This window comes from Streptomyces sp. NPDC090445 (genome assembly GCF_044769385.1).
In the GTDB taxonomy this organism is placed as follows: domain Bacteria; phylum Actinomycetota; class Actinomycetes; order Streptomycetales; family Streptomycetaceae; genus Streptomyces.
Genome location: NZ_JBIVXV010000031.1, coordinates 1 through 84459, shown reverse-complemented (window position 1 = coordinate 84459; position 84459 = coordinate 1). Strand labels below are relative to the sequence as shown.

The window sequence follows — 84459 nt, the reverse complement described above, 5'->3', positions numbered from 1 at the left end:
AGGAAGATCTTGGTCGAACCCCTGGATAGCAGAGGCCCCTCCTGCATCTCGCCCACCCTTGACACCGCCGCCGAACTCTTAACTTCGTGGCATTGGTTGTTGGACGCGATCCGCTACCTGGTCGCGGGCGGGATCTCGTGGCGGGCGATGCCCGCGGACTTCCCCGATTGGGGCCGGGTCTACGCCTTCTTCCGCCGCTGGCGCGAGCACGGGCTGATCGCCGAGTTCCACGACCGGCTGCGCGGGACGGTCCGTGAGCGCGAGGGCCGCGAGGCCGAGCCCACGGCGGGGATCATCGACGCGCAGTCAGTGAAGGCCGCGGCCTCTCATAGCTCGCGTCCTGCAGCGAGGCTGGGACCTGCGGCTTCACAAGGCGTCTCACGCCGGTTCGGATGGGGCAGTCTCACGGGCCTGTCTGCCGGGCCAGCAGTACGGCAGCGAGATCGGCGCTCGCCTTCGCCCGCACGGTCACCGACTGCCGGGCCGCCGGGCGCGCGGCCACCAGCCCCAGAGCCCTGCGGGCCCATGGTCTCGGCCTGCTCGCCGTCGCCGGTCAGCAACGCTGTGGTGCCGGTGGACATCGCCAGCCGCTCCTCGTCGAAGGCGAACTCGCCGCCCACCCCGTCGTGGAGGTCGTCCCGGGTGCCGGTGTCGGTTTCGGCGGCCGCGGCCATCGCGCGCCCGGCTTGGTCGCTGTCGCCAAGGTGTCCGTAGGCGCGGGCCGCGATCGCGAGCAGCCTGCGCCGGCCGACGTCCTCAAGCCCGCCGAAGGCCAGCGCAACTCGCGCGTGCCGGACGCCCTCCAAGGGTCGGCCGGTGAAGTAGGCACAGATGGCCAGCGATCCGGCCGCGTACGCGCGCAACGGGTTGAAGCGGGCGGTCTCCGCGTACGGGGCCGCGCTACGGGCGAGGCGGGCGGCGTCGTCCAGGGCCCCGGGGTCGAACGCGGAAGTCGACAGCAGGGCGCAGGCCTGCCCGGCCAGTAGCAGAAGCTCCTGCTGCTGGACCGGAACGCTGGCCCTCGGCCCGGCCGCTGACTGCTGTCTAGCGGTCGCTGCCCACGGTGTCGGGCTGGGCCAGCCGTTCGGCGGTGTGCTCCAGCCCGACGCTGTGGGAGCCCTTCACCAAGACGATGTCGCCGGGCTCGATCAGGTCCTGGGCCACGGTGAGGGCGTGGTCCCGGTCGCGGGCGCTGACCACCTCCAGGCACGGGTTGTTCTCCTGGGCGGCGGCGGCCATCGCCTGCGCCTCGTCGCCGCCGACGGCGATCAGCACGTTCACGCCGGAAGCGGCGACGAGGCGACCGACCTGCCGGTGCCCGTCGCCACCGTCGGCGCCGAGCTCCTTCATCTCTCCAAGGACCGCGATGGTCCGCCGCCCGCTGCTCATGGCCTCCAGGGCAGTGAGCGCTGCCTGCATCGAATCGGGGTTCGCGTTGAACGCGTCGTTGATGACCCGTACCTCGTCGAGCCGGTCGGTAACCTCCATCCGTCCGGACGCCACCAGCACCGCGCGGGAGAGCGCGTCGGCCGTCTTCTCCACGTCGGCACCCAGCCCGATCGTGACGGCCGCTGCAGCCAGCGCGTTGGACACGTGGTGCGCACCGTGAAGGGTCAGGCTGACCCGCGCGTCCCGGCCGGCTGCGACGAGCGTGAACGAGGCCCGGCCCGCCGAGTCGAGCCTCACGTCCACCGCCCGTACGTCGGCGTCCTGCCCGGTGCCGAACGTCAGGACCTGGGCACGCGTCCGGGGTGCCATGGCGGCCACCAGCGGATCGTCGGCGTTGAGGATGGCCAACCCCTTGGCGGGGAGGGCTTCGACGAGCTCGCCCTTGGCCAGCGCGATCTGCTCCCGGCCGCCGAACTCGCCGACGTGTGCCATCCCCACGTTCAACACCAGGCCGACCGTCGGCGGGGCGATGCGCGTCAGGTGGGAGATGTGGCCGATCCCGCGGGCGCCCATCTCCAGCACGATGTACTTCACGTCCCGGTCCAGGTGGGTGACGGCCAGCGGCATCCCGATCTCGCCGTTGAACGACTTCACCGTGGCGATCGTCGGCCCGAGCTCGGGGAGCACCTGCGCGATCAGGTCCTTCGTGCTGGTCTTGCCCGCCGAGCCGGTCAGCCCGATCACCATCGCCTCCGGCACCCCGGCCAGCAGGGTGCGGGCCAGCGCGGCGAGCGCGTCCAGCACGTCGTCGACGACCACGGCCGGAACACCGACAGGGCGGGCGGCGAGGAGACCGCCACCGCCCCTGCCTTCACCGCGTCAGCTGCGAAGGCGTGCCCGTCGGCGTGCTCACCGGCCAGCGCGGCGAAGAGGCCACCCGGCTCGACCGCGCGCGAGTCGACGGCCGCCGGCGCGGTCACCAACACAGCCGGGTCCGGCACGTCACACAGACGGCCGCCGAGGGCGGCCGCGACGGCTTCAAGCGAAAGGGGGATCACGTAACCCACTCCGAATCACCAGGACTTGCCCGGCACGGCAGAGCGCCGCCCGGCTCAGTCCTTCGACCGTAACGCCTCCGCAGGCCGATACGTGCGAAACCAGCACAATCCATCCCAGAACAGGAGTACCACGTATGACGATGCAGCCCTTCGCGTCCGGCCTCATCGCCGTCGTCTCCGGCGGCAGGTCCACCGAGCGGGAGCGGTCGCTGATGTCCGGCCGCGCGGCCTTGGAGTCCCTCGACCGGCAGGGCTACACCACGCTGTTCCTCGACCCCGTCGACAAGGACTTCACCGACGGCGTTCGCCGCGCCCACGTGGCGTTCCTCGCGCATGCCGGGCAGTACGCCGGGGACGGCAAGCTCCAGGGGCTACTGGAGTGCCTGAACATCCCCTACACCGGCTCAGGTGTGGCAGCCGCCGCCATCGGCATGCACAAGGCCCTCGCCAAGACCATCGCGGCCGCCGCCAGCGTGGCGGTCCTGCCCACCGTCACCCTCCCGCCCCGGGACGGCGACGTGATCACGAAGGCGATCACCGGCACGATCACCTTCCCGCTGATCCTCAAGCCCCTGTCCGAAGGCGGCTCGATCGGCATGTCGGTCTGCCACGACACCGCCCAGCTCGCCGCCGCCCTGCTCACCCTCGACCCCGCTCTTCCCTCTTGGCGACCTCGACCACGGCCGATTACCCGCCCCCGACTACGCACCCGTGGTGACGTAGCTGTCGTGCGGGGAGCCGACGTCGCGGGCGGCCGCCGGCGAGAGGGGAGTGCTCCGACCGAACCGCCGCCCCGGCCGGCAGAGCTCGTCCAGCCGCTTGAAGATCCCGGCGGGCCTTGGCGGGACGCCAGGAAAGGGCAGCACGCCCCTTCAGAGTGGAATACCCCGACGCGACGCCCTGCACCGCGCCCTGCTCCGCGCCGCGTGGCGAGAAGCCGTTCTTGACGCCTTCTCAAGCCTGGTCAATCGTGTGATCGCTGATGCCCCGTCACTTCACCACCATAGGTCATCGGCTTGCCCAGCGACTTCCCGATCGTTGTGCGCCTCGGTGCCGGCAGAACCTCCGCCGGCACCGAGGCCTTTTCCAAGGAGACTCCTTGTCCGGCGACCAACACCTTCTCAAGGTCTACAGCGACCGCACCTACCTCCACACCACCACCGTCAGGCACCAGGGCACCACCGTGGCCCTGGCCATGGACGACCAGCGGCGGATCGTCTACAGCGTGCTGGACCTGTCCCGGCACGACGAGGCCAAGGGTGAGCTGGATGCCGCCTACTGGTCAGAGAATCCGGTCCCGCTGCGCTTACCCTCCGAGATCGCGGACGCCGGATTCGCGGTGGCCGGGACGGCCGCGTTACCGGTGGTCAAGAACGGCGGCCGGGTGGAGGCCGCGCCCGGGGAGCGGCTGGACGCGGACGAGGTCGATCCCTTCCTGTCCACGACGGCCCGGCTGACGGCTCTCGCGCCCTTCCACGCCCTGTCGGACGGCACGCACATCGTCGTGCTGCGGCAGTCGGTCGGGGCGGATCACCCCGATGCCGTGCACAAACTGGCCGGCGGTGGCTCCTCGGGCGATCCGGAGCACACCGGTTACGTCACCGACGCCGCGGGGGCCAAGGTCCCGCTGGTGCGGGACACGCTGCTGTGCGACCGGTTCCTGCTCGTCGGCGGCGAGCTCAAGCCCGTGCTGGAGGCCCGCTACCGGCGTAGCCGGCACAAGACCCGTCCGGACTCGGCCAAGGACAGCCTGGGGACGAGTGACATGGAGGGGCGTCCCTTCCACGAGCCGACGCAGGAACTGTCGTTCGTCCGCAATCTGTCCGGTGGGCGCTTCGCCGCGCTGCTCGTACCGACCGCTGTCCACGGCAGGCAGCGCTGGCAGGTCTTCGCACACAACGATGCGACGGGCCGCGTCGATTCCTTCAATGTCGAGCAGGGTCGCGACGGTCTGCTCAACCTGCAGGGCACGCAGGCCTGGACCAGTCCCGACCCGGCCCACCGCGACGCCGTCTACGAGTCCGGCCCCGGCATCTGTCCGTTCACGGGGCAGCCGCTGGTTCCCGTCGTCAGCACGGAGAGCCATGCCGAGACGGCGCTGGCGTTCGGTGAGGGCGAGGCGCATGTGCGGGTCGCCGACGGCCCGCAGCTGGCGGGGCGTGATTTCACGGTGGAGTTGTGGGCGCGGCGCACGGCGCACGGCCGGCAGGAGTTCCTCGTCGGCCACGGCGACGAGTCCGGGAGTCCCCTGAGGTCGCTGCACATCGGTTTCCGGCAGGATGACCGTTTCACCTTCGCCTTCTACGCCGACGACCTCAACACCGACGTGCCGACCACGGACACCGCCTGGCACCACTGGGCCTGTGTCTACGAGCACACCACCCGCCGGCAGACGATCTACCGTGACGGTGAGGTGGCGGGAAGCCGCACCACGGGCAGCGGCTACTCCGGCGCCGGCCCTCTGCTGCTGGGCCGTGCCCTCGCCCAGGGTGCCCGCGCCGAGCTCGACGAGGTCCGCGTGTGGGACCGTGCGCGCACCGCCGACGAGCTGGGGCGCGACAAGGGCGTCCGTCTCATGGGCAACGACCCGGGCCTCGTCGCCTACTACCGCTTCGACGAGGGCTCCGGCACCCGTCTGCACGACCAGACCGACCACGCACGCCATGGCGAACTCCTCGGCGGCCCGCAGTGGGTGACGTCCGAGGCGCCCATCGGCGACCACCCGGGCGTGCGCCGTGACAGCTTCGCCATCGCCGGTCGTCGCGTCGTCTCCGGCCTGTCCGCCGTGCTGTACCACCAGCAGGAGGACACCGCCGTCGGTTACGGCCGGGAGCCGAAGCCCGCCAAGCGTCAGGCCCGCGTGCTGCTGTCGTGCGCCACGTCCGGCCCCGACCCGAAGACCGGCGCGGCGGCCGAAGAGGCGTACGTGGCCACCGTCGACTTCGGTGTCGGGCAGGACGGGCGCCTGGCGCAGGTCCCGGACGAGTTGGCGCTGCCGGTGCTCGCCGCGCCGGAGGGCAGCTCCGACGTCGAGACGATCAGCGAGCTCGACGCCCGGATCCGCGCGTTGGTCCGGGACATCGCGGTCAAGGAGACCGAGGTCGCGGACCTCGCCCGGCGGACCGCGGACGTGCCGGAGCTGGAGCGGCTGCGTGAGGCGTATTACACCAGGTGGCAGGACGTCGCCGGCTGGACGTGCCGGCTCCGCTTCAAGAACGCCCGGGACGGCAAGCCGCAGTACCTCGCCGTGAAGGACGACGGCGCGGGCAGCGAACCGCCGCTGATCAGGACCTCCGACAAGGACGCGAAGTCGGCACTGTGGGCGGTCCTGATCCCGCCGGGCGCCAGCTGGAGCGGCCGCACTCCCTACCACCTGCACAACCCCCACACCGGCAAGGACATGAACGTCGCCGGTGATCGCCAGGACAACGAGGCGCCCCTGATCGTGTGGCCGCGGAAGACGACCGCCTGGAACACGCACTTCCACATCGACGAGCGGAGCGACGGCTACAGCACCCTCGTCAACAAGCACAGCGAGAAGGCGGTCTGCGCTCCCGACCGGCTCGGTGACCGCGTCGTCCAGTACGACACCGCCGCGGTCACCGAGTCGGGGGACGGGTTGATCGTCTTCGAGCGGGTCGCCCTCCACGAGTTCGGGCACCCCGACATCCGGTACGCGGGCACGCGTGTGGAGGCGCTGGACGCACAGCTCGCCGAGCTACGGCCCCAGCGTGAGCTGCTTGAGCGGCGTCGCCGCGAGATCGAGGCCCAGCAGGCCGAGCTGACGGCCAAGCGTGACGAGCTGGCCCGACTCACCGGCGGCCTCAAGGGTGCCGACGACATCGCGCTCCCCATGCCCCAGCTCTCCCTCGACCGCACGGGTCTGAGCTCTTCCGGCGCACTGCTGGCCTTCGCCCGCTCGGCCGACCGGCCGTATCTGCTGGACAGCGCCACCGGCAACGTCGTGCTGTACTTCCGCGGCACCAATGGCCAGTTCTTCGCGACCTACTACGACACCGCGGTGGTACGTGCCTCCCGCCGGCTGACGGCCGGGGACGGCCAGGCGGTCACGTTCACCGCCCGCGACTCCGGCACCGCTCTGGGGTCAGTGACGATCCGGGTCACGGCAGGGGACGGGCCCGGCCTGTGCAACGTGACCATCGAGCGGGGCGAGGAGCGCGAGACGTGGCAGCGGCTGCCGCGCCGGGCCGGCGACTTCGCCGCGATCGTCAACGGGGCGCCGGAGGAGCCCGTCACGATCGGCGCGGTGACGTCGTTCGACGCGACCACGCGGCTCCTGTCCGGCGGCCGGGCCGGTGACGTCGCCGGTGGTGTGCTCCGGCTCTCCGAACCCCTTTCCGTTGCGCTGCCCGCCCGTACGCCGGTCACGGTCGGCGGTCACCTGTACCTGGCGGAGGCCGATCACGCGGCAGGGGCCGCGTCGCTCCGGCTGGACAGGGGCGAGGGCGGCCCCGAGCCGCAGCCGGGCGAGGCCGTGCAGCGGCTGCGCTACGACCACCGGCTCGCCTCCTCCAACCGTCCCGGCGTGCCGCTCTCGGCGGGCTCCCGCCTGGTGCTGACCGACTCGGGCACGACGCAGGAGGTTCCGCTCGGCGAGGTCTCGGACCTGGTCGCCGGGCACGGCTGCCGCTGGCGCGCGGATCAGCCGGGCCGGGCGTACTCCTTCGACGGGGGGCAGAACGTCCTGACCCTGCCGCAGGAGCAGTTGGAGCGGGTGGCGGTGGCGCGTGACCTGACCGTGGAGGCATGGGTCAATCCCGAGCGGGTGTCGGGCGCGGCGCGGATCGTCCACGCCGGGACGGGGGACGTCCCGTACGCACTGGGGCTGCTGGCCCCGGACGCCGCCGTGGTGCCCGCCCTGGCCTTCGACGGCAGGAGCGGTGTGGCCATGACGGAGAACGGCTTCAGCCTCGCGGGCAGGTCGTTCACGGTGGAGTTCTGGGCGCGGCAGACGAGGGAGTGGGACGGCAAGGCGCAGTACGTCGTCGGCCACGGGACGTCGCACGCCACCGCCAGGGGCTCCCTGCACATCGGCTGGCGCGAGAACAGCACCTTCACCTTCGCCTTCTACGGTGACGACGCCACCACTCAGCACGGCCAGAACGACGCCGCCTGGCACCACTGGGCCTGCGTCTTCGACGCGGCGAGCCGGGATCAGGTGGTCTACAAGGACGGTGTCGAGGAGGCCAGGCGCGTTGCCACGAGCGCGTATCAGGGAGAGGGGCTGTTCAGCTTCGGCAGCCACTTCGGGGGCTGGGTGCCCGATTACGCCGCGGTGGAGATGGACGAGGTCCGGCTGTGGGGCACCGCGCGCACCGCTGCCGAGGTCCGGGAGCTGAAGAACGTACGGCTCACGGGCAAGGAGGCCGGTCTGGAAGGCTACTGGCCCTGTGGCGACCCGCTCGCCCAGGTGAGCGGCAAGCCGGGGGTCCTGGACCGTTCCGGCCGGGACCGGCACGTGTACCTGCGCGGAGGCGTCACCACCGCGACCGCGCCGGCCGCGCTGGAGCGGGCCGCGGACACGTCGTACCGGATCGTCGCCGGGGCCGGTGACCGGATGGTGGTCACCCGGGACTCCTTCCCGCCGCACGAGTGGTCGCACCTGGCCGCCGCGTACGAGCAGTCCTGGGCTGTCGGGCTCTCGGACGGCGCGTACCTGGAGGCGCCCGACAACGACGCGCTCGACATCCCCGGCGACCTCACGATCGAGGTCTTCTGCCGGGTCGACGCGCTCGGTGCGACGCAGGGGCTGCTGTCCAAGGGCCGGGTCGCCGACGGCTCCGGCGGCAGCGTTCCGTACCGGCTGCTCGTCCTGCCCGACGGACGGCTGGAGTTCGGTTTCGAGGAGCCGGACGGCAGGCTGGTGCGCTTCGCCTCCACCGAGGCCGTGCGCGCCGGGACGTTCCACCGTCTGGCCGTCGTCCGCAAGAGCGGCCGGTCGATGCAGGAGCGCAAGGGCAGTAAGGAGATCACCGCGGCGGGCGCCGACGGCAAGCCCGTCCGGCAGACGGTCGAGCTCGTGGAGTCCGTCGACGCCCAGGAGTGGCAGGACATCCGCTTCTTCGTCGACGGCCGTGAGGCGGGCTCCGCCCGCTACGGGGGCCCGGGTGCGAAGGGCAACACCGGCACGCTCGACATCGGCCGGGTCCGTGAGGGTCTGGAGACCCACTTCCTGACCGGCGTCGTCGCCGAGGTACGGCTGTGGGGGCTGGCGCGGGATGCGGCGCAGCTCGGCACGCCCGTCACGGCGCGCGACCGGGGACTGACCGCGCAGTGGCGGTTCGAGGAGAACGCGGGCAACACCGCGGCGGACGCCACCGGCTCGCACCCGGCCCGGCTGCGCGGTGCGCGCTGGACCCGCAATCCCGACCCGCGGGGCAGCACCTTCCGGATCTACCGCAACGGCGTCTCGCTGGCGTGCGAACCCTTGGACGCGGCGGATGCGGCGGGCGCGGCCGGCTTCGCCGACTACGGCGACGCCCAGCTCTCCCTCGGCGCGCGGCTCAAGGCGGGCCGGGCCACCGAGTCCTTCCACGGTGTGCTGGAGGAGGTACGGATCTGGCGCACCGGCCGTACCCAGGAGCAGGTGCTGGACAACCTCTTCACCCGGCTGCGGGGCGAGAAGGACGATCTGATCGCCTACTGGTCCTTCGACCGGGCCTCCACGGATGAGGGTGCGAACGTCGTGCGCGACGAGGGACTGCGGGGCAATGACCTCACGTTGCGCGGGGCACCGCAGCGTCCTTCCGCCGTGTTGTCCACCGCGCCCGTCTCGAGTGACACGGCCCAGGTCCGCTCGGCGCTGGCGGCGATGCGCACGCCCTTCCACGAGACGGTCACGGGGGCGCCGGCCGTCGCCGAGTACGCGGACATGCAGTACACCGCGAAGGGCGAGGCGTTCGGCGTGCTCAAGCGGGCGTACGGCTACCTGCGCGACGGGCGCTGGCACCTGGTGACCGGCTACAAGGTCGGCGATCTGGTGAGCGAGTGGGTCAGCCAGGTGCAGTTCGACCCGCAGCTGGTCGGCTACGTCGAGGGCGCGCCGCCGGTGCCGTCGGAGAACCTCACGCCCCACACGATCGATCCCGACCGTGCGACGTACGACGGTGCCGCCTCGGTGGAGTTCACCGAGGCCGAGGAGGTGGTGCACTCGCTGTCGTCGGCCAAGGAGCGCAGCGTGGACGCGGCGTTCGACTTCGCGCTGGCGAACGAGGTCGACGTCGACATGTGGATGATCGCCGCCCCGCTGGGCTTCGGTGTCGCCAAGTCGATGGCGAAGGCGAAGGTGTCGGTGGGCGTGCGGGGCAGTCTGGAGTTCTCCAACAGCTGGGCCGACGAGACCTCCGTCTCGCAGACCGAGAACACGACCCGTGCGATGAAGGTCGACCTGTCGGGCAGCTGGGAGGACCCGCTGAGGCCCCTCAACCCCGCCGTCGGCCGCCGCTACGTGCCGGTCAACACCGGCTTCGCCGTGGTGCAGTCACAGACGGCCGACGTCTTCGCTCTGCGTCTGGCGCACAGCGGGGCGCTGGTGGCCTATCGCATCCAGCCCAACCCGGACGTGCCCAAGGACTGGAACGTGATCGCCTTCCCGCTGAACCCGCGCTACACCAAGCAGGGGACCCTGGACGGCACGGTGGGCTACGACGGACGCGGCCGGGTCCTCGACCCGGACTACCCGTCGGCGCGTGAGCACGGCGAGTACAGCTACTACAAGCCGCGCGAGGCCTACGCCCTCAAACGGCGCATCCAGCGGGAGCAGCAGCGGTTGCGCAGCTACTACGAGACGGTCTCCACCGAGACGCACGCCCCGGACCCGACCGCCGAGCGGGCCGGCCGCGTGCTGGGCGGGGCCATCGGCGGCGACACCTCGCCGGGCAAGGGTCGTGAGACCGCCGGCAACGCCACCGGCGACGGCTTCTCCCGGCGCGACCTGGTCAACACCTACGTCTGGACGGCGGACGGCGGGTTCTTCGCCGAGACGACGGAGACCGCGGACGCGGTGAGCGAGACGACGTCCGGCTCGTACTCGCTGTCCGGTTCGGTGGGCGCGTCCGTCGGCACCTCGTTCGACGTCATGGGGGTCGGTGTGAACGCGCAGCTGGACGCGTCGGTCGGTGGCGGCATGACCGTCACGCGGGCGCGCGGCAAGCAGGCCACGCGTTCCTTCGGCCTGAACGTCACGTGCGCTCCGTCCGGCAACGTGCAGCAGTACGACGCCAACCGCAAACCGGTCTTCGACGCCGACGGCAAGCCGGTCAACGCGCCGGGCAAGGTCGACGCGTACCGGTTCCTCAGCTTCTACCTCGGGGAGGACACCGAGCACTTCGAGACCTTCTTCCACAAGGTCGTCGACCCGGCCTGGCTGGAGAACGGCAGCGACCCCAACGCGGCCGCACTGCGGCAGGCGCGCCAGTCGGACCGGAAGCCGCCGTGCTGGCGCGTCATGCACCGGGTGACGTTCGTCAGCCGGCTGCTGCCGCCGGTGCCGTCCGCGGACGCGCCTCCGCTGGAACACACCATGCGGGCGTTGGACCTGGACAGCAACTACGAGCTGGTCCGCCGCCTCGACCCCTACGTCAAGGCCGCTGCCACCGGTCGCACCGAACTGGCCGGCGCGGTGCGCACGGCCCTGGGCGCGCACCTGCCGGAGCTGCAGCCGCACGCGGAGGAGGTGATCGCCTTCCTCGCGCAGTACTACGGCGTGGAGGGCTGACGTGCAGCGATGACTCGGAGGGCTGACGTGCACCGGTGACACGGTGCGCGGCACGCGGTGCCCGGGCGGTCTTCTGCCGCCCGGCACCGCGTTCCGAAACCATCCCGGTCACCGCGCAAGATCTCGGTCGGCGTCGTCGAGTTCCGCGAGCGTGGAGAGTCGGCGGTCAAGCTCTGCGACGGTGTCCGTGCGGCTGGAAACGGCGATCAGGGCTCGCTGGGACAGGCCGTAGTCGAGTGTGGCGGCGGCCGGGGCGCTGTCTTGCACGCTTTTCCGGCCGGTAGCGTCCCTGCTGTGGCTGTGACCTGGACAGGAACACAGCGAACATGTCCGGGACGTGAGCGGACTCGCTGGGTCTCACTCGATCTGGCGAAGATCCCCCTGCCCTGCGGCGGCTCGCACGACGGAGCCGTCCCAGGCTACTACTCGCAGACCCTCGTCACCCAGGACGGCCGGCACGCCTCGGCCGTGACCAACGCCTATCTGGTCACCAATATCCCCGCAGCGCAGATGCACAAGATGACCCTGACCGCCGCCCGGTGCGAGCCGCAGTCCTGATCCCGGTCCACGCTGGCGGACCGGCCCCCGCGGGTCGTTGATCCCTCCTCAACGGTCGTTGACCGGATCGTCGTTGATCACACAGGGCCGGGAAGCCATCGTTGATGTCGTGAGTCGCCGCCCCGAAGAGCGGCGCTCTCCTCCCCGCAGGACCGGCCCGAACCTCGTGTTCGACGACGAGGAGCGACATGACCGGCTACGCCATCCCGCTGACCGTCCGTGAACCGGCAGCCCCCGGGACGCCCGGAATCGTGCCCGGCACCGCCAGGGCGGGCGCGATCTCCAGGACGATGTCGGCGAAGGCCCGGACCCGCTCGTCGGCATCGTCGCGCGTACGCCACACCAGTCCGTGCTCGACCGGCGGCATGTCGGTCATCTCGACGAACCGGATGTCCGGCCGCTGGTACAGCACGAGCAACTGGCCGTCGCCGGGGACGATCGCCCGCCCGTCCGCGACCAGTGCCAGCGCCTCGGCGTACGTGGCGCACGGTTCGGGGTACCTGCCGATCACCCGTCCACCGGGCGTCCGCCGGGGCGTGTGGAAGTCGCTCCAGTACTCAGGGGCGGAGCCCGCCACGGAAACGAAGGTCTCGCCCGCGAGGTCCTCGAACGACGCCGAGCCGCGCCCCGCGAGGCGGTGGTCCGCGGCCAGGCACACGTACCTGGGACCGGACGTGACCACCGCGCCGACCGTCAGGTCCGGCTCGAGGACCGGCAGAGCGGTGAGCAGCAGGTCGGCGCCGTCGTCGCGCAGCTGCGTCACGTGGTGGTCCAGCCGGGTCTCCACGACGCGCACACCGCAGTGCGGGTTGCGCCGCTCGAAGACCCCGCGGGCGGCGGAGAGGATACGCCCGGCCTGGGTGCCCATGAACCCCGCCGTGAGAGTGCTCCTGATGCCGCGCCCTGCCAGTTCGGCACGGTCCAACGCGAGCTTGATGCCCTCGTACAGCGGCAGCAGATCGTCCCGCAGGTCACGCCCGATGGGCGTCAGGGCGACGTGGCGACTGGTGCGTTCGAACAGCGGCGCGCCGATGCGGCGCTCGATCTTCTTGAGCGTTTTGCTGACCAGGCCGGTGGTGACGTGCAGGCGCTCGGCGGTGCGGCCGAAGTGCAGTTCCTCGGAGAGCGCCAGGAACACCTCCATCTCCGTGCGTTCCATCGCGTACTGCCCGCCTCCGCTGGTCCCTTGATCGACGTCCACGATCTTGCCGCATGGGTGGCACCCCCTCGACGACAGGGTGCCGCGGCCCCGGCCCCACCGGAACCATCCCCGATCCCCTGACTCACACCCCATCGAACTGTCTTGAGGATGTACACATGCGAGTGATCATGCAGAGTTCCGTCGGCGGCCCGGACGTGCTGGAGGTCGTGGAAACCGACCGCCCCGCTCCCGCGCCCGGCGAGGTGCGCGTACGCGTGCACGCCACGGGAGTCAACCCGGCCGACGGCAAGGTCCGCTCCGGGTACGTGCAGTTCTTCGGCGAGCCGCCCTTCGTCCTGGGGCACGAGTTCAGCGGGGTCGTCGACGAGGCGGGCGAGGGGGTGAGCGCCTTCCGGCCCGGTGACGAGGTGTTCGGCTGGGTGACCCCGCCGCACGGCAGCCACGCCGACTACGTACTCGTACCCGAGACCCACATCGCGCCCAAGCCCGAGACCCTCGACCACGTCCACGCCGGGGCACTGGGCATCGCCGGCCTGACCGCCTACCAGACCCTGGTGAACATCGCCCGCGTACAGCCGGGTCAGCGCGTCCTGGTGCACGCGGCGGCGGGCGGCGTGGGGCACCTCGCCGTCCAGATCTCCAAGGCGCGCGGGGCGCACGTGATCGGCACGGCCCGGGCGAACAAGCACGCCTTCCTGCGCGAGCTCGGCGCGGACGAGCTGATCGACTACACGACGGCCGACTTCACGGACCTGCGCGACGTGGACGTCGTCATCGACACGATCAGCGGAGAGTACGGGCCGCGGTCGCTCCGCACCCTCAAGCCCGGCGGCATCCTCATCGACGTCGTCGGCGTCGGGGTGGACCGGACCGCAGTGCGGGAGCGGGCACAGGCCGACGGGGTGCGGTTCGTCGAGTACTTCCTCGAGCCGACCCCGGCGGACCTCGTGGGCTTCGCCGACCTGATCGACCGCGCCGGCGTGCGCCCGTTCGTCGAGGAGACGCTGCCCCTGACCGAGGCGGCCAAGGCCCACGAGCTGATCGAGAGCGGACGCGTACGCGGCAAGATCGTGCTCGTGCCCTGACCCCGGGAACAGTCCGCCCGTCACCCGGGCACACCGCTGTGGCTGCTCGCCGACCTCTTCGATTCCCTGATCGAACAGCCCGGAGCCATCGACCGGATGATGCGGAAGACCTTCGACTCCATGGCCGCCGGACACAGCTGACCTGGAGGCGATGCCCGACGGGTGGCTATCGGCGGAAGCAGCCGTGGCTACGATGCGGAACGCCCCGACCCCGGCAGTTGCGATGCCGGGGTCGGGGCGTTGTCATCGGGTGGCTACCCGAGCCAGACGATGTTCAGGACGGTCAGACGGTTCAGCAGCCTGTTCACCCAGTAGGTGAGGAACAGCTGGCCCACCGAGGCGTAGCGCACGTCCTCGCCCTCGGGGTCGTCGGCGTTGAACTGCCCGAAGCCCCAGGGGTCGGCCGCGGCGGCGTCCAGGACGTCCCACACGGTGTCTTCAGCGGGCTCGGGCAGGGCGTCGTCCTGGGCCGCACCCGGCTGGACGCCCTGCGCCTCCTCGCCGGGCCTCACACCACCACATCCCTGGCCCGCGCCCTCCACGTCAGCAACGCGACGGCCTCGTCCCACGCGGCGGCGCTCAGATCGGCAGGCATGGCGACGACGACCCGCACAGGCCGCTCGGTCACCCACCAGCGCACGGCCCTCGGCACGCTGATTGCGGGCGCCTGACCGCCATAGTTCGCCACAGGACGGAACCGGCCACGCTGCACAGGTGAAGTATCTGACCACACTCGCGGAGAAAGTCGGCAAAGAGCGTCGATGCCGAGTTCGCCAACCGTCGCCACCACCAGCGGCCCACCGGTCACATCCGGTCCGTCGACACGGGCGCACTGGTCGAAATCGAACAACGCGAGCTGGGCTCCGATGACCGGCTGTTGAGCGTGATCGACGGCGGAAGAGAGGTGATCCGACATGGCCCGCACCGCCATCGCCGACACCGCTGAGGACACCACCGCCGCTTCCGACACTCCACCGCGTCGTCACCCGGGCCTTCGTCCAGTCACCGCCAACCACCCTGTCGGCCGCACGAGCAGCATCGCCGCACAGCCGGACGAGCCACTGCCGGTAGAGGACAGGAGCTGACCTATATGACTGCGACACTACCCACATGACGACCTTCCGTGGCCTCGCCACCATCCGCTACCACGCTGACGACCTGGCCGCCGCCCGCGCCTGGTACACCGAAGTCCTGGGCGTGGAGCCGTACTTCGAACGACCCGATTACATCGAGTTCCGGCTCGGCGACCACCTGCAGGAGTTGGGCATCTCGCGTACCCCCTCCGCCCCGGCGGGCGTGGTCGCGTACTGGCACGTGGACGATGTCGACGCGGAGATGGCCCGGCTGCTCGGGCTCGGCGCGAAGGAGCACGAGCCGCTTCGCGACTACGGCGGCTTCCGGGCCGGAGCCGTACTGGACCCGTTCGGCAATGTCCTCGGCGTGATGTACAACCCGCACTACCTGGAGGTGCTGGGCGCCCGCTGCCCCAGGTGACCGCACCCCGAGGGGTGCCCGGTCGGGCATGGTGCCGGGCGCTGCGTCCGCTGACTTGCCGCGTAGCGTGGACCCCTCCGGTGCCGACGGACCCGGAGCACGCGACGGACCTTGTGGCGCCCTCCGGCCCGATCGGACCCTATGCCCCCGCGGGACCGGCCGCACTTGGCCTTGGGGTCCGATCCGGCAGGCGGCCGGCACGCGTCCAGGACCCGTAGCAGACCGGCCCGCACCCGCTGGGGCGATGTGGGGCGCCGGCGGCCGTAACGCGGCTTGGAGTCGGCGAGGTCAAACAGGTGGGCGGGCTCGGCCGGGTCGAGTCGCAGTGCGCGGGTCACCGCAACCAGCACCGAGGCTGAAGCGTTCGAGGTGCGGCCGCGCTCCAGCCGCACGTAGTGGTCGACGCTGACCCCGGCCAGCTGGGCCACCTCCTCGCGGCGCAGGCCGGGCACCCGCCGCCGGGCCCGTGTGCGGGCTGAGGCCCACCTCGTCCGGGCTGATCCGGGTCCTGCGGGAACGCAGGAAGTCCCGCAGCTCCAGGTTGGGCTCGCGCCCGATTACGAGGCCTGGAGGAAGTCCGCCGACGGCGTCCTGTACCTGCAGGTCGTGGCCGAGACCATCGCCTACGCGTACGGCCGGCCGGCCGCACAACGTCACCATCCGCGAGATCGTCCTCGCCGCCGCCGGCCGGCAAAAGCCGAAGCACAGCCCCGTGGATGAAGGCGGGAGCGACCACGTTCCGGCGGGGGCGCCGAGTGCACGGCCGCCGGGCCCGCCCCGGGTGCGACCTGGGTAGCCAAGGCGGGCACGAGGGATGCGAGGTCGGATCGAACCGTCGGGTATGGGCAGGTCCGGTGGGCCGGGGTGAAACCGCAGCAGGTTCGTGCGCCGCTGCGGGCGGGTTGCTCGGATCGGCCCCGCCGTGCCGCCCGCGAGGACACCACCGCCTACCCGGATAGTCTGCGGAAGGTCTACGGCAAGGCCGGGCGGTTCTCGCCGGTCTCGTCACACCCGCCGCACTTTCAGGAACTGCCCTCGGCGTACCCGTGGGCACCGTACAGGCGGACGAATCGGGCGGCGGTGAGCGTTCGGAGGCGCCCGAGGCCCTCGGGAAGGCGCTCGTACAGCTCCACCTGCTCCCGCCCGCCCGGGCCCACGGGCTGGACCAGCCGCCCGCCGATGCGCAGCTGTGCCACCAGGGGATCCGGCACCTGCGGAAACGCCGCGCAGACCAGGACGGCGTCGTACGGGGCCCTGTCCGGCGCGCCCAGCGTGCCGTCGCCGAGGACGACCTCCACAGTGCCGAACCCCTGGGCAGCCAGTCGGCGGCGGGCCTCCACGACCAGCTCGGGCCGGCGCTCGACGCTGACGACGTGCCCGGCCAGTCGGGCCAGCAGCGCGGTCTGCCAGCCGTAGCCCGTCCCGATCTCCAGCACCCGCTCGCCGCCGGTCAGGCCGAGCGCGGCGACCATCATGGCGACCAGCGAGGGCTGTGTGGTCACCTGGCCGCCGGGCAGGGGCACCGGGACGTCCCGGTACGCGGAGTCCGCCTCGGCGGCGGGCACGAATGCGGCCCGCGGGACGGTCCGGATGGCCTCCAGCAGCCGTACGTCGGTCACTCCGGCCATCCGGGCCGCGCGGACGAGGTGCTCGGCGGAAGGCTCGTGGAACGACAGCCTCATTTCCTCCATCACCACTCCCGGGGCACTCCCAGGTACCCCTCCTCCGATGATGCGCGCGCGGACGGGACCGGTGAAGACCGGTTGCGCGGGCCGAGCGGATGGCCGAGATCCGGTGGCGGTGGGAGGCGGTGGCTCCCGCCAGCCAGGGCTCGAGCCCCGCCATTTACGTGGGCGGCAACCAGTCGACCCCGCCGAAGCCGTACGCAGTCAAAATGTCGTCCGTCCCCCTCTACGCAACCGACATCAGCGGCGGGTGGCAACAGCGACCCACGCCCACTCCGCTGGGCACGAAGGGCGCCCGGATTCGTCAGCGGTGCGACAACCACTGGACGACGTCTCCGCGGAGCCGATCGCCGTCGGTCGGATCGCGGCGATGGCCCCGTCCAGTCAGCAACCGGCCGCATACCCGCTCGCACCTGTCCCCGACCCGTCGGTCACCGTCCGGACACGCCACGCCGGGGGCGACGGCGAGCGGAAAGTCAACGTCGCCGAGGGCCGGCGTGCGAGTTCGGCAGGCCTTGACGGTGCGGGCGCCCGTTCGGCGTGCGCCAGGCGCGCCGTGGGGTGGTGTGGGGCCCGCGGTCTCCGTTGGGGCCATGTGCATCAGCCTCCGGCGACGCGCCGCCGGTGGCCTGTGGGAAGGCACCTGCTCCCCCCGATCATGGGATACCGCATGAGGTGACCGTTGCGTAGGGAAGGTCGATGGGGGACATGACGGACGGGAACGAACCGGTGCTGCCGGAAGTGGTGGGCACTCCCGCCCGGGGCGCACAGCCGGGCAGTGCTCTGGCCCGGTGGATGTTGCACCATCAGGTTCAGCCTGTGGGGCCGGCAGCGGACGAGGGGCATGCCGAGCCGCACGCCTGGTGGAAGGTGATGTGCCTGACGGGTGTCGACTACTTCTCCAGCCTGGCCTACGTGCCGGCGATCGCGGCGCTCGCCGCGGGGGTGGTCTCGCCGTTGGCGACCTTGTTCATCGTGGCGCTGACCCTGGTCGGGATGCTGCCGATGTACCGGAGGGTAGCGAAGGAGAGTCCGCACGGCGCCGGGTCCGTGGCGATGCTGGAGGATCTGCTGCCGTTCTGGTGGGGCAAACTGTTCGTCCTGATCCTGCTCGGTTTCGTCGCCACCTCGTGGATCATCACCATCACCCTGTCGACGGCGGACGCCTCGGTGCACGTGGTGGAGAACCCGTTCTTCCCGGAGGCCCTGCACGGCCACGAGGTCGCTCTGACGATCGGCTTGCTGCTGGTCCTGGGAGGTGTGTTCCTCCTGGGATTCAGTGAGGCGGTCAAGGTCGCGATCCCCCTCGTCGCTGTCTTCCTGGTCCTCAATGCCATCGTCATCGGCGTCGGAATGGAACACGTCGTCACCACGCCGGGGGCGTTCTCGGCGTGGACCGACGCCCTCGCCGACCTCGGTGGATTCGGCGACCTGGTGGGGCCGGCGCTGCTCGCGTTCCCGCTGCTGGTCCTCGGCCTGTCCGGATTCGAGACCGGAGTCAGCATGATGCCGCTCATCGCCGCGGACGGAGCGGACCCGGGGCAGCGGCTCCGCTCGCGTATCCGCAACACCCGCAAGCTGCTGACGACGGCCGCACTGATCATGAGCGTCTACCTCCTGGCCTCCAGCTTCGTCACGACCATCCTCATCCCGCACGAGGCGTTCGAATCCGGTGGCGCGGCCAACGGCCGCGCGCTGGCCTGGCTGGCCCACGAGCAGATCGGGGAAGCCTTCGGCACCGTCTACGACATCAGCACCATCCTCATCCTGTGGTTCGCGGGCGCCTCCGCCATGGCGGGCCTGGTCAACATCGTGCCGAGGTACCTGCCCGGCTACGGCATGGCTCCCGAATGGGGACGCGCCGTACGACCGGTCGTGCTCGTCTACACCGCCCTGTGCATCATCATCACGATCGCGTTCGACGCGGACGTCGACAAGCAGGCGGGCGCCTACGCCACCGGCATCCTGGCCATGATGGTCTCCGGCGCGTTCGCCGTCACCGTCTCCGTCGTGCGCAGCCGCAAGCGCACCGCCGCCACCGGTTTCGCGCTGCTCACCGCGATCCTGCTGTACGCCCTGGTGGCCAACATCATCGACAAGCCGGACGGCATCACCATCTCCGCCATGTTCATCGCCGGCATCATCTTCGTCTCACTCGTTTCGCGGGTCTCACGCACCACCGAACTGCGCGCCGACCGCATCGTCTTCGACCCCGCTGCGCGCCGGTTCGTCACCAACACCCTCGCGCACGACAACGCAATCAACATCATCGCGAACCGGCGCCAGGCCGGGGATGCGGCCGAGTACGCCGACAAGGAACGCGAACAGCGCGGCACCAACCCCGTTCCCGGCCCCGCCGACGTGCTGTTCCTGGAGATCGACGTGGTCGACCCCTCCGACTTCAGCGACACCCTCACCGTCCGCGGAGTCGAGGTCGATGCCTACCGCATCCTGCGCGCCCAGGCCCCGGCCGCGCCCAACGCCATCGCGGCCATCCTGCTCGCCCTGCGCGACGCCACCGGCGTCCAACCGCACTGCTACTTCGCCTGGGCCGAAGGCAGCCCCCTGGTCCACATGGTCCGCTACTTCCTCCTAGGCCGTGGCGACACCGCCCCCGTCACGCGCGAGATCATCCGCAGCCACGAACCCGACCCCGACCGACGCCCCGGCATCCACGTGGGCGGCTGACCCGTCGCAATACCCTTGGCGCGGGCGTGCTCCGAACGAAGTGGCAGCCGCCCGGTCCGCCGCACGCCCGTGCGACTCCGCGCGGCCCCGGGCCTGCCGGCCCACGGCCGCTCCCCGTGTGGCATCCCAACAGGGTCCGGATGGAGCTCGACACGTTCGACATCGCCTACGGCCCTGTTGACCGGGATGTCCTCCTGTCGAGGCCGACCGTTGTCATCGACGAGTGCGGCCCGGTTCGATAGAGGAGACGGAGCGTCGTCAGTTGCCGGCTCGTGCCGCTCGGGCTCGGGGCGGGGATCGGCGCAGGCCTTGCTCCAATGGGCGTACGGCTCGTTCGAGGCGGGGGCATCGCTGCCGGCAAGTGCGTGCCGGGGGCCGTGACTGCCGGGAATCGGTGGGCGAAGCGGATCCCCCGTACGGATGATCTCGGCGCTCGGGTGTACATATGCGTCTCGTGCCTGGGCACGTAGCAGCTGATCATCCGCCCTTCCCGACAGGACCGCCCATGTCGATCGCCTCCAGCGCCGAAGCCGCTCTCGTCGCCAAGCGCCACATCTTCGCCATGCTCGATGTCGACGGCGACGGGGTGATCTCCCTGCCGGAGTACCTGTCCCGGCCCCATCGCCTGGCGGAGGCGCTCGGCCTCGGCGCTGAGGAGCCGCGGGTGCGGACCTCGGTCGCCGCACACGAGGAGGTGTACGCCGCCATGGATGCGGACGACGACGGCCGCGTGACGTTCGAGGAGTACGCCGGCTGGGCGGGTACCGATGCTTTCGACGCGTCGTGCAGGCCCGCACTCGGATCGCTGTTCGACCTCGCGGACGCGGACGGTGACGGCTGCCTCGACCGCGAGGAGTTCACCCTGCTGCGCTCCACGCTGGGCAACGCTGAGGATCGCGCCCGAGCCGCTTTCGACGTCCTCGATGCCGACGGCGACGGTCGCGTCGAACGCGAGGAATACCTGGACTCGATCCGCACCTACGTCTCCCAGGGCGCCTCCCCCATGGCCGAGACCCTACACACCGGCGCAGGAGCCTGACGAGGGCGCGAGCACCGGTCTCCGGGTGGAGGGTGACGACCTGGGGCCGGAGCTCTCTCGGTCGGCCCGACTCGGCTAGCGGTCATGCGTCGCCATCGGGGAGGTGCGCAACCATGGTCGCATGTGCGACGTGTGATCCGGTGGGGCGGCTTTCGCCTGTCCCCCACCGGAGGGTGGATCCGACCGGGGCACGACCGACCGGGACGCAACGCCAACGAGGACGCAGGGCACGAGGCGGACCGAGACGGTGAGGACCCGTGTGGTGCGCACGGTGTTCCGCCTCGTCATGGCTGTCCCGGTCCTGCTGCTCGCTGTGCGCGCCCACGAGGAGTCGGCCGCCTCACCGGCACGGTCCAACGGAGCATGCGCACGGCTGAGGCCACGATCACGGAGCTGACGTCGACACGGAGTCCGGGAGGGGCGGCGCATGCGCGGCTGCGAGTACCTCGTCGCCGTGACGGCCGAGGAGACCGAGGGCGCCTGCTGACCGTGCACACGCTGCACTGGGCCGATGAGATCCGCGCCCCCAGGGTCTCGGCGGCGGGCCGGCCGCGTTGCGTGGCTGCGAGCCGGCTGAAGGCCTGCTGATACGGAACGCCATATGCGGTGCTGGCGCTGTCGGCCAGGAGCCGGTGCAGATCCTCCCTGGCCACGCGGATCTCACCCATGGCGCACTCCGTCCATGCTGGGGGCCGGCCCATCACCGGCCCCCCTCGTCGTTGGTGGCAACTCTGCAGGGTGGAGGGGCGTCACGCCGGCGCCGTCGACACGGCTGGGAGCAACCAGGACTGAAGAGTCGGGGGCGACGCCAACGCGCCGTGCCGCGGGGCCTCTCCAGAGCAGTGCGAACGAAAGGGGAAGCTGCCCGTCGCTCTCGTGATCGAGAGTGCTCGCAAGGTCTGCGCCTATCTCGTTCTGACCGACCACCACAATGAAGGCCGGCACGATCCTGTCAGCGTGATGCCCAGCCTCGCCAAGGGCCCGGGCAACGTCGTTCAGATCGACATGTTCTTCGACCATGACGACCACCGTATTGCCGGACTCACCGGCAGGCTCCGGTGCGGTGCAGTGTGTCCGGCAGGCCCGGATGGCTTCGTCCAGACCGTCCATCCTGGGCCGGAGATTCTCCCGTGATGGCGCTCTTTGAACCTCCCCAGGTGCCGCTCTTCAGGTGGCCAAACCTGCTCAGGTGATCTCCCCACCTATTGCGTGATCTCCGCGGCGTGTCGAACTGGTGTCGGCGTGTCCTGGAGAGCTTGCGTGAGCACGGAGTTTGGCCTGTTGAAGGGCCCTGGATGCTCACCTGGGAGGAAGACGTGGATGCTCACGCACTGCGCCGCCAGGGCTGGTCGATCTCGGCGATCGCCCGGCACCTGGGGCACGACCGCAAGACGATCCGCGCCTATCTGAATGGCGAGCGGGTCTCCGGATACCGCCGCCAGTCGCCGGACGCGTTCATGCCCTACGTGGAGTACTGCCGCCAACGGCTCAGCGATGACCCCCACTTGTGGGCCTCGACGCTCTCGATGAAGTCGTGGAACTCGGCTATCTGGGCGGCTACTCCACCTTCACCCGGGCCCTGCGGCGATACAAAGCCCGTCCGCACTGCGAACCCTGCCGGGCTTCGAGCGGCCGAGACGTGGCGATCATCGCGCATCCTCCGGGTGAAGAGATCCAGTTCGACTGGGTCGAGCTCCCGGACCCGCCCGCAGAATGGGGCGTCGGCGCCAACGCACATTTGCTCGTCGGTGCCCTGGCTCACTCGGGACGATGGCGGGCCGTGCTCGCGGAGGCGGAGACCTTCCCGCACCTGGTCCAGTCCATCGATGCCGTGCTGCGGCGGCTGGGCGGAACGGCCCGAAGGTGGCGGTTCGACCGGATGGCCACCGTCTGCCACCCGCCGACCGGACGGATCCTGCCGGCCTTCGCCGCCGTCGCGAAGTACTACGGAGCCGGCGTCGACATCTGCCCACCGCGACGGGGCAACCGCAAGGGTGTCGTCGAGAAGGCCAACCACTCAGCGGCCCAACGCTGGTGGCGAACCGTCCCGGACGGCATCAGTATCCAGGCAGGTCAAAGCGGCGTCGACAAGCTGGCCGCACAGATGGACAGCCGTAAACGCAAGCTCGACGGAGCATCTACCACCGTTGCCGAGCTCGCCGAAGCCGAGCCGCTGCTTGACCTGCCGACCCGCCCGTTCCCCGCCGAACTGGAACAGACCCGCGTCGTCAGCCCGCAAGGACTCGTCGCCTTCGCCGGCAACTACTACTCCGTCCCTCCGGGGCTAACTGGCGCCCAGGTCACAGTCCGGATCCGGCTGGGCGAGGACGACCTGCACGTGGTCACCACCGGTCGCGCGATCATCGCCCACCACCGCCGGGCACCGGACGGAGCCGGGCAGACCGTCCGGGACGCCGGACACGTCATCGCTCTCGAACGAGCCGTACTCGCCTCGTTCTCCGACAAAGCTCCCTGCCGGACCAAGGTCCGTCGGCCTCCATCGGCCGCGGCCCAGGCAGAAGCAGAGAAGCTTCGCGGCCGACCTGAATCGGACGTCGCGAACCGGGTCGTCATCGACCTGGCCCACTACGCCGCCGTCGCCGACCGGCTCCGGCAGGCCCCCACCCACGAAGACCAGGAGCGCGAGAGTGAGTGACACCATGCCCATGAGCGAGGCCCGCCGCTACCAGCAGCTGCGAGGACACCTGTCCTATCTGAAACTCAACGATGCAGCCGAAGCCCTTCCCCGCGTCCTGGACCAGGCTCGAGCCGAACGCATGACCCTCACCACTGCCCTGGAGAAGCTCCTCGAGATCGAAGTCGAGGCGACCGAGGCCCGCAAACTCTCCTCCCGGCTGAGGTTCGCCTGCCTGCCAGAACCATGGACTTTGAACGACTTCGACTTCGCCGCCCAGCCTGGCGTCGACGAGAAGCTGATCCGCGATCTGGCCACCCTGAGGTTCCTCGACAACGCTTCCAACGTCCTGCTGGTCGGACCGCCCGGCGTCGGCAAGACGATGCTGGCCGTCGCGCTCGCCCGCTCCGCCGTTGACGCCGGCCACCGCGTCTACTTCACCACCGCCGCCGAGCTCGCGGCCAAGTGCCACAAGGCCGCACTCGAAGGCCGCTGGTCGAGCATCATGCGGTTCTTCGCCGGCCCCCGCCTGCTCGTGATCGATGAACTCGGCTACCTCCCGCTGCCGGGCGACGGCGCTTCAGCGCTCTTCCAGGTGATCAACCAGAGGTATCTGAAGTCGAGCACGATCCTCACAACGAATGTCGGTATTGCAGATTGGGCAGGCGCTTTCGGCGACGCGACCGTTGCCGCCGCGATGCTCGACCGGCTCCTGCACCGCGCCGCCGTGGTCGGCATCGATGGCCCGTCCTACCGTCTCCGCTCGCACCAGTCCCACTCCGACAACCTTCGCAGGGGGGTGACCGGACGTGCTGGTTGAATTCCGGGAGTGCCCCATCTGCTGGACGTCGTTCCAGGTCAACTCCAATGCGGCGGCCAGGCACACCTACTGCACACCCCGCTGCAAAGCAGAAGCAGGCCGGCGCCGGCGCCGCGAACGCGACGAAGCCGCTGATGCTGCCGAAGGCGAAGCGATGGCGCCAGCGTCGCCGGACCCGACACCTCTCGCACCCACAGCCGTCCGGAACTGCCCGCACTGCGACAAACCCGTCACCATCGTCGCCCTGCTGGCCACTCCCGAAGCTGCACGGCCCACCATCCCGATGGCGAATCCGGGCGTGATCCCCATGCGCCGCAACTGAACAGGCGCAGGTCACTGACCCTGCCGACCGCAGGACGGCAGGGTCAGCCGACGTCGCCGAACATGCTGCTGATGTTGTTCCACATGAAGGCGTCCTTCCAATCCGGACGCCCCTCAGCCCAGCCGGTCAAAGCCGCGATCACCTTGTCCTGGGAGATCGTCCGGGTCTGGTAGTGCTCCGCGGCAGTCCCATCGCGGAACTCCGGGCTGGACGCGGCTTGGTGGAACCCGCCCTGGATCGTGCTGGTCCGCTTCGGGTCTGCCGGGGCGGCGACATCCCAGAACGTGTCGGGCCGGACCCGCCTGTGGCTCAGCCCTCCACGCCGTGGCGGAGGCGCTGGGGACGGCGTCGGCGGGCCGGTGCGGCCGGTGGCCGCGTTGACCGTGGCCTGGCCGCGGGTGATCAGCTCACCTCGGGAGGACCGGCACCAGGGGTCGCCCGTCGGTGAGCAGCCGGCTGATCGCGTGCGCGGCGGCGTCGTCGAGGAAGTACAGGTTCATGATCTGGCCGTTGTCTCTTGTCCAGAAGCGGTGTCCGCCCTGCTCCAGGTCGTCCATCAGGTAGCTGACCAACAGCGTGTCTGCCCAGTCGTCGTGCACCTCGGCGGTCCAGCGCTGCCGCCGGCCGTCAACGGTGTACTCGATCCACGCCTTTCGCGACTCGAGGTCGACGTGGTCCTGCACGTCGGTGAAGGCGTCCGGACGGCCGGCGATCCGGCACAGCTGGCGTGCGATCCCGACGTAGGCGCCGGGACCGTGGACGCACTCGGTGTCGAAGCTCCACGCCCGGTCGCAGAACCACCGCCCCCAGGGTTCGCGCTCCACCTCGACGCCCAGTACCGACAGGAGGAGTTCGTACGGCCTGCGCTCGAACAGGTCCCTGGGCAGCGAGTACAGCAAGTCGTCGATGGTCCTGCCGGCCGCGAGCGGTAGGCCGAGCTCTGCCAGCCGGGTGATCTGTATGTCAAGTTCCACGGCGGCCGATCCTAGTGGTCGCCGCCGACAGCGAGTGCCGGGCCGCAGCAGTGCGTCGTCGTGGCCGCCGGCTTTCTCCACCACGCCTGGCGTGGACGGTGTCCGCACGGGCGGTAGCGACGCCCGTCTGACGCTCTGCCACTGCAGGACGGCGCGGACGTCCCGGCAATTGCGGCGTCCGCACCAGGTCCACAGGCGCACGCGGGGCGTCGCCGGTCGCGCGGCGGCGTCAGGCGCACATTCGCTCCAGGGCATGCCTGACCGTCCCGCTGGGCTCGCGGGAAGCGGCGCGCACCTCTCCGAGGGCGATTACCGGCCGGACGGTGTCGAGCAGGTCGATCAGCAGGTCGGCCGTCGACGCCCAGAAGTACGCGCTCCAGTCGCCTCCGTCGGCCCACGGGGACAACAGGAGCAGTCGCTGTTCGTCGCCGGGACCGGCAAAGCGCCGCTGCTCCTCGCGGTCCGTTCTCGTCACGGGACGCGCCTCGAGCCGTCGCCCCAGCGTCTCGAGCTCCGCCGCGGTGACCTGCGTGGCGGTTGCCTCGAGCATGCCGGAGCCGCGGAGGAGCGCGAAGTCCCATACCCGCGTGTAGACCCACTGGGCGAACGTGTCCGCGTGCGGCAGCCAGCCGCCGGGCTGCACGCCGTCCCAGGAGAGCAGCACGGGCGGGTCCTCGGAGCCGTCCAGCTGCACGGCAAGGCAGTAGACGCCCTGGTTCTCCTGCAGGAACGGCAGCAGGTCGTGTGCCAGGGGGGCGAATTCGCGTTCCTCCTGCTCGTCCAGGTCTTCCGGCCATTCCTCGTCGTCGGTCGGCCAGTAGAACGTCTCCGGCCGGCCGAGGCTCTCGACCGGGTAGACGTGATCGGCGTGGCGCGCCGGTTCCAGGATCGTGGTCGCGGCGGCGAGGGCGTACCAGTCGCACACCGACCGGGGAAGTGCCTGGCCGTGCTGCGCCGCGAGCGCGTCCAGTCGGGCTATGGCGGCATCCGAGCGTTCGGGGCGCGCATCCGCCAGAGCCAGGGCGGTCGCCAGGTAGTCCATGTCCCTCAACCGTTCGTCGTCGACGTAGCGCGTCTTTCGCACCAGCGGATCTATATCAGGCCTCGCCAACAATCAGACCCTTGGATGATCGCTGCCGCGCGGCCGCCGGCAGGGGCGTCCGCGTGTCCCGCAGGCGGCCGGGCTCCGGGTCGGCTTCCCAGGGCCGGGGCAGCGGCTGGGGTGCTGTCCGGGAGGGGCGGGGTCCGTAGGTCCCACTCCGGGGAGGCTGGAAAGGGCTCCTCTTTCCTTGTTCCTTGTCGCCTCGGTCTCGCACTCCCCGCCGGTGTCCGGTCGGTGGTGGCCATCAGCCGGGCGGCGAGGGTCCGCTCGGGCCGGACGGTCCGATCCGCGTGAGGCTTGAGAGGATCACTCCATGGTGGACAAGGACGATCAGCTGACCCGGGTCGCGTTCGGTGTGGCGGAGGCGACGGACGAGGCTCGTGACCAAGCCCTGCGGGAACTCGAAGCCGACAGCGCTCTGCACGCGAAGTGGATCTCGGGGTTGGCCACGAATCGGTCGGCTCCGGAGGACGTCCTGCGCCGCGTGTTTACGCTGGATCCCTTGCCCGACGGCGTCCTGCACTGGCTCCGTCACTGTTACCTTGCGCCCGTCGCGGTGAAAGCCGCCGTCACCCACCCAGACCCCCTGCTCCGCAAAAGCGTCACGGAGAACAGCTTCCTGCCGCCGGACGCCCTCGCCCTGCTCACCGAAGACCCGGACCCCGGAGTGCGGTGGAGGGCCGTGATGATGGCGAGCGAGCGCAACGTCACCCTTCCGACGGAGCTTGCGGTACGGCTCGCCACTGGGCCCGACGCCCGGGTGAGGTACGCCGCCATCGGGCTGCCCGGTCTGCCGGACGAGACACGGCTCTCGCTGGCAGAGGATCCAGATCCTCGCGTCCGGGCGGGCGCCCTTGATTCCTGGAGCTGGCCCAGGCTGCGGCCCGAGGTCCGGGCCGCAGCCGAGGCGGACCCCGAGCCCCGGGTACGCAAGGCCGCCGAGCGCGCCGCACGCATCGACGCTCCCCTGCCGACGACGGTAGCGGACTTCCTCGCAGAGCCGGACGCACGCCGCCGCCGCGACGCCGCCTACGAGGCACCCGTCGACGCGGCGCTGGCCGCCCATCTCGCCACTCACGAAGACAGTTCGCTGCGTCGCGGAGCCGTCAGCAATGCCCACGTGCCCGCCGCGCTCGCCCTCACTCTGACCGCCGACCCCGACCCCTCCGTGCGGTTCGCCCTGTCCCTGCGCGCGGACATCACCGAGAAACAACGGGCCTCGATCGGCTACACCGTGCCCGAGGGCCGCTACGGGGTGCCGGCCTGGGTGGAGGAACGCTTCGGCGACCCGGACGCGCTGCGGGAGATCGCGGCCTCCAGTCACGTCCTGTTGCGCCGGGGCGTCACGTGCGCACCGGAGCTTCCCGCGGATGTGATCGAGAGGTTGGCGGCCGACGAGGACTACTTCGTCAGGCTGATGCTCTGCGAGAACGACCACGCCCCACACGAACTGCTGGTGGAGATGTACGCTGACTGGAAGGGGTTGAGCTGGGGGATGCTCGCCCGGCGCCGGAACTTCGCCCGGCCCGGCCTGGCCCGCTTGTCGAGCGACCCGAACCACCGGCTGCGACTCGCGGCCCTCGCCGACCCGCAGGCCACACCGGAGCTCGTCGAACGACTCTCTTACGACCCCCACGAGATCGTCCGCGGCCAGGCGGCGGCCGATCCGCGCCTTCCCCTCGCGCGGCTCGTCGGACTCCTCGGCAGCAACCACATGCCGTACACGGCAGCCCGCAACTCCGCGCTGCCCACCCCACTCATGCACGGGCTGCTCGACATCGCAGGGGTCAAGCGCTGACGAGAGCCGACGGCAGGGCCTGGCGAGCCGTGTGCACGAAAACGCGTCGGCCGCGAGCCGGGCAGCGGACCGCGCATCGCGTGAAGAGGGCTTCGAGGTCTTCTCCCGGATAGGGCACGATTCCATGCGTGTGTGAAGACAGGAGTCCTCGCGGGCAGGGACGGGACGCGCTGACGGATTCCGAGGACGGCCGCGTCCGGGGCGTGTGTGCCCAGGTGGACGGACTCTTCAGGGAACCCGGGCGCGGGACGTACGAACTGTTCGGTTGGGTGCCGGACGGAGCCTAGGTACGGATCCCGGGGTCGGGGGCGGGTTCCGCCGGGGTCAGGAGGAACGTGTGGCCGGCGGGATCGCTGAGGAGGCGGGCTGAGCGGGCACCGCCCTCGGTGCGGCTGCCGGTGGTGCCGGTCCGGGTACGGATGCCGGTACTGCTGCTGGTGGCGAGGGGGCGGGCGCCCAGCGACACCGCCTCCCGCTCGGCCTCGTCAAGGTCGGCGGCGGCCACCTCGATCCGCAGGTGCGCCTGCTGGGAGTCCTCCGGGCGGGGCCAACTCGGCGGCGCGAAACCGGCATCACGGCGGCATGCGATCCTGACGCCGGCCGCGCCCACCACTTCCACACCGTCCGAGGAAGGGTCGGGCCGGACGTCTCCGCCCAGCAGGTCGGCGTAGAACTGCGCCAGGGCCTTGGGGTCGGCGCAGTCGAGGGCGATTACGGGGGTCTTCTGCACGGTCATGCCGCGCGTCTACCCCGCGTGTCCGCTCGCACACGGAAAGGTTTGACCGCTGCGTTGCGTAGCCGTGCGACCTGCACGCCCGGTGACCGGCGCCTCACGCCTGCGTCCATGCGCGGAGGAGCGCCACGCGCTCCGCCGGACGCGGTGTTCCGCCGCCGTGGTGCCGCCTCGAGTTCGTGAGGGTCAGGGGGGCGGCCGTGCCCTCGTGGAAGCAGGCCATCAGGAGATGACGCAGGTTCCTGGCCCACTCGACGTCGGGCGTCGCGACCGTGCTTCCGGGAACGGAGTGAGCGGTGACCAGGTTCCAGCCCGGAGAGGTGTAGCCCTGCGGCGTTCTCGACCGAAGCCGATGTGAGCCCTGCTCGCCCCGGATCTCGACGCTCTCGACGAGGGCTTCGGCACCCGCGCCGTGACGGTCGGCGCTGCCGCGTTCACCGCCCTCGGCGCCCTGTTGATCGCCCAGACCGTGCACGTCGGCCGGCGCCGCACCGAGGCCGCCGCCACCGACACCGGGACCACCACTGCCGCGCCGGTCTCCTGAGCCGTGCCCACCGAACGAGAGCAGCAGCTCATGCCCAGCAGCCCCACGCCTCCCGCCAGACCATCAAGAACAGGAGCAGGAAGACGGCCGCGCCGACCGCCGAGGGGGCGGCGGCCCAGTACAGGCGGCAGACGGCGGCGAGCGTCCAGGACGGGCGGAGCACGGCCCGGTCGACGGACCGGTCGGCGTACCTGCCGCCGAGGGTGTTGCCGGCGATGGAGCCCACGCCGTAGGCGGGTGAGCAGCGGCACCATGTACGTGATCAGGGTGAACATGCAGGCCGAGCACAGGACGGTGCCGACCACCTGCCACTCCTTGCACACCCGCAGCTCGTGCGCGGCCGAGGAGCCGGCCGTCGTCCGGGATGACCAGCAGGATCAGGGCCGCGGCGACCAGGGCGAGGACGGCGACGCTGCCGAAGGTGGCGCGCCAGTGGAGCTGTTGGGCGACGAGGGTGCCGAGGGGGACGCCGAGCACGGTGGCCAGGTTGATCCCGAGTTGCGTTGCGGCGACCGCGGAGCCCTCCTTGCCCTCGGCGGCCATGCTGCCCGCGGTGGCCCCCGCGCGTCGGCCTGGTTCGCTTCAGGCCTCTTCCCCGCTGGTGCTCGCGCTTGCATCCACGATCGCCACCGCCTGTCCGCTCACTCGCACGCGCGGGTCCGTGGTGGAGGCCTCGACCCGGAGCAGACTGGGCCGGCCGAGATCCTCACCCTGGCGGATGGTGAAGGCACCGGCGGGCGGGAGGGCGCGGAGGGTGCGCAGGTAGCCGCCCAAGGCGGCGGCCGCGGCGCCGGTGGCCGGATCCTCCACGACACCGCCGATCGGGAAGGGGTCGCGGGCGTGGAAGAGGTCCTGGGCCTCGCGCCAGACCAACTGGAGCGTGGTCCAGCCGTGACGGTGCATCACCTCGGCCAGAGCGTCGAAGTCGTAATCAAGGGCCGCGAGACGCTCGCGGGTGGCCACGGCCAGGACAAGGTGCTCGTTTCCGCCGAAGGCGACGTGCGGCGGCAGTGCCGGGTCGAGGTCCTCCGCGGACCAGTGCAGGGCCGTGAGGGAGGCGCGCACCTCCGCTTCGCTCGCCGGTCGGGAGCGGGTGGGGACGCTGGTGAGCGTCGCCGTCACGGAGCCTCCGGGTACTGCCGAGGTGTCCAGCGCGATCTCACCCACCGGCGTGTCGAAGATGAGTGAGCCGGGGCCGATCCGCTCGGCCAGGGCCACCGCGGTGGCGACGGTCGCATGACCGCAGAAGGCGACCTCCGCAAGCGGGCTGAAGTAGCGCAGCCGGAACCGGCGCGCCGCCTGGTCCGCGGCGGTGACGAACGCGGTCTCCGAGTAACCGACTTCGGCGGCGATCGCGAGCATGGCGGCATCGTCCAGTGCGGCCGCATCGAGCACGACGCCGGCCGGGTTGCCGCCGGCGGGGTCAGTGGTGAAGGCGGTGTAGCGCAGGGTCTCGGGGCGTGTCTTCAGATCCATGCCCCTACCGTGGCACCGCACAGGCATCTGGACAAACGATGGGTCCCGATCTTCCCCATCGCATTCCTCGATGGCAGCGCGCTATCGTCGGCGGCATGGACACCCGACTGCTGCGCACCTTCGCCACCGTCGCCCGGACCGGGAACCTCACCGCCGCCGCGGAGCGCCTGCACCTCGTCCAGTCCACCGTGACCGCCCAGGTGCAGGCGCTGGAGAAGGAGCTCGACCTGCGCCTGTTCGACCGGCTGCCGCGCGGGGTGGTGCTCACCGGCGCCGGACGCGAGGTGCTGGCACAGGCGGAGGCGGTGCTGGAGGCCGAGTCCCGGCTGCGGACGGTCGCTGCCTCGGCCGGTGGCGCGGGCGGTCGGGTGACCGGACGCGTGATCCTCTCGGCCGGCGAGACGCTGGTGTCCGCGCGGCTGCCGGGAGTCATCGCCGCGCTGCGGCGCAGCCACCCCGAGGTCGAGGTGGACCTGCGCACGATGGGGACCGCAGCCGCCGTCGCCGCGCTCCGCACCGGCGAGCTGGACCTGGCCCTGCTGCTGGAGGACGAGGCGGCTTTCCGCGACATCGAGTGCACGCCGCTGGCCCGCGAGCCGCTGGTGCTGGTCTGCGCTCCCGAACACCCCGCCGCCGCCCGCAGCGCCGCCGATTCGCCCACCGACTGGGCGGAGCTGGCCCGCGAGGACTACTTCCTGCACGAGCAGGGCTGCTCATACAGCGACCGCTTCGTCGAGCGGCTGCTCGCCGCCGCAAAGGGCGCGTCGCCCCGGATCACGCGCTTCGGCAGTCTGGAAGCCGCCAGGTCCTGCGTGGCCGCGGGCCTCGGCCTCAGCCTGCTGGCCCGCGCCAATGTCGCGGACGCGCTCGCGGCGGGCCGCCTGACACAGGTGTCCGGCCCGCAGTTCCCCGATGTCACCGTCCAACTGGCCCGCCACCGCCGGCGCTGGCTCTCCCCCGCGGCGGCCGCGCTCACCGCGGAGCTGCCGCACCACTTCCCGCACTGAGCGCAGTTGCGCCGACGGACGGCGGGCTCAGCCGCGCGCCCGGTCGACCGTTCACACATCCCGATCGACAAGGTCGGGACCACTGATCACTTCGGATCTGCTCGTCAGCGGCGTACACGGCAGGCCGGGTCCTGGGCGGGGCGCCGGGCTGTCCGGCTTCGCCGGGGTGTGGCGCCGGATGCAGCTCCTCGGCAAGGTGAAGGGGCGCGGGTGGTGGGCTCATCCCGGCTTCGGGCGACCGGCACTGGTGGTCGCCGTCCCGGAGCCCGGGTGTGGGAGGGCCGGAAAATCGCTGGTGGGACTTCGCCTGCCCCCGGTTATCCTGCCTCGTCCTGTACAGGCCAAGGATGTCCCCCACGCGCAGCGGTTCCCGCTTGGCCCGCACGCGGCTCTCCACACCCAGCCCGGCACTTCACCGACCTGGCGGGCCATGACCGGTCCAGGAGCCTTGCGCACGGCGGCGAGGATACGCAGACAGTCCGGCGGAAGCGTGGCCTCCTGCACATCCGGTGCACGGTGCGGGACCAGCATCACCGCCTGCCCGCCCACCTGCCCGCCCACCTGCCCGGGCACCGGCGCGACCGAGGCGCGGTTCGTCCGCGAGCTGTTCACTCACCCGCTCGCGGACCCGTTCAGCGACGGCGAGCTCGTCACCCTCGGACAGGGCCGTTTGACTGACGGACGCCAAGACCTCCTTTCCGACTCACTCCCCTTGCGGTGGTTCGGTGGCTTCGGCCTGGTGGACGTGCAGTTCGCCGTTCATGACCGTGTAGGCGGTGGCGTGGTCATTGGCGGTGTTGTTCATGGTGTCGGGTGCCTCGGGTTCGGCCGGCGCTTCGGCCGCTCGGTGCACCTCGACCCTGATGTCGTGGCCGGCGACGACGGGCCCGGAGGCGTCACGGCCGATCCGGATCACGTACTGGTCGCCCGAGCCGGGCTCTGACGCCATGGCGGGTTCCTCCCTCACGTGTGCTTCACGGGCTTTCATGGAATGCGTGTCAGGTTCATCGTGGTGTCGCAGGTCAGGCATTCCTGACCCTGGAGCTGCGGATAGGCGCGAGTCCAGAGCGCGCTCGAGCCGTCTCTGCTCACCGAGATCTCAGCCGTGACATGGCCGACCAGCCTGCACTCCTGGTCGTAGAATCGCTCGTCGTACGACCGGTACCTCCCGGACGATCCGATGAATTTCATCGTGTACTCGACGCCGCATTTCGATACCCGAATCCCCAGCGTGTACACGCCGGGGGACTTCTGCTCGAACTCGGCGGTCCCGCCCTTGTCGTTCCTCCAGCGGCCGGCCAGCCCGGTCGGCGTGGGGCTCGGTCTCGCAGGTTCTCGGGTACGCGTCGCGCTGGGCACCGGAATGACCGGAAGCCTCGTGGGACTGGCGCTCCGCGACAGCCCGGCCGCGCCCGACGGGCCGTCGGGCTCGCTCCGTTCGGTGACCGCCATCACCGCGATGACGAAGCCGACGGCGACGGCCACAACCACGAAGAACGTCGTGACCGCGGATGCCCCGGTCGCCGTCGCGGCGACCGCACCGGTCAGCGCGGCTCCGCCCTGGCCGCCCCCCGCGCCGAGGCCCACGCTGCCGAGCTGATCCGCGCCGGGCGGCGCCGACGCCGCCGCGGCAGTCGGCTGTGCGGTGGGCGTCGGCAGCGCCGCCGTGGGGTCGGGGCCCGCGCTCGCTGCGGTACCGGAGCCCGCTCCGGGGTCGCCAGACAGGGGGGACACGTCGCCCGGGTGGCCGGGTGCCGTCGGCGTCGAGGTCGAGGCGGAGGTCGATGGGGCGGCGAGCTGGCCGGGGGCGTCCGGTCCGGAGGTCGGCGTCGTAGAGGTGGCTGCCGATGCGGACGCGTCCTGCGGCACGTAGGTGGTGCTTCCGTCGGCGGGGAGGTGCGGTGCGTCCGATGCGGCGGCGGAACCCGATCCGCCGTCCCCCGCCGACAGTGTCGGGTCCGACGGCGACGGCTGCGCAGGCGCGTACTGCTGCGCTCCCTGTGCCGCCTGCACGCCTGCCGTGTCACCGAGCTGTCGCCACAGCAGTGCCGCCTCCCCGAGAAGGACCCCGGCAAGCACCCGGCGTCCTGTCAAGAGCTTCCGAATGCCCTCCTCGTGGGTGAAATAGGCCAGCGCCTGCTGGTCGCCGGACTGCCGGGCGGCGATCCGGCCGCGGTGGAGCACCCGCCCCCACGAGCCGAACCGCAGGGACCGCACCAGACCCGGCGAAGCGGCCCAGGCGACCGATACCGCCAGGTCCGGACGCCCGGCCCGCTCCGCGAGCTCGGCCGCGATCTCCAGGGCGCGGGCATGGTCCGCGATCTGCTCAGGCTGTGTCGTACGGCGCGTCGCCCACCGGGCGAAGTAGTCGCACAGGCGCTCCACCGGAAATCCTGCGGGATGCCGCTCGCGCAGCACCCGCGCGACATCCGCCGTACAGCGGTACCCACGCTCCGTGGCCTCGGCCAGTCCCAGAGCGGCCAACCGGCCACACACACCGGCCGGATCCGGCACGCCCGCCAGCGCGCCGACGTGCACCGGGGCCAGTTCGGCGTCGGACAGCGTGGCCAGCAGACGGAGGCCGCCCAGCGCGTCCGGGTCCAATTGCTCGAGGAGCAGCGGAACGAGATCCGCCAGTGCGCCGGGGGGCGGCAGGACGCCGGCACCCGGACCGTTTCGCCGCGTCAGAGCGGCGGCACGCACAAGGAGCAGAGGGTGACCAGCCGATGCCTTCCAGAGTTCTCCGGCAGGGCCATCACCCGCCGATGTGGGTATGCCCGTCTCACGGCTCAGCAGTTGCACTCCCGCACCGCGGTCCAGCCCTGCCAGCTCCAGGGCCGCGCTCTCGCCCAGCAGCGCCCGTTCCCGGCCCGCGAAGACGAACGAGGCGTCGGGGGCCGCGTCCATGAGGTCCCGGAGCTCCTCGGTGGTCAGTTCGGCGTTGTCGATGTAGACCGTCACCCGGAGGCCCGCCATCAGCCGACGCAGTTCCGGTCCCGAAGGGGCGTACCCAGCGGCTTCGTAGCAGGCTTCGAAGACCTCTTGCGCCAGGTCGCCGGCTTCGCGGTGGGTGGCGCTCAGGAACACCACTCCGTCCGGTCCGGGTTCCAGGGTGAGGGCCGCGTGCCGCAGGAGTGTGCTCTTGCCGATGCCCGGCGGCCCCCACAACTCGACGGGGCCGCCGCCCCGGAGGGCCTCGGCCAGCGTGGCGAGTTCCGATTCCCGGCCGAGCGGGGCCGACCGACGCCGCGGTGGCAGCCCGATGTGCTCCCGGCGCACGGGCCGCGGCCGCTGAGGCTCCATGAGCAGGGTCACGGTCGAGCCGTGGTGTGCATCGACCACGACGTTGTGGTGACCTGCGATCACCGGGCCGGTTGCGTCACGGCCGATGTCGATCCGGTACCCGGCCGCTGCTGCCTCCGAGCCATGTTCCTGGTGCTGGTGCTGGTCCTGTTCCCGGTGCTGGTCCTGTTCCTGGTGCTGTGCGTTGTCGTCCATCTGCCGTTCCATCGCACCCCCGTGTCCTGCGGTGCAGAGCCGTCACGGCCTGCACGACGCCACGCACCCGCGCCTTGGCGGGTTTCTCCGAGGCGTCACCATAGCGACGTGTCCGGAGCGCGATGTCTTACCAGAATGGTTTTCTGCCAAGAGACTTTCCGTTCGCGCGACGATCGGGACGGCGTTCCATAGCCGTCAGGAATCGGTATGGGCGAGGGCGCTCAGCCGGTCCAGGTCCTCCACCGTGATCGATCGGTAACCGGTCGATACGATCCCGGCCTCCCGCAGCCCGCGCAGAGCCTTGTGAACGGTGGGCTCCGCCGTGCCGGCCAGGGTGGCCAGCTCGGGCTGGGTGACCGGCCAGCGGATGACCGCGCGCCGGCCGGACCGCTCCCCGTAGGACTCGGCAATGTGGTGGAGCACCCGGGCCAACCTGGTGGCGGCGTCGCATCCGGTGAGATCCATCCGCCGCGCGTTGGCGACGCGCAGCTTGGACACGACGGAAGTGTTCACCGCGAGCGCGATGACGGGATCGCGCCGCAGGCAGTCGAGGAACTGCGCCCGGGACACCGTGCGGGCGTTGACGGCTCCGCAGGCGGTGACGGTCGCCGAACGGGGCTGCCCGTCCAGTGCGGCGAGTTCGCCCACCAGGTCCCCGCCCATCCGTACGGCGAGCAGCGCGTCCCGGCCGTCCTGGGCGCGCCCGGTGACCTTCACCACGCCGTCCAACAGGATCCGCACGGAAGTCGTGACGTCCGACTCGCGGATGAGCACGCGGCCTGGCGGGTACCGGACGCGCGTGCCGAGAGCGAGCAGCCGACCACAAGCGTCCGCGGGGAGACCCCCGAGCAGACTCGCCGCGGTCCATCCCCACCCGTCGGGCGGCTGCGGCGCATCGCCGCCGCCGGGCCGCTCCCGCTCCTCGTCCGTCATGAGGTGTTGCTTGCCCACTCTGCCGCTCCCGTCACCGTCGTTCGGAGTGAATACCGTACGGATACGGGAAGTTGGCGACGTGCGCGGCTCATAATGGTCACGGCTGGACGAGCCGGTGCCGTGACTGCGGCATCCGCATCCTCGAGGAGGCCCCCCGTGGAAGAAGTACTCGTGTACCGGGCTCTGCTCGCCGTCGACATCGAGCGTTCGGCCGGGCGGGGCAATGTCGCGCTGTGGCAGATTCGCGACGCACTGCGCACGGCGCTCAGCGAGTCCTTCGAGGAGAGCGGGATCGACTGGGCAGCGTGCTCGGTGAGCGACCTGGGGGACGGTCTGCGGGTGGTCGCACCGGCCGGGGTCCGCAAGGCCCGCCTGATCCATCCCCTCGTCCACGAACTCGCCATCCGCCTCCGTGCCCACAACCGGACCGCCGGGCCGCTGACGCAGGTCCGGGTCCGTGTGGCGCTGCACGCGGGCGAAGTCCGTGCTGCCACTGACGGCGAGGTCACCGGCCGCCCGCTGGAGGTGCTCGCCCGGCTGCTCGACGCGGCTGCGGTGCGCGGCGCGCTGGCGGTGGCCCCGCCCGAGGTGACGACCGCGCTCATCGTGTCCCAGCACGTCTACGAGGAGACCGTTCGGCACGGCTATCCCGGGATCGATCCGGAGTTGTTCCATCGGATTGCGGTCGCCGAGAAGGAGTACACGACGGACGCCTGGCTCCACCTCGCCGGGCCGGCCTCCGGCCCCCGGCAGCACGGAGCCGATGCGGAGACCGGGGGATCGCCGCAGGACCTGCCGCCCGCGCACCGCACCGCACGAATGGTGAACACCGCGTCGGGCAACGGCGTCGTCTACGCGACCCAGCACGGAACCCAGAACATCCATGTGCACGGACGAACCTGAAGGAGCCCCATGGACGCCGAACTGTCCACCTTGGCGGATGCCGGAGCCCAGGCGATCGTGGCAGCGATGACCGCGGACCTGTGGCAGAGCGCGCGTGGCTCCGTCCTCGCGCTCTTCCAGCGGGCCGACCGAGGCCGCCGGGCGGCCCTCGAGGCGCGGCTCGACGAGGACGCCGCCGACCTCGGCGGGACCGCTTCCCCCGACGACTGCCGGCGTGAACGCGTACGCGCGTGGGCACGGGAACTCCTGGAGGAACTCGGCCAGGACCCGTCCGGCCGGGCAGCCCTGGCACAGCTGATCAGGGAGCTCACGGACACGCGCCTGGGACCGCCGCCCGGGGAACGGCGTGCGTCCGATGTCACCCAGAACAACACGGCGCACGGCTCCGGGACGATCTACGCCGTCCAGCACGGCGATCTACACACCAGCCAGATGAGTGAGTCTGATGTTCTCAGTGGTCGTAGGCGATCAGAGAGCGTTTGATCTCGGCGCCGGTGGTCCAGTTGTGCCAGATGCCGGCGGCCAGGGCGAGGAGTCGTTGTCCAATGCGGGCGAAGACCCCGGCCGGGGTTCTGCCGCCGTGCTGTTCGAGGCTGAGCCGGCCTTTGAGGGTGTCGATGACGGCCTCGATCCACTGGCGGACCCGGGCGATCTTGCCGTGCCGGACCGGTTCGTCCTTGCGGTCGGGCCGCACCCGGTGGGCCCCCAGCCGCTCCGTGCAGAAGGCCTCGAACTCCTCCCCGGCGAAGCCCTGTCGGCCAGGATCACCTGCCCGGCGCGGACGAGGTGGTGGTCGCGTTCCAGCAGTGCGGCCATCACCTCCCGCTCGCCGATCTTGGGGTGGGCCGGGCACCAGGTGACGGAGATGCCTTCGGCCGTGGTGACCAGGTAGAGCCGGAAGCCCCTGAAGAAGCGGGAGCGGCAGTAGCCGTAGCCGCAGTGTCCGGCGAGGTCGGAGCGTTTGACGGTCTCGCGGGAGGCGGCGCAGGGCAGCGGGGTGTAGTCGATCAGCCGTAGGTCGTCGTTCCAGGTCGGGACCTGCCGGGCCAGGGCCTCGATCACGTAGCTGATCAGGGGGCCTGCGGCGTTCAGGCGCACGAGCCAACGGGCGCCCTTCGTTATGGTCGTGACCAGCACAAACATCGGACTCACTCATCCAAGGGCTGCCCCTAAATGATCTTCTCGTCGCCTCGGGCACAGAGGACCGTCGTGCGGCCCGCTTGCCTATCCGGCGAGGGCGAGGTTGTGCATCCGGGCGATGCCGAGCATGGCGTGGTGGACGCCGTCACCTTTGAGACGGCAGGCGCGGAGGATCTTCCAGGTCTTCATACGGGCAAAGACGTGCTCGACGCGGGCGCAGACCCGCTTGTGGGACCGGTTGTGTTCCTCTTTCCAGTCCGGGAGTTCCGTCTGGCCCTTCGCCCTTCGGTTGGGGTGTGACCGGTCCGGTGCCTTGGCAGCCGCCGTCGGCGATCGTGTTGGTGTTGCCGACAGCGGCCTTGTCCATGATCACCATGAACTGTGCTGTCGCCGGCACGCCCGGCGACCACCAGCGCCGGGGATTGCCCGTTGACGTTGACACCACGGGGCATCTGGCTCCGCTGAGGCAGAAGCGTTATACCTCCGAGGGGTATTTCGGTAGTAGATTTCCCGGCCGGATGCCCATCGCCGACGGGGTCCGGCGGTTGAGAGTCAGCCGAGTGCGCCGAGGAGGTCGTCGCACGCCTGCCGGCAGGAGCGGCAGGCTTCCGCGCAGATGCGGCAGTGCTCGTGCATGTCGGCGTGGCGGGAGCACTCATCCGCGCAGGCTTTGCAGGCGGCGGCGCAGGTGGTGAGGATCGCGGCCGTGATGTTGGCGTCGTAGCCGGTGTGGCGGGAGAGGACCGCGGCGGTGGCGGTGCAGATGTCGGCGCAGTCCATGTCGGTGCGGATGCACTTGGCGAGGTCGCCGACCATGCCTTCGGAGAGGCAGGCGTCCGCGCACGCGGTACACGCCTGGGCGCAGGCGATGCACTCCTCGATGCAGCGGGTCAGCTTGGCCCGGTCGATGTCGCCGAGGTCGGCGGGGTAGGTGGCGAGCATGTCCTTGACGGTGCTGGACATCACGGCAGCCTCCCTTCGCGCCGCGCGGGCCGGCGTGGCCGGGGCGGTCGCGCCTGGGGCAGCCCGGCATGTGCGGCTCACCACCAGCGTGGCGCGCAAAGACGTCCGGGGCACCCCGGGAGAACGGGGTGCCCCGGACGGCGGGCGCTGCGTGTGGCGGGGTCAGTGGCAGGCGTGGACGACCGCGTGGCCCTTGCCGCGGCCGATCATCCACTTGTTGACCGGCGTGGTGATCAGGAAGGCGACCGCGAACCCGCCCAGCAGGGCGCCCCAGAACAGCCGTCGGACAGGTGTGCGTCCATCGCCCCGGGGGTGAGGGCGATGACGCCGTTGTCGACCAGCTCCATCACCGCGATCGAGACGGTGTCGGCGGCCAGGGCCACTTTGACCGCGCTCTTGAAGTCCAGGCCGGCCCGCAGGACGGCGAAGAGGTGAAGGAGTAGCCGAAGAGGAAGGCCAGCGCGATCGCCAGGACCATCGTCTCGACGTTGCCCCACAGCGGCGCGGTGCCGATGACCATGCCGAGGATCTCGCCGATGGCGCACCCGGTCAGGCAGTGCAGCGTGGCCTTCGCCGCCATCCCCCACGCGGCGCCTTGGTCATGGGCATGCCCGTGATCGGCGTGGGCGACCTGGTCGTGGGCGTGACCGGCACCGTGGTTGTCGTGGCCGATGTGAGCGGCGTGCTCGTGAGCGGAGCCGGTGTGGTGCGCACTACTCGGTGGAGTGGAGCCGGGCATCGCCGGTGCGCACCACGGCATCGGGTGCGCTCAGTACCCGGCCTCCCTGCCGCGGTGAGGTCCGGGTTCCTGCGGCCGGTGCGCCCGCAGATCGTCCTGGCGCACCGGCTGCGCTCCATCGGCATCGTCCTGTTCGGCATAGCGGTCCGCGCGGGTGCGGGAGGCGTCGGCCGCCTTGGAGAACGCGTCCTGGAAGCGGCGCAGCCGTTCGGCCGTGAGATCGAGGGCTTCCACGTCCGTGCGGGACTCTCTCAAGACCCGCAGCGCCGTCAGGTCGGGCGACATGAGCTGACTGACGCGCAATGGCAGAGGATCGAGTCCTTACTGCCCGTCAACGGCAGGTCTGGTCGACGTGGGACAGCCTCCCGTACTTCAGGGCGTCCGCGGCCGCGATGACTGGGGTGTAGCCGACGTTGCAGCTGTGCACCACCAGCAGCGCGGCGATCGTCACGTGCAGGTCCTTCAGCCTGGCTTCGCCGCCGGTGACCGAGGTGAACGCCTGGTCGGCGCCCCACGAGAACACCTCCAGCAGGGCCTCCGGCAGGTCGACACGGGGAAGCGTCGCCTCCACCGCCTCCCGCAGCTGGCGCAGGGAGGCGGGTTCAGGCTCCGGCTCCAAGGCGGCGAAGTGCAGGCGGCCGTCGTCGTCGAACACGATCTGGGAGTTCGCCGGCACCCGCGCGGCAACCTCACGGTAGGTGCCGTCCAGCAGCGCGGCCCGCGCCGCCAGGTACTCGCCCGCCCCGGTGGGCAGGCCGAGCGAGGCCAGCACGGTGGGCTTGGCCTGCTCCCACGCGTCCCCGTCGAGCAGCTTCGCACGGCCACGACGCCGATCTTGGTGAGCATGGGTTCGAATGCGGCGGCTCGGTCGGGCGATCTTCGGTCTGTCCGTGCATGAAGACAGGGCCTCTGGTGCAGCTCGGGGTTGTCGAGACCTTGAGCACACCAGGAGGCCCTGTTGTCGCTGTTCCATGCCCTCGCACCGGCTGGCGCCAACTCGGCTTCACCTGAGTGTGATTGCCTCGCTCATCGGTTCGGCAGTGCCGGCGACCGACCGTACAGGCGACCGAGGTATCCGTCCGACATGAGCGATGCGGAGTGGGCCGTCGTGCGCGACGCGATGCCCGTCCCCGCCCGGCTGGAAGGCCGGGCCGGGCAGCCGTAGGGCTACTGCCACCGTCAGATGGTTGACTCAGTGCCCTACTTGGTCGCGGGCGGTATCACCTGGCGGGCGATGCCGGCGGACTTCCCCAAGTGGGATCGTGTCTACGCCTTCTTCCGACGGTGGCGCGACACCGGCCTGGTCGCCGAGTTCCACGACCGGCTGCGGGACCGGGCCCCCGCCCGGGCCAGCACCAGTCCGCCAGGCCGCCAGGCCGCCGGTCGGGATCGGGAGCCGACCGCCGGGATCACCGACGCGCAGTCGGTCAAGGCCGCCGCATCCGTGCCCGCCGCGAGCAGGGCTTCGACGGCGCAAAGAAGGTCAACGGCCGCAAACGGCACATCGTGGCGGGGGCTTTGGGGCTGCTGTTGACGGTGATGGTCACCGCGGCCGCGGCCACCGACCGGGACGCGGGACAGGCGCTGCTGGCCCGGCTGCGCGAACGGCACTGGCGCATCACGCTGGTCTGGGCGGACGGCGGCTACACCGGACGCCTGGTGGACCTTGCCCGCGACGCCCTGCCGATCGCGCTGACCGTGGTCAAACGCACCGACGACACCACGGGCTTCGTCGTGCTACCCAAAAGGTGGCCGGTGGAGCCGACGTTCGCGTGGCTGATGCGCTCACACCGCCTCGCCCGCGACTACGAGGGCCGCACCGGCACCTCGGAGGCGATGATCCGATGGTCGATGAGCATGGCCATGAGCCGCCGACTCGCCCGACGGCCACACTGAACATGCCCGGCTTCTCCCTCCGCCAGCCAGCCCCGCGCGACCAGCCGCTTCGCCTTCGACCGCACCCCTTCCACCTTCGCCGGAACCGGCTCCAGGCCGAGTGCCACCGCGAGTTGCCGACAGTCCATCACCTCCCCACCCGCCCGGCTCCCACCAGTCAGCGCCTTCACGAGCCACTGATAATCCGGTGCCAGCACACCGACGTCGAGCCCTTCACACCACTGCGGCACCACGGCACCGGGCACCGCTACGGCCCGCGCCGGCCCCTCACCCGCCACCACAACCGGCGGCACCTCCTCGCCTCCCTAAGAAGAGACAGGACCTCCGCCACCGTCTCACGGGCGATCACGAACCGCTTCCACACGGCCTCCGCCTCTCGCAGCTCGACCTGAAGGCTCTCCACCCGCTGCCGAGCAGCACGTTCAAAACCGGACCTGTCTCTGCCGCCGAAACACCGACTGAGACAGGTTCCGGTTTTGAACGGGCTCTAATTCACACGTAGGTTGGCGATCATGAAACGGCGCCTCCCCTATCGGGTCGCGGCTTCTTCCCGCCACCGACTGAAAGGTTGACCACAGTGACGAGGACTCTGACTCGCATCGCCGCCACCTCCGCAGGCCTCCTGCTCGCGGCCGGTACCGCGCTCATCACCGCGCCCTCCGCCTCGGCCCTCACCAGCGGTCGGCAGCACAACGCGGCCTCGGGCAAGTGTCTGGGCATCTACGGGAACGTCAGCAACAACGGCCAGGACGCCATCCAGTGGGACTGCAACAGCAACGCTGACCAGAACTGGGACTTCACCGGTGTCGGGGGCGGCTACTACCGGCTCAAGAACGGGAACGGCAAGTGCCTCGGCATCTGGGCGTCCACCGGCGTGGCGATCCAGTGGGACTGCAACTACAACGCCGACCAGAAGTGGTACATCGACTCCACCGGCGGCTCGGCGCAGTTGAGGAACGGGAGCGACTGGAACAAGTGCCTCACCATCTCCGGCAGCGGTAACGGCGCCAGGGCTGTGCTGGCGAGCTGCAACCACCAGAACAACCAGCTCTGGTACTGATTCGGAATGGCCTGAGGGCTGGATAGCGATGGCCAGGGAGTTCCGCTCTCCGGGCCATCGCCATTGCGCCAGGCTGCTCTACGGCAACAGCGACCCCGACGAGGTCCGCTGCACTGGCCTCTCCACGGCCGTGCTGGTACCGCTCGACGTGCGGAACCGAGTACGCCTGCCAGACTGTCCACGACGGCAAGCCGATGTCAGTGGAGAAGCTGCGTACCACCGACGACGGACCGCGCGCCTTCTGACCGGCCCGACAGCAGCGCGGGTGAGGTCGCTGAGCCAGATCATCGAGGCGCGCTGGTGGAGTCCGGCGAGGTAGCTGTGCCGGGCCGGCCGCCCCTGGAGCCCTTCTTCTTCCGGTGGGCGGCCTGGTCCTTCTTCTCCGGGATGACCGCCTTGATGCCGCGTTTGCGCAGGTGAGTGCGGTTGCCGCGGGACGCGTAGGCCTTACGCCCCCCGCGGTCCTCCGGGCCCGGGGCCGGGTCCTGAAGCGGAGCCGTGGCGGCCAGGTCGCGGTAGATGGTCGCGGGCATCGCGCGGCGGGGCAGAGGGCCAGACGGCCGTCGTCGGCGAGGACCGCCTCGGCGGCCTCGGGAGCGTCTTTGCGGGTGGTCTCGACGAGTGACGCGATCGGGTTGGCCGTGGCGGCGGGGCGCTGCGGCTGTCCGGAGACGGCCTCGCGCTGCTGGACTCGGTGCACGGGCGCACCGCCTGACGGCCCGCAGGGACGCCGCAGGGGCCGGACCCGGCGGGTCCGGCCCCTGCGGCCAGTGTGGGGCGTCAGTTCTTGACGGGCTCCATGCAGAGGACGAACTTGTCCGTCTCGAGCTGCTGCGCGAGAGCGACCTCGGCCACGCCCTCGCACTTGTCGAGGTCGAAGGTGTTGTCGACGACCTTGACGACCTTGTAAAGGTCGGCCACCTTCTCGGTGCAGCCCTTGCTCTCGACCTCGGGGGCGTTCTCCGGGCCGGTGACGACGACGCAGTCGCCGGCCTCCGCGTGCACCGGGGCCTCGCCCGTCAGGTGGGGAAGGCCCAGGCGCCAGAACAGTGCGACCGTGATCGCCACGACGACGCCGAGGATCTTCTTCCCCAGGCCGCCCTTCTTCTTCGCGGGCTCGGACGGCGCGACGGGGGCGTCGAACGGGCCGGGAGCGGCGGGCTGCTCGGGGGTCTGCGGCGCGGGAGGCGTGGCCATGAAGGGTTCCTTGGGAACGTGTGCTTGATCGAACGCACGTACGTTACCGGCTCCCGAACACACAAAAGGGACTCTTCCCTTCCGCTTTCCGATCAGATACGGAGTCGTGATCCTGCCGACCCGTCAGGGCCGCGCCGCCGGATCCCGGCGTACGGGCGGGGGCCCGGGCCCGTGTACGGATCTGTCCCGGCTGGGCCTCGGCCGGGCAGGCAGATCCGCTACGTCGGCGACCGCGGGAATCCGGGCGGTCGTCTCCTTCCCGAGCGTCTCCACGAGTCGGTCCTCGCCGGCCCCGATCAGGATCCACGACTGGTTCGGCTCGAAGGCGTTCGTCGCAGCGATGCGATCGGCGCCGTACCTGCGGCGAGCAAGCAACTGGGGGCTGGGGGAAATTCGAGTGACCGGCAAGGACGGTCCTCCTTACGATCGGGCGCTGCGCAATCTGCCCTCCCCCCTCTGAACGGCCACTGCATGAAATCCCTGATCCCTGGCGTGCTGCGTGATGAACCGCAGTTCGCCCGCCTGTTCATAGGGCAGTCCCTGTCGGTGCTGGGCGACCGCGTGTCGCTCGTGGCCGTGCCCTTTGCCGTGCTCTCGGTGGGTGGGTCCGCCTCTGACGTCGGCTTGGTGGCGGCCGCAGGGCTGGTGCCCATGCTGCTGTTCACCCTGGTGGGCGGGGTGTGGGCGGACCGCTTCCGGCGGCACCGCATCATGCTGGTCTCCGACATGGTGCGGTTCGCCGTGCAGGGGCTCATTGCCGTACTGCTGCTGACCGGTGTCGCCGAGGTTCCGCATCTGGCCCTGCTGATGCTCGTGTTCGGCACGGCGGATGCGTTCTTCATGCCCGCTTCCACGGGACTGATGCCGCTGGTGGTCGGGCCGGACCGGCTGCGAGAGGCCAATGCCCTGCGCGGGTTCGTCCAGTCGTCCGGGCTGGTGCTCGGTCCGGCCCTGGCCGGTGGACTGGTCGCACTGGCCGGCCCCGGCGGCGCCCTGGCCCTGGACGCCCTGACCTTCGCAGTCAGTGCCGCGTTCCTGGCCCGGCTGAGGCCCCGCGAGACGGCAGCCGAGACAGTGGAAGGCGCTGCCGGGGGGACCTTCCTCGCGGAACTGCGCGCCGGCTGGGTTCAGGTGCGCAGCCGGACGTGGGTGTTGTCCGGCCTGGCCGGCATGGCGGTCTACCACGTTGTCGTGCTGCCGTCGGTCTATGTGCTGGGACCCGTGCTTGCCGAGCGTGAGTGGGGCGGTGCGGCAGGCTGGTCGGTGGTGGTCGCAGCCTTCGGTATCGGGGCCATCGTGGGCGATGTGTGCGCCTACCGGCTCCAGCTCGCGCGACCCATGGCCCTGGCCGCTGCGGCGCTGGCTGTGGCGTCCTGTCAGGCGATCATCATCGGATCCGGCGCATCGCTCGTCTTGATCGCGGTCCTCGAAGCGGTCACCGGCGTTGCCGTTTCCCTCTTCTTCGTCCTGTGGGAGACGGCGCTGCAGACCCACGTGCCCGAGAATGCCCTGTCCCGCGTGAGCTCTTACGACCATTTGCTGTCGGCAGGACTCATGCCGGTAGGCCTGGCGCTCGCCGGCCCGGTGTCCGAATCCCTCGGCGTGCGGCCGACTCTGTACGCGATGACGGTCATCGCGGTCCCGGCTACTCTCGCGCTTCTCTGTGTCCCGGCCATACGACGCCTCCCGGCGCATGCCCCGGGCACTGCGAGCGGCAGTGGCAGCGTCCACACCGCCTCAGAAGCCGGCCTGCCGTGAAGCAGGACAGCGGCGGCAGCCGCCGAACTCCTCATGGCTGAACGGTCACGGTGCCGGGTCCCCCGCCTTGGGTCAGTACCGCCCCCGTCCGGACGGCACCGGCTACGAGCCGTGGGCCCTTCAGGCCGTCGAGTCCTCCGGCGACCGGATCACCGGCATCACGGCTGTCCCTGACACCGTGCGCCCCGTGTCCGGGACCTCAGACTCCCGGCACCGCGGCCGCGGTCGGTGCCGCAGCCGTCATCGCCGTCATCGCCGTCATCGCCCGGCGGCGCAGCCGCAGTGCGGCGACGCCGCACACCGCGTCGGTGAACGTGCCCTTCACCGCCGTCAGGGGGTACGGTGCCGCCCTCCGCCTTCTCGAACCGGTAGCAGGAGTCGGCGGAGTTGCCGCGGGTGTCGCCCAGCAGGAACGTCCCGGACCCGACGGGTTCGTGGGGGCGGAACGTGCGAGGACCGGCCGATACCCAGCCCAGCGCCACCGGTCTTTTCAAAGACCTCGCACGGTCGGAGGTGCCGTAGGGGTCGCCACGCTCCCCAAAGTCGGACCAGAACCCCGTTTCCCGTGAGCGGAGCCCGGGGTCCTTCGGACGGATGCGCCGGGCAGCGGGGTTCTTGGCGGTGTCTGGCGGGGTGGGGTCAGGGGCGGGCGTCGGAGAGGGTGTCGTCGAGCCAGTCGTAGATGCGGGCGTTGGCATGGCGCGTGGCGCCCGGGTGGCAGTGGGCGCCGGCGCCTTCCTCGGCGGTGAAGAGCATGAGGGTCTTGGGGCAGGTGAGGTGTTCGTAGAGCTGCTCGGGCTGGCCCTTGAAGAACTCGTCCTCCGCGGCGTCGCAGACGGGGGTGGGGCACTGGATCCGTTCGGCGATCCCGCCGGCGAGGGTGTAGTCGAGGTAGGAGGCGTTGAAGGCGCGGGGGGTGTCGACCCCCCATGACGTACATGCAACGTGCGCGATCGACCGGGCTGGGCCCGCTTGGGGGCCCCGGCGCGCGGCCCGGACGTGGGAGGAGTCGATCACCGCCCGCGACCAGTCCAGCTTCTTCGCCACCTGCAAATGGCCGAGTGCCGAGTTCGGCGACGGCGTCGCGGAGTCCGAGCAGCAGACCGCCACCACGCTCGACCTACTCGCCCGCGCCGGGGCCGTCTCCACAGGAACCAAGGTGCGGATCCCTCCACCCGGGGTGGGACGACACCACCGTCCAGGCCGAGCTCGACGCGATCCTCGCCGAGACCAGCGCCGCCGCCCCCGACCTGGTCCATGGGCTCCGACCCTGCAGGACGCGCAACCTGGGAGTACGGGCCCGAGCGGCGAGACGGACGATGCCGGGGATGGCGGCCGGATGGGTCATGTCTCTCTCGCGTCACTCAGTCGCGGATGGCGAGTTCCTGGGCCATTTCCGCGCAGCGTACTCGGGCCGGGGAGAAGCCGTGGGGCAGCTTGGTGACCGCCTCGAAGGCGCTCATGCCGCCATCCTTGGCATCCGGCTCCAGTGTGTCCCCGGCGGCGCCCTCGGGGTGAGCGGTGTCCAGGGTGTCGAGGAGGACTGCTTCCTCCTCCGCGATCCCGGACTCTTCGATCACCGTCATCAGGGTCTTCTCGAAGGCGTGGCGCTGGGCGGCCCTCTCGGCGACGCGCGGGTCGTCGACGGCGACGGTGTCGTCGAGTGCTTCCTCGCCGGTGTCCACGCGGTCGGACTCGGCCCGAAGTTCGGGATGCGTGGCCAGCGCAATGAACCGGGATGCCTGCACGACCGCGCCAAGAGGGCCGAAGATCCGCTCGGTGACGAGCAGGGCGTCCAGGTCCGCCTGGCGCAGCGAGCCTTCGGGAAGATTTTTCAGACGGCCGGTGACCGCCTCGGAGAGCAGGCCCATCCGGCTGCCCTCGGCACGCATCCGCTGCACGCGGGCCCGCCGGCGGGCAAGCCCCGCCTCCTGGACGGCGAGGGCCTCCTCCAGCCGGGCCAGGGTGGCCTCTATGCCGTCCCCTTCACTCTCGCCGGTCCCGGTCCCGGTCCCGGTCCCGGCCGCGGTGGTGGTGAAGGCGTCACGGATGTCGTCCAGGGCGATTCCCGCGTCGGCCATCTTCCTGATCCACAGCAGCCGGACCACGTCCTGAAAGCTGTAGCGGCGGCGGCCGTCGCCGCCCCGTCCGGGCTCGGGGATCAAGCCCATATCGTGGTAATGCCGGATCGCCCGCGGTGTCGTGCCCACGAGGGCCGCCACGTCACCGATCTTGGCCTGACGCGACACGAAGAAGGACATGGACATCAGTGAAGGACCTTTCACAAACGAACGAGGACAGCCCCACCTGACCACATAACGCTACGGCAGGTGCAAACCTGCACCAGCCCCTGCACGTCGAGCCGTCCCGAACAGCACCAGCCAAGCCACCTCCCCGCCCGCGCCGGACTTCAGGCGTGCGACGCGGCGCTCGACCGGTGCCCGTGCCGCGGCCAGGGCCCGGTTGACGGTCTTCTCCGTGAGGGTGAGTCCCTGCAGTGGCCTGCGGTTGATGCCGGTACTCACCCGGGGGCCGCCGCCCAGGTAGGCGAGATCGGCGAGGACGGGGACGCCCTGGCGCTCGCAGACGCGCACGATCCGGTGGGCACGAGGGGCGGTCAAGTCGTGGGCTCAGCCCGGCAGTGTGGGTGATAGCCACAGCAGCCGACCGCCCGGATCGGTACCACCTGCACGTTCACGCCGTGCCGGCGGTGCTTGTGGGAGCAGTCGGCCCGTCCATCGCCGACCCGCGGTCGCACTCGGCGAGGGTACCGTCCCGCGGACGTCCGCGGCCCTCGGCGGCCTGCTGGACTCGCAGTCGGCCCGCAGCCATCAGGGCGGCCAGGCGACGCGGGCAACCGGGTGCGGGGCCGCAAGCGGCACCTGCTGGTGGAGCCCGCGTTCTGTACTGACGACCACATGAGTCCGGGCATGCTGCAGCTGCTGGACGCGCTCACCGAACTGCCCGCCCAGGTCCTCTCCGATCTCAGTACGGTGCTCGGCCCTGAGCGCGGTGATCGGCTCCGACGCCGACGACACGGGCGCATGAGCACTGCCGTCAGTCCGTCTTGCCGCAGATGGAGTCAAGGGGCGGAGAACAGCGGTGGGGGGCTCGGCCTCACCCGTCGGCGACGGGCAGGTTGTGCCACCAATGACCGCATCCGCCGGAACAGAAGCGCTCGCGGCGCCGTTCGTCCGCGACCGCGAGTACCGCGACCAGTAACCGGAACGCCTTGCGTCGTTCGTCGACAGGGGTGAGGCCGGCGATCTTCCCTAGTTGCGGGTCGATCGGGCCACAGATGATCAAAACTGCAGGGGTGTGCGTCGGGCGCAGCCCGGCACGTCGGATGCTCTCAGGTCCGTCTTCGGTGACGGCACGCGCCTGCACGCAGTGTTGACGCAGGAACAGAAGTACCTCGGCCTGCTCCTTCGGGCCGTGGGTGTCGAACCACTCGATGCCGTGTGACATCGGGCGCAGGCCTTGGGCGAGTTCGTTGAGGATGATGTCCCGTTCGGTCATGATCAGCTCCCGCAGTCCAGCGAGGCGAATACCTCAGCGGTCTCATCGACGAAAATGCACAGTTGCTGCACGGCCTGTCGGCAGTCATGCGGGTCAAGGGCCGCCACGGCCCGGACCTCAAGCCATCGGTCCCAGGGACCGGCCGGGGCAAGGAACCGTGTCGCGTATTCGGAGCCGAGAATCTCGTCGAGGTAGAGAAGCGTCCCCAGGACGACTGCCTGGTCGTAGTCGAGGTCGGGACGCGACAAGTAGTGATCAAGGTATGTGCTGAGCAGTTCGACATCCGCTGCAGTACCGAACTTCGCAAGGGCGACGCAGTATGCCGCGCCCGCATACGGCCCCTTGCTGGCCAGCAGGAGCTGGCCTATGAGCTCGCGAAACTCGGACCTGTGGGCCACAGCAACCAGCCAGGCGGCAGTCTTGCGCTCGCGCCATCCACCCTCGAATAGCACGCCGAGCTCCGCCGGGGTGATTTCGTACGCAGCCTGAGCCAGATCCCGCACAAACGCGGAGCGCTCGACCGGGCTCAACCGGAAGACGCTCCCGCCCAACCGAAGGTATCGCCGATCAGGCGTGACGAACCGCCGAACCAGATCCTGCAACTCGGGATCGCTCTGGACATCACGCATAGCTGCATCCTGGCCCGGAACGGTGTACATGCGCCACAGGTTTGCCGACTGCCTCAACGGACCATGGATACTGGTTCAGAGAAGGTCAGCCTGCCGGTGGGCCTCTACACGGCCACCGGCAGCCACACCATCCACTTCCATCAGCTCCAGCGCGGCACCTCCGACCGGATCCGCAACAAAGGATCAACGAGCGCACCGGCGACAAGGCCGACCTGACGGACATCGTGAAGGGCTTCCTTGACGTTGGCACGGACGGCGAAGGTCGCGGCCTGCCGCGTCAGCCGCAGCTGGCCACCGGGGACATCAAGATGACGTCCGCCAGCGGAACGACGGCTGGTGCCGGCTGTCTCGCGACAGTGAGGCGGAGCATGCCGCGTCCGTGGAGAGAAAGGGGCCGCAGGCGGTGCTGGCGCCGATGCTGGTGCCGTAAGTGACGCGCAGCGCGCCCGGGGCTTTGTCCAGTGCAACCATGTGAGGGCAATGCCGGCGAACAGGCAGGTCAGGCCAGTGCCCCTGCCCGCCGAGCGAGGGCGAGGCGGTGGGCGGCCCGGATCGCGGTGGCGAGGTGGAAGGCGTCTACGGAGCCGTGCTCGCAGTGGATGTCGGTCAGGGTGACCGAGAGCGGGCGGGAGCCTGCCTGGGCAGCCAGGGCGTGCCAGAGGCCAGTCACGGCGAGGGCGAGCCCACCGCCGATCAGCAGGGTGACCGCGAGTCGCCACTTGGTGGGCAGCTCGGCGGCGGTGCGGCCTTTCACGACTACCGCTGTGCCCACGGGGGTGACGAACGCAGCGAGGCCGTTGCGCCAAACCTCCGCGCTGGCCTTGGACGTTCGGGAGCGAGTCGTGTACAAGAGCGTAGAAGCAGTCGCGCTCCGCCAGGTCGGTCTCGCTCGGGCGGCGACTGCGGCAGCCGGTGCCGGAGGAGGATCGCCCTGCGGCCGCCTCTACAAGCGGAACGGAGTAGCACACAGAGCGGGCCGGGATTAGGGCATGTCTCCCTGATCCGTGCTCATTTCGCTCGCGCGGTCCGACTACTCGGTGGCAGGGTGCAGTTATGGATCAAGCAGAGGTATTGCTCATCGGAGGGCGCGCTGGCGTCGGCAAGACGACCGTGGGTTGGGAGGTCTCAGCGTGTCTGCGCGCCGCGATGGTTGCTCACTGCGTCATCGAAGGTGACTTCATGGGGCAGGCACATCCCGCTCCGGAGGGGGACCCTCGCCGCAGGAAGATCGCCGAGCGCAATCTAACGGCGCTCTGGTCGAACTACGCCGAACTCGGGTACCGCCGCTTGATCTACACGCACACGGTCAGCGTTCTGGCCGAGAACGAGGGCATGTTCCAGCGCGCCATGGGTTCGAATGTCAGGCTTATACGGGTTGTGCTCACCGCATCCGATGCCACCGCCCATGAGCGGCTGACCAGTCGGGAACTGGGCTCGGAGCTGGAGCACGAGCTGCAGAGCAGCGCCCATAAGGCGCGGCTCCTGGATGAGCAGACGCCCCTGGACACGGTGCGAGTGGCGACCGACGGACGAACCGTGGTCGACATAGCGCGCGAAGTGGCGGGCGCTGCCAACTGGCTGCCCAGCACCTCCGGTTAGGGTCTGCGCCGCTCAGTGCCGGGTCCAGATGAGGATGGCAGCGAGGTGGAGTGCGGCCTGGAAGGCGATGGCAAGCTTGTCCGTTCGCATGGCCAGGCCGCGCCACTGCTTGAGCCGGTTGATGCATCGCTCGACCGCGTTGCGCTGCTTGTAGGCCTCGGCATCGAAAGCGGGTGGCCGGCCGCCTGCGCGTCCTCGCCGCAGACGATGACCGACCTGGCCGGACGGCTGGGGAATGACGGCCCGGATCCCGCGCCGGCGGAGATGGCCCCGGATCGCGCGGGACGAATAGGCGCGGTCAGCCAGGACGGCATCCGGCCGGGTCCTCGGTCTTCCCGGCCCGCTTCGCGGGACACGGATGCCTGCCATAACGGCTTCGAAGGCCGGTGCGTCGCCCGCCTGGCCCGCGGTGACTCGGAGGACCAAGGGGCGAGCGTGGCTGTCCCTGACAAGGTGGATCTTCGTGCTCAGACCGCCACGAGAGCGTCCGAGCGCGTGGTCATCTGGCTCAGGCCGAAATGGCGCCCCTCTTTCCTGGCTCCGGCGGCGTGCTGGTGGGCCCGGCAGACGGTTGAGTCCACCGACACTGTCCAGCCGATGTCGTCACCGACGTCGGCCGCGGCCAGGACCGCGGCGAGGATCCTTTCCCAGGCGCCGTCCACAGCCCACCTGAGCAGCCGCTTGTGAGCGGTCTTGAATGAGCCGAGCTCGTCTGGAAGGTCCCGCCAGGGCGCGCAGGTGCGGTACTTCCACGCGATGGCCTCAAGGGTGCGGCGATGGTCGGCCCACCGGCGGCCGCGAATCGGATCGGCCGGTATCAGCAGCTCGATCCGGTCCCACATCGCATCAGAGATCACTAACCGGACAGACACATCCCATCAACTGATCTGCCGATCAAAGAGACACTAGGCAGCGGGTACCGCGTGAGCGCACCTTCTGTGGCTGAGAAACAAGACCAAACAGTGTGATGGTCGGCCTGGCTGTGCGGCATCCCGTGCACCGCCTGGTCCGAGGTCGAGGTCCTCACCGAGAACCGCCGCCAGGAGAACGAGGCCGACGCGCCGCGCTGGAAGTGTGGCGGACCGGCGACCACCAGCACGCCCTCGAACTCCTCGCCGCCGGCGGAGAGTCGATCGACACCAGCCAGTCGATGTCGTCCGCCGCGTCGGCTTGTGCCTGCGCGGCCGTCAGCATCCGGTCGAACGTGCCGTCCGCTGCCCACCTGCGGAAACGGGTGTGGAGCGTGGTCCACAGGCCGTACCGGTCGGGCACGTCCCGCCAGGCGACCCCGGTGCGGAACTTCCACACGATCCCGTTCAGGACCGTCCGGTCGTCCAACCGCGGCCGTCCCATCACAGGCCGCGGCAGCAACGGACGTATGAGGTCCCACTCGGCATCGGACAGTTCATGGCGACGTATCACGACACCATGATCCACAATCCAAGATCCTCACGCACGACCTCGCCCTACGGATCCCGTCCGAGGAGAGTTGGGGCCGCGCCCCAACTCGCCCACCGCGGCACCCGCCCTCGCGGGATGGCTCACGATTCCCCGGCCTCGGTGTCGCCGGAGGACAGGGCCGCCCCTCTCCTGCGGTACACCACCACACCGCACACCGCGAGGAGGAAGACGGCCACGGCGGCCACCCCGAGGGCCGTCCGCACGGCGAAGAGCCTTTCCAGGATCTCGAGCACGCCGAGCCCCGCGGTCGTGTAGATCAGCGCCCAGGCCGCTCCGCCCACGAACAGGGCGGGGAGGTAACGCGGCAACGGCATGCGCATGCTGCCCGCGAGGAAGTTGGCTGCGGTCTGAAAACCGACGGTCAGGAAGGAGACGGCCACCACGGGCGCGCCCCACCGCTGGATCGCCCGCTCGGCGCGCTGGAACTTCGCCGAGGAGACCCGCCCGGCGAACCTGCTGCGCCGGGCACCGGCGCCGGCGAGCCACCCGACGGCGAACGTCCCTCCGGCGCGGAGCAGGACGATGACATACAGGGCTCCGGCCGTAAGCGCGATCTCATCCACGGCGCCTCATCCCGAGCCCAGGGCCGGAAGCCGGGACGCCCGTCACCCGCATGGGCGTCCCGCCCCAGCGGGCGCACGACGCGCACGAGCCCGGTCGTCGTCTCTCACCTGTGCCCTGCCTCTGCCCGTTCTGTCCTAATGGTTTGCTGCCTGCGGCCTGGAACCCGACCTGCACGCTCGCACGCCAGGCCAGGCTAACCGAACGCGTATACGGGGGTACAGGGGGCTACCGGATGAACGACGGGCGGGGTCACTCGGCGACTGGAGCCGGCTGCGGCGAATTCCCCCACAGCAGCGATTCCAGCCCTCGTGTACTCCTCCAGCTCACGGATCCTCTTCCGAGCGGCGGCGGGCTCGGCCTCCACCCACGCATGAGGCTCCGGGGCTGCCGCAGGCGCGGCAGGGGAGCCCCAGCGCCGGCCGTCCGCCGCCCGTATCCAGTTCCGCGAGGTCTCCGTATTGACGCCGAGATCGGCAACGGCCAACTTGATCGTCGCTCCCGGCCTCAATCGGTACAGCGCGACCGTGACCGCGACCACGTCCGACTACGGCCTTGGAACGCAGCCCGATGGAAGCAGACCTCGCCACCGATGAAGTACGCGCGGAGCGGTTTCCGCGGGACGAGTAGGCCTTGTCCGCGGCGACCACGCCGGGCCTGGTGCGTGGGCGACCGACGGGCAGGCGGATCCGCGCCCTGCCCAGCACGGGGATGAATTGCGGACTGTCCGGGGCCTGCCCGGCAGTCAAGACGAAAGCGAGCGGACGGCACCTGCGGTCTGCGGCGAGATGAATCTTGCTGGTCAGTCCACCCCGGGATCTGCCGAGCAGGGCCTCCTTCAGGCGGAGCCTGCGTCGACGTCGGATGCGCCAGCGGTCAGCGTCTGTTCTGTCCCTCCGGTCCGCCTCTTTTTGCCGGGCCGCCTCCTGCTCCTGCACGGCTTCTTCCATGGCCTCCATAAGGTGCTTGCCGACTCGCATCCCTGCGGCGTCATGATGGGCACGGACCGTTGTGGAGTCCACGCTGACCGGCGACAAGTTCGTTCTTCCCACGCGGGCCCCTTCGGCGATTAGGCCTTTGCACCGCTCCTGCTGTCCCCCAAACTGTCGGCCTCTCCTCCAGCGGCGCCCGACGGGCACGGCCCTGATGCTGCCGCTGGCGGGCCCCTCGAAGGCGTCCGGCGCGAAGCGTGGCCCTACGCCGGCATCCGCCACGACAAGCAGGTCTGGGCCGTCCTCGTCCCCGAATGGCAGAACCACCGCGCCCAGCCTCTGCCCCCGAAGTAGCACCGGCCGCCCCCGCGGCCTTCGCCCGCGCGCGACCGGCCGGACGCTCCCGAGCCGATCGCGGAGGTCACCACGCCGCGTCGAACGGTGGACGGAGAGCAAGAGGGAACGGGCCGCGGCTGCACGGTTCGACAAACCCGCCGTCCGCGATGAGGCGAACTACTCGGGCGGAGTTGAGTACCTGCGCTCTGGTGGGTACTCGGGCGGGTTCGCACACTGGAGCCATGCGCAAAGAACTGCGGAGACGGGTCCTCGAACAGCTGGCGCCCCTGGTGCTGGCCGGGGTGGCGATGGCGGCGTGGGCTGCCTGGCTGGGCTGGGACCAGCACCGCGACGTGCACGCCGACGGCTCGGAGACCGGCCCCTACGGGGCCTGGCAGGTGATCGGGCTCGGCCTGACCCTGCTGGCACCGGTCTACTGGGCGGCGTCCCGGCAGCACATCGCGGCCGCGGTGCTCGGCACCACCACCGGGCTCACCGCTGCCGCCTACTACGACTGGTCGGACGACGCGACCGGACTCTTCATGATCGGCGTGAGCATGGTCGCGATCGGGAGCCTCCTCGCCACCGCCACCCTCTCACTCGTGATTGCTTCCCGGAAACGAAAGGCCGGACCCGGCCGGACCCGGCACGGATGGAATTCCAACCCCGAGTAGCCGCGCGGCCACGCACCGACGGGCTGCCGAAGGACAACGACGGGGCGGCGCACCGCACTGGCCTCCCGTCGGCGAGCCCCCGTCAGCTCACCGGAACTCATGAGCCACTTGGATCTCACCGACGATGTGGGCGTTGAACTCGTCAAGTTCCTCAGCGGAAACCCACTGCTCGGGGATCGTCTGCCCGCCCACCTGCCGGACGGGATGCCGGCTCAAGAACTCCGACTCGACATCGAAACGGGTGACGAAGCCAGCGCCGTCATGCCTGACGTTCCACTCTGTCGCGATCTTGATGGCGTAGTCCTCGTTGAGGACCGGGTAGAGGATCGGCTGCTCGGGCAGCCGCGGCGGCCAGGTACGCCAGTTCAGCTCCCGGACCAGGTCCAGCTCCACGGGGCCGGTGGGCCGGTGGGCCGGTGGGCCGCCACAGGGTCGTCACTTGCCGGCTGGTCACGGGAATCGCTCTCTGGCCATGGCAGCCGCGGCACGGCCGACCCGGAGGCGAGACCATAACTCCAGCCCAGGCACAGCAGCCACGGGATTTCAAGCGGCACATACGGGATGATCTCGAAGCCGGACCAGGCCTTACACGGTGCGGGAAGGGTGGCTCTCGGATTCGCCGTGCGAGAGACAGGCGGCGTCGACTGCAGGATCACCGGGGCAGGGCGTGTGGGGCGCTCGTACAGTTCCGTCATACACGTCGGGTCGAGGATGGCCGTGCGGTGAAGGAACTCAGGCTGCCCATCGACCTCCCGGCGGCGCGGAAGGATCCGGACAGCGGCTATACGGTGCACGGGCGCCGGTTCCAGGATCCGTACGCCTGGCTGGAGCGCATCGACGACGCGGAGACCGCGACGTGGATCGCCGCGCAGGAGGCCGTCACCCGGGCCGTGCTGGCCGAGGTGCCCGGACGGGACCGGCTGAGGGCGGAGGCTTCCCGTGCCTCGCGGTATGCGCGCATGTCGCCGCCGATTCCCGCGGGACCACCCGGCCAGGAGTTCTTCTGGCAGGCGGGTGCCGACGACGAGAAGCTCGCGTTCATGCTGCGGCGCTGCACAGGAGCGGCCGCACTGCCCGAGACCGTGCTCGACCCGAGCGCGTGGGCGAGCGAGGAGGCGCTGGTGTTCGCCGTGCCCTCGCCCGACGGCCATCTGGTGGCCTTCGGAAAGTCCGTGGGCGGCACGCACGACGCCGTGATCCACGTCCTCGACATCGTCTCGCGGCAGGTACTGCCCGACCGGCCCCGCGGCTCAGGCCACTCGGCACCCGCCTGGCTCCCCGACTCCTCCGGCTTCCTCTACGCCGCCTGTCCTGAGCCCGGCGAGGTCCCGCCGGGCGAGGAGGCACTCTGGCACGCCGTGTACGAGCACCGGCTGGGGTCGCAGAAGCCGGCCCGCCGGATCTTCGGAGGACGGCACGATCACGAGAAGGAATACTGGTGCTCGGTCAAGGCCAGTGAATGCGGCCGCTTCGCGGTCCTGTCCATGTGGGACTACGTGCACGCCAACACCGTGCACCTGCTGCGCCTGGCCGACGGCGAGCTCATACCGGTGGCTCCCGTCATGCGGTCCCTCAACCAGGTCCAGGTCATCGACGACTCGCTGCTCATCCATACGGACCTCGACGCACCGCGCGGCCGGCTCTGCCTCGCACCGCTGACCGAGCCGACCGCCTGGCGGACCCTCATACCCGAGGGCCCGGACACGCTCCAGACGGTCGCCGGAGTCGGCGGCCGGCTCTACGCCGTCCACACGCACGCAGCCTCGCACCGGGTGCGGATCCACGCCGCGGACGGCACCCACCTCCGCGACCTGGAGCTTCCTGCCCTCGGCTCGGTGAACCGCAACGAGGGCGAAGGCGTCGTCAGCGGGGTCAGCGGCCGCTGGGACGGTGACGAGGTATGGGTGAGCTTCACCTCGTACGTACAGCCGCCGTCGCTCTACCGCTACGACTACGCGGCGGACCGGCTGTCGCCGTACCACGCACCCGACGCCGGACTCGACGCATCCGCATTCATCACGGAACAGGTCTGGTACGAGTCGCCGGACGGCACGCCGGTCTCGATGTTCGTCGTCCGTCACAAGGACCGGAGGAAGTTCACGGTGGGGCCCGGCCCGAGGGGTCTCGGCGGGCGCGTCAGGCCCTTCCGGTCATCGTGATGCGCTCCAGACCTCTGCGACGGCAGGGCGGTTCGGCCATCCCGCAGACTACGGCCGCCGCAGGCTGCTTCGGTACGCCCCCGGCGTCTTTGTCGGCGGCCGCGACCGGCTCCCAGTCGCAGCCGCCCGCCACGGCAGTCAGGGCCACCTCTGGATCTGGCGCGAGACGGAGGGCGGTATCGTCGCACGTGAGAGGCTCCCCATCGCAGACCGGAACTCTCCGACGAGGAGTGGACCCGGTTCGCGGAGCAGACCGCTGAGGGGGCGGGCGAGGCTCCGAGGCAGCCGTCCGCGCGGGCACGCATGGTGAGCGCCAGACTCCGGCGGGACCAGGGACAGGAGCCGCCGGGCCGGCGCACCGGACCGGCCTGGCAGGACGCAGAGAAGGTCGCTCCGCTGCCCGCGGAGTCGGCGGCTCCGACCGCCCCGCCCCCGTCCGTGGTCCCGGACCGGCCGACCATGCAGGAACCTTTCCGTGGTTCCCCTGCCGTCCAGTGGGCCGACGGTGCAGCCGGCTTCGAGCTTCCGAAGGCAACCGCCGTGGGCGGGATGACCCAGGCGCAGGTCGCGGAGGCGCTGGAGAAGACAAGCAGTTCCTGGTCGCCGCCAACCTGGATCCCGCGACCCTGCGCGGCGAGCGGCCGGCTGCGGCGCTGGCGATCCTCGACCCCCGCCAGCCGAACGTTCTGCAGGAGCCGGAGCGGTCGCTCGCGAAGCCCACCGCGGAGATCACCCCGGTGGAACTCTTCACCCGTTTCAAACCCGCCGAGGCCAAGCCCGTCGGCAACATCGTCAAGGTGCGCGGCAGCATGCGCTCCGAACCGGGCGAGCGCAGGGAACTGCTGGTGGTGGCGGACTACACCTTCGTCTACCCCTTGGCCAAGGGGGCGGGAGCGTCCAGCGGACCATCGTGCGCAGGCAGATCATCCTGGCCCTGCTCGACCCGGGGTGCTGGGAGACCACACGGGGCCGGCTCCAGGCGCGCAGCTACCGCGAGTGGTCGAACGTCGCGTGCGTGGCGGCCTACACGAAGCCCTCGCCGCCCTCGCCATCACTCTCGCCCACACCTACAGCCCACTGGCCTGGTTCCTCGCATGTGCCAGCACCACGCTCCGCCCGGGTGGCTACCGGCGGATACGGCCGTGCCTATGATGCGGAACGCCTCGACCCCGGCAGTTGCGATGCCGGGGTTGGGCGTTGCCTCGGCGGCTATGCGAGCCAGACGACAATGGTCCTGGCGGCCGACCGGAATAGCGGCCGGCCCTGTCTGGGCGCGGCTCGAAGGCACACCAGCCCCCGCAGGTCGAGGTCGCTCTGCAAGCGCTCGGCGCCGGCGTCCCCCTCCGGTCCCACGCGCCGGTTGCGGCAGGGGCCAGGGAGTCGGTGTCTTCCATGAAGCCGAGCATGCGGGCGTTGACCACGGTGGGGTGGTCGATCTGCGGTCCGTGGCCCGTCGCGGCGATGATCTCGGCGCGGGCTCCGGTTACGAGGCGCGGTACGCGTTCCAGCCGCCGCTTCGGGTGTAAGAGCAGGCTGTGCTTGCCCAGGATGAGGTAGAGCGGGGTCCGGATGCTTCGCAGGGCGTCCTCGGAAAGCGGCAGGGGCGCCACCCCCTGGTCCAGCAGGCCGGCTGCAGCCTGCTCATGGCCGCAGCGCACCTGCTCTGGTTCGCTCGCCGCCGGCCTGCTCTCCGCACCCGCTCTGCGCACACGCACGCTGCGCCGCCAGACCGGCCTGAACCGCGTGATGGGCACGATTCTCGTCGCCCTTGGGATTTCCCTCGTGTTCGCCCTCCACCTGAAAGAGCATCCTGCTCCCGGCAGGTGTGCTCGGCATGGACGGCCTGATATCGACTACGATGCGAAATGGTTACCGAACGGCGTGTTCGTCGTCCATGGAAGGTCGGGTCTGGCTGCACATGTCCATCAGGCGTGAATACATCAAGTCGCTTCATGTGAAGAATCGTTCATGACGGCACAGAGGCGATCTGCGGTCATCCGGTTCCTCATCGCGAGTACGGTTTCCGTGGCCGTATCCACAGGATGCTCGACGGAAAACAATGGAGCATCAGGCGGCGATGCGAGCGCCTCGGCAGCATTCGCTTCCGCCCCGGCGGAACAGGCCGACAAGGATGCGGCGAAGGCTCTGCGTGAGGAGCTGTCGCGCGTCGGTGCCGAGGAGTTCACTGCAGCAGACTACAAACCGGGCAGGGTTCAGCATATCGTTCTCTTCAAGTTCAAGCCGGATACGTCCTCGGGGGAACAGGCCGAGACGATGAAGCGGTTCCGTTCTCTCAGGACGCAGGCAACCCGCGGCGGGAAGCCCTACATCATGTCCCTGGATTCAGGCATCCAGACGAGTGGTGAAGGGGCTGGAATGGGCATGCAGCAAGGCTATGTCCTGACGTTCGCCTCCGAAGGTGATCGGAACTATTACGTAGGAAAACCCGTTGTCGCCGATCCGGAGTTCTATGACGCGGCACACGAGTCGTTCAAGAATTCCGTCCGGCCGCTCCTCGACAGTGCCATCGTTTTTGATTTCAACGCGAGCAAGTGACCGGCCGAAACTCCGGCGGTCGATGGACTCGGGCGTGCGCGAACCCCCCGTTCATCCTGTCGTTGACGGATGGAACGGCCCGGCCGGCGCGGCCCTGTTCCGCTGAACGACGGCTCGCCATCCGGTGACCTTGAGCAGAATCGAGCTCGCAGACTGGCGAGCCGTCCACTCCTGGGCTTCCCTCGCCCAGGTCTGCCGCTTCCACCACGCCCCGCCCCCGAGCAGCCACCCCCTCTGGGCCCACGGATACCGCACGTCAGAGGGGCACATTGCTACCCGCCCGCCAACCGGAACGGGAAGCTTCAGCGGTCCTGGACCGCCCTTCCTGCATGCCCGAGCTGGAGTCCGGCGTCCCGGTCGGCAGCGCCCGGGCGGGAGCGGCGGCCGGACCGGGCGCCGTTCAGCGTCGCCCGGCTAGTTTCCTCGGTGGACGCAGAAGAGCTGGTCCTCGGTGCCGTTGGGGGAGCGGTAGGAGACGATCGCGGGGCCGGCGCCGCTGAAGTGGTCGGCCAGGCGGGTGTCCGTGGTCCAGCTGTTGCCGTTGAAGCGGGTCCACCACAGGCTGGCATCGCTGCCGCCGCGGTGGACGCAGTACAGGTGGTTGTTGAAGACCGCGAGGGCGGGGCCTTCCTTGCTGTAGTGGTTGGGGAAGGGCTTGTCCTCGGTCCAGCCGCCCTCACTGCCGGGGTCGTACATGGTCCACCACAGCTTGCCGTCGGCGTCCCCGCGGTGGACGCAGTACAGCTTGCCCTGGAAGACGGCCAGTGCGGGGTTGGACTTGGTGCGGTGGTTGGTGAACTTCTCGTCCTCGCTCCACTTGTGCGAGGTGTCCATCACCGTCCACCACAGGTGGGCGTCCTCCACGGCGCGAGCTTGGGCACCTTGGGAACCATGCGGCCGATCTCCTCGGTGATGTCCGCGACCGAGTCTGCGGCCTCGGCGTTGAGATGGATCTCAACGCCCCACCACCTCGCCACCGGGTTGACCTCGATCCCCCACGCCCCAAGCCGCTCCGGCAGCTCCTCGATCTCCTCCTGGTCCGCCTGCGGCAGAGCGGCGACCTGCTCGCTCCACCACTGGCGGACCTGCGCCATCTGCTCATCGGCGATCCGCTGGGCTTCCGCCGCGCTCACCGTGTACCGCGGCGCGGGCTCCTGCCCGTCCGGGCCGTAGCCATCGGCAGAGACCGCGGTCGCCGCCTCCGCCTCCGCTTCGGCGGTCTTGCCTGCACTCACAATCGGGCTCCTTCGACCTGGGGTGCGGCTGCCAGCCGGCCACACCCCACCAGCCCTTCCAACCCGCAGCGACGACCACGCCCCCACCCCCCGAACAGACAGGCGCACGCCGGAGCGTGTGCACGACCCCCGCACGCCCGGCCCAGCCCGGCCCGCAGGCCGCGTTCAGCGCACCGGGCCCACAGCCGACATAGACAAGACTCCAGAGAAAGCACCAGGTCAACGTCTTGCGGCGCCACCCTGCACGCCAACTCACATGCACGATCCGACAGATGTAGTGCTCATCCGACAGATCCAGCGCTCAGTCACAACAACTCGCACACCTCGCCAGGCGGTCCTCCAGGACTTCCTATTCGGCGACGGTGCGGAAGGTCGCTCCGATTGCGGCGTCCTTGTAGCCGGGGCGGAGGGTGTAGATATGGTCGCCCAGGCGGAGGCGGAGGGTGTCCCAGTTCCCGAGGACGTGTTTGTCCTCACCCTGCCGGGATTCGTTGAGGAACTCCTCGACGGGGGCACAGCGGGAGTCCCTCACCCCGATGACCCTGAAGATCTCGCCCGCCAGGAAGAACTGCATCCGGATCGCTCCGGCCGGCAGGCCGCCGTCGTTGAGCACGAGGCCGAAGACGCCGCTCTTCGACTGGTCGGGGCGGAGCAGCGGCACGTCGCGCGCGCCCGCCTCCAGGGTTCGGACGCGGTCGCTCGGAATGTCCGCGAGGAACTCGCCCGGGCAGGCGGAATCGGCGGCCGACGCGGTCGGGTGCGAGGTCGGGGACGGAGTGCTGTCGTCGGGCCAGGGGCCGACGACGGCGAGGGCCAAGAGCGCGGCGCCGATCGCGATGAGTGGCAGGCCGGCGCCGAGTGAGCTGACGCGCAGCGTCTGGCCTCCGACGGTCGCCTCGATGGTGCCGCCCGGGCGGTCCGGGAACCGCAGGAGAACCAGCGCCCCGAAAACGAGCAGGCCGCTGCCGGCCGCGAGGAGCACGATCAGAACGGGCATCCTTCACGCTATCGGAGCGGGCCGGAGATCCGGACGACCCACAGCGTGGGGGCGGCGCCCGTGCCCCGTTGGGCGGTGGCGCTTCGCGAGGGCCTGTCGGCTTCGGCGGACCCGGACCAGCAGCGGGTGGCTTTGGTCACGAGTCTTGGTTCTCGTGACCAGAGCCAGACCCGGCACGGCCGGACGCCTTCGTACACCTGGGAGAACCTTCACACTCGGCCGCGAACTCCAGACCGCGGTCGATGCGTGCGCGCCCGGGGACGGCGCCGCATGGGGACACGGCCGGGTCGTGGACCATCGCCATGCGCATCGCGGTGAACAGCGTGGCGGAGTCGAAGCGACGGCGAACCGCTCGGGCAGGTCACGCCACGGAGCCCCGGTCCGCAACCGCCACAGCACACCATTGACCACCTGCCGGTGATCACGCCACGGCCGACCACGCCCATCCACCTGCGGCAACAAGGGCTCTATCCGCTCCCACGCCGCGTCCGTCAACTCACCTCGACCTGCCACAAGATCAATTATCAGACAGGCCTTAGCGGAGGCGTCATTCCACCTGCGCGGTATTCCCGGCCACGGGCTCCGGCGTGGCGGTCTGGGAGGGGTGTTGGCGTGGGTGGGTGGCGAGGGCTGTGATGGCTCCGGCGGTGGCGATTGCAGACAGCAGGGCGAAGAGGGGCGCATAGCCGCCGAGCGGAGCGGCCAGCAGTGCTCCGGCGAATGGTGCGAGGGCTGCTGCTGCGTGGGCGGGTGCGCCGAGGAGTCCGGAGAGCCTGCCGTAGTGGGCGGTGCCCCAGCGGTCGGTGACGGCGGTGGCCTGGAGGAGGGTCAGGTTGCCGCGGACGATCCCTGCCAGCACGGACAGCACGACGAGGAGGGCGTAGGGGCTGGGGGTGAAGGCGAGGGCTGCAGTGGTGAGTCCGCCGAGGCCGACGAGGGTGGCGGTGCGGGTGATGGTGCCGGTGTAGCGGGCGAGGGTGGCGTAGAGGGTGCGGCCGAGGGTTTGTCCGGCGCCTCCGAGTCCGAGGGCCCAGGCGGCTTGGGTGGTGGTGTAGCCGCGTTCGAGAAAGAGAGGGACGAGGGTGATGACGGCGGCGTACATCGCGAACGCGGACAGGGCGAAGGTCGCAGCGAGCATCCAGAACGCCCGGCTGCGTACGGCGGGGTCGGGTCCGGCGGCCGGATGGTGGAGGCCTTCGGGTGCTGGTGGCCAGGGGGCGCGGAGGGCGAGGGCATGGGCGGGGATGGTCAGGGCGGCGAGGATCGCGGCGAGGACGGCGTAGGTGGTGCGCCAGGAGTAGTGGTCTGCGAGGACGGCGGTCAGGGGTGCGAAGACGGTGGAGGCCAGTCCCCCGGCGAGGGTGACGATGGTCAGGGCCCGGATGTGGTCGGGGGCCCACCAGCGGGTGAGGGCGGCGAAGGCGGGCGGGTAGAAGGTGGCGGCCATGGACGCGCCGGCCAGGAGCCATCCGGCGGTGAAGACGGCGAGGTTGGGGGCGGCGGCCACGATGAAGAGGCTGAGCGGGCCGAGGACGGAGCCGGCCGTCATGACGGCGCGGGGGCCGCGGAGGTCCAGGACGCGGCCGACGTAGATCCCGACGACCGCGGAGACGATGAGTGCGGCGGAGAACGCGGCCGTGGTCAGGCTGGCGGGCCAGCCGGTGGTGTCGGTGATGGCTGGGTTGAGGACGGGGAAGGCGTAGTAGAGGACGCCCCAGCTGGTGATCTGCGTGACGCACAGGGCGGGCAGGACGGCGCGTGGCCGCGACCGGACGCCCGTCCCGGCCACGGCCACGCTGGCTTTGGTATTCGGCATGCCGGTCAGCAGCCGCCGGTAGAGACGGCAGCGGGCGCGCCGATGGTAAGGGTGGCCGGGGCCGCGCAGCAGCCGCCGTCGCTCTGCTCGGCCGCCTCGGGCTGGTCGAAGAGGCCGGCCCCGCCGCAGACGCCGGTTTCGGGGAGGGTGAGCTCGACGCGCTCGGCGGCCTCGTGGTCGCCGGCGAGGTGGGCGGCGATGGAGCGGACTTGCTCGTAGCCGGTCTTGGCCAGGAAGGTCGGGGCGCGGCCGTAGGACTTCATGCCGACGAGGTAGACGTCCTTCTCCGGGTGGGAGAGTTCGCCCTGGCCGTGGGGGTAGACGGTGCCGCAGGAGTGCTGGTTGGGGTCGATCAGCGGCGCGAGGGCGAGGGGGGCCTGGAGGCGTTCGTCGAGGCCGAGGCGGAGTTCGTCCAGGAAGGTCAGGTCGGGGCGGAAGCCGGTCAGCACGATGACCTCGTCCACGGCGTCCAGGCGGCGTCCGTCCTCGCCGACCAGGACCAGGCGGCCGTCGCCGTCCCGCTCGAAGGCGTCGGTGCGGAAGCCGGTGACGGCGTCGGCGTAGCCGCCGTCCACGGCGGCCTTCGCGGCCAGGCCGAGGGCGCCGCGGGCGGGCAGTTGATCGGCCTGGCCGCCGCCGAAGGTGGAGCCGGAGATCCCGCGGCGCAGGATCCATGTGGCGTGCGTGCCGGCCCCGTCGTCCCTCTTGGCCAGGTCGGCGAGGTAGGCGAGAGCGGTGAAGGCGGAGGCGCCGGAGCCGATGACGGCGGTGCGCTTGCCCGCGTACCGGGCCCGGACGGCGGGGTCCTTCAGGTCGGGGACGCGGTGGGTGATGCGGTCGGCGGCCGCGTTCTCGCCGAGGGCGGCGAGGCCGCTGGCGCCGGCGGGGCCGGGGGTGGACCAGGTGCCGGAGGCGTCGATGACGGCGCGGGCGAAGAGCCGCTCCTCGCGGCCGTCGCCGGTTTCGGTGTGGACCACGAACGGCTGGGTGTCGCGGTCGGCGTCGACGATGCGGTCCCGGCCTGCCCGGGAGACGCCGGTGACGCGGGTGCTGTACCGGACGCGGTCGCCGAGGGTGTCGGCGAGGGGCTGGAGGTAGAGGGCGGCCCAGTCGCCGCCTGTGGGGTAGGTGGCCGGGTCGGGCCGGGTCCAGCCGGTCTGCGCGAGGAGCTTTTCGGCGGCGGGGTCGACGACTTCGCCCCAGGTGGAGAACAGGCGCACGTGCGACCACTCGCGGGTGGCCGTTCCGGCGTGGGGGCCGGCTTCGACGACGAGGAAGTCCAGGCCGCGCTCGCGGAGGTGGGCGGCGGCGGCCAGGCCGGCGGGGCCGGCCCCGATCACGACCACGGGCAGCTCGGTGATGGTCTCGCTCATGACGTGTCTCCGGTGTTCAGGGGCAGGTGGGTGGATGGGGTGCGGGTCAGCAGCAGCCGGCGCCGGTGGCGACCGCCTCGCGCTTGGCCTGCGGGCCGCAGCAGGTGCTGGCTGCGTCCGCGTCCTCGCTGGTGCCGCAGCACGGGGAGGACTGGGCAGGGGCCGCCTCGGCGACGGGCTGGACGGGGGCGGGGCCGCAGCAGGAGGCCGCGGGTTCGGTGCGGTCGTGGGTGGTGGGGGTGGCCTGCTCGTTCATGACGACTCCTGGTGTTTCGATGTTTGTCTATGGCTTGCGTGATCAGCATGACACCTGTATCGATAGACGTCAACATAGACATTTATCTAATTCTTGGGGGTTGTGATGGAGCACGTGGAAGCCGTCGTCATCGGGGGCGGGCAGTCGGGCCTCGCGGCCGCGCACGCCCTGGCCGGGGCGGGGCTGAAGCCGGTGGTGCTGGAGGCGTCGGGGCGGGCCGCCGGGTCGTGGCCGCGCTACTACGACAGCCTGACCCTGTTCTCGCCGGCCCGGTTCAGCGCGCTGCCCGGCCTGCCCTTCGGCGGGGACCCGGACCGCTACCCGCACCGCGACGAAGTGGCCGGCTACCTGGACCGCTACGCCGCCCGCCTGGACGCCGAGATCCGCACCGGCAGCCGTGTGGCCGAGGTCGCGGCGGAGGAAGGCCTGTTCCGGATCAGCCTGGAGGGCGGGGCCGGCCTCACGGCCGGCGCCGTGGTGGCCGCGTCGGGGAGCTTCGGCAATCCCCACCGGCCGGCGCTGCCGGGCCTGGAGTCCTTCACCGGCCGCGCCCTGCACGTTGCCGACTACCGCACCCCCGAGGCGTTCGCCGGGCAGCAGGTCGTGGTGGTGGGGGCGGGCAACTCCGCGGTCCAGGTCGCCGCCGAACTCGCCCGCACCAGCCGCACCGTGCTGGCCACCCGGGCGCCGGTGAAGTTCGCCCGCCAGCGCCTGCTGGGCCGGGATCTGCACGTCTGGCTGACCCGCACGGGCCTGGACGCCGCCCCGCTCGGCCGCCTGCTGCGCACCCCGCCGGCCCAGCCCGTCCTCGACGACGGCCGCTACCGTGCCGCGCTCACAGCGGGCCTGCCCGAGCACCGGCCGGTCTTCACCGGCCTCGCCGGCGACATGGTCACCTGGACGGACGGGACGGTGGAGAAGGCGGACGCGGTGATCCTCGCGACCGGATACCGGCCCCACCTGCCCTACCTCGCCCGCCTGGAGGGCGTGCTGGACTCCGCCGGGCGCCCCCGGCACCGCGACGGCGCCTCCCTGGCCCACCCGGGGCTCGCGTTCGTGGGGCTGGAGTGGCAGCGCAGCCTGTCCTCGAACAGCCTGCGCGGTGTGGGCCGGGACGCGAGCCGGGCGGCCCGCCGCATCGCCGCACACCTGGCCCGAGCCCGTTGGTGAGCCCGACCTACCCGACTGATTCGACATGTGTCAACATAGACGTATGTCGAATGTGAAGGTCCTGCCGCTGCTGGAGCCCGACGTCGTCGCGTGCTGCCCTCCGCTGAACGAGCGCCCCATGTCCGCGGACGAGGCCGAGGTCGCGGCGAAGATGTTCAAGGCCCTCGGCGACCCGGTCCGCCTGCGCCTGTTCTCCGCCGTCGCCTCCCACGAGGGCGGAGAGGCGTGCGTCTGCGACATCTCCGACGTCGGCGTCTCCCAGCCGACCGTCTCCCACCACCTCAAGAAGCTCAAGGAGGCCGGACTGCTGTCCTCCGAGCGCCGCGGAACGTGGGTGTACTACCGGGTGGAGCCTGCCGTTCTCGCAGCCATGGGTGCGCTCCTGGCCGGCGCCGCGAAGGCGGCGGCGTGAGCCAGGTGCGGATCGAGGCGCTGCTGCCTGAGCACGCCGATCAGGTCCTGGCGATCTACCAGGCCGGGATCGACGAGGGCAACGCCACCTTCGAGACGCGGGCGCCGGAGTGGACGGCGTTCGACAAGGCGAAGATGCCCGGCCACCGGTTCGTCGCCCTCGATGGCGACGGGCGGGTGCTGGGGTGGGTGGCGGCGAGCGCCGTCTCGGACCGGTGCGCGTACGCGGGCGTGGTCGAGCACTCCGTCTACGTCCACCCCGACGCCCGCGGCCGGGGAGTCGCCCGCGCACTCCTGGACGCCCTGATCGCCTCCACCGAGGCCGCCGGGATCTGGACCATCCAGTCCGGGATCTTCCCCGAGAACACCGCCAGCCTCGCCCTCCACCAGCGCGCCGGCTTCCGCGTCATCGGCACCCGCGAACGCATCGGCCGCCACCATGGCACGTGGCGGGACGTGATCCTGCTGGAGCGCCGCAGCACGCTCGTGGAGTGAACGACGAGCGGACGGCTACGCGTCTTCGACAACGGCCGCGTCCGCCGTCGTGCGGTCCCACGTCTCGCGGTAGACGCGCAGGTCGTCCTCGGTCAGCTCCAGGTCTCCGTGAACGCGGACCACGCTGGTGTCCCACGGCCGGGTGCCGTCGTGTCGCGGGGTGAGCAGGACACCGATCGCCGAGGACTCCTGGCGGCGGCCCGTTCTGATGGAGACTTCGTGGTGCCTGAGCTGCACGAAGGCCGTGAAGGCGACCTGGATGTCGCGCCCGAAGCGGGTGGCGGCGCCGACGATGAGCTGCTGGGCGAGGGTCTGGTCCAGCACGCGCCGGAACCGCCATGTGACGTGCTCGGCGTGGACCTCGGGCACGTCGTGGAGCATGTCCAGCAGCAAGTGGCCCCACTCGGCGCGGGCGGAGACGGGCAGACGGTCGAGGTCGGACAGGACCGTGAAGCGGTTGGCCTCCGTCAGCAGGCCGTCCAGAGGGCTGAGCGCCACGTCCTCCAGCACCAGGCGGACCATCTGGTGGGCGCGGGTGCCGTCGTCTCCGGCCGGCGCTTGCGGGAGCAGGGGCGCGGAGAACAGCGTCCCGCCCGCGCCGATGCGGTCGGTGTCCATCTTCGCGGGCTGCGCCTCGGCATCGGCCGCGGCGAACTCGTAGTAGCGCACCGGTTCGTCACCGAGGGGCACCGGGGATTCAGCGGCAGCCCGGGAGAGGTAGTCGAGCACGGCGGTGGTGGAGCGCAGCTGATCGCAGAGGAAGTCCCAGTCGCGTCGGGTGAGCGCGATGGCGGGCACGCCCAGGGGCGCCCAGGAGGCCACGCCCCCCCTCCGGAACCCGTGGGTGGTCGAGCAGGAACACGGCGATCCACTCGAACGCGTTCCCGTCCACGAGCAGGGTCCTGCCGCGCCCGTTGACCATCTCGGCCGGCAGCAGGCGCAGTTGCCGGACGGTGCCCTTGGCCTGGTGCATGGCCTCGGTGGCCACCTTCTGAATCCAGACGGCTTCGCGGTCGTCCGACTTGGGGGTGATCGTGCGGGCCTTGACCTGAACCATCGCGCCACGACCGCCGGCCGACAGCAGGCAGTCGCCCTGCTCGCGCACTCCTGAGCCCTTCGCGGCGTGGGCCGCCTGCCGGAAGACGAAGTCGGGCATGCCCCACGCCGCCGGCTGTCGGCGGTGCAGGGATTTTCCGATTCGCCTGTCAGCGGATCGGCAGGGCGATCTCCCGAGCGGCTTCGCGGGCGGTGCGGCCCACGCCGATCAGGGTGGCGGATGCCGGGCCGGTCCAGTCGCCGTAGCCGAGGAAGTGCAGCCGCGGATCGTCGGCCGCGCGGGTACCGACGGTGGCGATGCGGCCGCGGGTGCCGCGTAGGCCCAGGCCGGCGAGGTGTGCGAGGGCGGGCCGGAAGCCGGTGGCCCAGATGACCGCGCCCGCGTCCTGGCGGGTGCCGTCCGCCCATTCGGCTCCCGTCGCGGTGAGGCGGGTGAACATCGCGCGGGCGGTGAGGAGTCCGGCGTCGCGTGCGGCGCGGACCGGGGGCACGGCGACGATGTCGCCGAGCGAGGCGACGCCGCCGGTGTCGGGGCGGCCTTCGTCGAGGGCCCGGCGGCGGGCGGTCGCCGCGTCGAAGAGGGACCGGCCGTCGATGTCGTCGGCCAGGTACCGCGGAGGGCGCCTGGTCACCCAGGTGACCTCGGCGTGGCCGGTGAGGTCGGCGGCGATCTGCGCGCCGGAGTTGCCTCCGCCGACCACGATCACCCGCTGTCCGGCGAACTCGGCCGGGTTTGCGTAGTGGACGGTGTGGAGCTGGCGGCCCGCGAACTCCCGGCGGCCTTCGACGGCTGGGAGGAAGGGCCGTGTCCACGTGCCGGTCGCGTTGATCACCGCGCGGGCCCGCCAGACACCGGCGTCCGTTTCCACGCGCAGCAGACGGCCCTCGTCCCGCACCGCCTCGACCTGCACGCCGTGCTGAACGGGGAGTTCGTAGCGCTCCTCGTAGTCCGCGAGGTAGGCGGCCACGTGCCCGGCGTCGGGGTGGGGCTGTCCTTCCTGGAGGGGCATGAGCCGGCCGGGCAGAGAGGAGTAGGCGGCCGGGGAGAACAGTCGCAGCGAGTCCCACATGTGCTGCCAGGCCCCGCCGGGTGCCGCCTGGGCGTCGAGGACGACGTGCTCGGTGCCGAGGCGGCGCAGGTGGTAGCCGGCGGCGAGCCCGGCCTGGCCGCCGCCGATCACCACCACCTGAGTGCGCTGTGTCATCGGGGCGAGGGCTCCCCGGCGCTCTGGTCCTGCTTGGTGTTGGTGAAGATCAGGGCGACCAGGCTCAGGCCGGCGACGGCACCGAGCAGCTGCATGGCGATGAATCCCGCGACCGAGGACGGGGCGATCCCGGCGAAGGTGTCGGTGAATGCGCGGCCGATCGTGACGGCGGGGTTGGCGAAGGAGGTGGAGGAGGTGAACCAGTACGCGGCACCGATGTAGGAGGCGACCGCGACGGGGGCGAACCGCAGCCGATCGGTGCGGGCGAGACCGAAGATCAGCAGGACCAGGCCTGCGGTGGCCACCACCTCGCCCAGCAGGAGGTTGCCCGCCGACCGGTCGTGCGTGGACCACTTCACCAGCGGCTGCCCAAACATCGCGTCCGCCAGGATCGCGCCCGCGATCGCACCGGCGATCTGGGCGGGGACGTAGACGGCGAGCTCGCGGCCGGTGACGCCCGGGCCGCCGCGGCGGGCGGTCCACCACTCGGCGAGGCTGACCGCGGGGTTGAAGTGGGCGCCGGAGACCGGGCCGAGGAGAACGATCAGGACGCCGAGGCCGAAGACGGTGGCGGTGGAGTTGGCCAGCAGCTGCAGCGCGACGTCGTCGGTCAGCTCGGTGGCCTGGATGCCGGAGCCGACCACGATCGCGACCAGAGCGGCGGTCCCGACCAGCTCGGCGGCCGCCCGGGCGAGGAGCGGCTTGCTCGGAGGGGACGCGCCCGGTGCGGGCTGCGGCGCCGGGCCGACGGCTATGGCGTCACTCGTGGCGGGTTCGGTGGCGGTCAAGGCGGAGTTCTCCTCGGGCAGGTGCGGCAGGACGCGGAAGGTCAGGGGCAGGACCGCTTGAGGTTCGCCTCGGCGGTGGCACGCGCGGTTTGGGCGAGGCCGGCGAACTGGCCGGCGAGCGCCTCCAGGACTTCCGGGCGCAGGCGGTAGTAGATGAACCTCCCGCACGGCTCCGTGTCCACGACCCCCGCCTCGCGAAGCACCTTCATGTGGTTGGAGAGGTTCGTCTGCTTCGCGCCCGTCTCCTCCACGAGGTGGGTGGTGCACAGCGTCTCCTGCGCGAGGAGAGTCACGATCTTGAGCCGGAGCGGGTCGGCCAGCACCCGGATCAGTTCAGTGTCGACTGACGTCAGCATGCGCTGATACTGTCACATCATCCGAGGCTGATGCCAGCCTGAACTGAACTGTTTGGCCGATGCGCGTCTCGTCCCCCCGGCGTGCCGACGGCCGCCCGCTCACGAAGGAAGAGCCGATGTCCGCCACCCCGCTCGCGTCCGTGCTGTTCGTCTGCATCCACAACGCCGGGCGCTCCCAGATGGCCGCAGGCTTCCTGCGCCACCTCGCTGGCGACCGCGTCGAGGTCCGCTCCGCCGGATCCATGCCCGGCGACCGGATCAACCCCTCCGCCGTCGCCGCGATGGCCGAACTCGGCATCGACATCTCCGACCAGACCCCCAAGGTCCTCACCCCCGAAGCCGCACAGGCCTCCGACTACATCATCACCATGGGCTGCGGCGACGCCTGCCCGTACTTCCCGGGCAAGACCTACCTCGACTGGCAGCTCGAAGACCCCGCCGGCCAGGGCGTCGAAGCCGTCCGCCCCATCCGCGACGAGATCAAGACCCTCATCGAGGGCCTGATCGCCGAGATCGACACCAAGCAGCAGGCATAGCCCAGGCCGCCCCAGCCAACGCCCGCACGGCGACGCCATCGACGGCCTGCCCCACCGAAGACTCCGGTGAGGCAGGAGGGTGGGCGATTGCGGTGCGTTCGACTGCGTGGGCGAGGTTGTCCCACAAGTGCCGCGCGTCGGCGACCTGCTGTGCCTGCGGTGCCCCGGCGTTCGCAGCTTCGGCGTAGGCGCCGGCCCGGTCCTGGCAGATCACCTCGATGCCTGGATGAGCTGCCAGCCAGGCGACCAGGGGCGCTCTCCCGCCCGGGGAGCAGGTCCAGGACGCGATGGGAGTCCAGATTGACGAGCACGGTGCCATACCGTCGGCCCCGGCGGGTCGCGAAGTCGTCGACGCCCAGCACACGGGGCGCAGTCGGCGCCGGGTCGGGTGTCGCCATGACCACGTTGAGCAGGGTGGTTCTGCTGATCCGGATGTTCGGGACGGCCGCCAGCCGGGCGCCGACCCGCCCGGCCAGGGCCAACGCGATCGCCTGCACGATCTCGGCGAGGACGACCGTGCGGCGGCCGTACCTCACGGTCAGATCGGCTACCTGCCCGGCGAAGGTCCGACGAGTGCCGCACCGGGGCGCACAGGACGGCGAGTGAGAGCACGGCCAGGGGCAGACCCGCTCAGGGGGCTCCCTGCACCGCAACGGCTACGGCCGTGCTGCCCGTCGCAAGGGCAAGTAGTCGATCAACGGTGGTCCTTCGCCGGTCGACAGGCAGGGCAGTCCGTGCGTCATGACGCGGCTCCGCTGACCCCGCCGCCGGCGTCGAGGCGGGTGATGCGCCGCTGCGCGGCGAAGGCGGCGGCCGGATAGCGCGGGTCGGGCCGCAGGGCGTATTCGCGCAGGCACGCTTCGGTGAACTTGATGACGTGCTCGTCGCCGTGCTCGGCGGCGCGGGCCCCCAGCTCGTCCAGTGGGGGCAGATCCGGTATCTCCGACTGCCAGGCCGCCCTTCCCTCGTCGCGCCGGTCCGAGGTGAAGGCGAGCAGGAACGCCGACTGCACCTGCCAGAGCCGGGCCAGCGTCGGCTCGTGCAGCTCGTGCGGTAGATGAGGGAGTACGAGGCGGACGGCGGCGGGGGCCGTGACGCCGTGGATCAGCGGGACGGGGTACACCTCGGGGTGGCCGAGATAGACATCGGCGAACTGGACCGTCATCTCGCTCAGCAGCCGGGGTGCCTGCTGCGGTGCCAGCGTCTCCAAGGACTCGCCGTAGCCGGGAAGTTCGGCGAGCGTGTCCAGGCGGTGGCGGGCGGTATCCGGCCCCAGCGGGCCGTCGAGCGGTACGCGGGGCAGCGTGGCGACCGCTTCGTGCAGCTCGTGGGGGCCGTGCAGTCGCGGGCGGCCGGGGAGTTCGCTGTAGCGGGCCGCCCAGTAGGCCAAGCCCCGGGCCAGTTCCTTCAGCTGGAGCGCTGTGGTTCCGTCGCCGGTCGCGTACAGGCCGCGTACGGCGTGCGCGGTGCGGATGACCCCGTGCGTCAGACCCGCAAAGAGCCCTGGAAGCAGACGGGGCCACCAGCGCACGAGCACCTCGCGCCAGTGCGCCTCGGCCAGCTCGCGGACGAAGAGCCGCTCCCAGTCCCCGGCCCGCCGGAAAGTGCCGAGGGCGGGACGCCACGAGGACTCGTCCGCGGGGTCCAGGGCGAAGCGGGCGGCGGGGGGCTCGTGGTGTTCCATCGCCTCCCGGTAGCGCCCTACCCACCGGGCAACTTCGTCCACTTGTCCGAGCAGGGCGAGTGCCTCGGCGCCCATCGGGCCGTGGTTGGCGAGATCCACCCCCTGCCCTCGCTCGTACCCCAGGTCGTCCATGCGTTCCAGGGCGTCATTGAGGGCATCGCTGTAGCTGATCGACGGCATAGGAGAATCCTTCGGCTAGCCAAACAGTTTGGATATCAGAACCATATACACTTGTAGCATGCCGCAGAGCGAGAACGCCGGGAAGGCGTCACGGAAGCCGAACCCGGACGAGCTCGAAGTCGCCGGTCTCGTACCGCTGCTGGAGCCGTTCTTCCGCGGTTCGGTCGTACGGGATCTGATGCCAGAGCCCTTGCGAGGCGCCATGGAAGCGCATGGCCTGACGCCGCGCCACGGCGCCGTACTGCCCCAGTTGCTGGCCGGACGGCCACTGACCGTCAGCGAGATCGCCCGACGGCTTCAGGTGTCACTGTCCACCGCCAGCGAACTGGTCGGAGCCCTGAGCCGGGCCGGCATCGTGGATCGGGCCGAGGATCCGACGAACCGCCGCCGCGTCCTGGTGTCCTTGGCCGAGGAACACCGCCTGCCGCTCGAAGCCTTCATCGTCCGGAGGACCGAGCCGCTGCTACGCGCGCTGGAGGGGCTGTCGCCCGACGAAAGGGCGGGATTCCTGACAGGGCTCACGGCCTGGGTCCGCGAAGTGCAGAAGTGAGCGTGTCGTGCGCGCTGCCGCGGGCGAGCGCTGGATGCCGAAGCCGGCACCGAGAGGTCTAGGCAACATAAAAGCCCCAGGTCACCTTGTGTTCCAGGGCCTGTGTGATGTTGCGATCAGTCGGCGGCCCTCAGGAGGTCGTCGATCCAGATCATTGCGGCGCGGAGGTGGAGGCCGGCGAGATAGCTCTCGGGCGCCTTGTCGCAACGGGTGGCGATCCCTCGCCAGGCCTTCAGCTTGTTGATCAGGCGCTCGACGGTGTTCCGCTCCTTGTAGAGATCGGCATCGTGGCTGACGGGCCGGCCGCCCCTTGCGCCCTCCTTCTTCCGGTTGGCGGCCTGGTCCTTCTTCTCCGGGATGACCGCCTTGACGTTCCCCCTGCGCAGGTAGGAGCGGTTGCCGCGGGACGCGTAGGCCTTGTCCGCGGCGACCGCGCCGGGCCGGGTGCGGGGATGGCCGGCGGGCAGACGAACCCGCACCCTGCCCAGCACGGGCATGAACTGCGGGCCGTCCGCGGCCTGCCCCGCAGTCAGGACGAAAGCGAGCGGACGGCAGCTGCGGTCCGCAACCAGATGGACCTTGCCGGTCAACCCGCCCCAGGACCCGCCGAGCAGGGCTTCCTTCAGCCGGAGCTTGCGGCGCCGTCGGACGCGTCGACGCTCGTCCTGTCCGCTCTGCTCCTCCGGGCCTCCCCCTTTTGCCCAAAGCCGTGAAGTCAAGGGTGTTTGCACCACCGGGGCCCGCTGGAGCGGCCTGCTCGTCGTCGCGACCGACGGCACCTACCTCGACTACCTCGACGTACCCGATGAGCCCGCCACCGGCAGGCCCTGGGCAAGGGCTCCAACCAGTCTGACCGCCCTGTTCCCGTGCAGCACCCGTGCCGTCATCGATGCCGCCTTCGGCCCCCGCGCCCAAGGTGAGACCGCTCATGGACAGCGTCCGACATGCTCCCTGAACCCCGGCGTGATCGTTCTGCTGGACCGCGGCTTCGCCACCAACGCCTTCCTCCAAGCAGTCGCCGCCACCGGCGCAGCCTTCCTGTTCGGCTCTCCGCCATCCGCAAACCCCCCTGTCCTGCGCCGGCTGCCCGACGGTCCATTCCTGTCGAGGATCGGCCCAGTAGACGTCCGCATCATCGAGTGCGAGATCACCATCGCCACCACGGCAGGGACCCACACCGGCGTCTACTGCCTGGCGACCACCCTGCTCGATACTCGCGCCCATCCGGCATCCGAGCTGGTCAGGCTCTATCACGAGAGGTGGCGTGGTCTGCTCGCTCATGCTGCGGCCTCTCGTTCCGTCGGGGCTGGTGTGGGTGCGGGCGGCGCGGCGTAGTTCGACGCCGCCGGCCCGCCAGCCGGTGGTCCGGACCCTGCGCCCGGTGCCACCAGCAGACATGCCGCTACGGCCACGGCCGGAACCCCCTTTCTCTGGGGGTGGATCGGCTGTGGTGTGACGTGGGGTGAGGTGGGTTCGTTGAGCTCTCGGGACTCGTTCTCGGGGGGTGTGGCTCTGCGGCGGGTTGTTGCACGACTCAAAGCAGGAGTTACTGATGCGGGCGTTTCCCGTAGTGATGCCGTCCGGGGCGACGTACTGGACGGTCCTTGATGACGACCTAGAGGTCGTCCCCGTCGCCGATCACTGGCTGCGGAACCTTCGTTTCGGCCGTGACCGAGCCGAGCTGACGACGAAGTCGTACGCTGGCGGGGTCGCCCTGTACTTGAGGTGGTGCAGGTCTACGGGTCGGCAGTGGCCCGATGCAGGCCGGGATCTGGGCCTGTTCATGGTCTGGCTGAAGTACACCCCGGCTGCCCGGGACGGGGTGGTATCGGTGGTGCAGCCCGGTCCGGGGGCTTCCCCGGTGCGGGGAGAGCGGCGAATCAACCGGGTGCTGGTCGCGGTGCGGGGGCTGCTGTCGTACGCAGTCACTGCTGGTGAGGCACCGCGTGGGGTGCTGGGGCAGATCTACGAGCTCGCCGACAGCCGAGATCTCCCGGCAGAGGCCACGGGCGAAGACGGAGGTCTGTTCTACCGGCTGCGACCAGTTCACCGTCTTCGGGAGCCGGTCGCCGAGGTGGACCGGGCGGCCGACGCCGAACTGGTGGCGATGTTCGTCGCGTGCCGCAGCGCGCGGGACCGGCTGGTCGTGCTGCTGCTCGGGCGGGTGGGCCTGCGGCGCGGCCAGGCCGCCGGACTGCGGCGCAGTGACGTGCATCTGCTGCCGGACTCCCGAGCACTAGGCTGCGAGCACCCAGGGGCGCATGTGCATGTGCGGCGGCGGGAGAACTCCAACGGGGCCTGGTCGAAGTCTCGGCACTCGTGGGTGGCGCCGCTGGACTTCCTGACGGTGTCGGCGTTCGACCTGTATTACGAGGAGCGGCACCGGCTGCGGGGAGATGGGGGCAGCGACTTCCTGCTGGTGAATCTGTTCCGGGTGCCGCTGGGGGCGCCAATGTCGCCGGAGGCGATCGGGGAGCTCTTCGAGCGGCTCGGAGCACGGGCAGGGCTGGGCCGACGGGTGGGTCCGCATATGGCCCGGCGGGCGTTCGGGTCGAACGTTGCGGACGCGGGCGGTACGCCTGACGAGGTGCAGGCCCTGCTGGGGCAGCGGAGCCCAGACTCCTCGGGGCCTTACCGGTTTCCTGATCCGGGCCGGGTGCGGGCGGCTGTCGAGCGGGTCCCGACTCCGCGTGCCATCGGCGGGCAGGAGGAGAGCCGGTGACGGCCGAGACGGTGCCCGTGTGGCCTGCGGTCGAGACACCGGCGGGTGATGCGCGCTTCGAGGAGATCGTTGACGCCCTTGATCCTAAGTTCCTGGAGATGCTGGGCTGGTGCTGGAAGCGCCGGGTGATCACCTTTCCCCGAGTGCATCCGGTGATCGGCCTGGCGGACTGCCCAGTACCGAATTGCCCGCTGGCCATCACGGTCTTCACGCACCCGATGTGCCGAGGCTGCGTAGAGCGGTGGAGCAAGACCGACCTGCCGTTGGAGGAGTTCCGCCGCATTCCGAAGACCGTCTCCACGGGTGCGGGGCAGCAGCCGTGTGCTGTTTCCCGGTGCGAGCGGCCCCGGGACACCGCCGCCGCCATGCTGTGCGCGACGCATCGCCTCCAGCGGACACAGGCGCTGGGCGGGATCGGGCTGGAGGAGTTCTTGGCTCACCCGCGGGTCGTGGGCCTTGCCGGGTTCGGCCCGTGCCTGATCGCCGCCTGTTACCTCGACCGGGTCGGCAGCAAGCATCCGTATTGCAAGACCCACACGAAGCGCCTGCGCGTGATCCGTAATGAACCCGGGTTCGACGAGGCATGGTGGCGGCGGACGGAGAGGGCGATCTCCCCCACGCGGGAGGTGAGCCTGAGGGGTCTGCCGGACCGGCTGGTCGCCGAGGCCCTCTACGCGTTGTGGTCCCGGGTCGAGAAGGGCTACAAGCTGCGGCCCGAGTGCCTGCGGCCGCTCTACGACCGGCTGCGCGTTCTGCAGCCCAGCAGCTTGGTACGGGTGGCCGACCCTGAAGCGGTGGGGTTCGGCCGTGAGCAGGCCACGATGATCCGTGCTGCACAGGTGGCGCTTGGCCGGTTGAACAGCACGCCGGAGACGGAGCGGGTCAAGGACGTGTGGGACATGGCCGTGTTCGGGCACACGAGCACGGTGCCGTTCACCGCGATCACGCAGTCGGCGCTGCGGGAGGCGATGAAGGTTTGGGTCTACGCCGATCTGCCGCGTCGCCGCAACAAGAACGCCGTTCACCACGCCCGCGCGGTCGTGGCGGCGGTGGCGATGCTGTCCGAGAGCCTGCGTCTCCAGCGCCCGGATCGCGGGGAGGACCCGGCCGGGTGGGGTCGGGGCGACATCGTCGCGTTCACCAACCGCATGGGACACCTGACCGCGAGCGGGAAGCTGAGCGCGTCCCGGCGTCTGGCATTCACCCGGTTCGTCCGCCGGGTCCTGCTCCGGTTTCGCACCCTGGGCCTGGCCGGGCCGGGCGGTCTGTTGGAGGGCATGCCGGTCGACTTCGCCCTCTGGCCGGAGGACATGCCCGACGAGCCGGAGGACACCGAAGCCGGCCGGGACCTGCCCGAGGAGGTGATGCGTGTCCTGTGCGCGAACCTCGACCGTCTGGAGGCAATGAGCAACACCGAGACGCGCGTGGCGACCGAACTCCTCATCGACACCGGTCGCCGCCCCGACGAGATCTACACCCTTGCCCTGGACTGCCTGGACGCGGATCCCGACGGATCCCCAGTCCTGATCTACGACAACCACAAGGCCTACCGGCTCGGCCGCCGCCTGCCCATCGGCGGCGAGACCGCGGATGTAATCCGACGCCAGCAGCAACGCGTCCGCGCCCGCTTCCCCGACGTCGCACCAGCCCGCCTGAAGCTGTTGCCGCGGCCGAAGACCAATCCCGAGGGCACCAAGCCGGTCAGTGACATCGCCAGCGCCCACCGAAAGTGGGTGGACTCGCTTCCAGACCTCACCGTTCCAGTCATCACCACGGAGGCTGGCACCCGGGTGACGCACCTGGTGCCGTTCGACAGAGCACGCATCTTCACCTATGCCTACCGGCACTGCTACGCCCAGCGGCACGCCGACGCCGGGGTGCCGCCGGACGTCCTCAAGGAACTGATGGACCACCGGCTCATCACCACCACCCAGGGCTACTACCGCATCGGCGCCGAGCGGCGCCGCGAAGCCGTCGACCGGGTCACAGCCCTCCAGTTCGACCGGCACGGCAACCGGGTCTGGAGGGAGGCGCAGAGCCTGCTGGACTCCGAGCACGTGCGCCGCGCGATCGGGGAGGTCGCCACCCCGTACGGGGTCTGCCGCGAACCCTCCAACGTCGCCGCCGGCGGCCACGCTTGCCCGCTGCGGTTCCGCTGCCTGGGGTGCGAGCACTTCTCCACCGACGTCTCCTACCTCCCCGACCTTCAAGCCCACCTCGCCGACCTGCTGCGCAGCCGGGAACGGCTGATGTCCGCGTTCGAGGCCGACGAATGGGCACGTACCCAGGCCATGCCCTCGCAGGAGGAGATCAGCCGGGTCCGCCGGCTCATCAACCGCGTCAGCTCCGACCTCGACCAGCTCACCGCCGAGGACCGCGCGCAGATCGAACAGGCCGTCACCCTCGTGCGCCGCTCGCGCACCGTCCACCTCGGCATGCCCCGCGTCGGCCAACCCCTGCCCGACGTCCGGCCCTCAAGGATCCACACGTCGTGACCACAGCCATGAACGACGGCCGCCAGGCCGATACCGAACGCCGCCGTGCCCGTGTGACGCGCGCGATCACCACCGCACGGCGCGACGGAAGCCCACTGACCGCCTCAGCCATCGCCCGCGCCGCCCGTGTCGACCGCACCTTCCTCTACCGCCATCGCGACCTCCTCGACGCGCTCCACACCGCGGCCCACGAACCGGCCAAGCAGCCGGGGAACGGGCCCGTCGTGACCCGTGCATCGTTGCAAGCCGACCTGGCCAACGCGACCGCGCGCAGCGCACGTCTGGCCGCCCTCGTCCATCAGCTCGAAGTGCGCCTGTCGAAAGCACTCGGCGATGAAGCCTGGAAGGCATCCGGGCTCGGGGCACCATCCGATGTCGCTGAGCTCCACAGCCAGATCACCCGACTCGAACAACGCAACGTCGAACTGACCCGGGCTCTGGAGGAACGTGATGTCGAACTCGGCGCTGCCCGAGCAGCCAACCGCGACCTCACCCGTGCCCTGAACCAACGTGGATGACGGTGCCCGGAGCCGCCGGACTCTGACCCGGCACTTCCGCATTCACAGGGCCAGAGTTCGGCGGTCCAGGCCCCCACGTACCTGGTCGGACGCAGCTACGGCTGAGGCTTTGGATGCCTGTGGCCGCTACCTCTCAAGCTCGAAGAGGTATCAACGGTTTGTGGGAACCGGGTCAGTGCGTGCGTACGCCGTCGATGGCGATCGACAGCAGGAGGCTTGCCTCGGCCGGGCCGTCAGTCTCTTGCTCGGTGGCCAGCGCGATGGCGCCGACGAGCTTCAGCAGTGGGGCAATGGTGATGCCGGCGCGCACGGCACCTGCCGTTTGAGCGCGTGCGAGGAGGGCGTCTCCGGCGGCGGTGATCATGTCGTGGCAGGTTTCGCCCAGCCCGGGGTCGCCGTCCCGCATCAGCGAGGCCCCCAGGCCCCGGTTGGCCACGGCGTGCGCGCCGACGGCGTGAAGCCAGGTGGTCAGCGCCTGTCCGGGGTCGGGTTCGGCGAGGAGGCGGTCCGCTTTCGCGCACAGGGCCTCCACCCGGTCCTTGAAGACCGCCTCCAGGAGTGCCTGCCGGGAGGGGAAGTGGCGGTGCAGGGTGGCCGAGCCGACTCCGGCACGGCGGGCGACCTCCTCCAGGGAGGCGTCGGCGCCGTGCTCGGCGATCACGGCCCCGGCTGCGGCCACGATCTTCTCGGCGTTGCGGCGGGCGTCGGCGCGCATCGGCCGACCGGGCGGGGCGGCGGCGTCCTTGAGCACGTGCACTCCTGACGGCTTGATAAACGGGGTGGTCCTCCATATCGTAGCGAACGAGAAACGGAGGGCCACCCCACTTACGGGGCGCTCCGTCTGGACTCGATGGAGATGACCGTGAAACTGACGAAAAAGACCGTCGTGGTGGCGGGTGCGACCGGCCTGCAGGGCAGAGCGGTGACCCATCACCTGCTCCGCGACGGCTGGCAGGTGCGCGCACTGACGCGCGACCCGGATGGCCTGCAGGCCACAGAGCTGGCGCAGGCCGGCGCACAGGTGGTCCAAGCGCAGATGGAGGACGTCGCCTCACTGACCGCCGCGGCCGAGGGCGCCTGGGGGTTGTTCAGTGTCCAGCCCACCGTCGGCTCGCCCGGCACCGCCCCGGACTTCTCCGCCGACGACGAGGTCCGCTGGGGAGTGAACGTCGCCGAGGCCGCGCACGCCGCGGGCATCGGGCACTTCGTCTTCACCTCGGTCGCCGAAGCGGACCGGCACCTTGAGGAGAAGCTGCCCGTGAACCTGGTCAGCAAGTGGCGGATCGAGCAGCACATCGCCGCGCTCGGCCTGCCCGCGACGATCCTGCGGCCGGTGTCCTTCATGGAGAACTTCACCGGCGGATACGCGCTGCGGAACGGAAGCCTGTCCACCGGGCTCGCGCCGGAGGTCCCCCAGCAGATCATGGCCGTCGACGATGTCGGCGCAGTCACCGCGCTGGCGTTCTCCCAGCCCAAGGGGTGGATCGGTCGGGCCGTCTCCCTGGCCGGGGACGAACTCACGCCGGTTCAGATCGCATCGGCCATCGGGGAGGCACTCGGCATGCCCCTGCCCTACGTTCAGATCCCGATCGACGCGATACGGGCCCTGAGCGAGGACTTCGCCTACGCCAACGAGTGGCTCAACGGACACGGCTACCGCGCGGACATACCCGCCACCCGGGAGATCCACCCCGGCACGATGGACTTCCGCATGTGGCTGGAGCGCACCGGCGCGTCCCAGATCGCCGCGTTCCTCGACTCCGCGGACACCACCGGGCAGGAGGGATGAGCGCCCGCGCTCACGACCTCGGGCGCGTCGGAATCTGGGCGGCGGACTTCGACTACCTCTCCGCACCCGAGGTCCGTAAGGCTGCAGGCATGGTCGAGGACCTCGGCTTCGGCACACTGTGGTTCCCCGAGCTCACGGGGCGCGAGGCCATGACACAGGCCGCGATCCTCCTGGCCGCCACCCGGCACATCACCGTGGCCTCCGGCATGACCGACATCTACGCCCGCGACCCGGTCACGGCCGCCGCCGCGCAGCGCACCCTGGAGGAGGCATTCCCCGGACGGTTCCTGCTCGGCCTGTGGGAGAGCCACCCCAGCCTGGCCGAGGACATCCGCGGCCACCGTTCCGGCCCGGCTCTGGCCACTATGCGTACCTACCTCGACGCACTGGACAACGCCTCGTTCGGGCTACCGAGCACGGCCGCCTCACCGAACCGGGTAGTAGCAGCCCTGGACCGCGACATGCTCGTGCTCGCCGGCGAGCACGCCCGGGGCGCGACGGTGCTTGGCATGCCCGTCGAGTACACCCGGACAGCCAGGAACGTCCTCGGAGACGACGCCCTGTTGGCCGTGACACAGCTCTGCGTGCTCAGCTACGACCGCGCGGACACCGCCAGCCTGGCCCACACCGCCGCCGCAGCCGCGCTGCCGAACCGCCGCGACCTGCTGCGTGGAATCGGACACGCAAACCCGGACGCGCTCGACAGCCATCTGGTCGACGCACTGGTAGCCCACGGCCGTGCCGAGGACATCGCCCGCCGCGTCGAAGAGCACTTCGACGCCGGAGCCGACCACGTCAGCCTCCACCTGGTCACCACCACACCCCACGCCCCGCCCGTACGGCAGTGGGAGCAACTCGCCGTGCACCTACCCGTCTGACCCGTCACGCCCGCACAGGCACACGGCACGAGCACGGCGCCTTGAAATCGGCCAGCTCAAGGTCACTCGCATCAGCGATAGCGCCACACCTGTCGCACCGGCTAGTGTTCACCACACCATCGCTGAGCTGCATAAACCACCATCACCGCGGCTCACACCACAGAGCCTCCCCCAGAGAACTCGCTCTGCGCGTCGTGCCAGCAGGCCCGGCAGGAGCAGATCGCCCGCCCCTGACCGTGACCGAACCCGCACCACCACCCGTACCGATCACGCGTCTCCTGCCGGACAGGCAGGAGATCGAGCGCGTACGGCTCTACGAAGGCCAGCAGCTCGACACCGGCTTGTCGATGTATCGCATCGGCGTCCCGCTCTGGCAGACCGCCGCCAGCGGCGGCGCCGAGCCGGTCGAGTACGCAACGTGGGTGACCTCCGCGCAGCTCCGCCCCCTCCCCGGCGTCGACCTGGACGCCGTGCCCACACGCCGCCGGCCAGCGACCGGCCCCACTGTGGCGGTGCCCGCCGCACCCTGGGCATGGGTCCTGGACGGCCGCACCCGCGCCCGGGCCGCCACCGTGCACGCCGCAGGGGTGCCGGCCGGGCACGACAGCGTGCACCGGATGCGACGCCGCCGACACCCGGTACCCCACGACGACTCGGCCGCCGATTAGGAAGTGCGAACAAGTCGCTGTGTAGAGCAATGCCGGCGAGGTCGTCCGTGGTACGAGCAGCACGAACAAGGACGTCAGGAGCGCGATGAGCCGGATATGGGTGGGGATCGACAGCGGCAAGGGGCACCATCACGGCCTCGCCCTGGACGCGGAGGGCAAGACGCTGTTGTCGCGGCGGGTCGCCAACGACGAGCCCGAGCTGCTGAAGCTGATCGGGGATGTCCTGGACCTGGCCGACGGCCGCGAGGCCACCTGGGCGATCGACATGACCGGCGGGGAGCCCGCGCTGCTGCTGGCCCTGCTCGTCGGCCACGGCCAGGAGGTCCTCTACATGCCCGGACGCCTGGTGAACCGGGCGTCCGACGGTTACCGCGGCGAGGGCAAGACCCAATACCGGGAAGTTTAGGTTCGCCATCGTCGTGTTCGGTCGGTGGCTGTGGTGATGGTAAAGGTGATCTCCGC

General features: G+C 70.6%; 79 protein-coding genes and 13 pseudogenes. 40 read left to right on the top strand and 52 right to left on the bottom strand.

All coding sequences use genetic code 11. The annotated features are described in order from the left end of the window. Window positions 1-96: 96 nt before the first annotated feature. Window positions 97-321, top strand: a pseudogene (locus tag ACIQUT_RS34670) (transposase); the annotation flags it as partial. A 5-nt stretch (window positions 322-326) separates the two neighbouring features. Here ACIQUT_RS34670 and ACIQUT_RS34665 read toward each other — a convergent pair. Together ACIQUT_RS34665 and murF are read right to left on the bottom strand one after the other, a co-directional pair. After that, the gene (locus ACIQUT_RS34665) at window positions 327-863 is read right to left on the bottom strand and encodes a hypothetical protein (RefSeq protein WP_403568936.1); all 537 of its coding nucleotides are present in this window, start codon (window positions 861-863) and stop codon (window positions 327-329) included. A 181-nt stretch (window positions 864-1044) separates the two neighbouring features. Then, window positions 1045-2447 (bottom strand): annotated as a pseudogene (gene murF, locus ACIQUT_RS34660) (UDP-N-acetylmuramoyl-tripeptide--D-alanyl-D-alanine ligase). 134 nt (window positions 2448-2581) lie between these two features. Here murF and ACIQUT_RS34655 point away from each other — a divergent pair. Next, a complete protein-coding gene (locus ACIQUT_RS34655) occupies window positions 2582-3394 on the top strand; it encodes a hypothetical protein (protein ID WP_403568927.1) in 813 nt (270 codons plus the stop codon). Between the two features lie 152 nt (window positions 3395-3546). Further along, window positions 3547-11184: a LamG-like jellyroll fold domain-containing protein gene (locus tag ACIQUT_RS34650; RefSeq protein ID WP_403568925.1), complete on the top strand. Its 7638-nt coding sequence runs from the start codon at window positions 3547-3549 to the stop codon at window positions 11182-11184. A 108-nt stretch (window positions 11185-11292) separates the two neighbouring features. Here ACIQUT_RS34650 and ACIQUT_RS34645 read toward each other — a convergent pair whose 3' ends face one another. Beyond that, the gene (locus ACIQUT_RS34645) at window positions 11293-11451 is read right to left on the bottom strand and encodes a hypothetical protein (protein WP_403568923.1); all 159 of its coding nucleotides are present in this window, start codon (window positions 11449-11451) and stop codon (window positions 11293-11295) included. Between the two features lie 27 nt (window positions 11452-11478). Between ACIQUT_RS34645 and ACIQUT_RS34640 the strand changes: the two genes are divergently transcribed. Then, window positions 11479-11742 carry a hypothetical protein gene (locus ACIQUT_RS34640; protein ID WP_403568921.1) on the top strand — a complete coding sequence of 88 codons (264 nt, stop codon included), beginning with the start codon at window positions 11479-11481 and terminating at the stop codon, window positions 11740-11742. Between the two features lie 196 nt (window positions 11743-11938). Here ACIQUT_RS34640 and ACIQUT_RS34635 read toward each other — a convergent pair whose 3' ends face one another. Further along, window positions 11939-12901, bottom strand: a complete 963-nt coding sequence (locus ACIQUT_RS34635; protein ID WP_403568919.1) for a LysR family transcriptional regulator — start codon at window positions 12899-12901, stop codon at window positions 11939-11941. A 158-nt stretch (window positions 12902-13059) separates the two neighbouring features. On the opposite strand from ACIQUT_RS34635, the gene ACIQUT_RS34630 reads away from it, so the two are divergent. After that, window positions 13060-13989 carry an NADP-dependent oxidoreductase gene (locus tag ACIQUT_RS34630; RefSeq protein ID WP_403568918.1) on the top strand — a complete coding sequence of 310 codons (930 nt, stop codon included), beginning with the start codon at window positions 13060-13062 and terminating at the stop codon, window positions 13987-13989. A 254-nt stretch (window positions 13990-14243) separates the two neighbouring features. Here ACIQUT_RS34630 and ACIQUT_RS34625 read toward each other — a convergent pair whose 3' ends face one another. Beyond that, entirely contained in the window at window positions 14244-14501 is a 258-nt protein-coding gene (locus ACIQUT_RS34625) for a hypothetical protein (protein WP_403568916.1), read from the bottom strand. After that, window positions 14498-14941: a hypothetical protein gene (locus tag ACIQUT_RS34620; protein ID WP_403568915.1), complete on the bottom strand. Its 444-nt coding sequence runs from the start codon at window positions 14939-14941 to the stop codon at window positions 14498-14500. The genes ACIQUT_RS34625 and ACIQUT_RS34620 overlap by 4 nt, the downstream gene beginning before the upstream one ends. A gap of 158 nt (window positions 14942-15099) precedes the next feature. Between ACIQUT_RS34620 and ACIQUT_RS34615 the strand changes: the two genes are divergently transcribed. After that, window positions 15100-15483 (top strand): VOC family protein, encoded by a 384-nt coding sequence (locus tag ACIQUT_RS34615; protein ID WP_403568913.1) that lies wholly within the window; start codon window positions 15100-15102, stop codon window positions 15481-15483. Here ACIQUT_RS34615 and ACIQUT_RS34610 read toward each other — a convergent pair. Next, on the bottom strand, window positions 15447-15911 hold the full coding sequence (locus ACIQUT_RS34610; RefSeq protein ID WP_403568934.1) for a helix-turn-helix domain-containing protein: 465 nt from the start codon (window positions 15909-15911) through the stop codon (window positions 15447-15449). The genes ACIQUT_RS34615 and ACIQUT_RS34610 overlap by 37 nt on opposite strands. A gap of 594 nt (window positions 15912-16505) precedes the next feature. After that, on the bottom strand, window positions 16506-17174 hold the full coding sequence (locus tag ACIQUT_RS34605) for a protein-L-isoaspartate(D-aspartate) O-methyltransferase (RefSeq protein WP_403568912.1): 669 nt from the start codon (window positions 17172-17174) through the stop codon (window positions 16506-16508). A gap of 702 nt (window positions 17175-17876) precedes the next feature. Here ACIQUT_RS34605 and ACIQUT_RS34600 point away from each other — a divergent pair. From ACIQUT_RS34600 to ACIQUT_RS34575, 6 genes are all read left to right on the top strand, one after another. Then, entirely contained in the window at window positions 17877-19856 is a 1980-nt protein-coding gene (locus ACIQUT_RS34600; protein ID WP_403568932.1) for an amino acid transporter, read from the top strand. A gap of 505 nt (window positions 19857-20361) precedes the next feature. After that, window positions 20362-20895 (top strand): EF-hand domain-containing protein, encoded by a 534-nt coding sequence (locus tag ACIQUT_RS34595; RefSeq protein WP_403568910.1) that lies wholly within the window; start codon window positions 20362-20364, stop codon window positions 20893-20895. Between the two features lie 876 nt (window positions 20896-21771). Continuing rightward, entirely contained in the window at window positions 21772-22029 is a 258-nt protein-coding gene (locus ACIQUT_RS34590; protein WP_403568909.1) for a hypothetical protein, read from the top strand. Window positions 22030-22402: 373 nt separating this feature from the next. Then, window positions 22403-23551: a Mu transposase domain-containing protein gene (locus ACIQUT_RS34585; protein WP_403568907.1), complete on the top strand. Its 1149-nt coding sequence runs from the start codon at window positions 22403-22405 to the stop codon at window positions 23549-23551. After that, window positions 23544-24350 carry an IS21-like element helper ATPase IstB gene (gene istB, locus ACIQUT_RS34580; RefSeq protein WP_403568905.1) on the top strand — a complete coding sequence of 269 codons (807 nt, stop codon included), beginning with the start codon at window positions 23544-23546 and terminating at the stop codon, window positions 24348-24350. Before ACIQUT_RS34585 ends, istB begins: the two co-directional genes overlap by 8 nt. Next, the gene (locus ACIQUT_RS34575) at window positions 24340-24672 is read left to right on the top strand and encodes a hypothetical protein (RefSeq protein ID WP_403568904.1); all 333 of its coding nucleotides are present in this window, start codon (window positions 24340-24342) and stop codon (window positions 24670-24672) included. The genes istB and ACIQUT_RS34575 overlap by 11 nt, the downstream gene beginning before the upstream one ends. Before the next feature lie 407 nt (window positions 24673-25079). Here ACIQUT_RS34575 and ACIQUT_RS34570 read toward each other — a convergent pair whose 3' ends face one another. Both ACIQUT_RS34570 and ACIQUT_RS34565 read right to left on the bottom strand, forming a co-directional pair. After that, window positions 25080-25646 (bottom strand): hypothetical protein, encoded by a 567-nt coding sequence (locus ACIQUT_RS34570; protein WP_403568902.1) that lies wholly within the window; start codon window positions 25644-25646, stop codon window positions 25080-25082. A gap of 229 nt (window positions 25647-25875) precedes the next feature. Next, window positions 25876-26730 carry a hypothetical protein gene (locus ACIQUT_RS34565; RefSeq protein WP_403568900.1) on the bottom strand — a complete coding sequence of 285 codons (855 nt, stop codon included), beginning with the start codon at window positions 26728-26730 and terminating at the stop codon, window positions 25876-25878. A gap of 331 nt (window positions 26731-27061) precedes the next feature. On the opposite strand from ACIQUT_RS34565, the gene ACIQUT_RS34560 reads away from it, so the two are divergent. Next, window positions 27062-28546 (top strand): hypothetical protein, encoded by a 1485-nt coding sequence (locus tag ACIQUT_RS34560; RefSeq protein ID WP_403568898.1) that lies wholly within the window; start codon window positions 27062-27064, stop codon window positions 28544-28546. Between the two features lie 283 nt (window positions 28547-28829). Here the strand turns inward: ACIQUT_RS34560 and ACIQUT_RS34555 are convergent, their stop codons facing one another. After that, complete coding sequence (locus tag ACIQUT_RS34555; RefSeq protein ID WP_403568896.1) at window positions 28830-29282, bottom strand: VOC family protein; 453 nt, start codon at window positions 29280-29282, stop codon at window positions 28830-28832. Between the two features lie 409 nt (window positions 29283-29691). On the opposite strand from ACIQUT_RS34555, the gene ACIQUT_RS34550 reads away from it, so the two are divergent. Then, window positions 29692-29823 (top strand): hypothetical protein, encoded by a 132-nt coding sequence (locus ACIQUT_RS34550; protein WP_403568894.1) that lies wholly within the window; start codon window positions 29692-29694, stop codon window positions 29821-29823. Window positions 29824-29851: 28 nt separating this feature from the next. Here ACIQUT_RS34550 and ACIQUT_RS34545 read toward each other — a convergent pair whose 3' ends face one another. The 3 genes and pseudogenes from ACIQUT_RS34545 to ACIQUT_RS34535 form a co-directional block, all read right to left on the bottom strand. After that, window positions 29852-30049, bottom strand: a complete 198-nt coding sequence (locus ACIQUT_RS34545) for a hypothetical protein (protein WP_403568892.1) — start codon at window positions 30047-30049, stop codon at window positions 29852-29854. Between the two features lie 104 nt (window positions 30050-30153). Next, window positions 30154-30369: pseudogene (locus ACIQUT_RS34540) on the bottom strand (MFS transporter); the annotation flags it as partial. A 36-nt stretch (window positions 30370-30405) separates the two neighbouring features. Next, window positions 30406-31299 (bottom strand): PhzF family phenazine biosynthesis isomerase, encoded by an 894-nt coding sequence (locus ACIQUT_RS34535; protein ID WP_403568890.1) that lies wholly within the window; start codon window positions 31297-31299, stop codon window positions 30406-30408. A 95-nt stretch (window positions 31300-31394) separates the two neighbouring features. Here ACIQUT_RS34535 and ACIQUT_RS34530 point away from each other — a divergent pair, with 95 nt between their 5' ends. After that, complete coding sequence (locus ACIQUT_RS34530; RefSeq protein WP_403568889.1) at window positions 31395-32306, top strand: LysR family transcriptional regulator; 912 nt, start codon at window positions 31395-31397, stop codon at window positions 32304-32306. Between the two features lie 703 nt (window positions 32307-33009). Here the strand turns inward: ACIQUT_RS34530 and ACIQUT_RS34525 are convergent. From ACIQUT_RS34525 to ACIQUT_RS34515, 3 genes are all read right to left on the bottom strand, one after another. Next, window positions 33010-33255, bottom strand: coding sequence for a hypothetical protein (locus ACIQUT_RS34525; protein ID WP_403568887.1), 246 nt, complete (start codon window positions 33253-33255; stop codon window positions 33010-33012). Between the two features lie 35 nt (window positions 33256-33290). Beyond that, window positions 33291-35393 carry an ATP-binding protein gene (locus ACIQUT_RS34520; protein WP_403568885.1) on the bottom strand — a complete coding sequence of 701 codons (2103 nt, stop codon included), beginning with the start codon at window positions 35391-35393 and terminating at the stop codon, window positions 33291-33293. A gap of 606 nt (window positions 35394-35999) precedes the next feature. Next, complete coding sequence (locus tag ACIQUT_RS34515; RefSeq protein WP_403568883.1) at window positions 36000-36737, bottom strand: Crp/Fnr family transcriptional regulator; 738 nt, start codon at window positions 36735-36737, stop codon at window positions 36000-36002. Window positions 36738-36893: 156 nt separating this feature from the next. Between ACIQUT_RS34515 and ACIQUT_RS34510 the strand changes: the two genes are divergently transcribed. Then, window positions 36894-37640: a hypothetical protein gene (locus ACIQUT_RS34510; RefSeq protein WP_403568881.1), complete on the top strand. Its 747-nt coding sequence runs from the start codon at window positions 36894-36896 to the stop codon at window positions 37638-37640. Between the two features lie 9 nt (window positions 37641-37649). Further along, complete coding sequence (locus ACIQUT_RS34505; RefSeq protein ID WP_403568879.1) at window positions 37650-38123, top strand: hypothetical protein; 474 nt, start codon at window positions 37650-37652, stop codon at window positions 38121-38123. On the opposite strand, the pseudogene ACIQUT_RS34500 reads toward ACIQUT_RS34505, so the two are convergent. The 7 genes and pseudogenes from ACIQUT_RS34500 to ACIQUT_RS34470 form a co-directional block, all read right to left on the bottom strand. After that, a pseudogene (locus ACIQUT_RS34500) lies at window positions 38092-38735 on the bottom strand (transposase); the annotation flags it as partial. The gene ACIQUT_RS34505 and the pseudogene ACIQUT_RS34500 overlap by 32 nt on opposite strands. A 129-nt stretch (window positions 38736-38864) precedes the next feature. Then, a pseudogene (locus ACIQUT_RS34495) lies at window positions 38865-39141 on the bottom strand (transposase family protein); the annotation flags it as partial. Window positions 39142-39332: 191 nt separating this feature from the next. Then, on the bottom strand, window positions 39333-39743 hold the full coding sequence (locus ACIQUT_RS34490) for a four-helix bundle copper-binding protein (protein WP_403568878.1): 411 nt from the start codon (window positions 39741-39743) through the stop codon (window positions 39333-39335). Window positions 39744-39905: 162 nt separating this feature from the next. Beyond that, window positions 39906-40004 (bottom strand): hypothetical protein, encoded by a 99-nt coding sequence (locus tag ACIQUT_RS34485; protein WP_403568931.1) that lies wholly within the window; start codon window positions 40002-40004, stop codon window positions 39906-39908. Next, window positions 39977-40323: pseudogene (locus ACIQUT_RS34480) on the bottom strand (DUF4396 domain-containing protein). The gene ACIQUT_RS34485 and the pseudogene ACIQUT_RS34480 overlap by 28 nt, the downstream one beginning before the upstream one ends. A gap of 189 nt (window positions 40324-40512) precedes the next feature. Further along, entirely contained in the window at window positions 40513-40785 is a 273-nt protein-coding gene (locus ACIQUT_RS34475; RefSeq protein WP_403568876.1) for a hypothetical protein, read from the bottom strand. Between the two features lie 37 nt (window positions 40786-40822). Continuing rightward, window positions 40823-41302 (bottom strand): annotated as a pseudogene (locus ACIQUT_RS34470) (Tn3 family transposase); the annotation flags it as partial. A 363-nt stretch (window positions 41303-41665) separates the two neighbouring features. On the opposite strand from ACIQUT_RS34470, the gene ACIQUT_RS34465 reads away from it, so the two are divergent. From ACIQUT_RS34465 to ACIQUT_RS34455, 3 genes are all read left to right on the top strand, one after another. Continuing rightward, window positions 41666-42016: a transposase gene (locus ACIQUT_RS34465; RefSeq protein WP_403568874.1), complete on the top strand. Its 351-nt coding sequence runs from the start codon at window positions 41666-41668 to the stop codon at window positions 42014-42016. After that, window positions 41923-42378, top strand: a complete 456-nt coding sequence (locus ACIQUT_RS34460) for a transposase (RefSeq protein ID WP_403568929.1) — start codon at window positions 41923-41925, stop codon at window positions 42376-42378. The genes ACIQUT_RS34465 and ACIQUT_RS34460 overlap by 94 nt, the downstream gene beginning before the upstream one ends. A gap of 577 nt (window positions 42379-42955) precedes the next feature. Continuing rightward, on the top strand, window positions 42956-43438 hold the full coding sequence (locus ACIQUT_RS34455) for an RICIN domain-containing protein (RefSeq protein WP_403568872.1): 483 nt from the start codon (window positions 42956-42958) through the stop codon (window positions 43436-43438). Between the two features lie 326 nt (window positions 43439-43764). Here the strand turns inward: ACIQUT_RS34455 and ACIQUT_RS34450 are convergent. Together ACIQUT_RS34450 and ACIQUT_RS34445 are read right to left on the bottom strand one after the other, a co-directional pair. Beyond that, window positions 43765-43887: pseudogene (locus tag ACIQUT_RS34450) on the bottom strand (IS5/IS1182 family transposase); the annotation flags it as partial. A 331-nt stretch (window positions 43888-44218) separates the two neighbouring features. Beyond that, entirely contained in the window at window positions 44219-44635 is a 417-nt protein-coding gene (locus ACIQUT_RS34445; RefSeq protein WP_403568870.1) for a hypothetical protein, read from the bottom strand. 471 nt (window positions 44636-45106) lie between these two features. Between ACIQUT_RS34445 and ACIQUT_RS34440 the strand changes: the two genes are divergently transcribed. Next, window positions 45107-46393 carry an MFS transporter gene (locus ACIQUT_RS34440; protein ID WP_403568869.1) on the top strand — a complete coding sequence of 429 codons (1287 nt, stop codon included), beginning with the start codon at window positions 45107-45109 and terminating at the stop codon, window positions 46391-46393. Between the two features lie 199 nt (window positions 46394-46592). Here the strand turns inward: ACIQUT_RS34440 and ACIQUT_RS34435 are convergent, their stop codons facing one another. The 6 genes and pseudogenes from ACIQUT_RS34435 to ACIQUT_RS34410 form a co-directional block, all read right to left on the bottom strand. Then, the gene (locus tag ACIQUT_RS34435) at window positions 46593-46718 is read right to left on the bottom strand and encodes a hypothetical protein (RefSeq protein WP_403568867.1); all 126 of its coding nucleotides are present in this window, start codon (window positions 46716-46718) and stop codon (window positions 46593-46595) included. Between the two features lie 314 nt (window positions 46719-47032). Next, on the bottom strand, window positions 47033-47542 hold the full coding sequence (locus tag ACIQUT_RS34430; RefSeq protein WP_403568865.1) for a hypothetical protein: 510 nt from the start codon (window positions 47540-47542) through the stop codon (window positions 47033-47035). A 215-nt stretch (window positions 47543-47757) separates the two neighbouring features. Beyond that, complete coding sequence (locus ACIQUT_RS34425) at window positions 47758-48660, bottom strand: MerR family transcriptional regulator (protein ID WP_403568863.1); 903 nt, start codon at window positions 48658-48660, stop codon at window positions 47758-47760. A gap of 138 nt (window positions 48661-48798) precedes the next feature. After that, window positions 48799-49237: pseudogene (locus ACIQUT_RS34420) on the bottom strand (transposase family protein); the annotation flags it as partial. 273 nt (window positions 49238-49510) lie between these two features. After that, window positions 49511-49912, bottom strand: coding sequence for a DUF5958 family protein (locus ACIQUT_RS34415; RefSeq protein ID WP_403568861.1), 402 nt, complete (start codon window positions 49910-49912; stop codon window positions 49511-49513). A 2-nt stretch (window positions 49913-49914) separates the two neighbouring features. Beyond that, complete coding sequence (locus ACIQUT_RS34410; RefSeq protein WP_403568859.1) at window positions 49915-50541, bottom strand: DUF6000 family protein; 627 nt, start codon at window positions 50539-50541, stop codon at window positions 49915-49917. A gap of 63 nt (window positions 50542-50604) precedes the next feature. On the opposite strand from ACIQUT_RS34410, the gene ACIQUT_RS34405 reads away from it, so the two are divergent. After that, window positions 50605-50757 (top strand): hypothetical protein, encoded by a 153-nt coding sequence (locus ACIQUT_RS34405; protein ID WP_403568857.1) that lies wholly within the window; start codon window positions 50605-50607, stop codon window positions 50755-50757. A gap of 283 nt (window positions 50758-51040) precedes the next feature. Here ACIQUT_RS34405 and ACIQUT_RS34400 read toward each other — a convergent pair whose 3' ends face one another. Next, complete coding sequence (locus ACIQUT_RS34400; protein WP_403568856.1) at window positions 51041-51295, bottom strand: hypothetical protein; 255 nt, start codon at window positions 51293-51295, stop codon at window positions 51041-51043. A gap of 299 nt (window positions 51296-51594) precedes the next feature. Between ACIQUT_RS34400 and ACIQUT_RS34395 the strand changes: the two genes are divergently transcribed. Continuing rightward, window positions 51595-52140 carry a hypothetical protein gene (locus ACIQUT_RS34395; RefSeq protein WP_403568854.1) on the top strand — a complete coding sequence of 182 codons (546 nt, stop codon included), beginning with the start codon at window positions 51595-51597 and terminating at the stop codon, window positions 52138-52140. A gap of 12 nt (window positions 52141-52152) precedes the next feature. Here the strand turns inward: ACIQUT_RS34395 and ACIQUT_RS34390 are convergent. The 4 genes and pseudogenes from ACIQUT_RS34390 to ACIQUT_RS34375 form a co-directional block, all read right to left on the bottom strand. Continuing rightward, window positions 52153-53012, bottom strand: a protein-coding gene (locus ACIQUT_RS34390) for an IS5 family transposase (protein WP_403568852.1) whose coding sequence is annotated in 2 segments (ribosomal slippage) — window positions 52153-52673 and window positions 52673-53012 — 861 coding nt in all. Because the reading frame shifts where the segments join, the coding sequence is not laid out codon by codon here. Window positions 53013-53163: 151 nt separating this feature from the next. Further along, window positions 53164-53562 carry a transposase gene (locus ACIQUT_RS34385; protein ID WP_403568850.1) on the bottom strand — a complete coding sequence of 133 codons (399 nt, stop codon included), beginning with the start codon at window positions 53560-53562 and terminating at the stop codon, window positions 53164-53166. Between the two features lie 119 nt (window positions 53563-53681). Continuing rightward, complete coding sequence (locus ACIQUT_RS34380) at window positions 53682-54164, bottom strand: DedA family protein (protein WP_403568848.1); 483 nt, start codon at window positions 54162-54164, stop codon at window positions 53682-53684. Window positions 54165-54767: 603 nt separating this feature from the next. Beyond that, a pseudogene (locus ACIQUT_RS34375) lies at window positions 54768-55430 on the bottom strand (transposase); the annotation flags it as partial. A 242-nt stretch (window positions 55431-55672) separates the two neighbouring features. Here ACIQUT_RS34375 and ACIQUT_RS34370 point away from each other — a divergent pair. Further along, on the top strand, window positions 55673-56104 hold the full coding sequence (locus tag ACIQUT_RS34370) for a hypothetical protein (protein WP_403568847.1): 432 nt from the start codon (window positions 55673-55675) through the stop codon (window positions 56102-56104). 87 nt (window positions 56105-56191) lie between these two features. Here the strand turns inward: ACIQUT_RS34370 and ACIQUT_RS34365 are convergent, their stop codons facing one another. Beyond that, window positions 56192-56497 (bottom strand): hypothetical protein, encoded by a 306-nt coding sequence (locus ACIQUT_RS34365; RefSeq protein ID WP_403568845.1) that lies wholly within the window; start codon window positions 56495-56497, stop codon window positions 56192-56194. A 329-nt stretch (window positions 56498-56826) separates the two neighbouring features. On the opposite strand from ACIQUT_RS34365, the gene ACIQUT_RS34360 reads away from it, so the two are divergent. Together ACIQUT_RS34360 and ACIQUT_RS34355 are read left to right on the top strand one after the other, a co-directional pair. Next, entirely contained in the window at window positions 56827-58263 is a 1437-nt protein-coding gene (locus ACIQUT_RS34360; protein WP_403568843.1) for a hypothetical protein, read from the top strand. Between the two features lie 1968 nt (window positions 58264-60231). Further along, window positions 60232-60819: a Dabb family protein gene (locus tag ACIQUT_RS34355; RefSeq protein ID WP_403568841.1), complete on the top strand. Its 588-nt coding sequence runs from the start codon at window positions 60232-60234 to the stop codon at window positions 60817-60819. 414 nt (window positions 60820-61233) lie between these two features. On the opposite strand, the gene ACIQUT_RS34350 is transcribed toward ACIQUT_RS34355, so the two are convergent. From ACIQUT_RS34350 to ACIQUT_RS34320, 7 genes and pseudogenes are all read right to left on the bottom strand, one after another. Further along, window positions 61234-61683 (bottom strand): hypothetical protein, encoded by a 450-nt coding sequence (locus tag ACIQUT_RS34350; protein WP_403568840.1) that lies wholly within the window; start codon window positions 61681-61683, stop codon window positions 61234-61236. Next, window positions 61653-62054, bottom strand: a complete 402-nt coding sequence (locus ACIQUT_RS34345; protein ID WP_403568839.1) for a hypothetical protein — start codon at window positions 62052-62054, stop codon at window positions 61653-61655. The genes ACIQUT_RS34350 and ACIQUT_RS34345 overlap by 31 nt, the downstream gene beginning before the upstream one ends. Window positions 62055-62403: 349 nt before the next feature. Beyond that, window positions 62404-63051, bottom strand: coding sequence for a hypothetical protein (locus tag ACIQUT_RS34340; RefSeq protein ID WP_403568838.1), 648 nt, complete (start codon window positions 63049-63051; stop codon window positions 62404-62406). Window positions 63052-63396: 345 nt separating this feature from the next. Next, window positions 63397-63564: pseudogene (locus ACIQUT_RS34335) on the bottom strand (transposase); the annotation flags it as partial. Between the two features lie 34 nt (window positions 63565-63598). Beyond that, the gene (locus ACIQUT_RS34330; protein ID WP_403568836.1) at window positions 63599-64867 is read right to left on the bottom strand and encodes an MFS transporter; all 1269 of its coding nucleotides are present in this window, start codon (window positions 64865-64867) and stop codon (window positions 63599-63601) included. 5 nt (window positions 64868-64872) lie between these two features. Then, entirely contained in the window at window positions 64873-66240 is a 1368-nt protein-coding gene (locus ACIQUT_RS34325; RefSeq protein ID WP_403568834.1) for an FAD-dependent oxidoreductase, read from the bottom strand. 46 nt (window positions 66241-66286) lie between these two features. Further along, window positions 66287-66496, bottom strand: coding sequence for a hypothetical protein (locus ACIQUT_RS34320; RefSeq protein WP_403568833.1), 210 nt, complete (start codon window positions 66494-66496; stop codon window positions 66287-66289). A 105-nt stretch (window positions 66497-66601) separates the two neighbouring features. Between ACIQUT_RS34320 and ACIQUT_RS34315 the strand changes: the two genes are divergently transcribed. From ACIQUT_RS34315 to ACIQUT_RS34305, 3 genes are read left to right on the top strand one after another with little or no spacing between them, the layout of a single operon-like run. Then, window positions 66602-67666, top strand: a complete 1065-nt coding sequence (locus ACIQUT_RS34315) for a flavin-containing monooxygenase (protein WP_403568831.1) — start codon at window positions 66602-66604, stop codon at window positions 67664-67666. 43 nt (window positions 67667-67709) lie between these two features. Continuing rightward, window positions 67710-68078 (top strand): ArsR/SmtB family transcription factor, encoded by a 369-nt coding sequence (locus ACIQUT_RS34310; protein WP_403568829.1) that lies wholly within the window; start codon window positions 67710-67712, stop codon window positions 68076-68078. Then, the gene (locus ACIQUT_RS34305; RefSeq protein WP_403568827.1) at window positions 68075-68572 is read left to right on the top strand and encodes a GNAT family N-acetyltransferase; all 498 of its coding nucleotides are present in this window, start codon (window positions 68075-68077) and stop codon (window positions 68570-68572) included. The genes ACIQUT_RS34310 and ACIQUT_RS34305 overlap by 4 nt, the downstream gene beginning before the upstream one ends. A gap of 15 nt (window positions 68573-68587) precedes the next feature. Here ACIQUT_RS34305 and ACIQUT_RS34300 read toward each other — a convergent pair whose 3' ends face one another. Next, window positions 68588-69394 (bottom strand): hypothetical protein, encoded by an 807-nt coding sequence (locus ACIQUT_RS34300; RefSeq protein ID WP_403568826.1) that lies wholly within the window; start codon window positions 69392-69394, stop codon window positions 68588-68590. A gap of 22 nt (window positions 69395-69416) precedes the next feature. On the opposite strand from ACIQUT_RS34300, the gene ACIQUT_RS34295 reads away from it, so the two are divergent. Continuing rightward, a complete protein-coding gene (locus tag ACIQUT_RS34295) occupies window positions 69417-69683 on the top strand; it encodes a hypothetical protein (RefSeq protein ID WP_403568824.1) in 267 nt (88 codons plus the stop codon). 94 nt (window positions 69684-69777) lie between these two features. Here the strand turns inward: ACIQUT_RS34295 and ACIQUT_RS34290 are convergent, their stop codons facing one another. Genes ACIQUT_RS34290 through ACIQUT_RS34280 form a run of 3 tightly spaced genes read right to left on the bottom strand, consistent with a single transcriptional unit; the run spans window position 69778 to window position 71977 of the window. Continuing rightward, entirely contained in the window at window positions 69778-70833 is a 1056-nt protein-coding gene (locus ACIQUT_RS34290) for an ArsO family NAD(P)H-dependent flavin-containing monooxygenase (RefSeq protein WP_403568822.1), read from the bottom strand. After that, window positions 70830-71621 (bottom strand): aquaporin, encoded by a 792-nt coding sequence (locus ACIQUT_RS34285; protein WP_403568820.1) that lies wholly within the window; start codon window positions 71619-71621, stop codon window positions 70830-70832. Before ACIQUT_RS34285 ends, ACIQUT_RS34290 begins: the two co-directional genes overlap by 4 nt. A 41-nt stretch (window positions 71622-71662) precedes the next feature. After that, complete coding sequence (locus ACIQUT_RS34280) at window positions 71663-71977, bottom strand: ArsR/SmtB family transcription factor (protein WP_403568818.1); 315 nt, start codon at window positions 71975-71977, stop codon at window positions 71663-71665. Between the two features lie 116 nt (window positions 71978-72093). On the opposite strand from ACIQUT_RS34280, the gene ACIQUT_RS34275 reads away from it, so the two are divergent. Continuing rightward, on the top strand, window positions 72094-72513 hold the full coding sequence (locus ACIQUT_RS34275) for an arsenate reductase ArsC (RefSeq protein ID WP_402380251.1): 420 nt from the start codon (window positions 72094-72096) through the stop codon (window positions 72511-72513). A 739-nt stretch (window positions 72514-73252) separates the two neighbouring features. Here the strand turns inward: ACIQUT_RS34275 and ACIQUT_RS34270 are convergent. Then, a complete protein-coding gene (locus ACIQUT_RS34270; protein ID WP_403568816.1) occupies window positions 73253-74377 on the bottom strand; it encodes a hypothetical protein in 1125 nt (374 codons plus the stop codon). Window positions 74378-74435: 58 nt separating this feature from the next. Here ACIQUT_RS34270 and ACIQUT_RS34265 point away from each other — a divergent pair, with 58 nt between their 5' ends. Further along, on the top strand, window positions 74436-74927 hold the full coding sequence (locus ACIQUT_RS34265; protein ID WP_403568815.1) for a MarR family winged helix-turn-helix transcriptional regulator: 492 nt from the start codon (window positions 74436-74438) through the stop codon (window positions 74925-74927). Window positions 74928-75043: 116 nt separating this feature from the next. Here the strand turns inward: ACIQUT_RS34265 and ACIQUT_RS34260 are convergent. Continuing rightward, window positions 75044-75625 (bottom strand): annotated as a pseudogene (locus tag ACIQUT_RS34260) (IS5 family transposase); the annotation flags it as partial. Window positions 75626-75890: 265 nt separating this feature from the next. Between ACIQUT_RS34260 and ACIQUT_RS34255 the strand changes: the two are divergent. The 4 genes from ACIQUT_RS34255 to ACIQUT_RS34240 all read left to right on the top strand — a co-directional run bounded on the left by ACIQUT_RS34255 (window position 75891) and on the right by ACIQUT_RS34240 (window position 80662). Next, window positions 75891-76262, top strand: coding sequence for a hypothetical protein (locus tag ACIQUT_RS34255; protein ID WP_403568813.1), 372 nt, complete (start codon window positions 75891-75893; stop codon window positions 76260-76262). A 217-nt stretch (window positions 76263-76479) separates the two neighbouring features. Next, on the top strand, window positions 76480-77649 hold the full coding sequence (locus ACIQUT_RS34250) for a tyrosine-type recombinase/integrase (RefSeq protein ID WP_403568812.1): 1170 nt from the start codon (window positions 76480-76482) through the stop codon (window positions 77647-77649). Beyond that, complete coding sequence (locus tag ACIQUT_RS34245; RefSeq protein WP_403568811.1) at window positions 77646-80144, top strand: hypothetical protein; 2499 nt, start codon at window positions 77646-77648, stop codon at window positions 80142-80144. Before ACIQUT_RS34250 ends, ACIQUT_RS34245 begins: the two co-directional genes overlap by 4 nt. Beyond that, window positions 80141-80662 carry a hypothetical protein gene (locus ACIQUT_RS34240; RefSeq protein WP_403568809.1) on the top strand — a complete coding sequence of 174 codons (522 nt, stop codon included), beginning with the start codon at window positions 80141-80143 and terminating at the stop codon, window positions 80660-80662. The genes ACIQUT_RS34245 and ACIQUT_RS34240 overlap by 4 nt, the downstream gene beginning before the upstream one ends. A gap of 172 nt (window positions 80663-80834) precedes the next feature. Here the strand turns inward: ACIQUT_RS34240 and ACIQUT_RS34235 are convergent, their stop codons facing one another. Next, window positions 80835-81413, bottom strand: coding sequence for a TetR/AcrR family transcriptional regulator (locus ACIQUT_RS34235; RefSeq protein ID WP_403568807.1), 579 nt, complete (start codon window positions 81411-81413; stop codon window positions 80835-80837). Window positions 81414-81524: 111 nt separating this feature from the next. Between ACIQUT_RS34235 and ACIQUT_RS34230 the strand changes: the two genes are divergently transcribed. The 4 genes and pseudogenes from ACIQUT_RS34230 to ACIQUT_RS34215 form a co-directional block, all read left to right on the top strand. Continuing rightward, entirely contained in the window at window positions 81525-82451 is a 927-nt protein-coding gene (locus ACIQUT_RS34230; RefSeq protein ID WP_403568805.1) for an NmrA/HSCARG family protein, read from the top strand. Further along, the gene (locus tag ACIQUT_RS34225; RefSeq protein ID WP_403568803.1) at window positions 82448-83329 is read left to right on the top strand and encodes an LLM class flavin-dependent oxidoreductase; all 882 of its coding nucleotides are present in this window, start codon (window positions 82448-82450) and stop codon (window positions 83327-83329) included. The genes ACIQUT_RS34230 and ACIQUT_RS34225 overlap by 4 nt, the downstream gene beginning before the upstream one ends. Window positions 83330-83565: 236 nt before the next feature. Further along, window positions 83566-83997 carry a hypothetical protein gene (locus tag ACIQUT_RS34220; protein ID WP_403568801.1) on the top strand — a complete coding sequence of 144 codons (432 nt, stop codon included), beginning with the start codon at window positions 83566-83568 and terminating at the stop codon, window positions 83995-83997. A gap of 85 nt (window positions 83998-84082) precedes the next feature. Then, window positions 84083-84397 (top strand): annotated as a pseudogene (locus tag ACIQUT_RS34215) (IS110 family transposase); the annotation flags it as partial. Window positions 84398-84459 lie beyond the last annotated feature (62 nt).

Excerpts from the sequence above, each read along its gene's own strand:
- ACIQUT_RS34445 (WP_403568870.1), bottom strand. The coding sequence starts at position 44,635 with ATGGCCACGCCTCCCGCGCCGCAGACCCCCGAGCAGCCCGCCGCTCCC.
- ACIQUT_RS34635 (WP_403568919.1), bottom strand. The coding sequence starts at position 12,901 with ATGGAACGCACGGAGATGGAGGTGTTCCTGGCGCTCTCCGAGGAACTG.
- ACIQUT_RS34270 (WP_403568816.1), bottom strand. The coding sequence starts at position 74,377 with ATGCCGTCGATCAGCTACAGCGATGCCCTCAATGACGCCCTGGAACGC.
- ACIQUT_RS34250 (WP_403568812.1), top strand. The coding sequence starts at position 76,480 with ATGCGGGCGTTTCCCGTAGTGATGCCGTCCGGGGCGACGTACTGGACG.
- ACIQUT_RS34615 (WP_403568913.1), top strand. The coding sequence starts at position 15,100 with ATGACGACCTTCCGTGGCCTCGCCACCATCCGCTACCACGCTGACGAC.
- ACIQUT_RS34600 (WP_403568932.1), top strand. The coding sequence starts at position 17,877 with ATGACGGACGGGAACGAACCGGTGCTGCCGGAAGTGGTGGGCACTCCC.
- ACIQUT_RS34425 (WP_403568863.1), bottom strand. The coding sequence starts at position 48,660 with ATGTCCATGTCCTTCTTCGTGTCGCGTCAGGCCAAGATCGGTGACGTG.
- ACIQUT_RS34325 (WP_403568834.1), bottom strand. The coding sequence starts at position 66,240 with ATGAGCGAGACCATCACCGAGCTGCCCGTGGTCGTGATCGGGGCCGGC.
- ACIQUT_RS34595 (WP_403568910.1), top strand. The coding sequence starts at position 20,362 with ATGTCGATCGCCTCCAGCGCCGAAGCCGCTCTCGTCGCCAAGCGCCAC.
- ACIQUT_RS34275 (WP_402380251.1), top strand. The coding sequence starts at position 72,094 with ATGTCCGCCACCCCGCTCGCGTCCGTGCTGTTCGTCTGCATCCACAAC.
- ACIQUT_RS34440 (WP_403568869.1), top strand. The coding sequence starts at position 45,107 with ATGAAATCCCTGATCCCTGGCGTGCTGCGTGATGAACCGCAGTTCGCC.
- ACIQUT_RS34320 (WP_403568833.1), bottom strand. The coding sequence starts at position 66,496 with ATGAACGAGCAGGCCACCCCCACCACCCACGACCGCACCGAACCCGCG.
- ACIQUT_RS34555 (WP_403568896.1), bottom strand. The coding sequence starts at position 29,282 with ATGACCGTGCAGAAGACCCCCGTAATCGCCCTCGACTGCGCCGACCCC.
- ACIQUT_RS34490 (WP_403568878.1), bottom strand. The coding sequence starts at position 39,743 with ATGTCCAGCACCGTCAAGGACATGCTCGCCACCTACCCCGCCGACCTC.
- ACIQUT_RS34280 (WP_403568818.1), bottom strand. The coding sequence starts at position 71,977 with ATGCTGACGTCAGTCGACACTGAACTGATCCGGGTGCTGGCCGACCCG.
- ACIQUT_RS34525 (WP_403568887.1), bottom strand. The coding sequence starts at position 33,255 with ATGGCGTCAGAGCCCGGCTCGGGCGACCAGTACGTGATCCGGATCGGC.
- ACIQUT_RS34330 (WP_403568836.1), bottom strand. The coding sequence starts at position 64,867 with ATGCCGAATACCAAAGCCAGCGTGGCCGTGGCCGGGACGGGCGTCCGG.
- ACIQUT_RS34290 (WP_403568822.1), bottom strand. The coding sequence starts at position 70,833 with ATGACACAGCGCACTCAGGTGGTGGTGATCGGCGGCGGCCAGGCCGGG.
- ACIQUT_RS34505 (WP_403568879.1), top strand. The coding sequence starts at position 37,650 with ATGGACGCCGAACTGTCCACCTTGGCGGATGCCGGAGCCCAGGCGATC.
- ACIQUT_RS34630 (WP_403568918.1), top strand. The coding sequence starts at position 13,060 with ATGCGAGTGATCATGCAGAGTTCCGTCGGCGGCCCGGACGTGCTGGAG.
- ACIQUT_RS34370 (WP_403568847.1), top strand. The coding sequence starts at position 55,673 with ATGCGCAAAGAACTGCGGAGACGGGTCCTCGAACAGCTGGCGCCCCTG.
- ACIQUT_RS34340 (WP_403568838.1), bottom strand. The coding sequence starts at position 63,051 with ATGCCCGTTCTGATCGTGCTCCTCGCGGCCGGCAGCGGCCTGCTCGTT.
- ACIQUT_RS34415 (WP_403568861.1), bottom strand. The coding sequence starts at position 49,912 with ATGACCGAACGGGACATCATCCTCAACGAACTCGCCCAAGGCCTGCGC.
- ACIQUT_RS34395 (WP_403568854.1), top strand. The coding sequence starts at position 51,595 with ATGGATCAAGCAGAGGTATTGCTCATCGGAGGGCGCGCTGGCGTCGGC.
- ACIQUT_RS34225 (WP_403568803.1), top strand. The coding sequence starts at position 82,448 with ATGAGCGCCCGCGCTCACGACCTCGGGCGCGTCGGAATCTGGGCGGCG.
- ACIQUT_RS34465 (WP_403568874.1), top strand. The coding sequence starts at position 41,666 with ATGGTTGACTCAGTGCCCTACTTGGTCGCGGGCGGTATCACCTGGCGG.
- ACIQUT_RS34535 (WP_403568890.1), bottom strand. The coding sequence starts at position 31,299 with ATGGATCTGAAGACACGCCCCGAGACCCTGCGCTACACCGCCTTCACC.
- ACIQUT_RS34530 (WP_403568889.1), top strand. The coding sequence starts at position 31,395 with ATGGACACCCGACTGCTGCGCACCTTCGCCACCGTCGCCCGGACCGGG.
- ACIQUT_RS34410 (WP_403568859.1), bottom strand. The coding sequence starts at position 50,541 with ATGCGTGATGTCCAGAGCGATCCCGAGTTGCAGGATCTGGTTCGGCGG.
- ACIQUT_RS34515 (WP_403568883.1), bottom strand. The coding sequence starts at position 36,737 with ATGACGGACGAGGAGCGGGAGCGGCCCGGCGGCGGCGATGCGCCGCAG.
- ACIQUT_RS34560 (WP_403568898.1), top strand. The coding sequence starts at position 27,062 with ATGGTGGACAAGGACGATCAGCTGACCCGGGTCGCGTTCGGTGTGGCG.
- ACIQUT_RS34355 (WP_403568841.1), top strand. The coding sequence starts at position 60,232 with ATGACGGCACAGAGGCGATCTGCGGTCATCCGGTTCCTCATCGCGAGT.
- ACIQUT_RS34605 (WP_403568912.1), bottom strand. The coding sequence starts at position 17,174 with ATGGAGGAAATGAGGCTGTCGTTCCACGAGCCTTCCGCCGAGCACCTC.
- ACIQUT_RS34405 (WP_403568857.1), top strand. The coding sequence starts at position 50,605 with ATGGATACTGGTTCAGAGAAGGTCAGCCTGCCGGTGGGCCTCTACACG.
- ACIQUT_RS34265 (WP_403568815.1), top strand. The coding sequence starts at position 74,436 with ATGCCGCAGAGCGAGAACGCCGGGAAGGCGTCACGGAAGCCGAACCCG.
- ACIQUT_RS34310 (WP_403568829.1), top strand. The coding sequence starts at position 67,710 with ATGTCGAATGTGAAGGTCCTGCCGCTGCTGGAGCCCGACGTCGTCGCG.
- ACIQUT_RS34655 (WP_403568927.1), top strand. The coding sequence starts at position 2,582 with ATGACGATGCAGCCCTTCGCGTCCGGCCTCATCGCCGTCGTCTCCGGC.
- ACIQUT_RS34315 (WP_403568831.1), top strand. The coding sequence starts at position 66,602 with ATGGAGCACGTGGAAGCCGTCGTCATCGGGGGCGGGCAGTCGGGCCTC.